The sequence below is a fragment of the Burkholderia sp. MSHR3999 genome, from assembly GCF_000833595.1.
Taxonomy (GTDB): domain Bacteria; phylum Pseudomonadota; class Gammaproteobacteria; order Burkholderiales; family Burkholderiaceae; genus Burkholderia; species Burkholderia ubonensis.
The window spans coordinates 1479594-1594936 of record NZ_JRFO01000007.1; the positions used below are offsets into that span (position 1 = coordinate 1479594).

The 115343-nt window shown below is 67.8% G+C and carries 91 protein-coding genes and 2 pseudogenes (1 of these 93 only partly in view); 52 read left to right on the forward strand and 41 right to left on the reverse strand.

Annotated features, from left to right (window positions below):
- Window positions 1-686: the 5' portion of an ABC transporter substrate-binding protein gene (locus tag KY49_RS30020; RefSeq protein WP_042587963.1), read on the reverse strand. The gene continues 439 nt to the left of window position 1, outside the view; only the first 686 of its 1125 coding nucleotides appear in the window; its start codon is at window positions 684-686; its stop codon lies off the left edge, out of view.
- A gap of 129 nt (window positions 687-815) precedes the next feature.
- Here KY49_RS30020 and KY49_RS37845 point away from each other — a divergent pair, with 129 nt between their 5' ends.
- From KY49_RS37845 to KY49_RS30040, 5 genes are all read left to right on the forward strand, one after another.
- On the forward strand, window positions 816-1067 hold the full coding sequence (locus KY49_RS37845) for a hypothetical protein (protein WP_156162638.1): 252 nt from the start codon (window positions 816-818) through the stop codon (window positions 1065-1067).
- Entirely contained in the window at window positions 1064-2485 is a 1422-nt protein-coding gene (locus tag KY49_RS30025; RefSeq protein ID WP_042587964.1) for an aminotransferase-like domain-containing protein, read from the forward strand. Before KY49_RS37845 ends, KY49_RS30025 begins: the two co-directional genes overlap by 4 nt.
- A 151-nt stretch (window positions 2486-2636) precedes the next feature.
- Window positions 2637-4421: a nitrite/sulfite reductase gene (locus tag KY49_RS30030; protein WP_042587965.1), complete on the forward strand. Its 1785-nt coding sequence runs from the start codon at window positions 2637-2639 to the stop codon at window positions 4419-4421.
- Window positions 4421-4834 carry a DUF934 domain-containing protein gene (locus KY49_RS30035; protein ID WP_042588848.1) on the forward strand — a complete coding sequence of 138 codons (414 nt, stop codon included), beginning with the start codon at window positions 4421-4423 and terminating at the stop codon, window positions 4832-4834. Before KY49_RS30030 ends, KY49_RS30035 begins: the two co-directional genes overlap by 1 nt.
- Before the next feature lie 449 nt (window positions 4835-5283).
- Window positions 5284-6693 carry a membrane protein gene (locus KY49_RS30040; protein WP_042587966.1) on the forward strand — a complete coding sequence of 470 codons (1410 nt, stop codon included), beginning with the start codon at window positions 5284-5286 and terminating at the stop codon, window positions 6691-6693.
- 63 nt (window positions 6694-6756) lie between these two features.
- Here the strand turns inward: KY49_RS30040 and KY49_RS30045 are convergent, their stop codons facing one another.
- From KY49_RS30045 to KY49_RS37850, 3 genes are all read right to left on the reverse strand, one after another.
- On the reverse strand, window positions 6757-8034 hold the full coding sequence (locus KY49_RS30045) for a virulence factor family protein (protein WP_042587967.1): 1278 nt from the start codon (window positions 8032-8034) through the stop codon (window positions 6757-6759).
- Complete coding sequence (mprF, locus tag KY49_RS30050) at window positions 8031-10625, reverse strand: bifunctional lysylphosphatidylglycerol flippase/synthetase MprF (protein WP_042587968.1); 2595 nt, start codon at window positions 10623-10625, stop codon at window positions 8031-8033. The genes KY49_RS30045 and mprF overlap by 4 nt, the downstream gene beginning before the upstream one ends.
- A 208-nt stretch (window positions 10626-10833) precedes the next feature.
- The gene (locus KY49_RS37850) at window positions 10834-11043 is read right to left on the reverse strand and encodes a hypothetical protein (protein WP_139253244.1); all 210 of its coding nucleotides are present in this window, start codon (window positions 11041-11043) and stop codon (window positions 10834-10836) included.
- 102 nt (window positions 11044-11145) lie between these two features.
- Between KY49_RS37850 and KY49_RS30055 the strand changes: the two genes are divergently transcribed.
- The 6 genes from KY49_RS30055 (at window position 11146) to KY49_RS30080 (ending at window position 16408) form a co-directional block, all read left to right on the forward strand.
- Window positions 11146-11652, forward strand: coding sequence for a hypothetical protein (locus tag KY49_RS30055; protein WP_042587969.1), 507 nt, complete (start codon window positions 11146-11148; stop codon window positions 11650-11652).
- A gap of 171 nt (window positions 11653-11823) precedes the next feature.
- Window positions 11824-12969 carry a c-type cytochrome gene (locus tag KY49_RS30060; RefSeq protein WP_042587970.1) on the forward strand — a complete coding sequence of 382 codons (1146 nt, stop codon included), beginning with the start codon at window positions 11824-11826 and terminating at the stop codon, window positions 12967-12969.
- Window positions 12970-12982: 13 nt separating this feature from the next.
- Window positions 12983-14746: a cytochrome c oxidase subunit I gene (gene ctaD / locus KY49_RS30065; protein ID WP_042587971.1), complete on the forward strand. Its 1764-nt coding sequence runs from the start codon at window positions 12983-12985 to the stop codon at window positions 14744-14746.
- Window positions 14743-15354: a cytochrome c oxidase subunit 3 gene (locus KY49_RS30070; protein WP_042587972.1), complete on the forward strand. Its 612-nt coding sequence runs from the start codon at window positions 14743-14745 to the stop codon at window positions 15352-15354. Before ctaD ends, KY49_RS30070 begins: the two co-directional genes overlap by 4 nt.
- Window positions 15351-16058, forward strand: a complete 708-nt coding sequence (locus tag KY49_RS30075) for a heme-copper oxidase subunit III family protein (RefSeq protein WP_042587973.1) — start codon at window positions 15351-15353, stop codon at window positions 16056-16058. Before KY49_RS30070 ends, KY49_RS30075 begins: the two co-directional genes overlap by 4 nt.
- Before the next feature lie 8 nt (window positions 16059-16066).
- Window positions 16067-16408 carry a cytochrome C oxidase subunit IV family protein gene (locus KY49_RS30080; protein ID WP_010098756.1) on the forward strand — a complete coding sequence of 114 codons (342 nt, stop codon included), beginning with the start codon at window positions 16067-16069 and terminating at the stop codon, window positions 16406-16408.
- 31 nt (window positions 16409-16439) lie between these two features.
- On the opposite strand, the gene KY49_RS30085 is transcribed toward KY49_RS30080, so the two are convergent.
- Genes KY49_RS30085 through KY49_RS30100 form a run of 4 tightly spaced genes read right to left on the reverse strand, consistent with a single transcriptional unit; the run spans window position 16440 to window position 24917 of the window.
- Window positions 16440-20621 (reverse strand): bifunctional nitrate reductase/sulfite reductase flavoprotein subunit alpha, encoded by a 4182-nt coding sequence (locus KY49_RS30085; RefSeq protein WP_042587974.1) that lies wholly within the window; start codon window positions 20619-20621, stop codon window positions 16440-16442.
- Window positions 20622-20637: 16 nt separating this feature from the next.
- A complete protein-coding gene (gene nirD / locus KY49_RS30090; protein ID WP_042588849.1) occupies window positions 20638-20985 on the reverse strand; it encodes a nitrite reductase small subunit NirD in 348 nt (115 codons plus the stop codon).
- Between the two features lie 30 nt (window positions 20986-21015).
- Entirely contained in the window at window positions 21016-23568 is a 2553-nt protein-coding gene (nirB, locus tag KY49_RS30095) for a nitrite reductase large subunit NirB (RefSeq protein ID WP_042587975.1), read from the reverse strand.
- 23 nt (window positions 23569-23591) lie between these two features.
- Window positions 23592-24917, reverse strand: coding sequence for an MFS transporter (locus tag KY49_RS30100; RefSeq protein WP_042587976.1), 1326 nt, complete (start codon window positions 24915-24917; stop codon window positions 23592-23594).
- Between the two features lie 637 nt (window positions 24918-25554).
- Between KY49_RS30100 and cobA the strand changes: the two genes are divergently transcribed.
- The 7 genes from cobA to KY49_RS30135 all read left to right on the forward strand — a co-directional run bounded on the left by cobA (window position 25555) and on the right by KY49_RS30135 (window position 31466).
- Entirely contained in the window at window positions 25555-26328 is a 774-nt protein-coding gene (gene cobA, locus KY49_RS30105) for a uroporphyrinogen-III C-methyltransferase (RefSeq protein ID WP_042588850.1), read from the forward strand.
- A gap of 90 nt (window positions 26329-26418) precedes the next feature.
- Window positions 26419-27015 carry an ANTAR domain-containing response regulator gene (locus KY49_RS30110; protein ID WP_042587977.1) on the forward strand — a complete coding sequence of 199 codons (597 nt, stop codon included), beginning with the start codon at window positions 26419-26421 and terminating at the stop codon, window positions 27013-27015.
- A gap of 11 nt (window positions 27016-27026) precedes the next feature.
- A complete protein-coding gene (locus KY49_RS30115; protein ID WP_042588851.1) occupies window positions 27027-28076 on the forward strand; it encodes a CmpA/NrtA family ABC transporter substrate-binding protein in 1050 nt (349 codons plus the stop codon).
- Between the two features lie 135 nt (window positions 28077-28211).
- Window positions 28212-28811 (forward strand): uracil-DNA glycosylase family protein, encoded by a 600-nt coding sequence (locus KY49_RS30120; RefSeq protein ID WP_042587978.1) that lies wholly within the window; start codon window positions 28212-28214, stop codon window positions 28809-28811.
- A gap of 31 nt (window positions 28812-28842) precedes the next feature.
- Window positions 28843-29634, forward strand: a complete 792-nt coding sequence (locus KY49_RS30125) for a YkgJ family cysteine cluster protein (protein ID WP_042587979.1) — start codon at window positions 28843-28845, stop codon at window positions 29632-29634.
- 88 nt (window positions 29635-29722) lie between these two features.
- Entirely contained in the window at window positions 29723-30643 is a 921-nt protein-coding gene (locus KY49_RS30130; RefSeq protein ID WP_042587980.1) for a helix-turn-helix transcriptional regulator, read from the forward strand.
- Between the two features lie 124 nt (window positions 30644-30767).
- The gene (locus KY49_RS30135; protein WP_042587981.1) at window positions 30768-31466 is read left to right on the forward strand and encodes a fumarylacetoacetate hydrolase family protein; all 699 of its coding nucleotides are present in this window, start codon (window positions 30768-30770) and stop codon (window positions 31464-31466) included.
- An 11-nt stretch (window positions 31467-31477) separates the two neighbouring features.
- Here KY49_RS30135 and KY49_RS30140 read toward each other — a convergent pair whose 3' ends face one another.
- On the reverse strand, window positions 31478-32647 hold the full coding sequence (locus KY49_RS30140; protein WP_042587982.1) for a WD40/YVTN/BNR-like repeat-containing protein: 1170 nt from the start codon (window positions 32645-32647) through the stop codon (window positions 31478-31480).
- A 39-nt stretch (window positions 32648-32686) separates the two neighbouring features.
- Entirely contained in the window at window positions 32687-32956 is a 270-nt protein-coding gene (locus KY49_RS30145) for a MoaD/ThiS family protein (RefSeq protein WP_042587983.1), read from the reverse strand.
- Between the two features lie 580 nt (window positions 32957-33536).
- Here KY49_RS30145 and KY49_RS36510 point away from each other — a divergent pair.
- Window positions 33537-35225, forward strand: a complete 1689-nt coding sequence (locus tag KY49_RS36510) for an AAA family ATPase (RefSeq protein ID WP_197083617.1) — start codon at window positions 33537-33539, stop codon at window positions 35223-35225.
- A 2-nt stretch (window positions 35226-35227) separates the two neighbouring features.
- Complete coding sequence (locus tag KY49_RS38320; RefSeq protein WP_197083618.1) at window positions 35228-36295, forward strand: hypothetical protein; 1068 nt, start codon at window positions 35228-35230, stop codon at window positions 36293-36295.
- A gap of 251 nt (window positions 36296-36546) precedes the next feature.
- Here KY49_RS38320 and KY49_RS30165 read toward each other — a convergent pair whose 3' ends face one another.
- Window positions 36547-38154 carry a flavin monoamine oxidase family protein gene (locus KY49_RS30165; protein ID WP_042587987.1) on the reverse strand — a complete coding sequence of 536 codons (1608 nt, stop codon included), beginning with the start codon at window positions 38152-38154 and terminating at the stop codon, window positions 36547-36549.
- A 102-nt stretch (window positions 38155-38256) separates the two neighbouring features.
- On the reverse strand, window positions 38257-40191 hold the full coding sequence (locus KY49_RS30170) for a thiamine pyrophosphate-binding protein (protein ID WP_042587988.1): 1935 nt from the start codon (window positions 40189-40191) through the stop codon (window positions 38257-38259).
- Window positions 40192-40794: 603 nt separating this feature from the next.
- Here KY49_RS30170 and KY49_RS30175 point away from each other — a divergent pair.
- The 4 genes from KY49_RS30175 (at window position 40795) to KY49_RS30190 (ending at window position 46657) form a co-directional block, all read left to right on the forward strand.
- Entirely contained in the window at window positions 40795-41331 is a 537-nt protein-coding gene (locus KY49_RS30175) for a LysR substrate-binding domain-containing protein (protein ID WP_269433351.1), read from the forward strand.
- Between the two features lie 209 nt (window positions 41332-41540).
- Window positions 41541-43400 (forward strand): dihydroxy-acid dehydratase, encoded by a 1860-nt coding sequence (gene ilvD / locus KY49_RS30180; RefSeq protein ID WP_042587989.1) that lies wholly within the window; start codon window positions 41541-41543, stop codon window positions 43398-43400.
- 227 nt (window positions 43401-43627) lie between these two features.
- Complete coding sequence (locus tag KY49_RS30185) at window positions 43628-45034, forward strand: hypothetical protein (RefSeq protein WP_042587990.1); 1407 nt, start codon at window positions 43628-43630, stop codon at window positions 45032-45034.
- Window positions 45035-45301: 267 nt separating this feature from the next.
- On the forward strand, window positions 45302-46657 hold the full coding sequence (locus tag KY49_RS30190) for a protein kinase (RefSeq protein ID WP_042587991.1): 1356 nt from the start codon (window positions 45302-45304) through the stop codon (window positions 46655-46657).
- Window positions 46658-46712: 55 nt separating this feature from the next.
- Here KY49_RS30190 and KY49_RS30195 read toward each other — a convergent pair whose 3' ends face one another.
- Both KY49_RS30195 and pdxR read right to left on the reverse strand, forming a co-directional pair.
- Window positions 46713-48215, reverse strand: coding sequence for a trypsin-like peptidase domain-containing protein (locus KY49_RS30195; RefSeq protein WP_042587992.1), 1503 nt, complete (start codon window positions 48213-48215; stop codon window positions 46713-46715).
- Window positions 48216-48458: 243 nt separating this feature from the next.
- Complete coding sequence (pdxR, locus tag KY49_RS30200) at window positions 48459-49931, reverse strand: MocR-like pyridoxine biosynthesis transcription factor PdxR (protein WP_042587993.1); 1473 nt, start codon at window positions 49929-49931, stop codon at window positions 48459-48461.
- A 117-nt stretch (window positions 49932-50048) separates the two neighbouring features.
- On the opposite strand from pdxR, the gene KY49_RS30205 reads away from it, so the two are divergent.
- The 3 genes from KY49_RS30205 to KY49_RS30215 all read left to right on the forward strand — a co-directional run bounded on the left by KY49_RS30205 (window position 50049) and on the right by KY49_RS30215 (window position 53043).
- Entirely contained in the window at window positions 50049-51245 is a 1197-nt protein-coding gene (locus KY49_RS30205; protein WP_042587994.1) for a GNAT family N-acetyltransferase, read from the forward strand.
- Window positions 51246-51413: 168 nt separating this feature from the next.
- Window positions 51414-52070, forward strand: a complete 657-nt coding sequence (locus KY49_RS30210; protein WP_042587995.1) for a VC0807 family protein — start codon at window positions 51414-51416, stop codon at window positions 52068-52070.
- A 106-nt stretch (window positions 52071-52176) separates the two neighbouring features.
- A complete protein-coding gene (locus tag KY49_RS30215) occupies window positions 52177-53043 on the forward strand; it encodes a CPBP family intramembrane glutamic endopeptidase (protein WP_042588853.1) in 867 nt (288 codons plus the stop codon).
- A gap of 13 nt (window positions 53044-53056) precedes the next feature.
- Here the strand turns inward: KY49_RS30215 and KY49_RS30220 are convergent, their stop codons facing one another.
- The 5 genes from KY49_RS30220 to KY49_RS30240 form a co-directional block, all read right to left on the reverse strand.
- On the reverse strand, window positions 53057-53728 hold the full coding sequence (locus KY49_RS30220; RefSeq protein WP_042587996.1) for a MarC family protein: 672 nt from the start codon (window positions 53726-53728) through the stop codon (window positions 53057-53059).
- 123 nt (window positions 53729-53851) lie between these two features.
- Window positions 53852-54652, reverse strand: a complete 801-nt coding sequence (locus KY49_RS30225) for an enoyl-CoA hydratase-related protein (RefSeq protein WP_042587997.1) — start codon at window positions 54650-54652, stop codon at window positions 53852-53854.
- Window positions 54653-54702: 50 nt separating this feature from the next.
- Window positions 54703-56025, reverse strand: coding sequence for a phenylacetate--CoA ligase PaaK (gene paaK, locus KY49_RS30230; protein ID WP_042587998.1), 1323 nt, complete (start codon window positions 56023-56025; stop codon window positions 54703-54705).
- A gap of 55 nt (window positions 56026-56080) precedes the next feature.
- Window positions 56081-57637, reverse strand: coding sequence for a 3-hydroxyacyl-CoA dehydrogenase (locus KY49_RS30235; RefSeq protein ID WP_042587999.1), 1557 nt, complete (start codon window positions 57635-57637; stop codon window positions 56081-56083).
- 160 nt (window positions 57638-57797) lie between these two features.
- The gene (locus KY49_RS30240) at window positions 57798-58109 is read right to left on the reverse strand and encodes a hypothetical protein (RefSeq protein ID WP_156162640.1); all 312 of its coding nucleotides are present in this window, start codon (window positions 58107-58109) and stop codon (window positions 57798-57800) included.
- An 87-nt stretch (window positions 58110-58196) separates the two neighbouring features.
- Between KY49_RS30240 and KY49_RS30245 the strand changes: the two genes are divergently transcribed.
- Both KY49_RS30245 and KY49_RS30250 read left to right on the forward strand, forming a co-directional pair.
- Window positions 58197-59285, forward strand: a complete 1089-nt coding sequence (locus KY49_RS30245) for a calcium:proton antiporter (RefSeq protein WP_042588001.1) — start codon at window positions 58197-58199, stop codon at window positions 59283-59285.
- A gap of 9 nt (window positions 59286-59294) precedes the next feature.
- Window positions 59295-59780, forward strand: coding sequence for a hypothetical protein (locus KY49_RS30250; protein ID WP_042588002.1), 486 nt, complete (start codon window positions 59295-59297; stop codon window positions 59778-59780).
- A gap of 19 nt (window positions 59781-59799) precedes the next feature.
- Here KY49_RS30250 and KY49_RS30255 read toward each other — a convergent pair whose 3' ends face one another.
- From KY49_RS30255 to KY49_RS30285, 7 genes and pseudogenes are all read right to left on the reverse strand, one after another.
- Window positions 59800-61095 (reverse strand): hypothetical protein, encoded by a 1296-nt coding sequence (locus tag KY49_RS30255; RefSeq protein WP_042588003.1) that lies wholly within the window; start codon window positions 61093-61095, stop codon window positions 59800-59802.
- Window positions 61076-61744 (reverse strand): hypothetical protein, encoded by a 669-nt coding sequence (locus KY49_RS30260; protein ID WP_042588004.1) that lies wholly within the window; start codon window positions 61742-61744, stop codon window positions 61076-61078. Before KY49_RS30260 ends, KY49_RS30255 begins: the two co-directional genes overlap by 20 nt.
- Window positions 61745-61897: 153 nt before the next feature.
- Window positions 61898-63433, reverse strand: coding sequence for a WG repeat-containing protein (locus KY49_RS30265; protein ID WP_042588005.1), 1536 nt, complete (start codon window positions 63431-63433; stop codon window positions 61898-61900).
- A gap of 41 nt (window positions 63434-63474) precedes the next feature.
- Window positions 63475-64131 carry a hypothetical protein gene (locus KY49_RS30270; protein ID WP_042588006.1) on the reverse strand — a complete coding sequence of 219 codons (657 nt, stop codon included), beginning with the start codon at window positions 64129-64131 and terminating at the stop codon, window positions 63475-63477.
- A gap of 21 nt (window positions 64132-64152) precedes the next feature.
- Window positions 64153-64506, reverse strand: a complete 354-nt coding sequence (locus tag KY49_RS30275; RefSeq protein ID WP_042588007.1) for a hypothetical protein — start codon at window positions 64504-64506, stop codon at window positions 64153-64155.
- Window positions 64507-64682: 176 nt separating this feature from the next.
- Window positions 64683-64844 (reverse strand): annotated as a pseudogene (locus tag KY49_RS36515) (LysR family transcriptional regulator); the annotation flags it as partial.
- Window positions 64845-64913: 69 nt separating this feature from the next.
- Window positions 64914-65882 carry a LysR family transcriptional regulator gene (locus KY49_RS30285; RefSeq protein ID WP_042588009.1) on the reverse strand — a complete coding sequence of 323 codons (969 nt, stop codon included), beginning with the start codon at window positions 65880-65882 and terminating at the stop codon, window positions 64914-64916.
- A gap of 376 nt (window positions 65883-66258) precedes the next feature.
- On the opposite strand from KY49_RS30285, the gene KY49_RS30290 reads away from it, so the two are divergent.
- The 4 genes from KY49_RS30290 to KY49_RS30305 all read left to right on the forward strand — a co-directional run bounded on the left by KY49_RS30290 (window position 66259) and on the right by KY49_RS30305 (window position 70413).
- Window positions 66259-67437, forward strand: a complete 1179-nt coding sequence (locus KY49_RS30290; RefSeq protein ID WP_042588010.1) for an HPP family protein — start codon at window positions 66259-66261, stop codon at window positions 67435-67437.
- 109 nt (window positions 67438-67546) lie between these two features.
- Window positions 67547-67960, forward strand: a complete 414-nt coding sequence (locus KY49_RS30295; RefSeq protein WP_042588011.1) for a MarR family winged helix-turn-helix transcriptional regulator — start codon at window positions 67547-67549, stop codon at window positions 67958-67960.
- A 17-nt stretch (window positions 67961-67977) separates the two neighbouring features.
- On the forward strand, window positions 67978-69750 hold the full coding sequence (locus tag KY49_RS30300) for a chloride channel protein (RefSeq protein ID WP_042588012.1): 1773 nt from the start codon (window positions 67978-67980) through the stop codon (window positions 69748-69750).
- Window positions 69751-70068: 318 nt separating this feature from the next.
- The gene (locus tag KY49_RS30305) at window positions 70069-70413 is read left to right on the forward strand and encodes a hypothetical protein (protein ID WP_029226202.1); all 345 of its coding nucleotides are present in this window, start codon (window positions 70069-70071) and stop codon (window positions 70411-70413) included.
- A 103-nt stretch (window positions 70414-70516) separates the two neighbouring features.
- Here KY49_RS30305 and ppnP read toward each other — a convergent pair whose 3' ends face one another.
- Both ppnP and KY49_RS30315 read right to left on the reverse strand, forming a co-directional pair.
- Entirely contained in the window at window positions 70517-70837 is a 321-nt protein-coding gene (ppnP, locus tag KY49_RS30310) for a pyrimidine/purine nucleoside phosphorylase (RefSeq protein WP_010089719.1), read from the reverse strand.
- 183 nt (window positions 70838-71020) lie between these two features.
- A complete protein-coding gene (locus KY49_RS30315; RefSeq protein WP_010089720.1) occupies window positions 71021-71923 on the reverse strand; it encodes a LysR substrate-binding domain-containing protein in 903 nt (300 codons plus the stop codon).
- 171 nt (window positions 71924-72094) lie between these two features.
- On the opposite strand from KY49_RS30315, the gene KY49_RS30320 reads away from it, so the two are divergent.
- Window positions 72095-73276: a M20 aminoacylase family protein gene (locus KY49_RS30320; protein ID WP_042588013.1), complete on the forward strand. Its 1182-nt coding sequence runs from the start codon at window positions 72095-72097 to the stop codon at window positions 73274-73276.
- Window positions 73277-73317: 41 nt separating this feature from the next.
- The gene (locus tag KY49_RS30325; RefSeq protein WP_042588014.1) at window positions 73318-74631 is read left to right on the forward strand and encodes an MFS transporter; all 1314 of its coding nucleotides are present in this window, start codon (window positions 73318-73320) and stop codon (window positions 74629-74631) included.
- Window positions 74632-74705: 74 nt separating this feature from the next.
- On the opposite strand, the gene KY49_RS30330 is transcribed toward KY49_RS30325, so the two are convergent.
- The 5 genes from KY49_RS30330 to KY49_RS30350 form a co-directional block, all read right to left on the reverse strand.
- Complete coding sequence (locus tag KY49_RS30330) at window positions 74706-75782, reverse strand: porin (RefSeq protein ID WP_088500445.1); 1077 nt, start codon at window positions 75780-75782, stop codon at window positions 74706-74708.
- Between the two features lie 83 nt (window positions 75783-75865).
- Window positions 75866-76285: a DoxX family protein gene (locus KY49_RS30335; RefSeq protein WP_042588016.1), complete on the reverse strand. Its 420-nt coding sequence runs from the start codon at window positions 76283-76285 to the stop codon at window positions 75866-75868.
- A gap of 175 nt (window positions 76286-76460) precedes the next feature.
- Complete coding sequence (locus tag KY49_RS30340) at window positions 76461-77738, reverse strand: c-type cytochrome (protein ID WP_042588017.1); 1278 nt, start codon at window positions 77736-77738, stop codon at window positions 76461-76463.
- Between the two features lie 2 nt (window positions 77739-77740).
- Window positions 77741-79354 carry a GMC family oxidoreductase gene (locus KY49_RS30345; protein WP_042588018.1) on the reverse strand — a complete coding sequence of 538 codons (1614 nt, stop codon included), beginning with the start codon at window positions 79352-79354 and terminating at the stop codon, window positions 77741-77743.
- A complete protein-coding gene (locus KY49_RS30350; RefSeq protein ID WP_042588019.1) occupies window positions 79354-79857 on the reverse strand; it encodes a sugar dehydrogenase complex small subunit in 504 nt (167 codons plus the stop codon). The genes KY49_RS30345 and KY49_RS30350 overlap by 1 nt, the downstream gene beginning before the upstream one ends.
- A 285-nt stretch (window positions 79858-80142) precedes the next feature.
- On the opposite strand from KY49_RS30350, the gene KY49_RS30355 reads away from it, so the two are divergent.
- Window positions 80143-86196 carry an alpha-2-macroglobulin family protein gene (locus tag KY49_RS30355; protein ID WP_042588020.1) on the forward strand — a complete coding sequence of 2018 codons (6054 nt, stop codon included), beginning with the start codon at window positions 80143-80145 and terminating at the stop codon, window positions 86194-86196.
- A gap of 7 nt (window positions 86197-86203) precedes the next feature.
- Window positions 86204-88456, forward strand: coding sequence for a penicillin-binding protein 1C (gene pbpC, locus KY49_RS30360; protein ID WP_042588021.1), 2253 nt, complete (start codon window positions 86204-86206; stop codon window positions 88454-88456).
- A gap of 21 nt (window positions 88457-88477) precedes the next feature.
- Here the strand turns inward: pbpC and KY49_RS30365 are convergent, their stop codons facing one another.
- From KY49_RS30365 to KY49_RS30375, 3 genes are all read right to left on the reverse strand, one after another.
- Complete coding sequence (locus tag KY49_RS30365) at window positions 88478-89059, reverse strand: hemerythrin domain-containing protein (protein WP_042588022.1); 582 nt, start codon at window positions 89057-89059, stop codon at window positions 88478-88480.
- Window positions 89060-89156: 97 nt separating this feature from the next.
- Window positions 89157-91019, reverse strand: a complete 1863-nt coding sequence (locus tag KY49_RS30370; protein WP_042588023.1) for a methyl-accepting chemotaxis protein — start codon at window positions 91017-91019, stop codon at window positions 89157-89159.
- 246 nt (window positions 91020-91265) lie between these two features.
- Window positions 91266-92174 carry a glutamate/aspartate ABC transporter substrate-binding protein gene (locus KY49_RS30375; RefSeq protein ID WP_080404092.1) on the reverse strand — a complete coding sequence of 303 codons (909 nt, stop codon included), beginning with the start codon at window positions 92172-92174 and terminating at the stop codon, window positions 91266-91268.
- A 505-nt stretch (window positions 92175-92679) separates the two neighbouring features.
- On the opposite strand from KY49_RS30375, the gene KY49_RS30380 reads away from it, so the two are divergent.
- From KY49_RS30380 to KY49_RS30395, 5 genes are all read left to right on the forward strand, one after another.
- On the forward strand, window positions 92680-94308 hold the full coding sequence (locus KY49_RS30380) for a S8 family peptidase (RefSeq protein WP_042588024.1): 1629 nt from the start codon (window positions 92680-92682) through the stop codon (window positions 94306-94308).
- Window positions 94309-94456: 148 nt separating this feature from the next.
- Complete coding sequence (locus tag KY49_RS30385; protein WP_042588025.1) at window positions 94457-94873, forward strand: cupin domain-containing protein; 417 nt, start codon at window positions 94457-94459, stop codon at window positions 94871-94873.
- Between the two features lie 406 nt (window positions 94874-95279).
- On the forward strand, window positions 95280-95438 hold the full coding sequence (locus KY49_RS38325) for a hypothetical protein (RefSeq protein WP_197083619.1): 159 nt from the start codon (window positions 95280-95282) through the stop codon (window positions 95436-95438).
- Between the two features lie 42 nt (window positions 95439-95480).
- Window positions 95481-98243, forward strand: a complete 2763-nt coding sequence (gene mgtA / locus KY49_RS30390) for a magnesium-translocating P-type ATPase (RefSeq protein WP_082062507.1) — start codon at window positions 95481-95483, stop codon at window positions 98241-98243.
- A 76-nt stretch (window positions 98244-98319) separates the two neighbouring features.
- A complete protein-coding gene (locus tag KY49_RS30395; RefSeq protein WP_042588026.1) occupies window positions 98320-99063 on the forward strand; it encodes a transporter in 744 nt (247 codons plus the stop codon).
- 54 nt (window positions 99064-99117) lie between these two features.
- Here KY49_RS30395 and KY49_RS30400 read toward each other — a convergent pair whose 3' ends face one another.
- Complete coding sequence (locus KY49_RS30400; RefSeq protein WP_042588027.1) at window positions 99118-99393, reverse strand: hypothetical protein; 276 nt, start codon at window positions 99391-99393, stop codon at window positions 99118-99120.
- A gap of 173 nt (window positions 99394-99566) precedes the next feature.
- Here KY49_RS30400 and KY49_RS39175 point away from each other — a divergent pair, with 173 nt between their 5' ends.
- From KY49_RS39175 to KY49_RS37870, 6 genes are all read left to right on the forward strand, one after another.
- On the forward strand, window positions 99567-99848 hold the full coding sequence (locus KY49_RS39175) for a hypothetical protein (protein ID WP_156162641.1): 282 nt from the start codon (window positions 99567-99569) through the stop codon (window positions 99846-99848).
- Window positions 99849-99883: 35 nt separating this feature from the next.
- Window positions 99884-100759, forward strand: coding sequence for a LysR family transcriptional regulator (locus tag KY49_RS30410; RefSeq protein ID WP_042588029.1), 876 nt, complete (start codon window positions 99884-99886; stop codon window positions 100757-100759).
- Window positions 100760-100888: 129 nt separating this feature from the next.
- Window positions 100889-101959, forward strand: coding sequence for a serine hydrolase (locus tag KY49_RS30415; RefSeq protein ID WP_042588030.1), 1071 nt, complete (start codon window positions 100889-100891; stop codon window positions 101957-101959).
- Between the two features lie 106 nt (window positions 101960-102065).
- Window positions 102066-102521, forward strand: coding sequence for a MarR family winged helix-turn-helix transcriptional regulator (locus tag KY49_RS30420; RefSeq protein ID WP_197083620.1), 456 nt, complete (start codon window positions 102066-102068; stop codon window positions 102519-102521).
- A gap of 70 nt (window positions 102522-102591) precedes the next feature.
- On the forward strand, window positions 102592-103155 hold the full coding sequence (locus KY49_RS30425) for an isochorismatase family protein (RefSeq protein ID WP_010099822.1): 564 nt from the start codon (window positions 102592-102594) through the stop codon (window positions 103153-103155).
- Entirely contained in the window at window positions 103148-103321 is a 174-nt protein-coding gene (locus KY49_RS37870) for a hypothetical protein (protein ID WP_231636685.1), read from the forward strand. The genes KY49_RS30425 and KY49_RS37870 overlap by 8 nt, the downstream gene beginning before the upstream one ends.
- Before the next feature lie 45 nt (window positions 103322-103366).
- On the opposite strand, the gene KY49_RS30430 is transcribed toward KY49_RS37870, so the two are convergent.
- Complete coding sequence (locus KY49_RS30430; protein WP_042588031.1) at window positions 103367-103672, reverse strand: hypothetical protein; 306 nt, start codon at window positions 103670-103672, stop codon at window positions 103367-103369.
- An 81-nt stretch (window positions 103673-103753) separates the two neighbouring features.
- Complete coding sequence (locus KY49_RS30435; RefSeq protein WP_042588032.1) at window positions 103754-105124, reverse strand: MFS transporter; 1371 nt, start codon at window positions 105122-105124, stop codon at window positions 103754-103756.
- 572 nt (window positions 105125-105696) lie between these two features.
- Between KY49_RS30435 and KY49_RS30445 the strand changes: the two genes are divergently transcribed.
- Window positions 105697-106020: a hypothetical protein gene (locus KY49_RS30445; RefSeq protein ID WP_042588034.1), complete on the forward strand. Its 324-nt coding sequence runs from the start codon at window positions 105697-105699 to the stop codon at window positions 106018-106020.
- A gap of 15 nt (window positions 106021-106035) precedes the next feature.
- Here the strand turns inward: KY49_RS30445 and KY49_RS30450 are convergent, their stop codons facing one another.
- On the reverse strand, window positions 106036-107754 hold the full coding sequence (locus tag KY49_RS30450; protein WP_042588035.1) for a SulP family inorganic anion transporter: 1719 nt from the start codon (window positions 107752-107754) through the stop codon (window positions 106036-106038).
- A gap of 202 nt (window positions 107755-107956) precedes the next feature.
- Between KY49_RS30450 and KY49_RS30455 the strand changes: the two are divergent.
- From KY49_RS30455 to fdhF, 3 genes and pseudogenes are all read left to right on the forward strand, one after another.
- Window positions 107957-108469, forward strand: a pseudogene (locus tag KY49_RS30455) (mechanosensitive ion channel family protein); the annotation flags it as partial.
- 1587 nt (window positions 108470-110056) lie between these two features.
- Entirely contained in the window at window positions 110057-111496 is a 1440-nt protein-coding gene (locus KY49_RS30460) for a complex I 51 kDa subunit family protein (protein WP_042588036.1), read from the forward strand.
- Window positions 111484-114156 carry a formate dehydrogenase subunit alpha gene (fdhF, locus tag KY49_RS30465; protein ID WP_042588037.1) on the forward strand — a complete coding sequence of 891 codons (2673 nt, stop codon included), beginning with the start codon at window positions 111484-111486 and terminating at the stop codon, window positions 114154-114156. The genes KY49_RS30460 and fdhF overlap by 13 nt, the downstream gene beginning before the upstream one ends.
- Window positions 114157-115015: 859 nt before the next feature.
- Here fdhF and KY49_RS38870 read toward each other — a convergent pair.
- Window positions 115016-115336: a baseplate J/gp47 family protein gene (locus KY49_RS38870; protein WP_231636547.1), complete on the reverse strand. Its 321-nt coding sequence runs from the start codon at window positions 115334-115336 to the stop codon at window positions 115016-115018.
- Window positions 115337-115343 lie beyond the last annotated feature (7 nt).

The window sequence follows — 115343 nt, forward strand, 5'->3', positions numbered from 1 at the left end:
AGCTTGCGCGCCACGATGCGCGTCTGCGCCGGCGACAGGTGGAACGGATCGGCATAGCCGAGCGCCAGCGCGGTGAACGAGAAATTGTGCTGCGCGCTGTTGAAGTCGAGCACCTTGCCGCGATAGCGCGGGTTCCACAGCTCGAGCATCGAATGCGGCGCGACCGGAATCTGCTTGCGGTCGTAGATCAGCCCCATCGACGAATACGTAAACGGAATTCCGTATGTCACGGCGCCGTGCGTGAGCCCGCCGATGTTCGCGACGTGCTGGAAGTTCGGCAGCTGCAACCGCCGGTTCGGTATCCGCGACAGGTCGAGCGGCGCGAGCAGATTGTCGCTCGCATAGCGCTGGATCTCGGCGGTGTTCGCCGCGAGCACGTCATAAGGCGGCGGCGATGCGCTATGCATACGCGACCATAACGCTTCGTCGGAATCGACGAGCGTCACTTCGACACGAACATGGAAGCGCGTTTCGAATGCGCTGACGACGTCGTTGTCCGCGTAACCCGGCCACGCGAGCACGCGCAACACGCTTTCGTTTGCGGACTCCGGCGCGGCAAAGCCCGCCGGGCACGCCACCCCCAACGTCAAGATGACGAGAATCGTGCGCAACGCTACGTTGACCCCGCGCCAACCCGCGCCGATTCCCCTGAACAATCGGACTGTGTCCGCAACACCTGGCTGCATTCGACTGTCCTTTTTTCTCTAGTCGATGCGATAGCTTGAGCTTGCTACAAGACCATAAAAAGAATCCCCACGCAATAAGCACTCGCCGCATGCGCATTCATTTTTACGGTTTATTTCCTGGAAAATGGAATGATTCGCGATACGGATTTAATTCGATATCCTGATTCGTTGTGCCCGCAAGCGAATCACAATTGGCCGGGACAGTTGCGTGCGGGATTCACGCTGATCGCAATCTTCCTATCAACATATCAATCGGCGGCGCGCGCGACGGATGCGCGCATCGCGGTGATCATCTGCAGCAGCCCGACAAGCTTTCCTTTTGCCAACAGCCATTGGACAATGAGCCCGCTTGCCGCACCCGGCTCCTGTCCTGTTCGATGAAACGCTACGAAACCCTCGCCCACACGATCGCCGACGAGATCCGCAACGGCAACCTCGCGGTCGGCACGCGCCTGCCGTCGCTGCGCCAGATCATCGCGCAGCACGGCGTCAGCCAGTCGACGGTGTTTCGCGCGTATTACCTGCTCGAACAGTGGGGGCTGATCCGCGCACGCGAGCGCTCCGGCTACTACGTCGCGCCGGGCGCCAGCCCGAGCGCGAAGCGGCGCGCCCCCCGCGCCGCCGCGACGCGCAAGGTCGACATCAGCGACCTCGTGTTCTCGGTGCTCGACGCCGCGACGCAGCCCGGCATCGTGCCGCTGGGCTCCGCGTTCCCGGCGCCGCAGCTGTTTCCGCTGCCGCGCCTCGCGAAGTCGATCGCGCAGGCGACGCGCCTCGTCAGCCCGTGGAGCACCGTGGTCGACCTGCCGCCCGGCAACGAGCAGCTGCGCCGCCAGATCGCGCTGCGCTATCTCGCGATGGGCGTGTCGCAGCCGGTCGACGAGATCGTCGTCACGAACGGCGCGCTCGAAGCACTGAACCTGTGCCTGATGGCCGTCACGCGGCCCGGCGACGTGGTGGCCGTCGAAGCGCCCGGCTTCTACGCGGCGCTGCAGGCGATCGAGCGGCTCGACCTGCGAGCGGTTGAAATTCCGGTCGACCCGCGCACCGGGCTCGACCTCGTCGCGCTCGAGAACGCGCTCGACCGGCACGACGTGCGCGCATGCTGGTTCATGACGAATTTCCAGAATCCGACCGGCGTCACGCTGACGGCCGAGAAAAAACGCGCGCTCGTCGAGCTGCTCGCGGCGCGCGACGTGCCGCTGATCGAGGACGACGTCTATGGCGAGCTTCACTTCGGCCCCGACTATCCGCTGCCCGCGCGCGCGTTCGACAGGCACGGCCGCGTGATGCACTGCAGCTCGTTCTCGAAGACGCTCGCGCCCGGCTACCGGATCGGCTGGGCCGCCGCGGGCCGCCATGCGGAGAAGGTGCAGCGGCTCAAGCTGATGACGACGCTGTCGGCCAGCATTCCCGCGCAGGCCGGCATCGCGAACTATCTCGAGCACGGCGGCTACGACCGCCATCTGCGCAAGCTGCGCGGCGCGCTTCAAGGGCAGCTCGAACGGATGGACGACGCGCTGCGGCGCTGGCTGCCCGAGGGCGTCGAATGGGTGCGGCCCGACGGCGGGTATTTTCTGTGGCTCGAATTTCCGCAGGCGATCGATGCGATGGAGCTGCATCGGCAGGCGATCGCGCGCGGGATCAGCTTCGCGCCGGGGCCGCTGTTTTCCGCGGCGCACGGCTTCGAGCGCTGCGTGCGCGTGAATTTCGGCCATCCGTGGAGCCGCGAGATCGAGCGCGCGATCCGCGTGCTTGGCGAACTGGCGGGGGAGCCTCCGGTGCGCAAGGCGGGTTGAGCGCGCCGCCGTCTTCATCTGCTGCGCAGATTGCACCCGCATCTGCTGCTTGTTCGCCCGCCCCGCCTTCCCTACCCTGTCCTTCCGTCGCGCCTTCCCCAACAAGCGGCCAGCGTCCCGCGCGTCGCCGCTTTCCACGCATCCGACGTCAATGTATCGATATACGGCATTCGACCGCGCGCTCGTCCGCAGCCGCGCGGCCCAGTTTCGCGACCAGCTCGAACGCTGGCAGCGCGGCGCGCTGAGCGAAGACGCGTTCCGGCCGCTGCGCCTGCAGAACGGCTGGTACGTGCAGCGCCACGCGCCGATGCTGCGCGCCGCCGTGCCCTACGGCGAGCTGTCGAGCGCCCAGCTGCGCGTGCTCGCCCGGATCGCGCGCGACTACGACGTGCCCGACCCGGCAACCTACCGCGCCGCCTGCGACGCGCAGGCCCTGCTCGGCACGACGCGCCTGCCGACCCGCAACGCGCACTTCACGACCCGCACCAACGTGCAGTTCAACTGGATTCCGCTGTCGAAAGCGGCCGACGTGATGGACCTGCTCGCGACCGTCGACATGCACGGCATCCAGACGAGCGGCAACTGCATCCGCAACATCTCGTGCGACGAGCGCGCGGGCGTGGCGCCGGACGAGATCGCTGATCCGCGCCCGTTCGCCGAAGTGATGCGGCAATGGACGACGCTGCATCCCGAGTTCGCGTTCCTGCCGCGCAAGTTCAAGATCGCGATCACCGGCGCAATCGAGGATCGCGCGGCGACCGACTGGCACGACGTCGGCCTGAAGCTCGTGCGCGACGACGCGGGGGAACTGGGCTTTCGCGTGAGCGGCGGCGGCGGGATGGGCCGCACGCCGATGACCGCGACGCTGCTGCGCGCGTTCCTGCCGTGGCGGCACGTGATGAACTACATCGAGGCGATCGTGCGCGTGTACAACCGCTACGGCCGCCGCGACAACAAGTACAAGGCGCGCATCAAGATCCTCGTGAAGACCGAGGGGCAGCGCTACATCGACGACGTCGAAGCGGAATTCCGCCAGATCGTCGAGCATGACGGCGGCCCGCATACGATTCAGCAGGCCGAGTTCGACCGTGTCGCCGCGTGCTTCGTGCCGCCGTCGCGCGAGCCGCGCCGCGTCGACCTGCACGACGCGAACGCGCGCGTCGCCGCACACGCGCACCGGCATCCGGACTTCGCGCGCTGGCTCGCACGCAACGTCGCCGCGCACCGTGACCCGGCGCTGCGGATCGTCACGCTGTCGTTCAAGCGGCGCCTGCAGGCGCCCGGCGATGCGTCGCCGGACCAGCTCGACGCGCTCGCCGATCTCGCCGAGCGCTACTCGGCCGGGGAGGCGCGCGTCACGCATGCGCAGAACGCGGTGCTGCCGTGGGTGCACGTCGACGACCTGTTCCTGCTTTGGGAAGACGCGCGCAAGGCCGGCCTCGCGAGCGCGAACATCGGCCTGCTGACCGACATGATCGCGTGCCCGGGCGGCGACTTCTGCGCGCTCGCGAACGCGCGCTCGATCCCGATCGCTGACGCGATCGCCGAGCGCTTCCAGGATCTCGACGAGCTGCACGACGTCGGCGACATCGACCTGCACATCAGCGGCTGCATCAATTCGTGCGGCCATCACCACAGCGGCCACATCGGCATCCTCGGCGTCGACAAGGACGGCGCCGAGTGGTACCAGGTGACGCTCGGCGGCTCCGACGGCTCGGCCGCGAGCGGCCCCGCGCAGCCGGGCAAGGTGATCGGCCCGTCGTTCTCCGCGGACGAGATCGTCGACGTCGTCGACGCGCTCGTCGCCACCTATCTCGACGCGCGGCGCGACGTCGGCGGCCGCAGCGAGCCATTCATCGACACGGTGCGCCGCATCGGCCCCGAACCCTTCAAGGCCGCCGCCAACCACGCGCGGCATCTCGTCGCGAACGCATGATGAACGAACCCCAGCGCATCCGGCTGCTGACGCCGGCCGAACACGATGACGAAACGCGCGACGCGACGCTGACGATCGCGAACGACGACGATCTCGAACCGCATGCCGCGCGAATCGCGCAGGCGACGCGCATCGACCTGCAGTTCCCGGCGTTCACCGACGGCCGCGCATACAGCCAGGCGTACCTGCTGCGCAAGCGCTTCGGGTTCGCCGGCGACCTGCGCGCGACCGGCGAGGTGCTGATCGACCAGTTGCTGCTGATGGAGCGCACCGGCTTCTCGAGCGCGGTGCTGGGCGCGGATGCCGATCCGGAAGATGCGCGGCGTCAGCTCGAGCGATTTTCCGGGTTCTATCAGCGGGATGTGCGATCGGCGGCGCCGAATTCGCGCCGGAACGGCAGAGCGGACGAATAGCCCGCGCGCGACGAAAGCATTCGTCAGGCCAACCCGTTCATTACCCGGCAATATCCGCGCAATCCCGCGCTCGATCCTTGCATTGCTTGACATTTCGGGTGCGTGACCTAGCTTGACTCTACGGATCAAATGCGCGGCGCCTGTCGCACGAATGGCCGCCACGATAACCACGTCTTACAAATTCATTCCACCGAGGGGACCCGCCATGGACAAGTCATCGTCTCTCGGCGTATCGAACACTGCCGCATACACTCCGCTCCGAGACGGATCGCGCGTGCGCGTATCGCATCTGCTCGCCCCGTCAGGCTGATCCCGCTGCCTCGTTCCTGATTCGCGCCATCGAAGCAAAGCAACGCGTCCCGCCGATCGCCGTCGGTGCGTGACTTTTGCCCGCCTTCCGCACGCCGGACCGCGCGCGGAAGCAGGCGCGATCACTCGCGAGCTTGCATATGGACAACTCGAACCCGTTCGAAGCACGGCCGCCGATGCGGCCACCGGTGCAAATGCGCCACTGGACGGCGCGTGGCCGCGCCGTTTCATTGGTCATCTACCTGCTTCTCATCAACGCGACAGGTGCGTTGATCGCGACGCATGCGATCAATCAGCCGGTTCCCGACGGGAACATCTGGGAGCGGCTGCCGGGCACGATCATCCTGGTCAGCGCGATTTCGACCGTACTGGTGGGCATGCCGCTGATCGCATTCCTGTGCCTCGGCTGGTACGCGCGCTATGACGAATTCCAGAACAGCCTCAAGAACGACGCGCTCGATGCCTACCTCAAGCGTTTCTGGTCGAAGTGGCTGCTGCAGACGATCCAGTTCGCCGAGCGGCAGGAACGCAAGACGCCGACGGCGATCGGCAATGCGGACCGCTGGAACAGGTTCTCGGAATACTGGCCGGCACTGGGCGATCGCCTGTTCGCGAACATCTATCACGAGCAGTACGGCCTGTGGGCCTTCGCACCGCCGTTTCTCATTCTGCTGGCGGTGACGTATGCGATCACGGCGATCGCGACGTGGCTGTGTACGCAGGGGGCGTGCGCGTCGTCGGACCAGGCGACCTGCATTTTCGGACTCAGCGCCCCGCTGATCGTCTCGGCGATCGCCGGCGCGCTGATGTTCGTCGTCAGCGATTCGGTACTGAGCATCCGGCGGCGCGCACTCAACGCATCCGACGTGTACTGGTATTCGCTGCGGCTTTTCCTCGCGATACCGCTCGCGCTCGTCGCGGAATATGCGCCGTCGGCCGGCAGCCCGCCGCATGTCGTGATCGCGTTCACGCTGACGATCCTGCCGGTCGACCAGATCATGAAGACGGTTCGCCGGCTCGCCGCGAAAAACGTGACCGAGCTTGAAAAGAAAGAAGACCCGCCGGACGAACTGCTCAACCTGAGCGGCGTCACGAAGTCCGTGACCGCGTCGCTGCACGCGGAAGGCATCACGTCGATCGAGCAGATGGCCGCGGCCGATCCCGTCACGCTGTCGATCCGCACCGGATTTCCGTTTCGCTTCACGCTGCGGCTCGGCTCGCAAGCGATCGTGCGCCGGCATTTCGGTCCGAACGCGGCGAACTTGCTGCCGATCGGCCTAGCGGACGTCGTGCCGATCTATCTGCTCGTGCAGGCGCTCAACGGCACGTCGCAGCCTGACACGCCGGCCGAGCCGCCGCCCCAGGTGCCGCGGCTCGATACCCCGGAAGCCATCGTCGCGGCAGCGGCCACCCTGCTGTTTGCCAAAGCCGACCCGGCGTTGCCGCAGGAGCAGGCGGAAGCCGTCGTGAAAATGAAATTCCGCCAGATCGCGGCGGAAGAGTACACGTTGATGCTGGCCCGGATCACGCCGCTCGACCCGGCGCTATAGCGTGTCCCGCTCCCGAACGACGGCCGGCGAAACGCGCACGCGTCCCGCCGGCATGGCAAGCGCTTAGTTGCCCGCCACCTGCTTCTTGAACGCCGCGAGAATCTGCTTTTCGAGCGCGACATAATCGCGGCCGAAGTGATGCTCGCCCTGCGTCTTGATCACCTGGATGCCGGTGTTCGCGAGCACCGGGCACATCGTCTCCTTCTCCTGCTCGCCGTAGAAGCACTGCACGATGCCCGGCGGCACCTTCGCGATCTCCGGCGCGACCTTCAGCGCCTTGTCGCTCGCCGGCATCCCGAGCCAGCCCGTCACGCGAATCTGGAAATCCGCGGCCGGCGCGAAGCCGAGCAGCGACATCACCGACACCTTGTCGCGCAGCGCGGCCGGCAGCCGGTTGTACGCGAACGGCATCACGTCCGCGCCGAACGAGTAGCCGACCAGCGCGACGCTCGTCGCGTTCCAGCGCGCCATGTAGGTGCGCATCACGCGCGCGAGATCGCGGCTCGTCTGCGCGGGCGGCTTCTCGCTCCAGAAATAGCGCAGCGCATCGATGCCGACGACCGACACGCCGTCGCGCTGCAGCGCCTCGGCGATCGTCTTGTCGAGATCGCGCCAGCCGCCGTCGCCGGAAATCACGATCGCGAGCAGGTTGCTGCCGCCCTTGGCCGGCAGTTCGATCAGCGGCAGGTCCGACACGTCGAGTTCGTCGGCGGTGCCGTCGCGCAGATGCGGCTTCACGAGCGCGACGAGCTTCGCGGCATCGCCCGCCGCCGCGGTTTCGACGAAGCCCGGCATCGCGCGGCGCACGATCGTCGGATCGGGCGGGCACGGCTTGAAGCGCGGATCGAGCTTCGGCGCCGGCTCGACCGACACCATGCCGGCAATCGTGTTCTCCGGCGCCATCGACAGGATCTGCTTCGCGATCGCGCCGCCCTGCCCGACACCCGCGACGATCGGCGCGTAATACCGCGACGACTGCGCGAGCCGCTCGAGCTGGTGGCTGACGGCCTCGGCGTCGCCGTCGAGATGGTGGCAAGTCTCCTGCGTCGCGGCCAGGTTCGCCGCGTACCGCTCGGCATCCACGCCGACCGTCATCGCGCCGGCCTTCGCGAGCGCATCGGCGGCCTGCTGGTCGGCCGCGCTCCAGCCGCTGCCTTGCGAGAACATCACGACGAAGCCGCGCATCGCGCCATTCGGCTTCGTCACGGTCACCGGCCCATAGCGGCCGCCGGACACGGTCTGCACCTTCACCGCCGCCGGCTGCGTGGCGAACGCGCCGCCGGCCAGCATCATTCCCGCGCAGGCGACCACCGCCCGCGCGATTCCCTTCTTCAGCATCATGAACGCCGACCTCCAGCCAGCAAAGACAGATCCGCCAGCGTGACGAACACGCCGACCGAGCCCGAAGCCGCGAGATAACGCGGCTCCCAATGCGGCTCGAACTTGCTCTTGAACGCGCGCAAGCCGCGGAAATTGTAGAAACGGCCGCCGAAGCGCCACACCATCAGCCCGACCCGGTGCCACGGCGACGGCATCTTCGCCGCGCCCATCCCCGAGAACGGCGCGATGCCGAGGCTCAGCTTGCGGAAGCCCGCTTCCTTCAGGTGCAGCGCGAGCTGCGTGAACAGGTATTCCATCGCGTACGGCGACGCTTCGGGCAGATGGCGCATCACGCCGACCGTCGCCTCGGTGTTGAGATCGGTCGTCATGAACGTGACGAACGCGATCGGCTTGTCGGCCTGGCGCACCAGCATCACCGACTGCGTCGCGAGATAGCCGTCATGGAACGCCGCGACCGAGAAGCTCTTCTCGCGTGCGTCGCGGCTGTCGAGCCAGCCGTCGGAAATCCCGCGCAGCGCGGGCAGCGCAGCCGGCACGTCGTTCGGCGCGATCACTTCGACGGTGAGCGCATCCTTGTCGCCGCGGCGCAGCGCATAGCGCAGGTGCGAGCGGTGCGAACCCTTCAGGTCGAACTCGTCGAGCGCGACGTGCGCTTCCTCGCCGAGCTTCATCAGCGTGAGCCCCGCGTCGAGATACAGCGGCAGCGCGTTCGCGCGCACCTGGTAGAACGCCGCGCGGCCGCCATGCTGGTGCGCGAGCGCGATGAACTTGCCGATCAGCGCCGGCCATTCACTGCGCGGGCCGACCGGGTCGTGCAGCGCGGCCCACGTGCGGCCGTGCTTCGCGTACATCAGGAACGCCTCGCGCGATTCCGAGAACAGGAAGCTCTTGTCGCCCATCAGCGCGAGGCCGGCATCGCTGCATTCCTGCGCGCGGATGATCCGCTCGGCGTCGAGCAGGTCTTGCGGCGCCGGCTTCACGAAACGGCCCGCCGCCGGCCGCAGCATCTGCCACAGCGCGAACATCGCGACGAACACGCCCGCGGCGAGCGTCGCGCGCAGCGCCCGCGGCGCGCGTGCGTCGAACGAGAAGTGCGACCACAGTTCGCGCGTGTACGGCACGTCGCGGAACGCGAAGCACAGCACCCACACCGCAAGCATCAGCACCATCGCGACCGACACGAACCAGCCGATCGTGAAGCGCTCCGCGAACAGTGACGAATGGCGCTTGAAGCGCCGGCGGCTGACGAGCAGCAGCACCAGCAGCGTGCCGAGCACGCCGGCTTCGACGAACGCGAGCCCCTTCGCGAGCGACAGCGCGAGGCTCGCGAGCGTCAGCGCGAACGTCATCCACCATGCGGCGTCGAGCCGGCGCAGCAGCCCGCGCGCGACGAACAGCAGCGCGACGCCGAGCACGCTGCAGATCACCTGCGAACCTTCGAGCACCCACAGCGGCACGATGCCGCGCAGGATCGCGATCCGGTGCCAGAACGCCGGCGTCGCGCCCGAGATCACGAGCATCGTGCCGGTGGCGAACGTCACGAGGCTGAGGAACAGCGGCGCGAGCTGCGACACGCGCGCGGCCTGCCGCGTCACGAGGCGCCGGCGCAGCGCGCGGCCCTCGAAGCCGGCGAGCAGGCCGGCCGACAGCACGAACGGCACGCCGAAGTAGATCGCGCGATATGCGATCAGCGCGGCGACCATCTCGTGCGCGGGCACGTCGTGGCCGAGCGTGAAGACCATCGCCGCCTCGAACACGCCGATTCCGCCCGGCGTATGGCCGATCATGCCGAGCAGCAGCGCGGCCGCGTAGATGGTGATGAAGCTCGCGAAGCCGACCGGCGCGGCGGGCAGCAGCACCCACAGCGTCAGGCCGGCCGCGACCACGTCGAGCACCGCGTAGACGACCTGCGCGACGAGATCGCGCCGTGCCGGGACGTCGAACGCGAGCCACTTGAAGCGGGTCTCGACCGGACGCGCGACGCGCCCGCACGCTGCGACCATCACCGCCATCACCGCGAGCAGCGCGGCGCCGCCCCAGGTGAGCACGCCGGGCGCGACGTGCAGCATGTCGGCCAGCGTCCGCGGCTCGCAGACCATGCCGACCGCGGTCATCAGCACCAGCGCGAGCGCGAGCGTGCCGCTCGTGAACACCGTCATGCGGCCGATCTGGGCGGGCGTGACGCCGGACACGCCATAGACGCGCGCACGCACCGCGCCGCCCGTCAGCGCGCCGAAGCCGGTCGCGTTGCCGAGCGCCGAACCGGCGATCGCGGCGGTCCAAAGCGCCGCGCGCGGCACCTTGGCCGCGATGTAGCGCAGGCCGACCGCGTCGCGGGCGACGAGCGCGAGATAGCTGAGGGCCGTCGCGCCGAGCGACGCGCCCCATTCGGCGGCCGACATGTGGCGCAGCTGGCGGATCACCGACCGGTAATCGACGGACGCCGACAGGTGCTGGAAGACCACGATCAACAGCAGCCCGATGCCGAGCGCAAGCAGCGGCGACAGCGCGCGCTCGTTGCGCAGCAGTGCCGAGACGCGGCCGAACATTGCCGCGGCACGGCTGGGTGAGCCAGGGTGGCGGGAAGACATAAGTTATTGGCGGTGGTGCGTAGCGTGCCGCGCCGCCGGGCGGACCGGACGGCGGCGAATCTGGTTGTTCTGCGTGGGCGGCCCGCCGATGTGCCGATCGGCGGCGCCTGATTCAGAAATTACAAGTATACAGAATCACTATTACAAATTCTTTCTCGCCGGATGGTGCCGCGCCGGTCAGGCCGTTCTTCGGAACGCGGTATCAAAATCAGGCGATCGGCACGTGCGAGATGCGCATCATACCGGGAACCGGCGCGATTTTTTCGTCGGATGAATGACCTGCGATGCAATTGGGGAAAATCTTCCAGGCCAGCCCGCTTCCCTGAATCGTTTCGCCTTCTCCCCCAGTGAGAAAACGCGATGGCGCCATGCAATGCGCAGGGTTTTTGTACCTTGCGTTGGCACGCATATCTGCCATTCTGAATCGGACAACGGACACACTTTGACGCGGTCGGCCAGACGCGGTCGGCTAGACGCGAGCACTTGGGTGTTGAAGTTGAACCGCCAGCAAGGAGGTCGTATGGAACTGCACATTCAATCACACCATTGGGAACGGCGCGTGCCCGACTGGCTCGCCGCTGCCGTGGCCGGTCTTGCCGGCGGCGCACTGGTGATCGTGCTGGAATTCTTCTGGTCGACCATGGTGCTGTATGAAAGCCCGTGGCAACCGACCCACAAGATCGCGGCGATGGTATTGGGCCGTAGCGCGCTCGAACAGATGTCCACCTTCAGCTTCGGCATCGTTGCGACGGCGCTGGTGCTGCACTACGTGCTCGGCGCCGTGATGGGGATGATTCTCGCGGCGATCATCGCGCCGTTCCGCTTCGATTCGAGTGTGGGCATGGAGGCTGTCGTCGGCGTGGCCTTCGGGATCGTCGCGTATGCGTGGAACTTCTATGTGATGACGGCCGTGTTCCCATGGTTCGTCTCGGAGCGAGGTTCCGGCCCCTTGCTGGCAAACCTGCTGTTCGGCGTGGTCACCGCCATCGTCTACGGCATGCTGGAGCGGCGCAGGTCGCGCACATGAACAGCCCCTGAACACCCGGTGCCCTCCGGGGCACCGTATATATGGGGCGCGCGTCCCCTCTGGGCTTCCTTGCACGATGCGGAGGAGAGGACTACCTTTCCTCTAGAGTCGCTTACAACACGCAACACGCAGCGAAGCGGCTCCAGCCAGTGACTCGCAGCGAGGCGGCCTATGGCGCTTGCGATTGCCCTGATCCTGATCATCGTATTGGCGGTGGGGTTTCACTTTGCCAGTCCGTGGTGGATCACGCCGATCGCGTCGAACTGGGTGCGCATGGACGACATGCTGACGATCACGATCGTCATCACCGGCGCGCTCTTCATCGCGGTCAACCTGTTCATCGTGATCGCACTGGTGCGCTACCGCCACCGCGGGGGGCATCGCGCGGCTTACGAGCCACACAACAGGCGGCTGGAGTGGTGGCTGATCGGCCTGACCGCCGTCGGCGTCGCTGCGTTGCTGGCGCCGGGGCTGTTCGTCTACGCGGACTACATTCGGCCGCCGCGCAACGTGCTGCAGATGGAGGTGCTCGGCCAGCAATGGCAATGGCGCTTCCGCTTTGCCGGCCCCGGCGGCAAGCTGGGCACGACGGACGTGCGCTACATCAGCAACGACAACCCGTTCGGCCTGAACCCCGGCGACCCGAACGGCCGCGACAACTACCTGATCGAGACGCCCGAGGTGCACCTGCCGCTCAACCGGCCGATCCAGGTCCTGACGCGCTCGCGCGACGTGCTGCACGACTTCTACGTGCCGCCGTTCCGCGCGCGGATGAACATGGTGCCCGGCATGGTGACCACCTTCTGGTTCACGCCGACCAAGGCCGGGCGCTACGACATCCTGTGCGCGCAGCTTTGCGGCATCGGGCACGCCAACATGCGCGGCGTGGTGGTGGTGGAAGACGAGGCCTCGTTCTCGCGGTGGCTCGCGCAGCAGAGCACGTTCGCGCAGCGGCAGCAGGCCAGGGTGCAGGCCGCGGCGGGCGCCGCAGGCGGCAGCGCGCAGGCGCTCGCCGACCAGGGCAAGACGCTCGCGACGGCCAAGGGCTGCGTCGCCTGCCATAGCGTGGATGGCAGCCCGCGTGTGGGCCCCACCTGGAAGGGCCTGTACGGCAAGACCGAAACGATGGCCGACGGCAGCACCGCGAAGGTGGACGAAGCCTATCTGCGCGCGTTCATCCGCGACCCGACGGCCCGCGTCGTGAAGGGCTTCGCGCCCATCATGCCGCACTTCGACCTGAGCGAGCAGGAGCTGACCGCGCTGGTGGCCTACATCGAATCGCAAGGCGGCCCGGCCGCCGGCAGCGCAGCCAACTAGCGGAGCACATGCAATGCCCTACGCACACACCGACCACGTCCCGCAAAGCTTCTGGACCCGCTATGTCTGGAGCCAGGACCACAAGGTCATCGCGGTGCAGTATTCGCTGACGGCCATCGCCATCGGCCTGGTCGGCATGGTGCTGTCGGACCTGATGCGCTTGCAGCTCGGCTTTCCTGGCAAGTTCAGCTTCATCGACGCCAACCACTACTACCAGTTCGTCACGATGCACGGGATGATCATGGTGATCTACCTGCTGACGGCGCTGTTCCTGGGCGGCTTCGGCAACTACCTGATCCCGCTGATGCTGGGCGCGCGCGACATGGTGTTCCCGTTCCTCAACATGCTGAGCTACTGGGTCTACCTGCTGGCCGTGCTGGTGCTGACGGCGAGCTTCTTCGTGCCGGGCGGGCCGACCGGCGCGGGCTGGACGCTGTATCCGCCCCAGGCCATCCTGCCGGGCACGCCGGGCGTGCAATGGGGCATCGTGCTGATGCTGGTGTCGCTCGCGATCTTCATCATCGCGGCGACGATGGGCGGCCTGAACTACGTCACCACCACGCTGCAGGCGCGCACGCGCGGCATGACGCTCATGCGCATGCCGCTCACGGTGTGGGGCATCTTCGTCGCGACCATCATGGCGCTGCTGGCGTTCCCGGCGCTGTTCGTGTCGGCGGTGATGATGCTGCTCGACAAGACGCTCGGCACCAGCTTCTTCATGCCGGCCGTGGTGTCGATGGGGCAGACGCTCAAGCAGGCTGGCGGCAGCCCGCTGCTGTTCCAGCACCTGTTCTGGTTCTTCGGGCATCCGGAGGTCTACATCGTCGCGCTGCCGGCCTTCGGCATCGTGTCGGACCTCATCAGCACGCACGCGCGCAAGAACATCTTCGGCTACCGGATGATGGTGTGGGCCATCATCATCATCGCCGTGCTGAGCTTCGTGGTCTGGGCGCACCACATGTTCATCGCCGGCATGAATCCGTACTTCGGCTTCTTCTTCGCCACCACCACGCTCGTCATCGCCGTCCCGACCGCCCTCAAGGTCTACAACTGGGTGCTGACGCTGTGGCGCGGCGACATCCACCTGAGCGTGCCGATGCTGTTCGCCATCGGCTTCGTCAGCACCTTCGTGCTGGGCGGGCTGACCGGCCTCTACCTCGGCAACGTGAGCGTGGACATCCCGCTGTCGAACACGTACTTCGTGGTCGCGCACTTCCATATGGTGATGGCCGTGTCGCCGATCCTGGTGGTGTTCGGCGGCCTCTACCACTGGTATCCGAAGGTGACGGGCCGCATGCTTGACGACACGCTCGGGCGCGCGCACTTCTGGATCACCTTCGTCGGCACCTACGCGATCTACTTCCCGATGCACTATCTCGGCATCCTGGGCATGCCGCGGCGGTATTACGCGTACGAGGGCTACAGCTTCATTCCGCCTTCGGCGCAGACGCTCAACACGTTCATCACCGTCGTCGCGCTGATCGTCGGGGTGGCGCAGCTGCTGTTCCTGTACAACCTGGCGTGGAGCCTGGTGCGCGGCAAGCGTGCCGACGGCAACCCGTGGCGGGCCACCACGCTGGAATGGCAGACGCCGCAAACGCCGCCCGTGCACGGCAACTGGGGCGCCGCGCCGCCCGTCGTCTACCGCTGGGCGTACGAGTACAGCCCGCTCGGGCACGACGAAGACTTCGTCCCGCAAAACCAGCCGCCCGCGACGCCGCCTGAACCCGCGCCCCCGGCGCACCCGACGCTTCAACCCGGCGAGGCACGCGAATGACCACCCTGCCCCGCCCCTTCGGCCCTGACGCGCCGCCGGTCCTGCCGAATGCGAGCCGGGTCGGCCTGATCGTCTTCATGGCGGTCGCCACGACCTTGTTTTCACTGCTGCTGCTCGCCTATGGCATGCGCATGCGCGAGCCCGACTGGCAGCCGATCCCGCATCCGGCGCTGCTGTGGTGGAACACCGGCGCGCTGGCGCTGGCAAGCCTTGCGATGCAGCGCGCGCGGCAGTTGACCTTGCACCGCGCGGCGTGGCTCGCGTGCGGCGGCGTGCTGGCGGCCGTGTTCGTGATCGGGCAGCTGACCGCCTGGCGCATGCTGTCGGCGGCCGGGCAGACCGTCGCCGTCAATCCTTCCAACAGCTTCCTCTACCTGCTCACCGGCCTGCACGGCTTGCACGTGCTGGGCGGGCTCGTGGCCTGGGCCGTGACGATCGCGCATCTGCGGCGCGCGGACCCGTTCCGGGCCCAGCGCGCGATCGCACTGTGCGCGATCTACTGGCATTTCCTGCTGGCCGTCTGGCTCGTGCTGCTCGCGGCGATGTGGTGGATCACCCCCGAGATCGTCGCCGCCATCTGCGGGCCGCTGTATGGAGCCGCGCCATGACCTCGCCCACGCTCCCCACCGAACCTGCCGACGCCTCGCCCGCCGACGCCGGCCCTGACGGCTGGCGCGGCATCGTCACGGACTGGTCGGCCGACCGCGAAGCCTTCAAGGTGCCGTGGGGCAAGGCGATGATGTGGATCTTCCTGCTGTCGGACACCTTCATCTTCAGCAGCTTCCTGATCGGCTACATGACGGTGCGCATCTCGACCACGGTGCCGTGGCCCGACCCGTCCAAGGTGTTCGGGCTCACGGTGGGCGGCGTGGACGTGCCGTTGCTGCTGATCGCCATCATGACGTTCATCCTGATCACCAGCAGCGGCACCATGGCGATGGCCGTCAACTTCGGCTACCGGCGCAACGCACGGCGCGCCGCCGCGCTGTTGCTGGCGACCGCGCTGCTGGGCGCGAGCTTCGTGTCGATGCAGGCCCTCGAATGGACCAAGCTGATCGTCCACGAAGGCATCCGCCCGTGGGGCAACCCATTGGGCGCGGCGCAGTTCGGCGCGAGCTTCTTCATGATCACCGGGTTCCACGGCTTTCACGTGACCTGCGGCGTGATCTACCTGCTGCTGATCGCACGCAAGATCCTGCGCCCGGGGTTCGCCGAGCACGGCAACTTCCAGATCGTCGAGATCGCCGGCCTGTACTGGCACTTCGTCGACCTGGTGTGGGTGTTCATCTTCGCGCTGTTCTACTTGTGGTGAGGCACGCCATGGACCACACCGATCCCGCCGATCGCCCGGACGCCGCGCACGGCCAGCAGCATCCGATCGGCATCTACCTGAAGATCTGGGGCCTGCTGTTCGTACTGAGCACGATGTCGTACCTGGTGGACTACTTCCGCGTGCAGGGCCTGATGCGCTGGACGCTGATCGTCGTGCTCATGCTCGCCAAGGCCGGGCTGATCGTGTCGATTTTCATGCACATGATGTGGGAGCGGCTGGCGCTGGTGTACGCGATCCTGATACCGCCCCTGTGCCTGCTGGTGCTGATGGTGCTGATGGCCGCCGAAGCGCATCACACCTTCGGCATGCGGGAACTCTTCTTCCATTGACCCGTTCGGCGCGGTTCGGCGCAATCAGCAATCAGTACACGTCCCGCACGTAACGCCGCTCCTTCGCCAGCCGCGCGACGTACTCGCCCGCCTTGTCGTCCGACATCCCGCCGTGCGCGGCGACCACCGCCTTCAGCGCCGCGTCGACGTCCTTCGCCATCCGCGCGGCGTCGCCGCACACGTAGAAGTGCGCGCCCTCCTCCAGCCACGCGAACAGTTCCGCGCCATGCTCGCGCATCCGGTCCTGCACGTAGACCTTCTCCGCCTGGTCGCGCGAGAACGCGAGATCGAGCCGCGTCAGGAAGCCGCTGTCGCGCATCGCGATCAGCTCGTCGCGGTAATAGAAATCGGTCTGCGCGTGCTGCTCGCCGAAGAACAGCCAGTTGCGGCCGCGCGCGCCGCGCGCCTGGCGCTCGTGCAGGAAGCCGCGGAACGGCGCGATGCCGGTGCCGGGGCCGACCATTACGATCGGCGCGTCGCCGCTCGCCGGCGGCCGGAAATGCGCGGACTTCTGCACGAACACCGGCACGCGGCCGTCCTCCGCGCGATCGGCGAGGAACGTCGACGCGACGCCCTTGCGCGCGCGCCGGCCGTTGTGGAAGCGCACCGCGGACACCGTCAGGTGGATCTCGTCGCGATGCGCCTTCGGGCTCGACGCGATCGAGTACAGGCGCGGCTGCATGCGCTTGAGCATGCCGACGAGCTCCGCGCCCGACAGCTCGACCGGGTATTCGTGCAGCACGTCGGCAAGCTGCTGCCCCCACAGCCAGTGCTTCAGGTCGGCCTTGCGCTCGTCGGCGAGCAGCGCGTTGAGCGCGCCGTTCGCGCTGCGCGCGGCGATGAACGCGAGCGTATCCGGATGCGGACGCGTGATGTCGAAGTGGCGTGCGAGCGCGTCGCCGAGCCGCAGTTCGCCGACGCCGCCGACCGTCACCGGCGTGTCGGCCTTCAGCGCGGTGAGCTCGAGCAGCTCGTCCACCAGCGCCGGGCAGTTGGTCGGCCACACGCCAAGCGCGTCGCCGGCTTCGTATTCGAGGCTCGCGCCCTCGGTCGACAGCGACACGTAGCGCGTGTCCTTCGCCGCGCCCGCGTGATTCAGCCGCAGGTTCGCGACGAGCCGCGACGGCGCCGGATGCGCCTTGGTCGGCAGCGCGCCCGGCGGGATCATCCCTTCCGCCGGCACCGCGTGCAGCACCGCGTCCTCCTCCTTGATGCGCGCGACGACGCGCTCGAGCCAGCGGTCGGCGTCGGCCTGGAATTCGACGTCGCAATCGACGCGCGGCGACAGCCGCTTCGCGCCCAGCTCGGCGAGGCGCGCGTCGAGCCGGCGGCCGTGGCCGCAGAACTGGTCGTAGTTGCGGTCGCCGAACGCGAGCACCGCGAAGTGCACGCCGTCGAGGCGCGCCGCGCCGTCGGCGCGCAGCGCGTCCCAGAACTCGCTGCCGTTGTCGGGCGGATCGCCGTCGCCGAACGTGCTCGTCATCAGCAGCACGTATTGCGCCTTCGCGAGCGACGCGAGCGGGTAGTCGGACATGCAGGTCGTGCGGATCTCGAAGCCCGCGTTCATCAGTTGCGTCGCGTAATCCTCGGTCAGCGATTCGATGTTGCCGGTCTGCGACGCCCACAGCAGCACGACCTTCGGCCGCGTGCGCACGATCCGCACGCCGCCGGGCGCAGCCGCATCGGCGGCGTCGGCGCGCGCGCCCGCGAGCGCCGCGGCCGGCTCGCCCTGCGCGGGCAACGCGCGACTGAACAGCCCGGCGAGCATCCCGTCGAGCCAGCGGCGCGTCGGCGCGGCGAGCGGCGCGCTCGCCGGCAGCACGGGCACGCCGCCCGCGCGGCGGCCCGCGTCGCTGCGCAGGCCGCTGACGAAGCCCGCGACGTACTGGCGCTCCGCGTCGGAGAGCGCCGGCGGCGCCGTGTCGGCAATGCCGAGCGCGGCGGCGAAAGTATCGATGTCAGCCATGTCGAGTTCCTCGAACGCAGGGGCGCCGTGCGCGTCGGCCGTGCCGCGCTGCGGGGTGTCGTCGTCCGCGTGCGCGGCGCTCGCCGCGGCGACCCGGCTCAGCGCGACCGCGCAGTATTTCAGTTCAGGTTGCTGCGAAACCGGGTCGATCGCGTCGCTCGTGACCGCGTTGATGCACAGGTCGTCGCCGTACACGTCGTTCCAGTGCATCGGCGCGAAGCAGTTGCCGGGCTGCACGCGGTCCGTCACGACCGCCGGCAGCACCGCGCGCCCGCGCCGCGAGCGGATCTCGACGCTGTCTTGCGCGGCGATGCCGAGCGTGCGCGCGTCGTCCGGATGAATCTCGACGAACGGGCGCGGGTTCAGCTTGTTGAGCATCGCGACCTTGCCCGTCTTCGTCATCGTGTGCCACTGGTGCTGCAGCCGGCCGGTGTTCAGCACGATCGGGAATTCGCGGCCGGGCAGCTCGGCCGGCGCGCCGTGCGGCCGCGCGAAGAACTGCGCCTTGCCCGACGCGGTCGGAAACGCGAGACGCGGCACGCGGCCGTCCGCCGCCGTATGCAGCGTCTGGCTCACGCCGTCGTTCAGGTAGCGAACCGGATTGCGATCACGTACCACGCCCGCCGCGCCCGGCGCGCACGGCCACTGCAGCGGCGCATCGGCGAGCGCCGCATGGCTCGCGCCGCGCAGGTCGTAGCCGGTGGCCGGATTCGAGAAGCCGACGATCTCGTCGAACACGTCGGCAGCCGACGCGTAGTCGAACGCGTCGCCGAATCCCATCGCGCGCGCGACCCCGGCGACGATCCGCCAGTCCGGCAGCGCGTCGCCGGGCGGCTCGATCGCCTGCCGCATCAGCGTCAGGTTGCGCTCGGAGTTGACCATCACCCCTTCGCCCTCGGCCCACAGCGCGCCCGGCAGGAGGATGTCCGCATAGCGGTTGGTTTCGGTGTCGAGGAACGCGTCCTGCGCGATCACGAGCTCGGCCGCCTGCAGGCCGGCGATCGCGTTGCGCCGGTTCGGCACCGTCGCGACCGGGTTCGTGCAGATGATCCAGCACGCCTTGACGTCGCCGGCCGCCATCCGTTCGAACAGGTCGACGGTGCCGTGGCCGGTCTCGGTGCGCAGCGTGCCGCGCGGCACCTGCCAGCGGTCCTCGACGAACTGCCGGTCCGCGTCCGACAGCACCGAGCGCTGGCCCGGCAGCCCCGGCCCCATGTAGCCCATCTCGCGCCCGCCCATCGCGTTCGGCTGGCCGGTCAGCGAGAACGGCCCGCTGCCGGGCCGGCACAGCTTGCCGGTCGCGAGGTGCAGGTTGCAGATTGCATTGGTGTTCCACACGCCGTGGGTGCTCTGGTTGAGCCCCATCGTCCAGCAGCTCATCCACTCCGGCGCGTCGCCGATCCACTGCGCGGCGAGCCGGATGTCGGCTTCGGCCAGCCCGGTGATCGCCGCGACCTTCTCCGGCGTGTAGTCGGCAAGGAACGCCGGCATCGCGTCCCACCCTTCGGTGAATTCGGCGATGAACGCGGCGTCGGTCTTGCCGTTCGCGTGCAGCAGATGCAGCAGGCCGTTCATCAGCGCGAGATCGGTGCCGGCGCGGATCGGCAGGTACAGGTCCGCCTTGTCCGCGGTGCCGGTGCGGCGCGGATCGACGACGATCAGCTTCGCGCCGGCCTTCACGCGGTCCATCATCCGCAGGAACAGGATCGGATGGCAGTCCGCCATGTTCGCGCCGATCACGAAGAACAGGTCCGCGCGATCGAAATCCTCGTACGACCCGGGCGGGCCGTCCGCGCCGAGCGACAGCTTGTAGCCGCTGCTCGCGCTCGCCATGCACAGCCGCGAGTTCGACTCGATCTGGTTGGTGCCGACGAAGCCCTTCGCGAGCTTGTTGATCAGGTACTGCGCCTCGATCGACATCTGGCCGGACACGTAGAACGACAGCGCGTCCGGGCCGTGCGCGTCGAGCACCGCGCGCAGGCGGCGCCCGGTTTCGCCGATCGCGTCGCGCACCGGCAGCGGCACGAGGTCGTCCCCCCGCGCGCGGCGCACGAACGCGCCTTCGAGCCGCCCGGACTGCCGCAGCGCGACGTGCGCCGACGAACCCTTCGTGCAGAGCCGCCCGAAGTTGGTCGGGTGGTCGGGATCGCCGGACACCTTGACGACCTCGCCGTCCTCGACGTGCAGCACCATCCCGCAGCCGACGCCGCAGTACGGGCACACGCTCTTCACGTTCGTGGCGCTCATGTTCGCTCCGGGTCCGTCAGCCCGCGACCCACACGAAGCCGTCCTCGACGCGCGACGGATAGGTGCTCACCGACTGCTCCGGCACTTCGAGGCACTCGCCGGTGCGCAGGTCGAAGTGATGCTTGTACAGCGGCGACGCGACGACGATCCGCTCGCCGAGATTGCCGATCAGCCCGCGCGACATCACCGCCGCGTGCGACGCCGGATCGACGTTGCCGATCGCGAACACGCCGCCGTCCGCATGCGCGACGTGGAACACGGCAACCTGCTCGCCGTTGACGAGCGCGCACACGCCGGTGTTCGGCACGATCTCGTCGAGCGCGCACACGGGGGTCCAGGACACGGGAATACGATCGTTGCTCATGGCGTTCTCCTTGCTGACGATGAACACGGCTCAAACGGTTTCGGTGTCGACCACCACCGGAATCACGACGGGCTTGCCGCGCATGCGCTCGTCGGGCGTCGCGGGGCGGATCTGGCCGCGCGTCTCGACGAAGGCGATGTTCGCGTCCGGCGCGTCGCTGTTCACGAAGTGACGGAAGCGCTTGCGCGTGTCCGGATCGGTGACGGCCTTCTTCCATTCGCATTCGTAGGTGTCGACCACGTGCTGCATGTCGGCCTCGAGTTCGGCCGCGAGCCCGAGCCTGTCGTTGACGACGACGTCGATCAGGTAGTCGAGCCCGCCTTCGAGGTTGTCGCGCCACACGCTCGTGCGCTGCAGCCGGTCCGCGGTGCGGATGTAGAACATCAGGAAGCGGTCGACGTAGCGGACCAGCGTCGCGCGGTCGAGGTCGGCCGCGAGCAGTTCCGCGTGGCGCGGCTTCATCCCGCCGTTGCCGCACACGTACAGGTTCCAGCCCTTCTCGGTCGCGATGATGCCGACGTCCTTGCCCTGCGCCTCCGCGCATTCGCGGGTGCAGCCCGACACGCCGAACTTCAGCTTGTGCGGCGCGCGCAGGCCCTTGTAGCGGTTCTCGATCTCGATCGCGAGGCCGACCGAATCGTCGACGCCGTAGCGGCACCACGTCGAGCCGACGCACGACTTCACGGTGCGCAGCGACTTGCCGTACGCATGCCCCGACTCGAAGCCCGCGGCGATCAGCTCCTCCCAGATCAGCGGCAGCTGCTCGACGCGTGCGCCGAACAGGTCGACCCGCTGGCCGCCCGTGATCTTCGTGTAGAGGCCGTATTTCTTCGCGACCTGGCCGACCGCGATCAGCCCTTCCGGCGTCACCTCGCCGCCCGGCATGCGCGGCACGACGGAGTACGTGCCGTCGCGCTGGATGTTCGCGAGGTAGTAGTCGTTCGAATCCTGCAGCGCCGCGTGCTCCTTCTTCAGCACGAACTCGTTGAAGCACGACGCGAGGATGCCCGCGACCGCCGGCTTGCAGATGTCGCAGCCGAGGCCGTGGCCGTGCTTCGCGAGCAGTTCGCCGAAGGTGCGGATGCGCTCGACGCGGATCAGGTGGAACAGCTCCTGGCGCGAATACGGGAAGTGCTCGCAGATGTGGTTGTCGACCGCGAGGCCGTTCTTCTTCATCTCGGCCTTCATGATCTGCGTGACGAGCGGCACGCAGCCGCCGCACGACGTGCCCGCGCCGGTGCACGACTTCATCGCGGCGATGCTCGTCGCGCCGTCGCCGACCGCCGCGCAGATCTGCGACTTCGACACGTTGTTGCACGAGCAGATCTGCGCGCCCGCCGGCAGCGCGTCGACGCCGAGCGCCGGCTTCGCCGCGCCGTCCGACGACGGCAGGATCAGGAATTCCGGCTGCTCGGGCAGCTCGATGCGGTTCAGCATCATCTGCAGCAGCGTGCCGTATTCGGCCGCGTCGCCGACCATCACCGCGCCGTGCAGGAACTTCCCGCAGCCGGACACGACGAGCTTCTTGTACACCTGCCTGCGCTCGTCGGCGTACTGGTAGGTGCGGCTGCCGGCCGTCGCGCCGTGCGCGTCGCCGATGCTCGCAACGTCGACGCCCATCAGCTTCAGCTTCGTGCTCATGTCCGCGCCGGCGAACGCCGCGGCTTCACCGCTCAATTGCTTCGCGACCACGCGCGCCATGTCGTAGCCCGGCGCGACGAGGCCGTACACCATGCCGTTCCACGCCGCGCATTCGCCGATCGCGTAGATGTCCGGGTCGCTCGTGCGGCAGCCGTCGTCGATCGCGACGCCGCCGCGCGGGCCCAGCTCGAGCCCGCACGCGCGCGCCAGCTCGTCGCGCGCGCGGATGCCGGCCGAGAACACGATCATGTCGGTGTCGAGGTGCGAGCCGTCGGCGAACTTCATCCGGTGCGTGCCGTCCTCGCCGTCGACGATCTCGACCGTGTTCCTGCCGGTGTGCACCGTCACGCCGAGCGCCTCGATCTTCGCGCGCAGCATCCGGCCGCCGCCGTCGTCGACCTGCACCGCCATCAGGCGCGGCGCGAATTCGACGACGTGCGTGTCGAGCCCCAGGTCGCGCAGCGCCTTCGCGCATTCGAGGCCGAGCAGCCCGCCGCCGACCACCACGCCGCGCTTCGCGTGCGCGCCGCACGCCTGCATCGCTTCGAGGTCCTCGATCGTGCGGTACACGAAGCAGTCCGCGCGCTCGCGCCCCGGCACCGGCGGCACGAACGGCCGCGAGCCGGTCGCCAGCACGAGCTTGTCGTAGGCGAGCGTTTCGCCCGACGCGAGCGTGACCGTATGCGCGTCGCGGTCGATCGACGCGACCTGCGCGTTCAGGCGCAGGTCGAACTGCGGGTGCTGCTCGAAGAAGCCCGGCGCGACGAGCGACAGGTCGTCCGCCGACTTGCCCGAGAAGAATTCCGACAGGCGCACGCGATCGTACGCGGGACGCGGCTCCTCGCCGAGCACGGTCACCTGCGGCGCGCCGGCGGGTTCCGCCGCGACGCACTCGAGCAGCTTGTGACCGACCATGCCGTGACCGATGACGATGAGTTTCATGGTGGTGTTCCTCGGACGTTCAATCAGTTCGCGACGCCGCTCGCGGCCAGCGCGCGTTCGCGCAGCGCCGCCTCGCGGGCCTTGTGTTCTTCGCTGAAGCGCACCGCCATCGCGCACAGCGCCGACGCGGTGACGACGAGCCCGAGCAGGCTCAGCGTGTGCTGCACGTCGCCGACGCCCTTCAGCAGGAAGCCCGCCGCGACCGCGCCCACGTTGCCGCCCGCGCCGACGATGCCCGCGACGCCGCCGAGCGCCTTGCGGTCGATGAACGGCACGAGCGCGTAGGTCGCGCCGCACGCCATGTGCGTGAAGAGGCCGAAGGTCAGCATCGCGGCCAGCGCGACGCCGACGCTGCCCGCATGCGAGAACCAGACCAGGCCGAGCCCCTCGCCGATGATCAGCGCGCACAGCAGCGTCGCGCGCACGTCGAGGCTGCGGCGCGCCGCGACCTTGTCCGACAGCCAGCCGCCGAGCGCGCGGGCGAACAGCGCGAGCAGGCCGAACAGCCCGGCGGCGAGCCCCGCGTCCTTCAGCGACAGGTGGAAGTGATCGACGTAGTACAGCGCGGCGATGTTGTGGATGAACACCTCGACGCCGAAGCACGCGCCGTACGTGACGAACAGCATCCACACGCGATAGTTCGCGCACGCCGCGAAGAAGCTCGCCCAGCCGCCCTTCTTGCCGCTGTCGATCGTCACGCCTTCCTTGCGCAGCGCGATGAAGTCGCCTTGCGGGCAGTCCTGCGTGTAACGCGCGTACACCCACGCCATCACGAGCATCGCGACGCCCGGCACGACGAGCGCGACGCGCCACGCGGATGCGTCGCCGAAGCCGAGCAGCATCGCGGCCGCGACGAGCAGCGGCAGGCACGCCTGCGCCGCGCCCGCGCCGGCGTTGCCCCAGCCGGCCGTCGTCGCGTTCGCGGTGCCGACGACGTTCGGCGCGAACATCACCGACGTGTGGTACTGCGTGATCACGAAGCTCGCGCCCACCGCGCCGATGCCGAGCCGGCAGATCAGGAACGTCAGGTAGTCATGGCTGAACGCGACCGCGATCACCGGAAGCGCGCCGGCCGCGAGCAGCCCCGCATAGACGCGGCGCGGGCCGAAGCGGTCGCACAACGGGCCGACGACCAGCCGCACGACGATCGTCGCGGCGACCGCGGCGATGTTGATGTTCGCGACCTGCGCGGCGCTCAGGTGGAATTCGCGCGCGATCAGCGGCATCAGCGGCGCACACGCGAACCATGCGAAGAAGCAGACGAAAAACGCCATCCACGTCAGATGGAACGCGCGCATCGGCGCGCTGCCGAAACTGAGGAGATCGATGCGGGTAGCCTTGTCGGACATATCTCATTCACCAAACAAAAACGGCGTCCTGCGAACCCGGTCTCGTGTCGAGACCCGATGCGTAGGACGCCGTTGCCCAGGGAGCCCGTTGCCGGGCATGTCGGTAATCGGTGCTGCAAGCCAATCGTCGTTGATTGACTCGATCGAGATAACGCAAGCCCCGTGCCATGTCGGGCTGAATTCCGTCGTATGGCGGTTTGCGGCGTGTTCAAGCGGATCGGCGCCCCGCTTTGCGCGAGATCGGCGACGCGTCACGATGCAGCGAGGCACAGTTGTGGTGCGATGCAGCACTGTCGACGTGCGGCAACACGGTGCACGCTTCTGGTGAATGGCGCACACGCTTGCGGCATCGCACCGGCGCGCATCCGCGCGGCGGGGTGCAGCGCGCAACACGCCGCGTTCAAAGGCTGGCCCGGATATTGCTGAAAGATCGGAAGACATCGGCAATGGCGCCGATGCGCGGTACTCGCAACACGCGCGCCCGCCGTCGCTGACGGGGACGCACCCGGACAACGGCGTCCCTCCGTGCAGCACGCACGGGCGGACGCCGTTGTCGCTTCGGCGCGCGCCTGCGGCCAACCGCACCGGGACCCGCATCGCAATCGACCGCCACGCACGCGTGGCAATGGAATTCATCATGACGACTGGCAAGGTCACCCTGCTCGGCGCCGGCCCCGGCGATCTCGACCTGCTCACGCTGAAGGCCGTGAAGGCGCTCGCCGCCGCCGACGTGCTGCTGCTCGACGATCTGGTCAACCCGGAGATCGTCACGTTCGCCCCCCAGGCGCGTGTCGTGCGCGTCGGCAAGCGCGGCGGCTGCCGCTCGACGCCGCAGGCGTTCATCGAGCGGCTGATGCGCCGCTACGCGCTGCGCGGCGCGCACGTCGTGCGCGTCAAGGGCGGCGAGGCGCTGCTGTTCGGCCGCGCCGGCGAGGAGCTGAAGACGCTGCGCGACGCGGCGATTCCGGTCGAGATCGTCAACGGCATCTCGTCGGGCTTCGCGGCGGCCGCGATCCTCGGCGTGTCGCTCACGCATCGCGATCACTGCCAGGGCGTCACGTTCGTCACCGCGCACCTGCAGGACCACGGCGAGCCCGACTGGCCGCGCGTTGCGGCAACCGGCACCACGCTCGCGATCTACATGGGCATGACGCGCATCGAGCGCATCGCCGCCGGCCTGCTCGCCGCGCTGCCTGCTTCGACGCCAGCCGCGGCCGTGCAATGGGCCGGCACGCCCGCCGAGCGCCGCTGGATCGGCACGCTCGGCGCGCTGGCCCAAGGCGTCGCGCAGGCCGGGCTCGGCAGCCCGGCGGTGATCCTGGTCGGCGCGGCGATCGGCGAAGCCTCGGCATTGACCGGCGTGAACGACGTCGACGTCGATGCCGATTCCGCCGCCCGGCGCGCGGCGTAGGATGCGGCGCGCAATGCGGCGCATGCCGCCGATCTATATTGAAAGCGCCGGCCGCCGGCGCGCCGCTCACCTGTTTCATCGGCTTGCATCATGAGTGCGTCCGCTACACCCGTCAGGCTGCGCGTGCTGCTCGTCACCGATACGCAGAAACCGATCGGCGACCTGCGCGACGCGCTCGCGCGCCTCGGCTACGAGATGCTGAACGAAGTCGCGACGCCGGCGCGGCTGCCGGCCGCCGTCGAGGCGCAGCGGCCCGACGTCGTGATCATCGACACCGAATCGCCGTCGCGCGACACGCTCGAACAACTCGCGGTGATGAACGCGACCGCGCCCCGCCCGGTGCTGATGTTCAGCCACGACGCCAACCAGACGCTGATCCGCGCGGCGGTCGGCGCGGGGGTCAGCGCGTATCTCGTCGAAGGGCTGTCCGCCGAGCGGCTCGCGCCGATCCTCGAAGTCGCGCTCGCCCGCTTCTCGCACGACGAAGCGCTGCGCCAGCGGCTCGCCGACGTCGAGCGCGAACTCGCCGACCGCAAGCTGATCGATCGCGCGAAACGCCTGCTGATGGACCGCCGCCACCTGTCCGAGCACGATGCGTACGCGATGCTGCGCAAGCGCGCGATGGACCAGGGCATCCGCATCGTCGACGCCGCGCGCCAGGTGCTCGCGGCCGATCCGCAACCATGACCGTCACCGCCATGACCTCTTCGACCGCCGCCGCGCCGGAACGCGCGCATCTCCGTCTCGGCTTCGTCGCGCTGAGCGACGCCGCCCCGCTGATCGTCGCGCAGCGCCTCGGCCTCGGCGCGCGCCACGGCCTCACGCTCGAACTGAGCCGCCAGCCGTCGTGGGCCGCGGTGCGCGACAAGCTGCTGTCCGGCGAGCTCGACGCCGCGCATGCGCTGTACGGCCTCGTCTGCGGGATGCAGCTCGGCATCGGCGGCCCGCAGGCCGACATGGCCGTGCTGATGGTGCTGAACCGCAACGGCCAGGCGATCACGTTCTCCGGGCCGCTCGCCGACGCGTTCCGCGCGCGCGGCAACCTGCGCGACGCGCTCGCGACGCTCGGCCGCCCGCCCGTGTTCGCGCAGACCTTCCCGACCGGCACGCACGCGATGTGGCTCTACCACTGGCTCGCGTCGCACGGCGTCGATCCGCTGCGCGAGATCCGCAGCGTCGTGATTCCGCCGCCCGAGATGGTCGCCGCGCTCGCGCAAGGCGAGCTCGACGGCTTTTGCGCGGGCGAGCCGTGGCATGCGGTCGCCGAGGCGTGCCGCGCGGGCCGCACCGTCGCCGCGACGAGCGAGGTCTGGCCCGATCATCCTGAAAAGGCGCTCGCGTGCCGGCGCGATTTCACCGAGTTGTATCCGAATACCGCGCGCGCGCTGATCCGCACGCTCGTCGACGCGTGCGCGTGGCTCGACAGCCCCGCGCACCGCCGCGAGGCCGCGGACTGGCTCGCGTCGCCGGACGCGATCGGCGTGCCGGCCGCGCTGATCGCGCCGCGCCTGCTCGGCGATTACGGCGCGGGGCCGTTCGCCGCGCCGCCGCTGCCGGTCGCGTTTCACGCGAACGGCGCGGTGAACCGGCCTTGCGCCGACGACGGCCTGTGGTTCCTGTCGCAGTACCGGCGCTGGGGCATGCGCGACGGCGCGCAGGACGACGACCGCGCGCGCGTTGCTGCGATCGCGCAAACCGCGATGTATGATGCTGCCGTCGCCGAAATGGGCGCGACGCACGCCGACTGAGCCATGCGTTCGGGGTAAGTCCCCGAACGGCTTCCATGAACGGCGCGCGTGCCGCGCGCCCGCCCCGGTTCCCCATTGGAATCCGATCCGCGCGCAACTCGCCGCGAAACCGCATCCCCGCAACGCCTACCCCCGATGCCGAACCGACCGCGCGCGCCGCTCGACGCGCTGCTTGCCGAAATCCGCGCGTGCCGCGTGTGCGAAGCCGAGCTGCCGCTCGGCCCGCGCCCCGTGCTGCGCGCGCACCGCGACGCTCGCATCCTGATCGTCGGGCAGGCGCCCGGCGCGCGCGTGCATGCGAGCGGCATCCCGTGGGACGACGCGAGCGGCAAGCGATTGCGCGACTGGCTCGGCGTCGACGCCGACACGTTCTACGACGCATCGCGCTTCGCGATCGTGCCGATGGGCTTCTGCTATCCGGGCCGCGGCGCGAGCGGCGACAACCCGCCGCGCCCCGAATGCGCGCCGCTGTGGCTCGACCGCCTGCTCGCGGAACTGCCGGCGATCCGCCTGACGCTGCTGGTCGGCCAGTACGCGCAGCGGCATTTCCTGCGCGACGCGCGCAAGGCGACCCTGACGGACACCGTGCGCGCATGGCGCGACTACGGCCCGGCGGTGCTGCCGCTGCCGCATCCGTCGCCGCGCAACACGGGATGGTTCAAGCACCATCCGTGGTTCGACGCCGACGTCGTGCCGGAACTGCGCCGCCGGGTTGCCGCGCTCGTCGAGCCTTGACCTGAACCCCGAATCCGACCAGGAACCCTGAGTGAACGACATCGATTTCGCGTGCACGACCTGCGCCAAGTGCTGCCACGACCTGCGTCTCATGCTGACGATCGACGAAGCGATCGCGTGGCTGCAACGCGGCGGCCGCGTGGAACTGCTGTGCGACGCGATCCCGTGGCCCGTCGAACCCGAACCGGACAACGCGTTCGCCGCGTACAAGCGGGCCCGCTCGACGCCCGCGCTCAGCGGCGCGCTGCCGGTGCGCGTGACGACCGTGCTCACCGCGTCGTATGCGGGGCCCTGCCCGAACCTGCGCGCCGACATGCGCTGCGGGATCTACGACGAGCGGCCGCTCGTGTGCCGGATCTATCCGGCCGAAATCAATCCGTTCGTCGAGTTGTCGCCGGAAGGCAAGGCCTGTCCGCCCGACGCGTGGCGCACGACGCCGCTGCTGCGCGGCGGCGCGATCGTCGACGACGACACGCGCCGCAACATCGAGCGCTCGCGCGCGGCGAACGTGGCCGAGGCGCCGCTGCGCGCGCAGGTGTGCGCGGCGCTCGGCGTCGCTACGGCGGCGGTGGCCAACGAAGGCTTCGTGATCCATGCGCCGCCGCCGGACGCGCTGCTCGCCGCGCTGAACGGCGTGCGCGCCGCGCGGTCCGCGAGCGAGATGGACGACGCGGGCGCGCAATGGACACTGCTGTCCAATCGCGCGGCGACGGTGGACGCGCTCGCATCGACGGGCGCCGCGGCCGGGCTGACGGCAAGCGCGGCCGACGACGCCCGGGCGTTCCGCTACCTCGGGTTCTTCCCGGACGCGGCCGCGGCGTGACGGGCCACGCCGGCGCGGCCCGTTCCGGCCGCGCCGCGTTCGCTGTACCATCGCGGCTTCATTTGCGTCACGAATCGCCGAATCCGTCATGTCCTCCTCCGCCCCGCCGCGCCTGTACGGAATGCCCGAACGCAGCGACCGGCTCGATTTCTACATCCGCGACCAGGCGTCGCGCCAGGCGATCACCGAGCCGCACCGGCACGCGTACTTCCAGATCCAGTTCAACCTCGGCGGCGACACCGAGCAGCGCATCGGCGGCGTCACGCGGCCGTTTCCGCGCGGCGCGCTCGCATTCGTGCTGCCGTACCGCGAGCACCTGATTCCGCATCCGGAAGGCGCGCACTTCATCGTGATCAACTTCAGCCAGGCGTTCCTGCGCGCCGATCTCGACGTCGATCCGCTCGACCTCGAGGACGTGCCCGCGCACCGCTTTCCCGAGCTGACGCCGTTCCGCTTCCAGGAGCATCTGGATTTCATCCTCACCGGCGACGCGTTCGACGAGGCGCGCCGTCTCGCGCTGTGCATGATCGACGGCGATCGCGCCCGCACGTTCGGCTCGACGACGCTCTTGCGCGGCTACCTGCTGCAGCTGATCGGGCTCGTCTGCACGCAGTACGCCGGCGCGCTCGACAAGCTCGCGCAGCGCGGCGCGCACCGCGCGGGCCGGCGCGACGCGCTCGCGCGCGTGCTGCGCCACGTGCGCGCGAACCTGACCCGCGAAGACCTGACCCTCGCCGCCACTGCCGAGGCCGCGTTCCTGTCGCCGAACTATCTCGCGCACCTGATCCGCAAGGAGACCGGCAGCACGTTCACCGATCTCGTGACCGAGCGCCGCATCGCGCTCGCGCAGTCGCTGCTCGCGCACACCAGCCGGCGTATCGCCGAGATCGCGCGTGCGGTCGGCTTCCGCGACGAGGGGTATTTCGCGCGGCGGTTCCGCGCGCGGGTCGGCGTGTCGCCGAAGGCGTATCGCGACGCGAACGCCGCGCTGCCGGACGGCGACGCGTAGTTTTGTCCCGGAAATGCGCAGTTGCGTCGCATCCCGCGCGACGCGCGTCGGGTATCGTTCACGCATGCCGGCCGCCGCGCGACGCGCGCGCCGGCTCCGTCTTCCACCCGAACGAGGCTATCCGATGTCCGAATACGTCATCGACGCTCCCGAGCGTCCTTCCGTCGCTGTCGACCAGTCGTCCGCGCGCTTTCCGGTGCGCCGCGTGTTCTGCGTCGGCCGCAACTACGCCGAGCATGCGCGCGAGATGGGCTCCGATCCGACCCGCGAGCCGCCGTTCTTCTTCACGAAGCCGGCCGATGCGATCGTGCCCGCGGCCGGCGCCGTACCGTATCCGCCGCTGACGAACGACCTGCACCATGAAATCGAGCTCGTGGTCGCGATCGGCCGCGGCGGACGCGCGATCGCCCCTGCCGATGCGCTGTCGCACGTGTGGGGCTACGGCGTCGGCGTCGACCTGACGCGCCGCGACCTGCAGGCCGAAGCGAAGAAGCTGAGCCGTCCGTGGGACTGGGCGAAGGGCTTCGACGCGTCGGGGCCCGTGACCGCGCTGCGGCCGGCCGCCGCCACCGGCCATCCGGCGGCGGGCCGCATCTGGCTCGCGGTCAACGGCGAAACCCGGCAGCAAGGTGACCTCGCCGACATGATCTGGCCGGTGCCGGACATCATCGCGGCGGTGTCGCGCTCGGTCGAGCTGAAGGCCGGCGATCTGATCTTCACCGGCACGCCGGCGGGCGTCGGCGCGCTGCAGCCGGGGGACCGCGTGACCGGCGGGGTCGATGGGGTTGCGCAGTTCGAGTTCGTGGTGGGGGCGAAGGTGTAAGCGGCCCGCCCTCATCCGAACCGGACGCAATATACCGGCGGCAGATGCGCGGAAATCAACCGCCAGCTTTCGCCGCCGTCGCCGGACGTCCATAGCCCGCCGGTCGTCGATCCCATCGCGAGGCGCGTGCCCGAGTCGTCCACCGCGAGCCCGTGCCGATATACGAGGTCGTACGCCGGCGCCGGCGGCAATCCGTTCGAGAAACGCTCGAACGTGCGGCCGCCGTCACGGGTGCGCGTGACGACGAACTGACCGTTCACCGGAATCCGGCATGCGTCTTTCACGGCGGGCACGAACCATGCGGTGTCCGGCTCGCGCGGGTGCACGGCGACCGCGAAGCCGAAGCTCGACGGCTGCGCCTCGATGCGCTGCCAGTGCGCCGCGCCGTCGGTCGAGCGGAAGATCGCGCAATGGTGCTGTGTCCACAGCACGTCCGGGTTGGCCGGGCATTGCACGACGCGGTGCGGGTCCTGCACGTTGGCGTCGCCCCGCCGTTCCGGCGGCATGTAGTCGGCTTCCATGCCGTCGGCGCTCACGCGCCAGGTCGCGCCGCCGTCTTCGGTCTGCCAGACGCCGCCGCACGACACGCCGATCGACACGTGCCGGCTGTCGCGCGGATCGACCATCACGGAATGGATGCCCGGCGCGTCGTAGCCGCCGCCGAACCATTCGCGGCGCTCGGGGCGATCCCAGAGCGCGCGGTTGAGCGTCCACGAGTCGCCGCCGTCGTCGGAACGGAACAGCCCGCCGGGGATCGTGCCGGCCCATAGAACGCCCGGTTCGTCCGGGCCGCCGGTTTCGAGCGACCAGATTTGCTGGAGTGTCCATGGGGGGGATGGGGGGACGGGGGCGGGGTCGCCTGTTGCGTTGTCCGGATCCGCATTTGCGCTCGTGCTCGCGGGCGCATTGCCATCGGTACGCGCTTCGTCAGGAGGCTGCGGCGGGTATGCGGGGACTGCGCACTCTTCCCAATCTGGCGCGCCCGCACGCCGGCGATGCAGTTTCACGCCGAAGTGGCCGAGGTTGAGCGCGGCGTACAGCGATCCGTCGCGCGGATCAGCCAGCACCATGCTCACCGGCTCGCCGACGAAATGCGGTTCGCCGAGCGTCCAGCCGCCCTTGCCGTCAGCCTGTAGAACGAACAGCCCCTTGCGGGTCGCGACTAGCAATCGATCGTTCATTTGTGCGCCTCTTCGTCTTTCGGGTAACGATGGCTCCCCTTAGCCGCCTGATAGCGCCTGTACGACGTAGACACGGCTTTCCTTGCCGAGCGCGTCGGACAAACGTTGTCGATCACGAATCCGCTGGCCGTCGACGAATACGGCGAGATGCGCGCGCAACGCGCCTTGGTCGTCGAGGATGTAGCCGCGCAGTCGAGGTTGTTCAGCGAAGACCGCTTCGAACGCTGCGCCGAGCGTGCGCGCGTCGATCTCGCGCTCGGGGGTTGCGATGTGTCGTTGGATCGAGGCAGCGAAGAAGATGTGTGCCATGACTAGGGAACCCGACGGGGTGGCCGTGCGGGGATGGCCGGGGTCGTCGGTTCTGTAGTTTAGGTGATTCGCTGGGGGACATTTGGCTGCGTGTCGGCAGCGGACTGGGCCGGAAAAGCAGTTCAGGGTCAGGGCCTTCCGTACGCGTGGGGGTGCACCCTCCGAGCGATGCTGCGGGAGCGTCTGTTCGAGTTCGGTCGAAGCTGTGTGAAAGCGTACGCCCAACGCCCCTGTCGAAAAACTCAACTCTTCAGATCGCGCCGTATCGGCTTGGTGGCAGTCCGGGAAGGGGAAAGTGACGCCCGAAAACCGAGTGGTTTCGCGTTTTCACACGGCCTCGGCCAGGAAGGGACCTTCGTCCGATGCGTCACGAAGACGTTCACGGAGCGGGGCTGGCCACTCAAACAGCGGCTGAGCTGAAGTGCCAATGAACACCGCACTAGCCCACGCAGATATCCTGCAAAAAAAATTTTAGCGACACGCTCGTGCAAACGCAACAACGGCTAAAATAATTGCACAGCTGTGGGCGGCACCCTCAAACTCGATGAAGCAAGGCAAAAATTTAATACCCCGAGAAAACATGATCGAAACGATTAAATTTGAAAATTATAAAGCGTTCCGGACTGGTGAGCTGCCAATCAAACCAATAACCATACTCCTCGGCCCCAATAGCAGCGGCAAAAGCAGCCTCTTAAATCTATTGCTCCTACTCCATCAAAGCATGGAAAGCCCTGCCATTGGAAGAGCATTCAAATTTAACGGAAATTTCGCTTCATTTGGCGAAGCTTTAAACGTTGTACGAAAAAGAGATGCCACCACACCATTCGAGTTAACCTTTAAGATTTCACCAGTACCTGCGATAAATTACTCTTGGTATCGCAGTATTGCCCAGCAGATACTGGTAGCTTATAGCCATAACAGCCCTTCGCATCGACAATCCGATTCATTTCAGTTTGCCCTTGGCCTTTTTACAAAAGAAATCAAAACCGAGCAGCCCCTCAACGATAATCGATCCCTCGTAGAGGCATTGGCGAAAATCGTCGATGAGATGAGTCGCGACAAGAAAAATGAACGCAGACGGCGAGCAACCTCCGATAAACAAAGAAATATCGAAGAGAATCTGTCACAGATCGCGAAAACGGTCGATGAGACATTCAGCGTCAATCAGGTTCTCGATCACCTAAAAGATCTCTTCAAAATTCTGCTTGCGCTCCCCGAGAGTGCAAGCATTGATACCCTTCAGTATCGATTTTTCTATAACAAATCATCGAAGAATTTCGAAGTTAGCGCAGTCAAGCTGATCTCTGAAAACAGAACCCTCCTTGCTTATTCATGTCGGCGAGAAAATGGGCGTCGCGGATATGACCTCAGCAGCGAACTCATTGATTCGCAGATGCTTTCGACGCACCGCACTGCCACCGGCAAGATGCTGAATTTCGCTGGCATGTCGCCGCTACCAAATCGAGAATTGTTTTTCGGCTTGACTCTACCGAAAAACGCAGTTGCATCATTATTTTGCAACATGATTTCCCTTGGATGTAATGCAGTAACAAAGGATTTTGGAGACGAAAAAATCAATCACGTTAGTCCTTTGCGCGCGTTTCCCCAACGATATTATCTGATTGATCAATCCCATAATCGCAACAGCCTCAACACACGGGACGGCGATTCGTTAGCAGATATCCTTAAGAGAAAAAGTGACGTTCGCGACCAAGTCAACAAATGGATGCGAAGATTTAAGCTTGTTATTGAAGTTGAAGATGTAAAAGAAATCATTCATTCCATCCGCGTTCGCCAAAATGGACTTGAACTCGATCTCACTGATGTTGGATTTGGCATCTCCCAAGTTTTGCCAGTAATTGTTCAAGGATTTCTGGCTGCCGAGAAATCCATTACACTGATTGAGCAGCCTGAAATTCACCTTCACCCCAAAATGCAGGCAGACATAGCTGATCTGGCGATAGATATAGTCAATTCCAAAGATCGTCGATTGATCATCGAGACTCATAGCGAATATTTACTTAAGCGACTTCGCAGGCGCATCGCAGAGGGAGAAATTCGAGCAGAGGACGTTGCTATCTGCCTAATACACGGAAGCGATTCGCCAAATGGCGCCTCCAGGATCGAGAGCATTCCGATTACTGAACTTGGATCGTTTCCTTGGCCGAAAGATTTTTCCGAGACCGAACTTGACGACACGATAGCGTTTGCCAAACTTCAAGTTTTGTCAGAGTCCGATGATTCGGATGAAATCGACGCAGAAAAGTAAAAATGTCAAAATTTACCGTTTGTCCGCGTTACGTGCACGGCTCGACACCGCAAGAGATTGCGGATATTCTTTTTTCGTTCATCCAATCAAACCCAAACCGACTTCTGGTAGATGCCGACCTAGAAATTATTAATCGATACAAACTCACAGGCGATAAGGATGGCCTCTGTGACGCATGGGTGAAATTTCTGTTGAACGACGCATTACGGTCACTCAGGAGCGTTGTTCTTGCGCAGGATGCGCAGACATTGTCAGATGAAAACCTATCCGTGGAAATCGCGAAGCAGGCGGTCACCGACAGAAAAATTATTGTTGATGATCGCGATGACTACATCACGTTATCCGCAGCCATTGCGGCACATAGTATTCGGCTCATCGAGCGCGAGTTTGCAGCGACTGCGATCACCGCCTCAGCAGGTCCGTTTGATTATGAGGAGTTGACGAAAAGCCTTCTTCGAAAGGCTGCACGTATGACTGAGCGACGAGCGACGAGGTCAATTGAGGACGTGCATAACGATGCAGTTGCTGACTTCTTGCGCGATAAGGGGTATAGCGCAAGTGATCAATCGAGAAGTGGACAATCCGGCTCCAGCTCCGGCTCCGGCTCCGGCTCCGGCTCCGGCTCCGGCTCCGGCTCCGGTTCCGGTTCCGGTTCCGGGGAATTGGATATTGCAATCCGCTCCAGCGATGGCAATATTGAGTCAGTAATCGAGGCTCTTCGCCTCAGTTCTTGCGGCCCAGATAACAACACCGTTGCGGAGCATTTAGAAAAGCTGATTCACCGCTACGATACTGCGGGACTCAAGCGACACTTCGTTATGATTTATTCCGAGGCAGCTAACTTCCAAGCACTGTGGAAAAACTACAAGCGTTACATCAACAACTTGAACGCAAACGCGACCTTTGTCGGTCCATGTAAGCTCGACACGTTTGTAGACGTCAGTGAAGACTACAGCTGCCCGGTCAATGTGCGGGCTGCGATGGCTACGCATCGCCGCGTTCCCGAGCCGCTCGAGGTTGTCCACATCTTCATAAACATGGCAATCATCGAGAATATCAACTCAGCATAATGGATCGCCATAATTTAATATGGCCGTCAGAGATACCCGACCGCTTTCTCACGCGGTTCTTCTCATGTCGCACTTGCACCAATGCTATGGCAATGCCTGCGCGCCGCTTTCCGATCCGTCGAAGGTCAACCTCGAATATACGTAGTCGGCCCTGAACAATCCGGGGCGAGCGCCGATCCAACCGCAGCATGCAAGCGGCGAAGCGTAACCGCCCTCGCCGCACCGCCCGCATCGACGTCCGCACCGCGCCCTCACAGCGCCCCGATCCCAAACCTCTCCAACACCAAATCCGCCGTCTGCAACGCCCCCTCCACCCACCCCTGCGCATCCGAATACGCTTCCCCGCAGATGAACAGCGGCCTGCCGTCGATCGGCTGGACGATCTTGTGCTTCACCTCCCAGCTCTTCACGCCGATATTCCAGCTGTTCCATCCACCGCCGTACGGATCGTCGCCCCAGTCCCGGAACGCCGCGTTCCTGACTTCCGGCGTATGCGCCAGCCCATGAACCGTCGCGAGTTGCCGGGCCACCTCGGCCACCATCCGTCGCGGCGCGTGATACCGGAACCACGGCAATTCGTCGGCCTGGTCGGCATCCGCGCCGATGAACGGATCCGCCACCTCCGCCACTTCGCGGCCGCCTTGCCGCACTTGCCGGCGCTGCGGCCGCAAGCCGTCCCAGAACCCGACGTTGGTGCCGTCGTCATAGCTCGCGAGCAGCATCGACGGCCCGCCGGTCGCGGCCGTTCCATCCGACTTCGGCCAGTAGTACACCTGCCGCACCGGCAAATCCGTCACCGACCTGCCCAGCTCCACGGGCACGTACTCCGACTCGCCGGTCGCCGTCGTCCGCGTATAACCCGACGCGCGCCACCACGGGTTCGCATACGTCGTGAACAGCTTGAACAGCGGCCGCGGTGTGACGCTCGACGTCAATCCGCTGATTTCCTCCAGCATCGCGCTGCTTTGCGCGAGCAGGTCGATCGCCCGCCGCGGCATCGCCAGAATCACCTGGCGGGCGCGGATCCGCTTGCCCTGCGCGTGAAACTCGAACGCGCCGTCGACCCATTCGAGGCCGGCTACCGTCGCGCCGAACCGCACGTCCCCACCAGCTTGCATGAAGAGCCCCGCCACCGACTTCGGCACTTCCTGGAAACCCTTCTTGAAGCCCATGTACGACGCACCGACACCGAAGTCCGACAGGAACCACGGAATCGCATCTGCCGCGTTCCAGTTGGTCAGGGTCGTGTTGTAGCCGCCGGCGTCGACGCCGAGCTGGTACGCCTCGCCGTCGATCACGCGCAACAGCACGTTCCAGAAGCCCTGCTTGTAAAGCGGCACGCCGCCGAAGCTGGCCTGCTGGGCCATTTGCCTGCGCTGGTCCTCGGTCAGCCCTGCATCGGTGATGCCGGGCACGATCTGCTCGATCGCATTGATGATGATGGCGCCGGCCGTCTCCCCGCGATCGAGGAACGACAACTGGTACGGCACCTTGGCCGGCTCCTGCGTGAAATCCGACAGCCGCAGATGGACGCCGCGCAGATACGCGAGGTTGACCGGCTCGTCGACCGGGAACTTGTAGAGATCGATATGCTGGCTCGGCGGCAGGATCGGATTGAGCGTGTCGATCAGCTTCTTGATCAGCGGCTGCACCTCCGGCAGGATGCGCATCCCCCCGAGCTCCGCCACCATGTTGTCGATGCCCGGCGGCCTGACCGACAGCAGCCGGCCGCCGATGCGATCGCTACCTTCGAATACGACGATCTTGCGCCGCGAATCGGCCTGCTGAAGACGCCACGCACTATATACGCCCGATACCCCTGCGCCCACGATCGCAATGTCGATCAGTTCGTCGGCCATGATCTCCTTCCTCCTGTTGTCTGATACGGGTGGATGGTGCTCCGCGCGGAATGCGCTTGCTTCGATGCAAATCCGGCCGCCGGCGGACGGCGGCCGCGCCGGTCAGAAGATCACGCGCAGGTTCGGCGTCGGCGTGCCCTCGCCGTTCGCGCCGAGCGCGCTCACCGCCGCTTCGTGGAACACGTCGAGCGGCGGCTGCGCGAGATAGCGCTGCAGCGCCTTGGCGCGGGCCGCTTGGGGCGTGGGCGGCGTCGGCGGCGTGTCGCCGGCGGTGCGCACGTCGAGGACGTACGGCTGGCGCTTCAGCAGCACATGGTCGATGCCGCGCTTCACGGCGGCGCGCACGTTCTCCGGCAGCCGCACGATTTCGCCCTCCGCGCCGCCCAGCGCCTTCGCGATCGACACGAAGTCGGGCGCGGGCCGGTGAATGCGCAGGTAGTCGGGATCGTCGGTCTTCGGCTTCCAGCCATATCCGGGCGACGAACCGTACGCCTGGATCACCTGCTGCAGCCCCAGTTGCAGCGTGTGGTACTCGTGGTTGTTGGTGACGATGTAGAGCACCCCGAGGTCGTGATGACCGGCGGTCCACCATGTCTGCGGATAGAACAGCGACGAGCCGTCGCCGACCGCGTTGACGACGAGGCTCGTCTCGACGCTTTGCCAGCCGTCCCGCTCGAGCTTGATGCCGAGCGAGGCCGGCATCGACCAGCCGAGCGAGCCGCCGCCGACGCAGTAGTAGCTGATCGGCGCCGCGCTCTCGGTGCCGAGCGGCAGCAGATACTGGAACGGCGCGGAATCCGACACGGCCTCATGCACGTAGACGAACTTCCTGCCGAGGCCGCGCGCCTGGATTTCGCGACGCAGCGCGTCGGCGACGACCACCGCCCAGATCTCGTCCTGCGTCATCGCCTTCGCGAGGTACTGGTCCCACGCGACGCGCCGGCTGGCGTCGAGCTCGCGCAGCCGGTCGTTGCGCGCGTCCGCGCCGGCGGGACGGTGCTGGCGCACGATGTCGCTGACGAGCGGCAACGTCGCCTTGATGTCGCCGAACAGGGCCGATTCGCCATAGAAGTTCTTGCCGATGTCCCAGGTGTTGTTGCTCAGGTAGACCTGCCTGACGCCCGGCGGAATCAGCGGACCGTCCGAATACTTGAAGACGGCGACCTGCGCCTGGTTGCTGAAGCCGACCAGAAACGCGACATCGTGCGCGCCGAAAGTCTGCCGGACGCCCTGCTGGGTGCCCGGCAACTCGCCCTGCCAGTGATAGTCGTCGTTCGGGAAATTGGCGAGGCTGCTGAACGATTGCAGCACCACCGGCGCGCCGATCAGCTCAGCCAGTTGCTGCAGCTCGTGCCACGCGCCGGCGTAGCCGACCGCGTCGCCGCCGACGATGATCGGATTCTGCGCGTGGGCCAGCAGCATCGCCGCTTCGCGAATCGCATCGGCGTCGGCGGTGAAGTGCGGCGAGATTCGCGTGATGCCGGGCAGGCGGTCCGCGTCGCCGATGCGGCGCATCGTGAATTCCCACGGAATCGACACGAACACGGGCCCGTTGGGCGGCGACATCGCCTCCTTGAACGCGCGCTGCAGCACGAGCGGCAGCTCTTCGGCGGTGCGCACCTCATGCGCCCACTTCGTGAATTGCCGCGCGATCTCGACCAGGTTCGACGCGAGCAGCGGCTCCTGGGTCACCAGCTCGTTCTGCTGCTGGCAGCACAGGATCACGAGCGGCACCTGCGAGCGTGCGGCGTTGAACAGGTTGCCGACCGCATGCGCGATGCCCGGCGTCACATGCACTACCGCGACGCCCGGCTTGTTGGTCATCCGCGCCGCGCCCATCGCGGCGCCGATCGCGATGTTCTCGTGCAGGCACTCGATGTATTCGACGTGGTTCTCCGGGTAGGAAGTCCCGTCGATGATCGGAATCTCGTTGGTGCCCGGCACGCCGAAGATGTAATGGATGCCGATGTCGCGCATCGCGTCGAATACGTAATCGCGCGCCCAGCGCTGCTGGACAGCTTGGGTTCCGGTGGTCATGGTTGCTCCTCGAAAGAAAATCCCGCTCCGCGCGGGCGACGAATGCGCTTCAACCCTCGTGCGGCGCCCGGCTGCCGCTTTCGACGTCTGGATCTTCCCGAGCGTGGCCACCGAGACATGCGGCCCGCTCAGCCTGCCACTCGATTCGTTAACCTAATTATTTCAATGGCTTGTCCCTTACGCCCGTATCCGGTCCGCCGCTGATGCGGCTGAACAGGATGCTGGATGGCTAGCTGGAATCGACTGTGCTTGACATGCGTCCCCCGTGACCCGTCCGGATTGGCGCAAGAAACGGAACAATGCGTTCCGGCGCCGACAAAATCATTCTTTTCAAGCCGTGCGAATTGTTATCTTTCTATCTACGATCATTCACGTCATCCAGGAATAATTCGCTTGCGAGCATTTATTCTGATTCATCATTTTTTATAAAATTAGACTACGGATCATCCGGCGTCACCCTGATTTTTCATACAGGTCGAACGCCGAAAACGGGCGCGCAGCAACGTCGCGCGCCGTCTTTCGGCAGCGGCTCGCGAGGATTTTTAAATACACATTTATTTACGCATTAAATGCGTGAATATAGCCGTGGCGCAAACTCTTGCCGTGCATAGAGTCAAGAGCCAAACCAGCCAGCGACTTCAGGATGACCGCGGCGACGCGGATCTGGGAATTCGCTACGGGCGCGGCAACTGGCGCGAACTCGAGGTCAAGCCGTTCATGCCGGAGACGCTGTATCCGGTCGCGAATCGCGCGCTCGCCGCGCAATTGACGAAGCAGCGCCATCGACGCGGCGACGCCGCGCTACTCGACGTGCCGCTGCTGCACGACGGCGACGCGACAGGCTGGCGCGCGTGGTTCGGTGCGCTGGACATTCCGCTCAAGCCGCGCGCCCAGGATCGCCGTTTCGAGGACTACACGGTGGTGCTGGCCGCCGCGGAGGCCGGGCTCGGCATGGCGCTGGCGCGCACGCCGCTCGCCGCGGCCTATCTCGAGCGTAGCGGCCTCGTACGCGTAAGCCGCCATGAGGTCGCTTCGCCGCTCAGCTATTACTTCGTGCATGCGAAGGGAGAGAGTCGGCCGCACGTGCTGGCGTTGATCGAGCGGATGCAGAGGGTTCTGGCGGCGGCGCCGTCGAAGTAGACGGGCGCCGCGCCGGTTGGCCGCACTTGCTCGCGCGGCGTGCCGAAAATCATCGGAATGCCCCGCGCCGCCCCCACTCCACCGGCTATGGGATAATCTCCCGGTTTGCCCACAGCGCAGCTCAAGAGGTTGTTCGCACGGGCGCGAGTGGCCCTTACCCGCAAGGCCCGCTTCCTTTCTGCGATCGATATTTCTCTACAGCAACCACAATGCCCGCATACCGTTCCAAAACCTCCACCGCCGGCCGCAACATGGCGGGCGCGCGTTCCCTGTGGCGCGCCACCGGCATGAAAGACGACGACTTCTCGAAGCCGATCATCGCGGTGGTCAACTCGTTCACCCAGTTCGTGCCCGGGCACGTGCACCTGAAGGACCTCGGCCAGCTCGTCGCGCGCGAGATCGAGGCCGCGGGCGGCGTCGCCAAGGAATTCAACACCATCGCAGTCGACGACGGCATCGCGATGGGCCACGACGGCATGCTGTATTCGCTGCCCAGCCGCGACATCATCGCGGATTCGGTCGAATACATGGTCAACGCGCACTGCGCCGATGCGATGGTGTGCATCTCCAACTGCGACAAGATCACCCCCGGCATGCTGATGGCCGCGATGCGCCTCAACATCCCGGTGATCTTCGTGTCCGGCGGCCCGATGGAAGCCGGCAAGACGCGCCTCGCCAATCCCGTCACCAAGACCGTCGAGCTCAAGAAGCTCGACCTGGTCGACGCGATGGTGATCGCGGCCGACCAGGCCTATTCCGACGCCGACGTCGCCGAGGTCGAACGCTCCGCCTGCCCCACCTGCGGCTCGTGCTCGGGCATGTTCACGGCCAACTCGATGAACTGCCTGACCGAGGCGCTCGGCCTGTCGCTGCCGGGCAACGGCACGGTCGTGGCCACGCACGCGGACCGCGAGCAGCTCTTCAAGCGCGCCGGCCGCCGCATCGTCGAGCTGACCCGCGAATACTACGAACAGGAAAACGAACGCATCCTGCCGCGCTCGGTGGGCTTCAAGGCGTTCGAGAACGCGATGACGCTCGACATCGCGATGGGCGGCTCGACCAACACGATCCTGCACCTGCTGGCGATCGCGCGCGAAGCGGGCATCGAATTCACGATGACCGACATCGACCGCCTGTCGCGCGTCGTGCCGCAGCTGTGCAAGGTCGCGCCCAACACCAACAAGTACCACATCGAGGACGTGCACCGCGCGGGCGGCATCATGGCGATCCTCGGCGAGCTCGATCGCGCCGGCAAGCTGCACACCGACGTGCCCACGGTGCACGCCGCGTCGCTCAAGGACGCGCTGGACCAGTGGGACATCACCCGCACGCAGGACGAAGCCGTCAAGACCTTCTACCTGGCCGGCCCGGCCGGCATTCCGACGCAGGTCGCGTTCAGCCAGGACACGCGCTGGCCGAGCCTGGACCTCGACCGCGCCGAAGGCTGCATCCGCTCGTACGAGCATGCGTTCTCGAAGGAAGGCGGCCTCGCGGTGCTGACTGGCAACATCGCGCTCGACGGCTGCGTGGTGAAGACCGCCGGCGTCGACGAGAGCATTCTCGTGTTCGAGGGCACGGCCCACGTCACCGAGTCGCAGGACGAGGCGGTCGAGAACATCCTCAACGACAAGGTCAAGGCCGGCGACGTGGTGATCGTCCGCTACGAAGGCCCGAAGGGCGGCCCCGGCATGCAGGAAATGCTCTACCCGACGAGCTACATCAAGTCCAAGGGCCTCGGCAAAGCCTGCGCGCTGCTGACGGACGGCCGTTTCTCGGGCGGCACGTCGGGCCTGTCGATCGGCCACTGCTCGCCCGAAGCGGCGGCCGGCGGCGCGATCGGCCTCGTGCGCGACGGCGACCGGATCCGCATCGACATCCCGAACCGCACGATCGACGTGCTGCTCTCCAACGAGGAACTGGCGCGCCGCCGCGAGGAGCAGAACGCCAGCGGGTGGAAGCCGGCCAAGCCGCGTCCGCGCAAGGTGTCCGCGGCGCTCAAGGCCTACGCGAAGCTGGTGATGTCGGCCGACAAGGGCGCGGTGCGCGATCTGTCGTTGCTGGACGATTGAGCCTGCGGCGGGCTTCGGGCCCGTCCGCCTGTTCGCCAAGCCGCTCTACGGAGCGGCTTTTTAGTTTATGCGGCGGCGGAATGGGATGGGTGATTGACGCATCAGCATGCGGATAGGCTAGTCCGGGCCTGCGTGATAACGTTGCACCTCTCACCGATCACAATGCACTCAGCGCAGCCTCGCATGGCTCGAATGCGCGAAACGCTTCCACTTCTTCAATACGTTCCATGTCGCCGACACTGTTTCCTGCATTGCTCGACGAAGTACTGCGCACCGTCGATCGCCGCTACCGGCTGCCGCCGCTCGTTCCCGCATCGTCGCTGTCCGACGCCGCGAGTCCGGCCACCACTCTTGCGATCGTGATCGAAGAGGCCCGCAGGACGCTGGTCGGCGGCCAGTCTCCCGGCGCGGAGCTGCAATGCCGCTTCATCGACGCACTCGCACGCATGATCCGCGACGCGATGGACCCTCGATCCGGAGATCCCGCGTTTCAGGCCGTGGTGCTTCGGCACAATGCGGCGAGCGTGCGCGAATACGCATCGTTGTCCGCGCGCGCAGAACAGGACCGACGGACGTTGCGTTCAGCCGTCAACGCGATCGCCCATCCGGCCAAGCGCGAACGTCACGCGCACGCGTGGCGACGCGACGCGCTCGCCCGGTTGCATGCTGCTGCGGACGCTGCGTCGTGGGCCGAGCTTCACGCCACGTTGCAGCGCCTGCTCTTGCTGCCGGAGACGGCGACCGACGCCGCCTTCGAGTGCGACATCGCCAAGTTGACAGGCAGCCCCGCGCTCGAACGCTTGCTGCGCCTCGACGCACTGGCATCGGATGAGCACGTATGTCAGTACCTGGCGCTCTGGGAACGCCACGGTCCGCACTCGGGCAGCTCGCTCGCCGCAGCGCAGGGCGTCAGTTCGCATCAACGGGGCGCGGCCGTCGAAGCATCGGCCGCGCAGGCGCTCGAGGCACTGGCCGGGCGGCTCAATGCCGCGGATGAGCAGCGCACGTACCGCGTGGTCACCTCCATGCGTGTGCCGTCGTCGATACCCGGCCGGCACGACCGCGCGAAAACCGAATGGGACGCGGTCCTGCTCGAACGCGCGCGAGACGATGAGCCCGCGCCTGCCTGGAATGTTCGCTTCCTCGTGGAAGCGAAGGCCTCCGCGGACGCAGCAACCACCGATTTGCCGAGGTTGCTGCGTGGCTTGAGCCTGCTCGCCCAAAGCGACAGGAACACGATTTATTCGTTCGAGACGCGCCAAGGCGCGGTGCGCCTGCACGGCGCGTCGCTCTGCGCGCTGACGACCGACGACGCGACCTTGCAACGAGAACTGCTCTACTGCTGCGATGCGCCCGCGGACGCGACGCCCCGTCTGTTGAGCGCTGCGAGCCGGATGCAGTTGCTCTCCGCGCAGGCCAGCGTCGACTATGCGAGCGCGCTGGCGCAGCGGGCGGATGCCGACCCGCACGGCCTCGGCGCGATATGGGATGCGCTACTGGGGCAATCGCAATGGCGCGCCGTGCTGCATCAGTACCCTATGCTGCTGCAAGGCCGAGAGTTGATGGTTCGGACCGTCGACCTGCTGGCTGCGATCGATGGTGCGACGGGCAGCGATACTGCAATCGACGCATGACGCGTGGTAATCAGTACGCGCCTCGTGACGTCTGCCGATATGACCGTCCGGATGGTTTTAAAGCAAGCGAACCGGCCGATCGCATCGACGTATCGCGCCCGGTCATGACGCGCACGATTCAGGGCATGTGGTGGACGGCGGCACACGCGCCTGCCGTGACCTGCGCCGCTCGACCGGCTTGCCGCCGGTCACACCCCGATTCCCGCTCGCCAGAACCAACGCGGTTCCCCGTACAATCCCCGGCAAGCAAATTGCCCCTCGACCCGCGTGACGACCACCCTCGCCCAACTGCGCGCCGGCCAGCTCGCCGGCGCCCGCCACCTCAAGCTCGCCTGCGGCCTGACCGAATTCCCCCGTGAAATCTTCGATCTGGCCGACACGCTGGAAACCCTCGACCTGACCGGCAACGCGCTGTCGACGCTGCCGGACGACCTACCGCGCCTGAGCAGACTGCGCATCCTGTTCGCCTCCGACAATCGCTTCACCGAATTGCCCGAAGTACTCGGCGCGTGCCCGCAGTTGAGCATGATCGGCTTCAAGGCGAACCGCATCCGCACGGTCAGCGGCAAATCACTTCCGCCCCTGCTTCGCTGGCTGATCCTGACCGACAACGAAGTCGACACACTGCCCGCGGAAATCGGCAACTGCGCCCATCTGCAGAAACTGATGCTCGCCGGCAACCGCCTGCGCACGCTGCCGGAATCGATGTCCGCGTGCTCGCGGCTCGAACTCGTGCGCTTGTCCGCGAATCAGTTGCGCGCGTTGCCCGACTGGCTGCTGCGCTTGCCGCGGCTGGCATGGCTCGCCTATGCCGGCAACCCGCTCGGCGCGGCGCTGGAAGCGGCAGCGTCGGCCGATTCGAGCATCCCCGAGGTGCCGTGGGAAACGCTGGCGCTGGAGCAAAAGCTCGGCGAAGGCGCGTCCGGCGTCATCCATCGGGCACGCCGCCTTCCCGATGCAGCCGACGCGTCGCGGCACGTCGCCGTCAAGCTGTTCAAGGGCGCGATGACGAGTGACGGGCTGCCGGACTGCGAGATGGCGGCCTGCATCCATGCCGGCCAGCACCCGAACTTGATCCCGGTGATCGGCAAGGTGAAAGACCATCCGGCGCACGCGCATGGTCTCGTGATGGAACTGATCGATCCCGCGTTCGCGAACCTCGCCGCGCCGCCGAGCCTCGCGTCCTGCACGCGCGACGTCTATGCGGACGACGCACGATTCGATCCCGCATCGGCATTGCGTATCGCGCACGGCATCGCGTCGGCGGCGCATCATCTGCATGAGCGCGGCATCCTGCATGGCGATCTGTACGCGCACAACATCCTGCATCGCGGCGCGGGGCAGGCGTTATTGGGCGATTTCGGCGCGGCGTCCTTTTACGACGCCAACGATGCTGCACTCGGCGCGGCGCTGCAGCGGCTCGAAGTCCGCGCATTCGGTTGCCTGCTCGACGAACTGATCGAACGCTGCGACGCCGCCAGGCTGCCCGCCCGTCGCGAGCTTGAAGCGCTCGCGGCGGCTTGCCTGAGTGAAGATGTCGAGAGCCGGCCTTCGTTCGACGCGATCGCGTCCGGCTTGCAGACTTGGGTGAACCTCGCGTCGACACAGCCGCGATCGTCCTGAAACGGCCCGGCCCGCGACGACGCATCTGCCGCCTCGCATCCCTTCGCAACAACCTCTAGCGCATTCGCACCGATACGAATTTGCGCGCGTTGTTGCGCTGGATCAGCACCGCGATCACCTTCCCGCCCTTCGCTTCGAGCGCCGCGACGTCGTCCGGCGTTTCGAGCAGCGTGTCGTTGAGCTCCAGCACGACATCGCCCGGCTGGATGCCGGCGGCGGCAGCCGGGCCGCGCGCGTCGTCCACCATCATCCCGACCGCGAGCCCCGTCGACCGGCGCTCTTGGTCGGACAGCGGATGCATCGTCAGGCCGAGACGATCGCCGCCGCCTTCGGCCGGTCGCGCGCCGCCGCCCATGTCGGCGCCCGCTTCGGCCGCGCCGGCGGCCCCCGCCGGGCCGCCCGCGCCGGCCGTCACCGTCAGCGTGATCGCCTTGCGGTTGCGGATCAGCCTGAGCGGCGTCTTCGCGCCTTGCGGCAACGCCGCCGCATAGTCGCTCAGTTCGGCCGAGTGACCGATCGGCCGGTTGCCGATCTGCACGATCACGTCGCCGGGCTTCACGCCGACCGCGGCGGCCGGCGACCCGGGCTCGACCGCGTTGACGAGCGCGCCTGCCGGCCGCGGCAGGCCGAACGCGGCCGCGAGCCCCGCGCCGACGTCCTGCACGTCGATGCCGAGCGCATTCCCCGACGGATTGCGCTGCGCCTGCATCTGCGTCTGCAGTTGCGCGCGCACCCTGGCCGCCAGGCCGATCGGAATCGCGAAGGTCAGGCTCGAATAGCGGTCCGCGCCCGTATAGACCTGCACCGCGATGCCGATCACCTCGCCGGCGCGATTGAACACCGGCCCGCCCGAGTTGTCGGGATTGACCGCGATGTCGGTCTGGAAGAACGGGAAGGCGCTGCCGTCCGGCAGCGTATGCGCGGTCGCGCTGACGATGCCGGCGGTGACCGTGTTCCCCGTGCCGTCCGGCGAGCCGACCGCGATCACCGTCTCGCCGACGCGCACCTTCGACGAATCGCCGAGCCGGACCACCGGCAGCTTGGTCGCGTCGATCCGCAGCACCGCGACGTCGCTCTGCGCGTCGACGGTCAGGACCGTCGCCTTGAACTCGCGGCGGTCGGTCAGCCGCACCGTCACGTCGGTGGCCTGGTCGACGACGTGCGCGGACGTCAGGATCATCCCGTCGGCGCTGACGATGAACCCGGAGCCGCTGCCGGACAGCGTGCGCGGCGCGGTCTCCGGCGTCGGCGGCGGCTGCGGCACGCCGCGCCGGAAGAAGGCAGCGAGCGGATCGTCGGGATCGAGCGCCGCGACGCCCGGCGCGGCAGGCGCAGGCGCTTGCGGCTCGGCGGAGGCCGCACTGATGTACACGACGGCCGGGCCGTAGCGCTCGACGATCGCAGGGAGATCGACGGGCGACGCGGCGGGCGGCGCCGCGCGTCGTTCCTTCGCGGGGCTCGCCGCGTCGGCCACGGGCTGCAGGCCCAGGCAGACGGCAAACACGCCCCCGATCAGCGCGGCGCGAAGCACGGCGCGGACAAGCGTCAGGCGAACCACGGTGCACCTCCCCCGGGCAGTCGCCGCGCCGCGCGATGCGCGAAACGCGCAGGCGGCCGGCAAGCACCAGCACACGACTCCATTTATAGTCCACGCCGCGCGCCAGAGCATACGAATCGACGACGGCTCGAACAGGCCGTGCATCGGCCGCGAAACGGCGGCGGCATTCGTTCCGGTCAAACAGGCCGCTTCGTCAATCCGCACAACTCCGACGGTTCGCCAACCCCGCCGGCGACGGCCGGATCAGCGCCCGCCGATCCGTTTCGCCAGCACCGACAGCGTGCGCAACAGCGGCTCGAACGCATCCGCCGACGTGTTGCCGAAACCGAGCACGAGCCCGTTGAGCGCCGTCTCCGCGCGCATCGAGAAACCCGACAGCGGATACGGCACGATGCCGTGCGCACGCGCGGCGTCGACGAGCGCGCGATCCGGGTACCGCGTCGGCAGGCGCAGCGTCAGATGCAGGCCGCACGGCCCGCCCTCGACGCGATGCGGGATGCTCAGCGCGCTGTCGAGCGCGGCCAGCAGCGCGAGGCGGCGATCGCGGTACAGCCGGCGCATGCGTCCGAGGTGCCGCCCGTATTCGCCGCTCTCGATGAAGTCGGCCAGCGCGAGCTGCACGTGACGCACCCCGCCGCGCAGCAGCTCCGGCAGCACGGCCCGCACCGCGGGCAGTAGCGCTTCCGGCAGCACCAGGAAGCCGATGCGCAGCGCCGGAAACATCGTCTTGCTGAACGAGCCGACATACAGGACCGGCGAATCCTGCGCGAGCCCCTGCATCGCGCCGATCGGCTCGCCGGTGTGGCGGAATTCGCTGTCGTAGTCGTCCTCGATGATCCACGCGCGATGCCGGCGCGCGGCGTCGAGCAGCGCGAGCCGGCGCGAGATCGACAGCACCGCGCCGGTTGGAAACTGGTTCGACGGCGTCGTGTAGACGAGGCGCGGCGTCCGGTCGCGCCAGTCGCCAGCCTCCCCGCGCAAGCCTTCCGCGTCGACCGGCATCGGCGCCACGTCGAGGTCGCCCGCCTGCATCGCGGTGCGCGCGCCGCGGTAGCCGGGCTCCTCGACCCACACGGTGTCGCCGGGGTTGGTCAGCAACTGCACGCACAGCGCGATCGCGGCTTGCGCGCCCTCGGTCATCACGATCTGCTCGGGGTCGCAACGCACGCCCCGCGTCACCGCCAGATGCCGGGCGATCGATTCGCGCAGCGCGGGCTCGCCGAGCGGATCGCCGTAGCCGAGCTGCTCGCGCCCCGCGCGGCGCAGCGCGCGGTCGATCGCGTGGCGCCACGCATCGACCGGAAAATGCGCCAGCGCGGGCACGCCCGGACGGAAGCCGTCGAATTCGCCGCCCCCGTCGATGCGGGCCGGGCGGATGCGGCCGAGCCGCTGCGCGACGGCCGGCGGCGCCGAGCGCCGGCGCGGCTCGGCCCGGCGCGCCAGCCCGACGACGCGCGTGCCGCGGCGGTCCGATTGCAGGAAGCCTTCGGCGACGAGCTGCTCGTAGACAGCCGTCACCGTGTTGCGCGAGATGCCGAGCGTGTCGGCCAGCGCACGCGTGCCGGGCAGCCGCGCGCCGGCCGGCATCGCGCCGCCGAGTATCGCGTCGCGCAAGCGGCGCAAAAGCTGCCGCTGCAACGAAGGCGCGCCCCGCGCACGCGACAGCGGCGCATCGAGCTGCGGAAGGACGTCGTCGGAAGGCAAGGCGGGAGTCATGAAAGGCGTGGCACCATAAATTGTGGAGTCGCTGGCGCTTTTCATGGTACCTCGCCGGCACTACGATCGTCTTCAGGCCGGTACGTCGCCGGCCGTGTCCACGAAGCGAGATCGACCTTGTCCACGACCAACGCCTACCAACAGCCAGTCGGGCAGCCGCTGCCCGACTGGTCCGCCCGCCCACGCCCGCAGCCCGTCACGCTCCACGGGCGTCATTGCCGCATCGAGCCGCTCGACGCCGAGCGTCATGCGGCGGATCTGTACGCCGCGTACGCCGCGGCCCCCGACGGCCGCAACTGGACCTATCTGGCGCATGGGCCGTACACGGACGAAGCGAGCTATCGCGCGTATGCGCACACTGCCGCCGCCAGCACCGACCCGATGCATTTCGCGGTGATCGACGTCGCGAGCGGCCGCGCGGTCGGCACGCTCGCGCTGATGCGGATCGACCCGGCCAACGGCGTGATCGAGGTCGGCTCGGTCACGTTCTCGCCGGCCTTGCAGCGCACGCCGATTTCGACCGAGGCGCAGTACCTGCTGATGCGGCACGTGTTCGACACGCTCGGCTACCGGCGCTACGAATGGAAATGCGACAGCCTGAACGCGCCGTCCCGCCACGCGGCCGAGCGGCTCGGCTTCCGCTACGAAGGCACTTTCCGGCAGGCGCTCGTCTACAAGGGCCGCAATCGCGACACCGCGTGGTACTCAATCGTCGACGGCGAATGGCCCGCGCTCGCGGCGGCGTTCGACGCGTGGCTGTCGCCCGCCAACTTCGACGGGGAAGGCGCGCAGCGCGCGTCGCTCGCCGCGATCCGCCACGCGCAGGCGAACGCGCGCGACGCCGCCCGCCGCGCGGACAGCGCGACGCGCATCGCGGTCAGGCCGCTCGAGGCCGCCGACGAAGCCGCGTGGCGGCCGCTGTGGTGTGCGTATCGGCGCTTCTACGACACCGCGTCGAGCGACGCCGTGCTCGCGATGACCTGGGCGCGCCTGATGGACCCCGCCGAACCGATGTTCGTGCTCGGCGCGTTCGACGACGCGGGCGCGCTGGTCGGCATCGTGCACGCGCTGTACCACCGCTCGTGCTGGACGGAGGGGCCGTACTGCTATCTGCAGGACCTCTACACGGCCGCCGACGCGCGCGGACGCGGCGCGGGCGGCGCGCTGATCGAGGCCGTGTATGCGCGGGCGCGCGACGCCGGCGCGAGCCGCGTGTACTGGCTCACGCACGAGACCAATACGACGGCCCGCGCGCTGTACGACCGGCTCGCGACCAACGCGGGTTTCATCCAGTACCGGAAGGACCTGGAGTAACGCGAGCGCGACGGCCGCCCGGTGAAACGCGCACCCGGGCGGCAATGCGGCGCGCACCGGGAGGAACCTCCCTATCCGGTCCCGTCCCACCTGCAGACGGCGCGTGAATCTCGATATACTGGATTCCATTCGGTTCGGGCATCCGAACCCATCATCTGGAATCCCACCGTGAAAGCGCGCGCCGGCCTGGCCCTCGAACTCGTCGTCAACCTGCTGCTGCCTTGGGTCGCCTACCACTTTGCCCATCCCCATTTCGGCGAAACCGGCGCGCTTTATGCGTCGGCCGTCCCGCCCGTCGTCTGGTCGATCGTCGAATTCGTCCGCGCGCGCCGCGTCGATGCGGTGAGCGCCGTCGTGCTGTTCGGCATCGCGCTGTCGATCGTCGCGATGGCGCTCGGCGGCAGCCCGCGCGCGCTGCTGATGCGCGAATCGTTCGCGTCGGGGGCAATCGGCATCATCTTCCTGCTGTCGCTCGTGCGCGAGCGGCCGCTGATCTTCTATCTCGCGCGCGCCACCGTGGCCCGCCAGATGGCGGGCGGCGCCGCGCGCTTCGAGGCGGTCTGGGACGAGCAGCCGGTGCTGCGGCAGACGCTGCGCCTGATGACGTTCGCGTGGGGCGCCGGGCTCAGCATCGAGATGCTGCTGCGCTGCTGGATGGTCGTGAACTGGCCGGTCGAGCGCGTGCTGGTCGTGTCGCCGGTCGCCGGCTATTCGATCTTCGGCGGCCTGCTGATGTGGACCTTCTGGTACCGGCGCCGCATGCGCACGCGCAACAGCGTCGACATCCCGACCCGCGAAGGCTTCACCGAACCCGCCGGGCGCTGACGGCCGGCGCACTTGCTGCGGGCGCGCTTTTGTAGACGCGCTTTTGTAGATGCAATACGCAGTCCTGTATGATGCGCGGCATTTCATCGGAGGAATGCCGCCGCTCATGTCCGTATCGACCGTCCCGTTCATCGCAACCTGGATCGCCATCTTCGCCGCCGCGGCGCTCGCCTGGTGCCGCCCGCTGCGCGTCCCCAGCCTGATCCTCGGCGCAGCCGGCTACGCCGGCGCGCTCGCGCTCGGCCAGCTCGCGCCGCTCGCGCTGGCGCCGCTGGCGTTGCTCGCGCTGGCCGCGTGGGGCGTCGCGCCCGCGCGTCCGGCCGCGGTGCGCTTCACCGCGCATGCCGTCTTTCTCGCGCTCGCAATCGCGCTGAGCCTGCACCTGTTGCCCGGCTTCCACAATCCGCGCGTGATCGACCCGATCCGCTTCACGCCGGACGCGGCGCCGTTCACGATGTACCTGAATCTCGACAAGCCGCTCGCCGGCCTGTGGCTGCTGTGGGTGCTGCCGTGGGTCCATCCGGCCGTGTCGCCGGCCCGCGCGCTGCGTGTGGGCATCGTCGCCGCGCTCGCGACGTCCGCCGCGTGCCTCGCCGGCGCGACCGCGTTCGGCATGGTCGGCTGGGCGCCCAAATGGCCGGCGGCCGGCTGGCTCTGGCTCGCGAACAACGTGCTGCTCGTGACGCTCGCCGAGGAAGCGCTGTTCCGCGGCTACCTGCAAGGCGGCCTGACCCGCGCGCTCGGCGCGTTCTCCTGGGGACCGTGGGCCGCGCTGGCCGCGGGCGCTGCGCTGTTCGGCGCGGCCCATGCGGCGGCCGGCTGGCAATGGATCGTGCTCGGCACGGTGGCCGGCGTCGGCTACGGCATCGCGTACCGCCGGGGCGGCCTGTTCGCCGCCGCGCTCGCGCACGCGGGGCTGAACGTCGTCCACTTCGGGCTGTTCACGTATCCGATGCTGGCCGCGGCGCGCTGAACGCCAAGGATGCTTACTTGACCTGGTCGGCGATCGGCTGCAGGAACTCGGAGAACCCGGTCAGCATGATCTGCACGCCGATGCACAGCAGCAGGAATGCCGACACGCGCATCGCGACCTTGGTGCCTTCGGTGCCGAGGTAGCGCGCGAGGAACGCGGAGCGGCTATAGGTCTGCCAGATCACCAGCGCGACGAGCGCGGACACCGCGATCGACACGAGGCTCGACAGCGCGAACTCCGACAGCTTGTGCGTGCGGTTCGCGTTGAGCGCGATCGCGGTGGCGATCGAGCCGGGGCCGGTGGTCAGCGGCACTGTGAGCGGGAAGAACGCGCGCTTCATCACGGTGGACACGTCGATCGGCTTGACCGGCGTATCGCCGCCACCCGGCACGTCGGGCTCGTTGAGCATGCGCCACCCCGCCACCGCCACCGCGAAGCCGCCTCCGATGCGCAGCGCTTCCATCGAGATTCCGAAGAAATGCAGCACCGGCGTGCCGGCGAAGAACGCGACGAGCAGCACGATGAACGAATTGAACGCGACCTTCTTCGCGAGCATGTCGCGCTCCTGCTCGGTCAGCGACTCGGTGCGTTCGAGAAACAGGAAGGCGATGCCGATCGGGTTGATGATGCCCATCAGGCCGGTGAAGCCGAACAGGATCTCGGAGATAAGACGGTTGACGATCATCGGACGGGGAATCGGTCAGGTCGGATTCGGCGGCGCGCCGCGGGTCACGCATTGTAGAGCAACCGTCCCCGATTGCGGCGCGGCGGATGAGCGTCGGCAGCCCGCCGCGCCGGGCGTCCTCGCTTACGCGCCGCCCGCCTCCCAGGCCGGCGCCCGCTTCGCGAAGAACGCGGCGAAGCCTTCCTTCGCTTCGTCCGTCGCGCGCACGCGCGAGATCGTCTGCGCGGTGAACGCCGCGCGTTCGTCGGACGGCGGATACTCGCCGATCGTATCGAAGAAGCGCTTGATCTCCATCAGCGCGTGCGGGCCGTTGCGGCTCAGCTCCGTGAGCGTCCTGGCGAGCGCATCGTCGAGCGCATCGAGCGGCACGGCCTGATGAATCAGGCCGATCGCGACCGCCTCGCCCGCGCTCAACTGCGTCGCGGTCAGCGCGAGCCGGCGCGCCTGGCGCTGGCCGACCGCCTCGACCAGATACGGGCCGATCACGGCCGGCAGGATGCCGAAGCGCGCCTCGCTGACCGCGAAGCGCGCGTGGTCGCTCGCGATCACGATGTCGCACGCGGCGCACAGGCCGACGCCGCCGCCGAACGCATGCCCCTGCACGCGCGCGACGGTCGGTTTCGGGCACTGCCGGATCGCGCGCATCATCGCCGCGAAGCGCTCCGCGTCGCGCAGGTTCGCCGCCGCGTCGTTCGCGCTCGCGCGCTGCATCCATTGCAGGTCGGCGCCCGCGCAGAACGCGCGGCCGTCCGAGCGCAGCACGATCGCGCGCACGTCGTCGCGCGCGCCGAGCGCGGTGAACGCGTCGGTCAGCTCGGCGATCATCGTCTCGTCGAACGCGTTGAGCACGTCGCCGCGCGCGAGCGCGACGGTCGCGATGCCGCGCGCATCGACGCTGACGGCCAGGGTCTTCAATCCATCCATCGAACAGGTTTCCTCGGGTAGTCGCTCAGGTAATCGGTCAGTCAATGGGGTCACGCGGCATGCCGCCGGTCGATCACGCGCCTGGCCTTGCCGGTCGCGGTCGCCGGAATGCCGCCCGCCGGCAGCACCGTGACGCCCGCGGACACGCCGACCATCGTCTTGATCCGGTGCTGCAGCTCGCGCGCGATCGCGGCGCGCTCGCCGTCCGGCACGCCGGCGCCCGCTTCCGAACGCAGCTCGACCGCGAGATCGAGCCGGTCCATGTGGCCGTCGCGCGAGATCGTCAGCTGATACTGGCCGGACAGCTTCGCTTGCGCGACGACCAGCTCCTCGATCTGGCTCGGGAACACGTTCACGCCGCGGATGATCATCATGTCGTCCGAACGGCCGGTGATCTTCGCGAGGCGGCGCATCGTGCGCGCGGTCGGCGGCAGCAGCGCGGTCAGGTCGCGGGTGCGGTAGCGGATCACCGGCATCGCTTCCTTCGTCAGCGACGTGAACACGAGCTCGCCCTCGCTGCCGTCCGGCAGCACCTCGCCCGTCACCGGGTCGATGATCTCGGGATAGAAATGGTCTTCCCAGACCACCGGGCCGTCCTTGGTCTCGATGCATTCGCACGCGACGCCCGGGCCCATCACTTCGGACAGCCCATAGATGTCGAGCGCGTCGATGCCGGCGCGCGCCTGCACTTCCTCGCGCAGCGCCTGCGTCCACGGCTCGGCGCCGAAGATGCCGATCTTCAGCGACGACTCGGCCGGGTCCATGCCCTGCCGCACCATCTCGTCGATCAGGTTCAGCATGTACGACGGCGTGACGAGGATGATCCTCGGCTCGAAATCGCGGATCAGCTGCACCTGCTTCTCGGTCTGCCCGCCCGACATCGGCACGACCATGCAGCCGAGCCGCTCCGCGCCGTAATGGATGCCGAGGCCGCCCGTGAACAGCCCGTAGCCGAACGCGTTGTGCAGCGTGTCGCCGGGGCGGCCGCCCGCTGCGCGGATCGAGCGCGCGATCACGTTCGCCCAGGTGTCGATGTCGCGCGCGGTGTAGCCGACCACGGTCGGCTTGCCGGTCGTGCCGCTCGATGCGTGCACGCGCACCACCTGCTGGCGCGGCACCGCGAACAGCCCGAACGGGTAGTTGTCGCGGAAGTCGGTTTTCGTCGTGAACGGGAATTTCGCGAGATCGGCGAGCGTCGCCAGGTCGTCCGGATGCACACCCGCCGCGTCGAACGAGCGACGGTAGTGCGGGACGTTGTCGTACGCGTGGCGCAGCGACCACTTGAGCCGCTGCAGCTGCAGCGCCTGGAGTTCGTCGCGGCTCGCGGTCTCGATCGGGTCGAGCGCGGCCATCGGATGCGTCGGGGCAGTCATCGGGGAGCTCCTCCAGTGGAGTGATGTCGTTATCGTGATCGGGGGAAAGCGGCGGTCAGGACCGGAACGCGCGGCCGGCCGCGCGCAGCGCGGCGATGCGCGGCGACACGCGGTAGCGATCCTCGCCGTAGCTCGCGGCCAGATGCGACAGCACGCGATGCACGCGCGCGATGCCGATCGCGTCGGCCCACGCGAGCGGGCCGCATGGATAGTTGACGCCCTTTTCCATCGCGAGATCGAGGTCGGCGGGCGAGCACACGCCCTGGTTCACCGTGTCGGCCGCTTCGTTCGCGAGCATCGCGACGGTGCGCATCACGATCATGCCCGGCACGTCGGCCAGGCCGACCACGCGAAAGCCCGCCTGCTGGAACAGGCCGACCGCGTCCGCATAGGCCGCGTCGCTGCACTGGAGCGCACGGGTCAGCGCGACGAGCCCGGCCTGCGCGTAGTCGCGTGCGAGGTCGACGAGCACGAGGTCGGCCACGCCCGTCTGCGCGGCCCGTTCGGTCGCGGTGCGGCCGTCGGTCAGCGCGATCGACGCGCGGCCGGCCGTCGCGAGCAGGTCGTCGGGATGGGCATCCGCGTGCCGCGCGCCGGCCACGCGTTCGGCGACGCGCGCGCGCAGCGCATCGGCCGGGCCGTCCTGCGCGAACAGCGTGACGGCCGCGGGCGCGTCGCACGGCGGCTCGACGTCCGGCGCAGGCGGCGTCGCGCCGTCCGCATACGAATAGAAGCCGCGGCCGGACTTGCGGCCGAGGAAGCCCGCGTTGACGAGTTCCTGCTGGATCAGCGACGGCGTGAAGCGCGGATCGTTGAAGTACGCGCGGAACACCGATTCGGTCACCGCGAAGTTCACGTCGTGGCCGATCAGGTCCATCAGCTCGAACGGCCCCATCCGGAATCCGCCCGCTTCGCGCATCACCGCGTCGATCGACGCGGGCGCGCCGCCCTGCTCGTTCAGCACGCGCAGCGCCTCCGCGTAGTACGGCCGCGCGACCCGGTTGACGATGAAGCCCGGCGTCGACTTCGCCAGCACCGGCCGCTTGCCCCACGCGGCGGCGGTGTCGTACAGCACCTGCGCGACCTCGGGCGCGGTCGCGAGCCCGCTGACCACCTCGACGAGCGCCATCAGCGGCGCGGGATTGAAGAAATGCAGGCCGGCGACCCGCTGCGGCGCGCGCAGGCCGGCCGCGATCGCCGTGATCGAGATCGACGACGTGTTGGTCGCGAGCAGGCACGCGTCGTCGACATGGCGTTCGAGCGTCGCGAAGATCTCGCGCTTCACGTCGAGCCGCTCGGCCGCCGCCTCGACGACCAGCGCGGCGGGCGCGAAGTCGGCCAGCGCGCGCACCGCGCTCACGCGGTTCGCCGCGGCTTGCGCCTGCGCCGGGTCGAGCCGGCCCTTCTCCGCGAGACGCGCGAACTGCGCGCGAATCCCGGCGAGCGCCTTGTCGCAGGCCGCTTCGTTCAGGTCGTACAGCAGTACCGGATGGCCGGCCGCCGCCGCGACCTGCGCGATGCCCGCGCCCATCGCGCCCGCGCCGATCACGCCGACGACCGCCGCCGGCGCCAGCGCGCCCGGGTTTACCGATTGTGCAGAGAAAACAGCCATCGCTTGCGATCCGTCAGGAAGTGGGAATGTCGGCGATTATAAACCGACCGGTCGGTAGATTTATGTCAGGGCGAGCCCGGATTCGTCACGTAAAAGACCGTTACCGAATCCGCAATGACGAAAAATGAAAATTCATCGGCACTTTTTTCGAACCGAAAGGTCAACGTAAGAATTCGATTTTCGGATAGCGGCGCGCATCCGCCTGATAAAATCCCGCAACCCGCGGGATTTCAGGGAGAAACCGCATGCCACGCCGCCATTGCCGCGCATCGCCGGCCATTCCTTCGGGGCCGGACCAGAGCCGCTGGCCTTGCCGGGCGGCGATCCGGCCCTGCTTCCGGCGGCCAGTCGCATCGAACCGGTTCGATGCGACCGGCGCCGGCGCGACGGGCTCCGGCCCCCTCGCCACCTGCCGCGTCGCAACGGCGAACCCGGCCCGGCGCTTGTCCGCGCCGCCGCCTTTCAGTTCCATCGCTCTCGTTCGGCGGTTGTCCGGCCGGGCTTCGTCCAACCCGTGACGGCGCATCGAACGCCGCCACTCGAATAAGGAAAACCCTCCATGCCGATGTCGTCCAACCTGCTCCCGCGCTGGACCCTCTGGGCCCCGCTTGCCGCCTGGCTGGTGCTCGCGCTGTCGCGCGTCGTGCCGGCCGATGGTCTCGTCATCGCACTGTTCGCGGCCGCGCTCGCCGGCGCCGTGTTCGCTGCGGTCCACCATGCCGAAGTCGTCGCGCACCGCGTCGGCGAACCGTTCGGCACGCTCGTGCTCGCCGTCGCCGTGACCGTCATCGAAGTCGCGCTGATCGTATCGGTGATGCTCGGCGCGGGCCCCGAGAAATCCGGCCTCGCGCGCGACACCGTGTTCGCCGCGGTGATGATCATCTGCAACGGCATCGTCGGCCTGTGCCTGCTCGTCGGCGCCTGGCGGCACGGCGAGCAGGACTTCCAGGGGCGCGGCGCGAGCAAGGCGCTCGCGGTGCTCGCGTCGCTGTCGGTGCTGTCGCTCGTGATGCCGAACTACCTGAGCGCCGCGCCGGGCCCGCTGTTTTCGCGGTCGCAGCTCGCATTCGCGGGCGTGTCGTCGCTGGTGCTGTACGGCGTGTTCGTGTTCGTGCAGACCGTGCGCCACCGCGACTACTTCCTCGCCGACCACGACAGCGCGAACGAATCCGTCCACGCGGCGCCGCCGAGCAGCCGCACCGCGCTGGTCAGCCTGCTGCTGCTGTTCGTCAGCCTCGTCGCGGTCGTGCTGCTCGCGAAGCTGCTGTCGCCGGCCGTCGAGCACGCGGTGCTGCAGCTCGGCCTGCCGGAAGCCGCGGTCGGCATCGTGATCGCCGCGCTCGTGCTGCTGCCCGAAGGGCTCGCGGCCGTCGCCGCGGCGCGCGCGAATCGCCTGCAGACCAGCATGAACCTCGCGCTCGGCTCGGCGCTCGCGAGCATCGGGCTCACGATTCCGACGGTCGCCGCGGTGTTCATCTGGGTCGGCCAGCCGCTCACGCTCGGCATCGGCGCGATGGAAACCGTGCTGCTGTCGCTGACGCTGCTCGTCAGCACGCTGACGCTCAGCGCCGGACGCACGACCGTGCTGCACGGCGTCGTGCACCTGTCGCTGTTCGCCGCCTATCTGTTCCTGTCGGTCACGCACTGATCAAGCGTGATGCGAAACCTTCCCGTCCGGCTGCTCGGCATCCTGCTGACGCTGCACCTGTCCGTGGGGCACGCGCAGCCGGCCGGCGCGCCGGACGATGCCATCGGAGCCTGGCATTTCGACGATCCGTTGCTGTATTACGGCGACATGGACACCGACGGCAACGTGCTCTACGTGATCTGCGAAGCCGGGCGGCTTCGGGCCTCGGTGCTGGTGAACGGCGCCGATCGGCATGACGGCCAGCGCGTGCGCGTCACGTTTGCGTCGAACAGCGCGCGCGTTTCAAGCCGCGGCGCCCTCGCGCCGTCCGATCTCGACATGTACGCCGTCGCGGAAATCACCGACCGCGCGCGGTTCTATCGCCTGTTCGACGACGACCGGGAACTCCGGATCGACGTCGAAGGCGAAGGCGATCCCCTTCGCCTGCCGTTGCGCGGCGCGCGCGATCAGGCCGCTCGACTGAAAGCCGCCTGTCCGGTCAGGCGAGGACGCTGAAGGCCGCGTCCCGCCCACGTCATGGGTTGCGCGCGGCGGCGCCCGCTTTCCCGCATGCGTCCGGCGTCCGGTCGGACGCTCCCGCACACTGCCGCCACACCGCGTCCGGCATCGCCGCGACCACGACGAGATCCTGTCCCGGCGCGTAGTTCCAGATCACACGCCCCGGCCGGTCGCGCGCGGCTTCCCAGATCCTGCGCTTCTGCGCCGCGCTCAGGCGGATCGCGCCGCCGTTCCGGCCGCTCTTGCCGGCCGCGAGCAGCTGCAGCTCGTCGTCCCTGAACGCAATGATGCCGCCGGCCGACTCGTCGCCCGGCAACAGCAGGAAACGCCACGCGTAATCGTCGGAATCGACAGGTGGAATCGTCCAATTCGGGCCGTCGAGCACCAGCGTGCGCTGCTCGCGATCGGACAGGCTGTACGTGTACGCGCCGCGGATCTCCGGCAAGCGATGCGGCAGCGCCTTCTGCCCGGACGACGCGAGATAAAGCGCGCCCGGCTTGCCCTGCGCATCGAAAGTTTGCACCCGCACGGCGCCGTCTTCGCGCCGTATCACGCGCAGCAGGCGGCCGTCGGCGTCATGCACGTAGACGAGCCCAGCCTGATCGCCGGCGCGGCCGTCGCACACGTCGGCGCCCGACGCCGCCAGCCAGCCGTGCGCGTCGTAGCGCAGGCAAACGCGGCCGGTCTGCGCCGGCGGCGTGCGTTCGCCGGCGTCGCGGTCGCGGCTGAAGGTGTCGAAGCCGGCCAGCCGCCCGGCGCTGTCGTAATGCAGCACGAGCTTGCGTTCGAGCCGGTAATCGCCCGGCTCCGCCGCGCGCGCGTCGGCGGCGCGATTGCCGGCCCCGCCATGCCGCCGGTCGTACGCGTAGCGATCGCTTTCCTCGCGGGTCAGCAGCGCTTCGCGCTTGTCCTCGAACGCGTCGGTGAACCCGTTTTGCTCGACGCGGCACAGATGGCGCGTGCCATCCGCCGCCTGGTCGAAAAACAGCGTGGTCGGGCCAACGCGCTTGCCCGGCAGGCGGTAGGCGGACCAGTCGACCTGCTCCGCCCACAGCGTCGGGCGCGCGCGAGCGTCGAGCGTGACGCGCAGCGGATCGTCGAGGTCCGACGACTTGACGCGCGAACCATCCAGCCCGAGCAGCGCGCCGGCGTCGTCCAGCGGAAAATCCACCGCGACGGACGTCATCGCGGCCAGCGCGGCGTCGGACGGATCGCACACCGCGTGGGCGAACGGCGCGGCCGCGAGGCCGGCCGCCAGTGCGAACGCATGGGCGCGCAGGCGCCGGCGAACGTTATTGGAATTGTGTGCCATGAAGCGTCGCAATCAGGTTCCAGAATTCGGCGCTGACGCCGCCGAGCCGCAGTGCGCCGTGCCGGTCGTCCATCAGCAGGAACGGATAGGCGTTCCGTTCGAGCGTCCCCGGCGGCGGCAGATGGTATGGCTTGAATCGCTTCGGATCGCTGAAGTAGCGTTCCGCGGTCTCGCCGCCGGTGCCGATGTGCATGTACCACACGGTCAGGTCGCGCGCCGCGATCTTCGGATCGGTCTCCGGATAGATTCCGCCTTCGCCCGCCGGCACCGATTCGCGCAACACGTCGAAGAAGATGCGGCCGGCGCCCGCGACCGCGAAGCCCGCGCCCGCGCTGATGCCGGCATGCTCGGCGACCGTTTTCAGCAGCGGCACCGCGCGTGATTTCGGCACGACGGATTTCGCGAAGATCCGCTCGAACTCGTCGTCGGAAATCGGCCCGCCGGACGCGCTGCGTTGCTGCAGCGTCGTGAAATCGGCCTCGAATTGCGCGAGCCACGCGCGGTAGCGTTGCGCTTCGGCGGCGCTGTCGAAGGCGTCGGCGAAGGCCGGTTGCGCGGCCAGCAGGACGGCGATCCAGGCAAGCGCGGCGAAGGCCAGCACGCGCAGGCCCTGCCGCAATCCCTGCAGATGGCGCGGACGTTCTCTCATGATGTTGTCTTTCTTCGAGTGATGGCTGCGCCGGGTCGTCCCGGCGCACGCGGCGATACGATCCGGGGCACCGGCCGATGTCCCGTTATCGCAAAAAGGGGCAGTGTACTGAATCCCGGCGCGCGTGACATCTCCCGCGTGGATGCGCGACGCTCAACAGCCGCCGCCCGACGCCGTGCGCGCCAATGCGCGTCGCTGCGCATCGTCGAACAGGCTCGCGTCGTCATACCCGGCCAGCTCGCTCGCGACGGCGGGCGGCAGCGGCGCCTCGCCGCCGTCGTCGTGCACCACCCACGCGCTGCCGTCGCGAAAGCCGATCGCCAGCCATCCGTCCCGCACGCCTGCCCGGCTCAGGCTCTCGTAACGCGCAGCGCTTCGCTCCACGCCGTCGACATCGACGATGCCCCAGCACCCGCCGCGCCGAAAGCGCAGCAGCACCCCGAGCGCGAACGTCGCGATCTCGTCGACCGCCCCGGGCGCGATCAGCGCATGGCCGTTCTCGTCGACGAGCGCACTGCGCGCCACGCCGTCTTCGCCGGCTTGCGGCAACAGGTAACGAAACGCCTTGCCGCCGTTTACGTCGCTCGCCTCGACGACCTCGACCTGCTCTTGCGGCGCACTCCCCACCCGCACCAGGCGACGGGTATAGACGTCCGGCACGGTCCTGCCGGCGGGTGTCGTGAAGATCACGCCGGTCGAATGGTCGATCGCGTCGAATTCGGCCGGCAGCCGCCATTGCCCCACGGCGTCGACGACACCCCACAGCGCCTGCTCGCGCGCTGCCCAACAGCATTCGCCGAAATGGAGCAAGACCGTCAATTCCGCGTAACGGCACGGCACCACCTCCACGCCGTGACGATCGACGACGCCGAACTTGCCGTCCCGCTTGACCCGCGCGAACTCGCCATGCCAGAACGCCCACACCTGCTCGTACCGCACGGGCGTGATCTCCCGCCCCGTCGTGTCGACGTGGCCGTACCGGTCGCCCTGCCTGACGATCGCGACGTCCGTCCAGGCATCGAACTCGCCGATCTCGTCATAGCGCGCCGGCGCGAGCACCTCGCCCGTCACCGCCATCACGCCCTGCCGCCCGTCCTGCTCGAACACCAGCGCTTCGTCGTAGATGATCGACGTCAGCGGCTCCCAGCCGTAGTCGTAGTGCGGCTGATTGATCAGCTCGCGGAAGCTCGTCACGTCCTCGCATGCCAGCCCTTCGCAAGCGTCGAGCAGCGCGGGATCGTCCGCGTCGATCGCGGCGCGGATCCGCGCGTTGTCGCGTTCGATGCGCGCCAGCAGCGCCTGCGCCTGGCCCGCGTGCGTCTCGTCGGACAGGTTGAACACGTCCCATGCGTCGAGATGGAAGTAGCGATGCACGGCGCGATTGCCGAGGAACGCGAGAATCTTCCGCTTCGCTTCGCGGAACGCGTCGGGATCGTCGATCAGGCGCTCGGCGTGGCGCTCCAGGAACGCATAGAGCCGCGCCATCAGCGCCTTGCCGCCCGCCGCGTCGGCATAGAGGCCGTCGGCCTCGCCGGTGTCGTTGCAGCGGTTGCGCGCCAGGAACGGCGACGACGACAGCAACGGGCTCAGTACGGTCGGAAAGTCGTAGTTCCATTCGACCATGCCCAGGCATGGCGCGCTGGTCCGGCCGACGTCGTCGAGGTTGTACAGATACAGGCGATGCGCCATCGAATGTCCTCCTGAAAAACGGCATGACTGCCCGCGGGTCGTCAAACGTCCGAATGAACGACGACGTCGAACTTCGCGCCGACCGTCGTCGCGATTGCCTCGAGCGCGGGCACCCATGCGCGCATCGGCTCGAGGCTGTCGCGGCAGTCCGGACCGAGCTCGAAGAATGCGCGCTTCACGTAGGGACCGTTGACTTCGGCGGGCATGTTGCGCGGCTTCACGTCGAACCACAGCAGCCCCTGGCATGAGCCGGTGCCGGGCTCGCGAACCGAATCGATCGCGAAGATTCCGAGGGTGGTGATCGCGCCGTGGCGAAAGCGGAAGCTGTCGCCGCCGCAACGCAATCCGGACCATGCGCGATCGCGCGTGCGAAACACGACGAGCGCGTCGTCATCGTCCGTCGTCGACGCGGCCGAGCCGTCGGTTCCGGCGTCGACGTCCACGTATTGTTCGATCACATGCCGGAGTTCATTGAACAGATGACGGGCGCCGCCTGGTACAGCCAGTCTTTTGAACTGCGCCGCGTCGCGATCGACGCGCGGTTCGACCGACGCGTCGCGTTTCGCGAGCCTCGACAGGATGGCGGTCTGTGCGATCAGCACCGCGACCGCTGTTGCGCCGCCGGCCAGCAAGCCGTAGCGCGACACCACCACCCACGCCGCGATCGCGGCGGGAATCAGGTAAAGCAACCAGATCAATCTGTGCCCTCGTTATTGGTCTTATTTCGACGACGCATCGTTCGCCGGTTTGTCGACGACAGCGTCGACGATATCCCCGATCCAGTCCAGATCGTGGTTTTCCCGGCGCGCGTTCTGCATGTCCATCTGCGCGCCTATCAAGTCAAAACCCTCGCGCGCGTCGTCACGCCGTTGCGGCACGGCGACGCCCTTCGCCATCTGCCGCCGTGCGAGATCCGCCGTCGCCTTTTGATGCCGGGTCAGCTTCTTCTTGCCGGCTCGTCGTGGCTTCGCCTTCGGCTTCGCCGGCGGCGCATCGCCTTGTTGCCGCGTCGCGGCCGCCGCGATCTCCCGCTTCAAGCGGGCGCAGAAATTCCGGATGGCGTCGATCAGCATCGTCTGATTCCGTCTTCGGTGGTGCGAAATGCTTCGGACCGAAGTGTGCCATGCAACCACGCCGCGTCACACCATCCCGTCTTCCGCACGCTCGGCGAAAAACGCGTCGACCATCGCGTTGAAGCGCGGCAACGCGGGGTTGTCCTCGTCCGTGCGCCACGCGAGATACAGCTCGGCCGGCTGCTGCGTTCGAGCAGCGCGATGCCGAGCACGTGCTCGAGCAGCTGGATCTGCCGGCTGAGCGGCGGCTGCGTCATGAAGAGCCGCTGCGCCGCGCGGCCGAAATGCAGTTCCTCGGCGACCGCGACGAAGCAGCGGAGCGGGTGCAATTCAATCATTCAGATGCCGGATCGATCGATTGGCTCGTGATGCGCGGGCATCGCCGCACTCCGCCGACGGCGCCACGCTCACGCGCGCTTGCGGCCGTCCGGCGCGTGCTCGACGGTCAGCCGGTCCAGCTCGCGCAGGTCTTCCTCCAGCGCGGGCGTGAGCGTCGTGCGCAGGTGTTCGAGGAAGGTGCGGATCTTCGCGTCGAGATAGCGGCGCGTCGCGTACACCGCGTAGACGCTCAGCGTCTGCAGCCGGTATTCCGGCAGCACGCGGATCAGCCGCCCCTCGCGGATATCGTCGAGCACCGTATACAACGCGACGCACGCGATCCCGCGCCCGGCGCGCACGGCAACGCACAGCGCGTCCGGCACGTTGACCTGGAACGGCGCGGGCGGCAGCTCGAACACCTGCTCGTCGCCGTCCTTGTGCTCGAGCCGCCATTCGCTGGCCGGCGACGCCGGCGTGTCGAGCCGCAGGCAGGTGTGCTTCGGCAGGTCTTCCGGCGTCTGCGGCGTGCCGTGCCGCGCGAGGTATTCGCGCGACGCGACGAGCACGCTGCAGCTCGTGCCGCAGGTTTGCGCGACATAACCCGAATCCGGCAGTTGCGACGCGGTGACGATCGACACGTCGTAGCCTTCCTCGACCAGATTCGGCATCCGCTGCGCGAGCGTCAGCTCGACCGACACGTCCGGGTTGTCCTCCTGGTAGCGGACGATCGACGACACGACGTGGCTCTGCCCGAGCCCCGTCATCGCGTGGATGCGCATCTTGCCGGTCGGCCGCAGCAGCGCGTTGCGCGCCTCCGCGTTCGCATAGTCGATTTCCGCGAGGATCGATTTCGCGCGCTCGAAATAGCGCTGGCCGCTCTCGGTGAGGCCGAGGTGGCGCGTCGTGCGATGCAGCAGGCGCGTCTGCACGTGCGCCTCGAGGTTCGAGACGGCGCGCGACACCTGCGCGGTGGTCGCGTCGATCTCCTTGGCGACCGCGGTGAAACTGCCGGCTTCGACGACGCGCACGAACAGGCGCATGTTTTCGAGCATGTCCATTGAATTGGCTTGGGGGAAAGTAAGTGGGAAGGCGTCGGCCGCGCTCGCGTCAGGTGGGGAACGGAACACGGACGGAAACCACGACGACGCGATTCCCCATGCCGGAGAAGAGGCGGGAGAGCGGGCATCGCATGCGTGGTCGGGACGTTCGGGGGGAAATCGGTGCGCGGAATTGTACGCCGCTGCGGACGAACGTGCGCTGCTGCGCCCGAAGTTTTCATCCGGCGAAAGCTTCCCGAAAGCATCGCTTGGCGCGCGCCCGCAACACCTCGCAACACCTCGATGCTGCGCCGCAATTTATATCACAACGCGATATAATGCCGCACCCCCGTACCCCAACACGCGCGCATCGTCCCCTTCTTTCTTCACGGATTCCATGTCGTCCGGCTCCTCCACGTCCCGTCGCACGCTGCAGCAATGGCTGCACAGCTTCACCCCTCTTCCGATGACCCTCGGCTGGCGCGAGCGCCTGCGCTCGTGCGCCGGCGCGCTGGTCGGCATCGCGACGGTCGGCTTCACGATGAAGGTCGTGCCCGGCGTGCCGGGGCTCGTGCCGCTGCTGGTCGCGCCGATGGGCGCGTCGGCGGTGCTGCTGTTCGCGGTGCCCGCGAGCCCGCTCGCGCAGCCGTGGTCGATCATCGGCGGCAACCTGGTCGCGGCGACGGTCGGCGTCGCGTGCGCGCAGTGGATCGCCGATCCGGTCACGGCCGCCGCGGTGGCGGTCGCGTGCGCGATCGGCGGGATGTTCGCGCTGCGCTGCGTGCACCCGCCGTCGGGCGCGGTCGCGCTGACGGCCGTGCTCGGCGGGCCGGCGATCCACCGGCTCGGCTTCGGCTTCGTGCTCGAGCCGATCGCGCTGCAATCGGCGATCCTGCTGTCGGCGGCGCTCGTCTACCACGCGCTGACGGGCCACCGCTATCCGCACGGCGGCGTGCGCCCCGATGCGAAGCCGCAGGCGGGCGGCGCGCCGGCGCGCGCACGCGGCGGCTTCACGCGCGAGGATCTCGACGCGGTGCTCAAGCGCCGCGGCGAATGGCTCGACGTCGATCCGAACGACCTCGAGGCGCTGCTGCGCGAAACCGAACTTCAAGCCTACGCGCGCACGTTCGGCCAGCTCACCTGCGCCGACCTGATGACGAAGGACGCGATCAGCATCGCGCCGTCGACGTCGGTGACGGCCGCCCTCACGCTGCTCGACCGCCATCGCGTGAAGGCGCTGCCCGTCGTCGATGCGGACCGCCGGCTGGTCGGCATCGTCACCCGCGCCGACCTGACGCGCTACCTGCGCCGCCCGACGGCGCTGTGGCAGCGCCTGTCCGCGCGCCTGCCGGAATCGTTCGGCGGCCAGCCGGCGAGCGTCGACACGGTGATGAGCCGCGACGTCGCGTCGGTGCCGCAGACGCTGCCGCTCACGGCGCTCGTGCCGCTGTTCACGCACTCGGGCCACCACCACATTCCGGTCGTCGACGCATCGCGCCGGCTCGTCGGCATCATTACCCAGACCGATCTCGTCACGGGCCTGTACCAGCAAACGCAGATGCTCGAAGCCGCATGACCCGACGCCGCCGCGCGGCGCGTTCCGCGCCGCCGCCGCCGGTGCAATTCGCGCATTTGTATCATGTTGTGATATATATTCGCTCGACTGTTTTCCCTTCTCCATCACGATGACCGACATCCGACGCGCGCTGCACAAATCCGATTTCGAGCAGCTCTCCGAATTCCGCTACCAGATGCGCCGCTTCGAGCGCTTCTCCGAGCGCGCCGCGCAAAGCGAAGGCGTGACGCCGCTGCAATACCTGCTGCTGCTGCACATCAAGGGCTATCCGCAGCGCGAATGGGCGACCATCGGCGAGCTCGCGGAACGCCTGCAGGCGCAGCATCACGGCGTCGTCGCGCTCGTGTCGCGCTGCGAAGCGCTCGGGCTCGTGAAGCGCAAGCCGAGCGACACCGACCGCCGCCAAGTCGAGGTCCATCTCGAAGCCGCCGGCGAAACCCTGCTCGCGCGCCTCGCGGCGATGCACCGCGCCGAGCTGAAATCGCTCAAGGGCGCATTCCAGGTTCCCCAACTCGATTACTGACGCCGACGTCCGACACGATGAACGCCCCGCACAAACGCGATTTCGCGACCAACGACCGCCTGCCCCGGATAGCGCTGCTCGCCGCCGTGATCGGCGTGCTCAGCACGCTCGCGGCGTTCGTGCTGTTGAGCCTGATCCACCTGTTCACGAACCTGTTCTTCTTCCAGCGGTTCTCGTTCGCCGACCATTCGCCGGCCGGCAACGCGCTCGGCGCGTGGGTAATCGCGGTGCCGGTGATCGGCGGGCTGATCGTCGGGATGATGGCGCGCTTCGGTTCGGAAAAGATCCGCGGCCACGGCATCCCGGAGGCGATCGAGGCGATCCTGTTCGGCAAGAGCCGCATGTCGCCGAAGGTCGCGGTGCTCAAGCCGCTGTCGTCCGGCGTCGTGATCGGCAGCGGCGGCCCGTTCGGCGCCGAGGGGCCGATCATCATGACGGGCGGCGCGCTCGGCTCGCTGATCGCACAGTGCGTGAAGGTCACCGCCGCGGAGCGCAAGACGCTGCTCGTCGCAGGCGCGGCGGCCGGCATGACCGCCGTGTTCGGCACGCCGGTCGCCGCGGTGCTGCTCGCGGTCGAGCTGCTGCTGTTCGAATGGCGCCCGCGCAGCTTCCTGCCGGTCGCGCTCGCGTGCGCGGTCGCCGGCTTCGCGCGCGCGGTGTTCTTCGGCGTCGAGCCGCTGTTTCCGCTGACGACCGCCGCGCCGTCGCCGGTCGCGCTGCTGTCGTGCGTGGTCGCGGGCCTGCTGTCCGGGATGCTCGCGTGCGGGCTGTCGGCCGCGCTCTACCGCGTCGAGGACGCGTTCGCGAAGCTGCCCGTGCACTGGATGTGGTGGCCCGCGCTCGGCGCGATCGTGATCGGCGTCGGCGGCTGGCTGCAGCCGCGCGCGCTCGGCGTCGGCTACGACGTGATCGGCGACCTGCTGCATCAGCACATCGCGCTGCAGATCGCGCTCGCGCTGCTGGTCGTCAAGGCGGTGATGTGGGTGATCGCGCTCGGCTCCGGCACGTCGGGCGGCGTGCTCGCGCCGCTGCTGATGCTCGGCGCGGGGCTCGGCACCGTGCTCGCGCCGGTGCTGCCGGGCGGCGATCCGGCGCTGTGGCCGCTCGTCTGCATGGCCGCGACGCTCGGCGCCACGCTCGGCGCGCCGCTGACGGCGATCGTGTTCGCGTTCGGCCTCACGCACGACACCAACGCGCTGCTGCCGCTGCTCGCGGCGACGCTCGTCGCGCACGGCTTCGCGACCGTCGTGATGAAGCGTTCGATCATGACCGAGAAGATCGCGCGCCGCGGCTATCACATCTATCGCGAATACGGCGTCGATCCGCTCGAGCGGCACGACGTCGCCGAAGTGATGACGCGCGCCGATGCGATCGTCGCGATCGATGCCGCGACGACGCTCGCGGAGGTCGATGCAACGTTCTTCGGCGCGCGGCAGACGCACCGCGCGTATCCGGTCGTGCAGGACGGCCGCCTGCTCGGCGTCGTCGATCGCGCGCTGCTCGACGCGCAGCGCGCGAGCCGCGCGCCCGGCACGCCGATCGCGGACGTGCTGGCCGATCGCGCACCCGTGGTCGCACTCGCGCATGAAACGTGCCGCCTCGTCGCGACGCGTCTCGCGGTGCACGGCCTCGAGCGGCTGCCGGTCGTCGACGACGCGCAATCGCTGCGCATGACCGGCCTCGTGTCGCGCAGCGACCTGATCAAGCCGGCGCTCCAGCACTTCGACGACGAACACAAGCGCGAGCGCTTCCGCCCGATCGTGCCGGCCAACGCGCGCAAGGCCGGTTGACCCGCGCATTTGAACTTGCTTGACAGTTCGATCTGCGAAAGTTTGTCATCATGGGCTCCATGCGACGGGGCCTGCAATCATCCATCCCACGATAACGAGTCGACGCGCGGCATTCGCACGAATGCCGCACGCGGCGACCCTTCACCCATCCCACGCTCGGGCAGCGAGACGACCAGGGCGCGGCACTGGATCAGCCGTTTGGCAAGCGCGTTAACATCTTGTTGCGCAATTGCTTGAACCCGATCCGCGCTGTGCGATCTCACTTGTGCAGTTCTGCTGCGCATCCCACTCAATCAATCACGACCCGAGGGAGATAACGTGAAATACTTACCGCTCATCGCACTGACTATCGCAATTTCCGCTCACGCGGCCGATCCGTCGCCTGCCGTGCAAAACGTGGGACAAAGCCAGAAACCTGCTCAGGAAGTCTCGGCGTGCATCGCGAAAACCTGGGCAGACAAATCCCAGCAACAGGTCGTCTCGCAGTACGTGCTCGCGAATGGCCTCGCGACCGATGTCTACGCGCCGGGCCAGCAACCGCCGAACGGCGCGGCCGCGCTGGTGCGCCCGGCCCAGACCGCGGGCGCGAAGACCTGGGTCGGCTTCCGTGCCGGCAGCGGTGCGGGCGCCGATGCCGCAGGCGACATCAACGCCTGCCTGTAACGCGTCCGGCGCACGGCCTCGCACGGCCCTTCAAACAACGAGCCCCGCAATCGCGGGGCTTTTTCATTGAACGGCGGGCGGCGCGCCATGCGCGCCGACGTCGTCAGAGATAGCTGCAGACGTAGTCGAGCGTTTCGAGCACTTCGATGTCGAAACGGCTCTTGCCCGGCACCGAGAACGACTCGCCCGCGCCGTAGGTCTGCCATGCGTCGCTGCCGTCGAGCTTCACGCGGCACTTGCCGGCCTGCACTTCCATCAATTCGGGCGCGTCCGTGCCGAAGTTGAGCGCGCACGGCAGGATCACGCCGAGCGTCTTGCGCGTGCCGTCCGGAAACAGCACGGTATGCGATACGCACTTGCCGTCGAAGTAGACATTGGCACGCTTGACGACCGACACGTTGTCGAATTGGGTTGCACTGGTCATGTAACGCCTCTGGTTGCTGAATCTGAAAGTTGGCGATGGTTGGAGAGCGGCCGGCGGCGCCGGCCGGCCGCTATGATACCGGCTCGCCGGCCGCGCACGAAAATTGCGCCGGGCCGCCGTTCATCATGCGGCCCCAATGCTCAGGATGACTGGCAAAGCGCGTTTGACCCGTGAACGTCCCGTTCACCGCAGCCCTTGCCTGCGCGCCGAATCGCGCAGGCAATCGAGCAGCATCGATGCGGCCGGCGTGAGCGGGCTGTCGCGGCGCGTCACCACCTGCACCGACACGGCAGGCAGCCGGTCGCGGATCGGCAGCACCACGAGCCGGTCGCGCGCCCAGTCGGCATCGAGCAGTTGCTCCGGCATCGACGCGAGCAGGTCGGAGCCCGTCATCAGGCTGTGCGCGAGCCCGAAGCTCGGGCACTCGACGATGCGCGACGGCACCGGCAAGCCGTGCGCGACGAAGCAGTTGAACAGCGCCTGCGTCGAGCTTTCCGGCGACGGGTTCATCAGCCAGTCGGCGTCGACGAGCTCGGCGAGCGACGTCGCCGACGCGAGCGGATGCCCGTTGCGCGCGACGATCAGCGAGCGGCTCGCATACAGCTCCGCGTGATCGAACTCCGCCGCCAGCAGCTCGGGCACGACCACCGCCACCGCGAAATCGAGCGAGCCGTCGTGCAGCCGCGGCAGCGCGACGCCCGGGAAACCTTCGATGAAACTCACGCGCGCGACCGGAAAACGCCGCCGGAACGCGCGGAACGCGTCGGGCAGGATCGTCACCGCCGCAGCCGGCGTGATGGCCGCCGCCACCGAGCCCGTCGTCGCGCCCTGCGCCTGCTCGATGTCGTCCCGCGCCCGCTGCATCTCGGCGACGATCAACCGCGCGCGCACCTGGAGCTGCTGGCCGAAGCCGGTCAACTGCACGCCGCGCGCGGTGCGCACGACGAGCGACACGCCGAGCGCATGCTCCAGCTCCTTGACCGCCTTGGTCAGCGCGGCCGGCGACACGTTGAGGCGGCGCGCCGCCGCGCGGATGCTGCCCTCGTCCGCGACGGTGACGAACGCTTTCAACTGGTGATATTTCATGGCGATGCGTGATCCGTGGAAACCCGGACACCGGGCCCGGCAGCCGATCTCAGGGTGTTCCCTAGCGGCAACCTGTGGTGAGCACCGAAGCAATTTATCAGCTTCTGGTAGGCGACAGAAATTTATATGCTTCGACGTCATACGTACGTCAAACACCCCTTCGGAGACACCATGCAGCCTGCAAACCCCGTCATCCCCGGCATCGCCGCGATCGCGCCCGACCTGATCGACGTGCGCCGCCGCATCCACGCCCATCCCGAGCTGGCGTTCGAGGAAACGCAGACGAGCGATCTCGTCGCCGAGCTGCTCGCCGGCTGGGGCTACGAGGTCCATCGCGGCCTCGGCAAGACGGGCGTCGTCGGCGTGCTGCGCGAAGGGCAAGGCGCGCGCACGATCGGCCTGCGCGCCGACATGGACGCGCTGCCGCTCGCCGAGACGACGGGCCTGCCGTACGCGAGCCGCCACGCGAACAAGATGCATGCGTGCGGCCACGACGGCCACACCGCGATGCTGCTGTGCGCGGCGCGGCACCTCGCGGCGACGCGCCGGTTTTCCGGCACGCTGAACCTGATCTTCCAGCCGGCCGAGGAGAACTTCGGCGGCGCGCAGGCGATGATGAACGACGGCCTGTTCGATCGCTTCCCGTGCGATGCGATCTTCGCGATCCACAACATGCCGGGCTGCCCGGCCGGCGACATGGCGTTCCGCGCGGGCGCGGCGATGGCGTCCGCCGACCGCGTGACGATCACGCTGCGCGGTGTCGGCGGCCACGGCGCGATGCCGCACTTCGCACGCGACCCGATGTCGGCGGCGGGCAGCATCATGGTCGCGCTGCAGACGATCGTCGCGCGCGAGATCGACGCGCAGCAGGCGGCCGTGATCACGGTCGGCAGCGTGCAGGCCGGCGAGACGTTCAACATCATTCCCGAGACGGTCGTGATGAAGCTGTCGGTGCGCGCGCTGGACGCGGACGTGCGCGCGCTGCTCGCGCGCCGCATCGAGGCGCTTGCGAAGGGCCAGGCCGAGAGTTTCGGCGTGACGGCCGAGGTCGACTACAGCTACGGCTACCCGGTGCTCGTCAATCATCCGGAGCCGACCGCGTTCGCGACCGACGTTGCGCGCCGGATGCTCGGCGCGCAACGCGTCGACGCCAACGCGGCGCCGCTGATGGGCAGCGAGGATTTCGCGTACATGCTCGAAGCGCGCCCCGGCTGCTACGCGTTCATCGGCAACGGCACCGGCAGCAAGGGCGGCTGCATGGTGCACAACCCCGGCTACGACTTCAACGACGACATCCTCGCGATCGGCGCGAGCTACTGGGTCCACCTGGCCGAAGCCTGGCTCGCGGCCTGACGGCCCTTCATCACGCGCTCTCGCGCTCATCGGGGAATTGCATGGAAACGTCCGCTCTTGCTCTCGCCGGCGCGCCGGCCGACGCGCGCGCCGGCGCGCAAAAGCGCCGTCTGATCGCCGCCGCCGCGGTCGGCAACGCGCTCGAGTTCTACGACTTCACTGTCTACAGCTTCTTCGCGATCCTGATCGGCAAGCTGTTCTTCCCGGTGCAATCGTCGTTCGGCCAACTGATGCTCGCGGTGGCGAGCTTCGGCGTCGGCTTCGTCACGCGCCCGCTCGGCGGCCTCGTGATCGGCATGTACGCGGATCGCGCCGGCCGCAAGAAGGCGATGATCGCGACGCTGCTGCTGATGGCGCTCGGCACCGCGACGATCGCGGTCGCGCCGACCTATGCGCAGATCGGCATCGCGGCGCCCTTGCTGCTCGTGGCCGCGCGCCTGCTGCAGGGTTTCGCGTCGGGCGGCGAGGTCGGCGCGTCGACGACGCTGCTGCTCGAACAGGCGCCGCAGCACCGCCGCGGGTTCTACGCGTCGTTCCAGTTCTCGAGCCAGGGCCTCGCCGCGCTCGCGGGCGCGCTGACCGGCGTCGCGCTGACGTCGATGCTCTCCGCCGCGCAGCTCGAAAGCTGGGGCTGGCGCGTGCCGTTCGTGATCGGCACGCTGTTCGTGCCGCTCGGCTACTGGCTGCGCCGCACCGTCGAGGAAGTGCCGGCCGCGGCGAGCGCGCAGAAGGAAAAGGTCGCGTCGCTGCCGCTCGCGGACGTGCTGCGCCATCACGGCAAGGCCGTGTTCGCGGGGCTCGGCGTGACGATCGGCGGCACGTCGATCCACTACATCATCGTGTTCTACATGGCGATCTACGGCGTACGGGTGCTGCATCTGCCGAGCTGGCTGTCGATGACGGCCGGCTGCGTCGCGGGCGCGATCATGATGGTCGTGACGCCGCTCGGCGGCTATCTGTCGGACGTGTTCGGGCGCAACCGGATCACCTGGTGGACCCGCATCGCGCTGATGCTCGCGATCTATCCGGCGTTCGTCGCGCTGAACCGCTGGCCGGGCGCCGCGTCGCTGCTGTCGATCATCGCGGCGCTGTCCGTCGTGCATTCGATCAACGTCGGCGCGACCGCCGCGATGCTCGGCGAACTGTTCCCGCGCGCGGTGCGCGCGACCGGCGGCGCGCTCGTGTACAGCGTCGGCGTCGCGATCTTTGGCGGCTTCGCGCAGTTCTTCGCCACGTGGCTGATCGCGGCGACCGGCGATCCGAACGCGCCCGCCTGGTATGCGATCGGCTGCGGGGTGCTGACGCTGCTCGCGCTGCGATGCATGGACGAAAAGTCGGGCAAGGTGCTCGACTGATACGCGTCACACGAAAAAAGGGCTTCGGCATCCACTGCCGAAGCCTTTTGCGTATCGCGCCCGCCCCGCGCCGCTCAGAACGTATGCATCATCCCGACATACGCGCCCGTCTGCGACTCGCCCGCCATCGGGCTCGTGTTCGGCGTCGCGTCGCGCGGCGTCGCCAGCAGCGAGAAGTTCGAATTGCCGCCGTTGCGCACATAGGCAACGGTGCCGTACAGGAACGTGCGCTTCGACAGGTTGTACGTCGTGCCGAGCACGTACATCATCGCGTGGCCCGACGGATCGTGCGACGCATCGCTATTGCCGTCGCCGACCTTCACGTAGTAGCCGCCGCCCGTCACCGCCCATTGCGGGTTCGCCGTCCAGGTCGCGCCGAGCCAGTAGTGATCGGCGCGATCGGGAACGCCCGCGGGGCTGTCCGGCGCCTGGTAATGCGTATACGCGCCCTGGATCTTGAACTGCGACACCTTCACGTTCGCGCCGACGAAATATTCGCGCGAGCTCGAGAAGATGTTGCTGAACTTGCCGTTGCTGTCGCGCAGTTCGTCGTACATCCCGCGCACGTCGAGCAGCGGCGAGTGGTACGAGATCATGATCCCGTCCGAGCGGCCGAAATCGCCGGGCGCACCGTAGTTGAAGCCGCGCGACTGGTTGCCGAACGCGTACTGCGCCTGCACGTCGAAACCGCCGATCACCGGGCTGTGATATTCGATGTTGTTGCTGGTCTGCTGCCAGTTGCGGCCGCGCACGAGCGACGCCGATGAAAACGCCTGCTGGACGAACGGATCGAATTCCCACACGCCGTCGCTGTCGATGAACAGGTTGCGGCCGGCCTGCAGCTGGCCCCACGTATTGCTCTTCAGGCCGACGTACGCGCGCCGCGACCACATCCGCCCGCCGCCCGTCGTGCCGTTCATCACCTGGAACGCGGTCTCCAGGTTGAAGACCGTCGACAGCCCGCCGCCGAGATCCTCGACGCCCTTCAGGCCGAACATGCTGGTGCCCCAGTCGCCGCCCTCGGCGCTGAAGCGCGACTTGCTGCCGGTCGGCGTCGCGATGTGGTTCAGGTATTCGACGCCGCCGTCGACGCGGCCGTACAGCGTCACGCTCGTCTGCGCGCTCGCGGCCGCGGGCACGGCCGCCGCCATCAGCAATGCGATTTGTTTGAATTGCAAGATATTGCCCCCTCGGAGTCTCGACCCAACGACGCGCGCCCCATGCGCGCGCCCGGTCAGCCGCGATCGATCGAAAAACGCCCGGGGCCGGCCGCGCAGAGCGCGAGCAAACCGCCGGTGATCGCGATGTTCTTGTAGAAATGAATCATGTTGCTCATCTGTTCGCCGCCCGTCATCGTCCAGTAGTGGTGGCCGATGAGCGCGGTGCCGACCGTGTAGAGCGCCAGCAGCAGCGCGAGCGGGCGCGTGTAGAAGCCGACGAGCAGCGCGATGCCGACGAGCAGCTCCATCACGACGGCGATCGCCGCCGCGATGATCGGCGCCGGGGCGCCCACCTTGCCCATGTACGCGATCGTGCCGGAAAAATGCACGAGCTTCGGCCAGCCGAACAGGATGAACAGGATAACGATCAGGATGCGGGCAATCAACAGCAGCACGTCGCGCTGGGACGCGAGAAAGGATTGTCTCGATGTCATGGTGTCGCTCAACGAATGCGATGCGCGGCAGCCACGCATCGGCGTGTCAATGAACCAGGACGGGCGGCGACGCGCGCCGCCCGTCCCAATCTGCAACCACCTTGCATCGGGCCGCCGCCCGATGCGCTGCGCGCCCTCCTCTCGAGATAGTGCTGGTGCGGCCGTCGCGCGCCGCTCAGCGCAGCTTCGCGACGTCCTGCTCGGTCACCTTCACGGCCGGATTGCCGAACTGCCCGGTCAGGTAGTTCGCGAGCGCGGCGATCTGCGCATCCGACAGCTCGTGGCGGAACGCGGGCATCCCGACGTCCTCGCTGCCGGCCTTGCGCTGCACGCCGTTCAGGATCACCTGCACGAGGTTGGACGGATTCGGCGCGCCCACCGTCGAGTTGTGGAACAGCGACGGATAGTAGCCGTCCGGCGTGCCCTTGCCCTGCATCTGGTGACAGCTCGCGCAGTTGCCGAGATACAGGCGCGCCGGGTCGATGCCCGACGACGCGAGCGCGACGCCGCGCAGGCGCAGGCCGTCCTCGGCGGGCTTGCCCCACGTGTAACGCGGCTGCTTGGCGCTGCTGTCGGCCACCGCCGGCACGGTGCGGATGTACGTCGCGATCGCACCGATGTCCGCGTCGGTCATCTTCGAGAAGCTGTGCTCGATCGCCTCGGCCATCGGGCCGGCCGCCTGCGCGACGCCCGGCACGCTGCCGGTGCGCAGGTACTGGACGAGCTGCTCGTGCGTCCAGCCGCCGATCCCCGCGTTCTGGTCCGACGTGATGTTGTAGCCGTCCCAGCCCGCCAGCACCGAGCCCGACAGGAAGCTGCCGCCCGTCTCGTCGAGCGACTTCTCCTGCATCGCGATGCCGCGCGGCGTGTGGCACGTGCTGCAGTGCGCGAGGCCCTGCACGAGATACGCGCCGCGGTTCCATTCGACGCTCTGCGACGGCTTCGGCTGGTACGCGCCGTCCTTCAGGAACAGCCAGTTCCAGATCTTCAGCGGCCAGCGCATGCTGAGCAGCGCGGGGATCTCGTTCTTCGGCGGCGCCTGCTTGACGGGTTCCACGCCGTGCATGAAGTACGCGTACAGCGCCTTCACGTCGTCGTCGCTGACCTTCGCGTACGACACGTACGGCATCGCCGGATACAGGTTGTCGCCGTTCTTCGACACGCCGCGGCGCACCGCGCGCTCGAAGTCGTCGTAGCTCCAGTTGCCGATGCCGGTGTCCGCGTCGGGCGTGATGTTGCTCGTGTAGATCTTGCCGAGCAGCGGCACCGGCATCCCGAGGCCGCCCGCGAACGGCTTGCCGCCCTTCGTGGTATGGCAGGCCATGCAGTCGCCCGCGACCGCGAGGTATTCGCCGCGCTTGACGAGCGCCGCGTCGGCCGGCTCGGCCGCGCGGGCCAGGCCGGGCAACGCGAGGCAGCCGGCCAGAAGGAAGGAGAGAGATTGTTTCAGCACGGTCAGACTTCCTTCTTCAGCTGGTCGGAGATCCGCAGCGCGAGCGCCGCGATCGTCAGCGTCACGTTCACCGTGCCGACGGTCGGCATCGTCGCGCTGCTCGAAATGAACAGGTTCGGATGGTCGAACGTGCGGCAGTCCTTGTCGACGACCGAGTCGCGCGCATCCGCGCCCATGATCGTCGCGCCGGTGATGTGGTTGTTCGGCGCGAACTCGTCGTTGAACACGACGTCCGTGCCGCCCAGCACCTGCGCGGCGGTCGCATAGACCTCGCGCGTATGCACGGCGCCGCGCTTCACGTAGTCGTCGATCGCATAGGTGATCTCGGGGCGCGGGATGCCGATCGCGTCGGTGGCCGTCTTGCTCGGCACGATGCGGTTCTCCGGCTGCGGCAGGATCTCGTGGAAGCAGTCGAACTGCACGTAGCGCGCGGAGCGGTCGCGGATCTGCGCATCGAGTTCGTCGTGCTTCAGCAGCTTGCCGGCCTTGAAGATCTTCTGCGTTTCCTGGTCGACCCGCGAAATGTTCGACAGGTGGATCTTCTTCGCCGCCTCGGTCGCGCGGAACGGGCCGTCGCGGAAGCCGATCAGCGACGTCATTTCCTGCGGGCCGCGGCCCGGCCACAGCTTCTCGCTCGCATAGAACGACACGCCCGTGCCCGGGTGGTCCATCAGGTTGCGGCCGACCATGTCGGAGCTGTTCGCGACGCCGTTCGGGAAATCGCGGTTCGCGGACATCAGCAGGATCTTCGGCGTCTCGATGCCGTTCGCCGCGATCACGAAGTATTTGCCTTCGACGCGGTGGTCGGCGCCCGCCTTGTCCTTGTAGATCGCCGCCGTGATGCGCTTGTTCGGGCCGGTTTCCAGCTTGTGGACGACCGCGTTCTCGATCAGCTTCGCGCCGGCCTGCTCGGCCTTCTCGACGTGCACGATGCCGTTGTACATCGCGCCGATCGGGCAGATCGGCATGCAGTTGTTGTTGCCGCAACAGGTCGGCCGGCCGTCGTACGGGCGGCTGTTGCGCGCGACCGGCTCGGTCACCACGTGGAGCTTCGGGTCGTGGTTGTTCAGCGCGGTCTTGATCGTTTTCTCGTTGTACGACAGCGGCAGCGGCGGCATCGGATACGGCGCCTTGCGCGGCGAGTACAGGTCTTCCTCGGGGCCCGGGCCCCACACGCCGAGCTCTTCCTCGGCGCGCTGGTAGTAGTGCTCGAGATCGTCGTACTGGATCGGCCAGTCGCGGCCGACGCCGTACACGGTCTTCATCTTGAAGTCGTTCGGGATGAAGCGCCACGCGGACGCGGCCCAGTGCCACGTCGTGCCGCCCACCGCGCGGATGTACTGCGAGTTGAACTTGTGCTCGCCCTTCAGGATCAGGTAGTCGTTCGGCGGGCCGTACTCCGGATGCGGCGCCCACGGAGTCGACGGGTACGGCGCCATGAAGTCCATCTTGTCCGCCTGGTTGCGGAAGCGCTCGACGATTTCCCCGCGCGGCAGGCGCGGGCCGGCTTCCAGCAGGATCACCGACTTGCCCGCCATCGCGAGCTGGTGCGCGACGATCGCGCCCGCGACGCCCGACCCGACGACGACGACGTCGGCTTGTTGTGTATCGGCCATCAGGCTTGCCTCTCGATCGGTTTGTCGGCCCAGAAGCCGGGTTTGTTGGGGCAATACGAGCGGATCACGAGCGTATCCGACACAACGCCGAACATTAGCGCTTCTTCGTAAGTAATCACGACGTTGTCGACGATGCCGAGATACCACGCTTCGAGAATCGCGAGCGCGAGCTTCTCCTGATCGGGGCTCAGCGTGCCCGCGGACAGCGCGCCGGCGAGTTGCGGCAGGCTGTCGGCCGTCTTGAACGAGCCCTTCTGCAGCGCCTGCAGCAGGCGCTCGCCGATCACGCGATTCAGGCGCGGCTTGCCGGTCAGCGATTCGGACAGCGTCATGAAGGTGTCGAGCGGCGCGGCGGCCGGGTTGTCGGCCAGCGCCTTCAGCGCGAGCGAGCCGGCGAGGCCCGCGGCAGTCAGCGCGAGCGCGCCCTGCAGCCATTGGCGCCGCGTAAGGCCGGCGGCGGCGTCGCCTGCGCGACGCGAGTAGGGGGTATTGTCGTTGTGCATGCTTCCTTCTCTCTGACGCCAGATTGGGGAAAACCTGTCTTGATATTTCTCAAACTTCGGCGCGGGCCTGAAATGTACGCGTACAAATCGGATCGGACAATCTTTTTATAGTCCATTAAATATTCCGCATTCCGACACAATCGAAATTTCGCCGGATTTTTGTGTCCCCTGCGCGACAAATCCGCGATGCCCTCTCCCCGTATCGCGCGACGATGGGCTGCCATGCCGGTCGGTTAGAATCGCGTCCAATCAAACAGAAAGCTTCCCTCCGAGGGCAATCGAGCGATGAAGCAGCGCGACGACAACAAGCACGAACCAACCTTTCAAAACATCACGCGATGGCTCTGGCGCACCGGCGCCGTCGCGGCGCTCGGGGCCGCCGCGGTGCTGTCGCTGCAGGCAGGCGCCGCGCGCACGGTGAGCGTGTCGCCGCAAGGCACCGTCGCCGAAGTGCGGCAGGCCGTCGTCAAGTTCGACGAACCGATGGTCGCGTTCGGCTCGGCGTCCGCGCCGAATCCCGCGCGCATGACCTGCAACGATTCCGTCGCCGGGCGCGGCCAGGGCCGCTGGCTCGACGACAAGACCTGGGTCTGGGACTTCGAGAACGACCTGCCGCCCGGCGTGCGCTGCGCGGTCGCGCTCAACGACGGGCTGCGCTCGGTCGCCGGCAACGCGGCCAGCGGCCCGCGCCGCTTCACGTTCCAGACGGGCGGCCCGTTCCCGGTGTCGGTGCGGCCCGGCTCGCGCGAGATCGAGGAACGGCAAGTGTTCGTGATCAAGCTGAACGGCCCCGCCGAAGAGCGCTCGGCGCTCGCCAACATCTGGTGCGAGGCGGCCGGCATCGGCAACCGCATCCCCGTCGCGAACGCCGACGCGGACACGCGCCGCGCGCTGCTCGATCACTTCGACCTGAAGCAGGACGCCGCGCGGGTGCTCACGCTGTCGTGCGCGCAGGCGCTGCCGTCGAGCGCGAAGATGCAGCTCGTCTACGGCAAGGGCGTCGCCAGCCCGAGCGGCATCGCGAACGACACCGAGCGGCGGTTCGATTTCACCGTGCGCGCGCCGTTCGCCGCGAGCTTCTCGTGCGAACGCGAAAACGCGAAAGCGCCGTGCACGCCGCTGCGGCCGCTCACCCTGTCCTTCAATGCGCCGATCTCGCGCAAGAACGCCGAGGCGATCCGGCTGCGCGGCCCCGACGGCTCGCAGGCGCCGAACTTCGCGGCGGACGACAAGAGCGAGGAAGTGACGACCGTCACGTTCAACCCGCCGCTGCCCGAGCAGGCCGCGCTGACGATCGAGCTGCCGTCGGACTTGCGCGACGTCACCGGGCGCACGCTGAGCAACGCCGACCTGTTCCCGCTCGCGACGCGCACCGCGCCGATGCCGCCGCTCGCGAAATTCTCGTCGGGCACCTTCGGCATCGTCGAGCGCTTCGCCGAGCCCGGCATGCCGGCGCTCGTGCCGGTCACGCTGCGCAACGTCGAGGCCGACCTGCACATCGCGGGCCTCAACGCCGGCGGCGCGCAGTTCTCGAACCTGAAGGTCGAGAACGACACGTCGATCCGCCAGTGGATGCGGCTCGTCGAGCGTTTCGACAACTGGTCGATGAGCGTCGAGGGGATCGAGGAGCAGGTTCCCGGCCTGCTCCGGCGCCGCGGGCAGCATCCCGTCTACGTGCCGCTCGCGGCCGGCGAGCGCCAGCCCGCGCCGAACGACCGCCGCATCGACGTGCGTTCGCTGTCGCTGCTCAAGGGCGAGCCCGGCGTGCAGGCGATGACGCTGCCGAAGGCCGATCCGAAGACGCTGCGGCCGTTCGAGACCATCGGCGTGCCGATCGACAAGCCCGGCTTCTACGTGCTCGAACTCGCGTCGCCGGCGCTCGGCCGCTCGCTGCTCGCAAAGCCGTCGAGCATGTACGTGCGCACCGCGGTGCTCGTCACCAATCTCGGCGTGCACCTGAAGCAGGGCCGCGAGAACAGCGTCGTGTGGGTCACCACGCTCGACAAGGGCAAGCCGGTGCCGAACGCGCAGGTGCGCGTGTCGGACTGCAACGGCGACGAGATCGCCGCCGGCAAGACCGACGCGCAGGGCCTGCTGAAGATCGACGGGCAGTTCGAGCCGAAGCACGAATGCCGGACGTCGGAGCGCTTCGACGACTACTTCGTGTCGGCCCGCGTCGACGATCCGAAGACCGGCCCCGACATGGCGTTCGTCAGCTCGAACTGGAACCGCGGCATCGAGGCGTGGCGCTTCAACGTGCCGACCGACATGGGCAGCGAGCCGACCATGCGCGCGCACACCGTGTTCGACCGCACGCTGCTGCGCGCGGGCGAAACCGTGTCGATGAAGCATTTCCTGCGCCGGGAGACGCTGCAGAGCCTCGCGTTCCCGTCGCAATACCCGACTCGCGTGACGATCCGCCATCTCGGCTCCGGGCAGACGTACAAGCTGCCGCTCACCTGGGCCGCCGACCATAGCGCCGACACGCGCTTCACGCTGCCGGCCGCCGCGAAGCTCGGCGAATACGGCGTCGAGCTCGAGGGCGGCCCCGAGGATGAGCCGACCGCCAGCTACGCCAGCGGCAGCTTCCGGGTCGAGGCGTTCCGCCTGCCCGTCCTCAAGGGCACGATCGGCGCGCGCGACGCGCAGAAGAGCCCGCTCATCGCCGCGAAGGAAGCGCCGCTCGCGGTGCAGATCGACTACGTGTCGGGCGGCGGCGCGTCGAACCTGCCGGTGCAGGTGTCGGCGCTGATGAAATGGGCGTCGCCGCCGTTCGCCGAGACCTATTCCGAGTTCAGCTTCTCGCCTTACCGCCCCGAGACCGGCGGCGAAACGGCCGCCGACGACGAGCAGGACGGCGACAACGCATCCGGCAGCGCCAGCAACGATCCCGACGCGACCAAGCTGATCGCCGACAAGCTGCCGCTGACGCTCGACCACAACGGCGCGGGCTCGGTCACGCTCAAGGGGCTGCCGGCCGTCGACGCGCCGAAGCGCATCGCGCTCGAGGCGACCTTCGCCGATCCGAACGGTGAGGTCCAGACGATCCGCGGCGACGCGATGCTGTGGCCGGCCGCGGTGGTCGCGGGCATCAAGGCGGGCCGCTGGGTGTCGGTCGGCCAGCGGGTGCCCGTGCAGGCGCTCGCGGTCGACCTGCAGGGCAAGCCGCGCGCGTCGGTGCCGATCGAGATCAAGGGCGTCGCGCGCATCACGACCACGTCGCGCAAGCGCATGGTCGGCGGCTTCTATGCATACGACAACCAGAGCGACACGCGCGACCTCGGCGTGCTGTGTTCGGGCAAGACCGACGACAAGGGCCGCATGTCGTGCGACGCGACGCTCGAACAGGCCGGCAACGTGCAGCTGATCGCGGTCGCGAAGGACGGCGACGGCCGCACGTCGAACGCATCGACGTCGGTGTGGGTCACGCGCGAGGACGAGCTCTGGTTCGGCGGCGACAACACCGACCGGATCGACGTGATTCCGGAGAAGACTTCGTACGAACCGGGCGAAACCGCCCGCTTCCAGGTGCGGATGCCGTTCCGCTATGCGACCGCGCTCGTCGCGGTCGAGCGCGGCGGCGTGATGGAGACGCACATCGTCGAGCTGAACGGCAAGAACCCGACCGTCGACCTGAAGGTCGGCGACACGTGGGGGCCGAACGTCTACGTATCGGTGCTCGCGCTGCGCGGCCGGATTCGCGAGGTGCCGTGGTACTCGTTCTTCACGTGGGGCTGGAAGGCGCCGCTCGAATGGGCGCGCGCATTCTGGCGTGAAGGCCGTCACTATGAAGCGCCGACTTCGTTCGTCGACCTGTCGAAGCCCGCGTTCCGCTACGGCCTCGGCGAGATCAAGGTCGGCACGGGCGCGCACCGGCTCGGCGTGACGGTCACGACCGACGCGACCCGCTACACGGTGCGCGGCAAGGCGCAGGCGCACGTGAAGGTCACGCTGCCGGACGGCCGGCCCGCGCCGGCCGGCACGCAGGTCGCGGTCGCGGCCGTCGACGAGGCGCTGCTGGAACTGATGCCCAACAACAGTTGGGACCTGCTCGACGCGATGCTGCGACGGCGCGCGTACGGCGTCGAGACCGCCACCGCGCAGATGGAGATCGTCGGCCGCCGCCACTTCGGCCGCAAGGCCGTGCCGGCGGGCGGCGGCGGCGGCAGCGCGCCGACCCGCGAGCTGTTCGACACGCTGCTGCTGTGGAATCCGCGCGTGACGCTCGACGCGAACGGCAGCGCGAGCGTCGAGGTGCCGCTCAACGATGCGCTGACCCGCTTCCGGATCGTCGCGATCGCGGCGGTCGGCCCCGACCGCTTCGGCGCCGGCAGCACGTCGATCCGCAGCACGCAGGACCTGCAGCTGATCTCCGGCCTGCCGCCGCTGGTGCGCGAAGGCGACGCGTTCCGTGCGCAGGTCACGCTGCGCAATACGACCGAGCGCACGATGCGGGTCGTCGTCACGCCGCGCGTGACGGGCCTCGACGTCGCGCCGCAAACCGTTTCCCTCGCGCCGAACGCCGCCGGCGAAGCCGCGTGGACGATCACCGTGCCCGAGCAGGCGCTCGATGCGAACGGCGCGCTGAACTGGCGCATCGAGGCCGCCGAGCAAGGCGGCGCACGCGCGGCCGACGCGCTCGCGGTCGTGCAGAAGGTCGTGCCCGCGCTGCCGGTCACCGTGCAGCAGGCGACGCTCGCGCAGGTCGACGGCACGCTCGCGCTGCCCGTCGCGGCGCCGGCCGGCGCGGCGCCGAATGCGCAAGGCGCGCCGCGCGGCGGCATCGCCGTGTCGCTGCAGTCGAAGCTGGCCGACGGCCTGCCGGGCGTGCGGCGCTGGTTCGAGCGCTATCCGTACCACTGCCTCGAGCAGCAGGCGTCGCGCGCGATCGGGCTGCGCGACGCCGCCCAATGGCAGGCGCTGACCGCGCGCATGCCGGTTTATCTGGACAGCGACGGGCTCGCGAGCTATTTCCCGCCGCGATCCGACGATTCGCACTACGGCAGCCCGACGCTGACGTCCTACCTGCTCGTGCTGGCGGATGAAGCGAGCCGTCTCGACCCGCGCTTCGCGCTGCCCGAAGACGTGCGCGCGCAGCTCGAAGCCGGGCTCGGGCGCTTCGTCGAAGGCCGCATCCAGCGCGACACGTGGGCGCCCCGCCAGGACCGCGACCTGCGCAAGCTCGCCGCGATCGAGGCGCTGTCGCGCTACGGCGCGGCGCAGGGCCGGATGCTCGGCTCGCTCGAAATCGCGCCGAACCAGTGGCCGACGTCGGCCGTGATCGACTATCACGCGATCCTGACGCGCGTGAAGGACATCCCGCAGCGCGACGAGAAACGTGCGCAGGTCGAGCAGATCCTGCGCGCGCGGCTCACCTACCAGGGCACGCAGCTCGTGTTCTCGACCGCGCGCGACGACGACCTGTGGTGGCTGATGACGAGCAACGAGACCAACGCCGCGCGGCTCGCGCTGGAATTCGCGGGCGACCCGGCGTGGAAGGACGAGATGCCGCGCGTGACGTCCGGCCTGCTCGCGCTGCAGCAGCGCGGCGCGTGGCAGACGACGACGTCGAACGCGCTCGGCCTGCTCGCGGTCGAGCGTTTCTCGCGAGTCTACGAAAGCACGCCCGTCAGCGGCACGACGAAGGTGACGCTCGGCGGCGACGAGCGGTCGATCGCGTGGTCGTCGTCGCCGGCTGCATCGGCAGCTCCGCCCGCATCGGCCGCAGCGGCGTCGGCGACCCCGGCGACGCGTGCCGCCGCCGCGCGCAGCGTGATGCTGCCGTGGCCGCGCGCGGCCCAGCCGGGCACGCTCAGCGTCGTGCAGAACGGCACCGGCCGCCCGTGGGCGACGATCGAAAGCCTCGCCGCGGTGCCGCTGCGCGCGCCGTTCGCGGCCGGCTACCGGATCACGAAGACGGTCACGCCGGTGTCGCCCGCGGTCAAGGGCGTGCTGACGCGCGGCGACGTGGTGCGGGTGCACCTCGACATCGACGCGCAGAGCGACATGACGTGGGTGGTCGTCAACGATCCGGTTCCGGCCGGCGCGACGATCCTCGGCTCCGGCCTCGGCCGCGACTCCGAGGCGGCGACGCAGGGCGAGAAGACGGCCGACGGCGCATGGCCCGCCTTCATCGAACGCGATTTCGACGGCTATCGCGCGTATTACGACTATCTGCCGAAGGGCAAGCTGTCGGTCGAATACACGGTGCGGCTGAACAACGTCGGCACGTTCGGGCTGCCGCCGACGCGCGTCGAGGCGCTGTACGCGCCGTCGGTGTACGGGCTGTGGCCGAATCCGCCGGTGACCGTCAAGCCGGCCGACGCGGGCAAGTCGTGAGCACGCGATGAAGGGATTCGCCTCACCGTGGCCGGCGCAGATTGCCGGTGCTGCCGGCCGCGTCTTCATCGCCGCGCTGCTCGCGGCCCCGCTGGTCGCGCACGCGCTGCCGTCCTACGACGACGTGCGCCATCGCTGGCGCAGCTCCGACTGGGTGCTGCTCGCGCGCGACGGCACGCCGCTGCAGCGCACCCGCGTCGACCTCGCCGAACGGCGCGGCGACTGGGTCGCGCTCGGCGACGTGTCGCCCGCGTTCCGCGAGGCGATCGTCGTGTCCGAGGACCGGCGCTTCTACGAACATAGCGGCGTCGACTGGCGCGGCATCGCGGGCGCCGCGTGGGGCAACCTGTGGAACGAGCGCACGCGCGGCGCGTCGACCGTGACGATGCAGCTCGCCGGCCTGCTCGGCGATTCGCCGCGCCGCTCGGGCCAGCGCTCGCTGCCGCAGAAGGCCACGCAGGCGATGAACGCGCTGCTGCTCGAACGCGGCTGGCGCAAGGACCAGATCCTCGAGGCCTACCTGAACCTCGTGCCGTTCCGCGGCGAGACGATCGGGCTCGACGCGATGTCGCGCGTGCTGTTCGGCAAGGCGCCGTCCGGGCTCGACGTGCGCGAGTCCGCGGTCGCCGCCGCACTGGTGCGCGCGCCCAACGCGAACGCCGCGAGGGTCGCCGAGCGCGCGTGCCGCATCCTGCGCGACATGCGCGCCGCGCAGCAGTGCGCGTCGCTCGACGGCTACGTGCAGCTCGTGACCGCGCGCCCGGCGAGCGCCGCGCGCGACGACGGCGCGGCGCTCGCGCCGCATTTCGCGCGGCGCATCGCGGCCGAGGTGAAGCCGGGCGCGGGCGCGCAGGTCCGCTCGACGCTCGACGCGCCGCTGCAGCGCTTCGCGCGCGACACGCTGACCCGCGCGCTGACCGAGCTCAACGCCCCCGCCCATCGACGCAACGTGCAGGACGGCGCGGTGGTCGTGATCGACAACGCGAGCGGCGAGATCCGCGCGTGGGTCGGCTCGTCCGGCGCGCTGTCGGGCGCGCGCGACGTCGACGCCGTGCTCGCGCCGCGCCAGGCCGGCTCGACGCTCAAGCCGTTCCTGTATGCGCAGGCGATCGACGAGAAGCGGCTGACCGCCGCGTCGCTGCTCGACGACGCGCCGATCAACCTCGCCACGGGCGGCGGCCTGTACATCCCGCAGAACTACGACAAGGATTTCAAGGGCTGGGTGAGCGTGCGCAGCGCACTCGGCGGCTCGCTCAACGTGCCGGCCGTGCGCACGCTCGTGCTCGTGACGCCGCACCGCTTCGCGCGCACGCTGACCGCGCTCGGGCTGCCGCTCGCGCAGGAAGGCGACTACTACGGCTTCAGCCTCGCGCTCGGCAGCGCGGACGTCACGCTGCTGTCGCTGACCAACGCGTATCGCGCGCTCGCGAACGGCGGCGTCGCACGCAAGGCCGTCGACCTGCCGGCGCCGGCTTCGTCCGCATCAGCTTCGGCGCCTGCGCCGGCGCGCGCGCCCGACGGCACGCGCGTGTTCAGCGACGCGGCGAGCTTCGTCGTCACCGACATCCTCGCCGACAACAACGCGCGCGTGCGCACGTTCGGCTTCGACAACCCGCTCGCGACGCGCTTCTTCTCGGCGGTCAAGACCGGCACCAGCAAGGACATGCGCGACAACTGGGCGGTCGGGTATACGTCGCGCTACACGGTCGGCGTCTGGGTCGGCAACGCGGACGGCTCGCCGATGTGGGACATCTCGGGCGTGACCGGCGCGGCCCCGGTCTGGTCGGCGGTGGTCGGCTACCTGCATCGCGATCTCGCGAGCCGCGCACCGCGCCCGCCCGCCGGCGTCGAGCAGCGCCGCATCACGTTCGAGCGCGATCTCGAGCCGGCGCGCGGCGAATGGTTTCTCGCCGGCACCGCGGTCGATGCGATCCGGCTCGCCGCGCCCGTCACGGCCGGCAAGGACGGGCCGCGCGCGCCGCTGACGATCGGCGCGCCGACCGACGGGACGATCTTCGCGATCGATCCGGACATTCCGCCGAAGAACCAGCGGATCTGGTTCGAGCGCACCGCGGGCCACGCGGCGAAGTTTTCGTGGCGGCTCGACGACAAGGTGATCGGGCGCGCGGACCGCGTCGCGTGGATGCCATGGCCGGGACGGCATCGGCTCGAACTCGTCGATGCGCGCGGGAACGTGGCCGATGCGATCGGGTTCGAGGTGCGGGGCGCGTTTGCGAAGCCGGGGGCGCGGCGGCCGTGAGCGGGCGGCACGCGGCAACGCTCACGCCTGCGCTTCCGGGATCACCTGCACGATCAGCGCATACAGGCGCTCGAAATCCTCGTCGAACTTTTCGCCTTCGAACGGATCGCGGTTCGCGCCGAATGCATCGTCGAGCTCGATCCAGTCCTCCACCGTCAGCCATTGCCGTGCCGCGGGCAGGATGACCTCTTCTTCGACGTGCATGTGCTTCAGGTAGAACGCGGCATATTCGTCGACCGCCGTGCGCAATTGCGGATACGCCGATTCGCCGGCCTGTTCGCAACGCGTCAGCGCGTGCTCGACGTTCCGCAGCAGCGCGTCGCCTTGCGCGTGCTGCGCCTCGAGCTCGTCGATGACTTCGTCCAGCGCCTGCGTGCGGCGGCGCAGGCGCGCGAACAGATACCGATCCTCGTTGGGATGATGGATCTGCTCCGGGTACTCGCGGATGTAGTACAGCATGGCCCGGAGCACCATCAGTCCCGGCATCGTCGCGCCGGCGGCGAGCCGCTCGACGAAGTGCTGCATGCCCGCGATGACGGTCGACAGTTGCCGATGCTCCCTGAGAATGACCTGTACCGCGCTCCTTGGCTGTGGGGCTCGCATTTCACTCACCTCCGTTGGGCGTTCGGACCAATCAGATGGTCGCGCCAACCCGGCCGGCGCACTTGACCTCGATCAACGCCCCGCGTCGGCCGTCGAATCAGCCGTCGACCTTGAACGCCGCCATCAGCCGCGACAGCTCCGCGGCCTGCTGGTTGAGGCTCTCCGCCGCCGCCGCGCTCTGTTCGACCAGCGCCGCGTTCTGCTGCGTCATCTGGTCGAGCGACTGCACCGCGTCCCCGATCTGGTCGATGCCCGCGCTTTGCTCGAGGCTCGCCTCGGCGATCTCGTTCATCAGCGCGCTGACGCCCTGCACCTGCGAAACGACGTCGCGGATCACCTCGCCGGCCTCGCCGACGAGCCGCGAGCCGACGCTCACCGTCCCGGCGCTGTGCTCGATCAGCGCCTTGATCTCCTTCGCCGCCTGCGCGCTGCGCTGCGCGAGGCTGCGCACTTCCGCGGCCACCACCGCGAACCCGCGGCCCTGCTCGCCCGCCCGCGCCGCTTCCACGGCCGCATTGAGCGCGAGGATGTTGGTCTGGAACGAAATGCTGTCGATCAGCCCGATGATCTCGGAGATCCGGATCGACGCGTTGCTGATCTGCTCCATCGTGCTCACCACTTCCCCGACCACCTGCCCGCCGCGCACGGCGGTTTCGGACGCGCCGTTGACCATCTGCGCCGCGGTGCGGGCGGTTTCCGTGTTGTTCTTCACGACGGCGGTGATCTCCTCCATCGACGACGCGGTGCGCTCCAGGTTGCTCGACTGCCCTTCGGTGCGCGCGCTGAGATCCGCGTTGCCCGTCGCGATCTGCGAGGAGCCCGTCGCGATCGACGCGGACGCCGCCCGCACGCGATGGACCAGCGTCGAGAGCGACGACACGAAGCGGTTGAACGCGTCCGACAGCTGCCCGATCTCGTCCTGGCTCTCGACCGTCATGCGGCGGGTGAGGTCGCCCTGCCCGCCGGCGATCTCGGCCAGCAGGGTTGCCGCGCGCCGCAGCGGCGCGGCGATCGCCCGGCCCACCAGCAGGATGACTGCCAGCGCGACGCCCAGCCCGGCGACGGTCGCCACCAGCGTGGCGTTGCGGATCGCACGGGTCACGGGCCCGAGCAGTTCCGCCTCCGGCGCCTGGACCACGACATAGGCGTTCACCTCCGGAATGAACGACGTCGCGATGAAGCGCGCGCCGTCCTGCCCCGCATAGCTGACGTAAGCGTAGGGCTTGCCGGCCAGCAGCACGGCCGATGCGTCGCCCGGCAGCCCGGGTTCGTCCTTCATGAAGTGCTTGCCGTCGATCAGCGCGGTATCGCGATGCATCATGATCGCGCCGTCCGGGCGCACGAGATACGCAAAGCCGGTCTCGCCGATCCGGTAGGCCGCGATGTTGCGGGCCAGCGCGTCCACCGACAGGCTCATGCCGGCCGCGCCGATCGGGTTGCCGTCGCGCTCCACGCGCGCATTGATGAACATCATGTAGCCGCCCAGCGTCACGTCGCGGTCCATGTTGACCTCGAACGGCTTGCCTGAGGCGAGGAACGCCGACAGCCACCGGTCCCCGTCGCCGAGCTTGCGCCGCAGCCCGGCCTCGGTGAAGTAGTTGCCGCTCGCCGTCGACACCCACTGCACGGACGCCGCCTTCTGCGCCGCCTTCACGTTCTCGGCGAGGCGCACCCAGTTGCGCGTGCCGGCGTCGGGTTCGCCTTCGGCCTCCCATTGCAGCAGGAACGCGTCGCCGGCCAGCAGCCGCGACGCCGCGACTGGTCCGGCGAGCTGGCGCTGCACGTCCGCGCGGATGCTGTTCAACGCCGTCGGCAACTCGTCGTGCACGACGCGCTCGCGCACCGCGCTGCCGATCAGGCGGACGCTCAGCACGCTCGAGATCGCCACGAACACCAGCAGACAGCTCGTCATGCTGAGAACCAGCTTGCGCTGAATGGAAAGCTTGCGCCAGAAGTGCATGGGGGAATTCATCGATACTTGCCCGTTTGTTACCAGCACGGGTTATCGGCACGGCGGGGCGGAACATCATGGCTGGCGGCAAATAGCCGGTATCAGGGATCGAAGATGCTGCTGACGTGTAAAGCGGCAGGTGTTTCCGAGCTGTGCTCTCTTCCCTATATCGAATCCGAATCCACGCGTTCAAGGCGGACGTGATCGGGCGCACGCCCGGTTGCGCACACAACGATCCAGCCCGCCCCGCTCAAGTCAATACTGAGCCTGGTCCGTCGGATTCCTGAAAAGCTGCCGCATCTCGGCCGACAGCGGATAGTTCAGGTTCATCCCCTTCGGCGGAATCGGCTGCGTGAACCAGCGGTTGTAGAGCTTCTCCGCGTCGCCGGAGGTCTGCATCTTCGCGATCACGCCGTCGACGACGCGCTTGAACGCCGGATCGTCCCTGCGCATCATGCATGCGTAGTTCTCGTGGACGAGCGGCGTGCCCGTGACCGTATACGCGCCCGGATTCCGGTCCTTCGCGAGTTCGCCGTAGAGCAGCGGCTCGTCCATCACGAACGCGACCGCGCGGCCGGTCGTGACGTTCATGAACGCTTCCGCGTGATCCTTCGCGCTGATGATCGTCATGTTCATGCCCTTCTCTTCGTTCAGCTTGCGCAGCAGGCGCTCGTCCGACGTGCCGGCCGTCGTCGCGACCGTCTTGCCCGCCAGGTCCGGAAAGTCCTTCACGCCCGAATCCTTGCGCGTGCTGAAGCGGATGCCGTACAAAAAGATGCTGTTGGAGAACGCCGCCTGCTTCTGCCGTTCGAGCGTGTTCGTCGTCGATCCGCATTCGAAATCGATCGTGCCGTTCTGCAACAGCGGAATCCGGTTCTGCGACGTGATCGGAATCTCCTTCACCGCGAGGCCGGGCAGGTTCAGCTCCGCCTTCAGCTGCTCGACGATGCGCGACGCGATGTCTCGCGAATAGCCGACGTTCTTCTGCTGGTTGTCCGAATACGAGAACGGCACCGACGATTCGCGAATGCCGAGCGACACGACGCCCGTGTCCTTGATCTTCTTCAGCGTGCCCGTGAGCGCCTGCGCGTGCGCGGCGTCCACCAGCGCACACGGCAGCGCGAACGACAGCGCGACAGCCAACCAGCGGTAGCGGTGGTCCATGCCTATTCTCCTGACGGATCGTTGATCGAGTTGCGATCGTACGCCCGACAAAATCGCACCGCATCAGGGAAAGCGTAAGGTGGCCGGCCATCGCGCACACCGCCGCCCGGCCCTCTTTCCGGATCGCCGCCGCGGTCGTGCACCCGGCTTGCTGCGGCGCCGCACCACCGCGCCGGCATGCCGCGTGCCGACCCCGCTGCGCGCAGCCTGACGCCGCCGCCGGCCGCCGCGCACGATCACCCGTTCCAAACGCCCGTTCGTGCGGGTGCGCAGCAACGCTATCGTTTGCGCGACCGCCATGTTTTCTTTTGAAACCGCTCAAGAAGCGTCCGCGCCGGCCGTTACCCAATGCGTGGCGCGCCGCAGCAACCCTCGCTGGCCGCCCGAGAACAACGAGAAAGGCCGGCTGTTTGCCGAACGCCGCCGCGAAGACGCGGCGGCGACCGGGCAACCACCGGCCGACCGCCACTGTCGGCACACCGGCTACCAAAGAGGAACAACCAACATGAGAGCCAAACGTTTCACTCCCGCCGTGGCCCGATTCACGCACGCGCGCGCCCTCGCCGGCATGCTGTCCGCGGCGGCCCTGCTGCCGCTCGCCGGTTGCGGCGGCGGCGGCGACAGCGCGGCGCCGTCCGCGGCCGCGCCCGCGCCCGCGCCTTCGCCCGCCCCGGCGCCCGCGCCCTCGACGCCCAACAACACCGCATGCGCGTCGCAGCAGGCAGCCACGCAGATGGTGCAACAGGCAATCGCGGCAAACGCGCCGCCGGTCGACCACCTGATCGTCAAGCTGAAAGCGTCGACCGCCACGCACGCGATGGCGGCCACCAACACCGCGTCGCGGTTCGACGCCGTGATCCAGCGGGCCATGACCCAATGGGTCGCGCCGACCGGCAGCGCGCGCGCGTACGCGAGCACGACCGGCCGTTCGCAACTGAACGTGCAGGTCGAGCACGCGATGGCGAGCGGCGCGGCCGTGCTGTCGCTCGGCCAGTCCGTCAGCGCCGCCGACGCGGCGGCGCTCGCGCAGGTCTTCGCCGCCGATGCCGACGTCGACTACGCGGAGCCGGACAGCCGGATGGGCGTGCGCGATATTCCCGCCGACCCGCTTTTCAGCCAGCAGTGGTATGACACCGATCCGACGGCCGGCGTCAACCTGCCCGCCGCGTGGACCCGCACCAAGGGCGCGCCGACCGTCGTGACTGCCGTGCTCGACACCGGCTACCGTCCGCACGGGGACCTCGCGCCCAACCTGCTGCCGGGCTACAGCTTCATCACCAACGTCAACACGAGCAACAACGGCAAGGGGCGCGACCCGGACGCGACCGATCCGGGCGACTGGGTCACGCAGCAGGAGCTCGACAACGCAAGCGGCCCGTTCTATCACTGCGCGAGCAGCCCGAGCGACAGCAGCTGGCACGGCACCCGCGTCGCGGGCCTGATCGGCGCAGTCGCGAACAACAACACGGGCATCGCCGGCGTGTCGTGGCTCGGCAAGGTCCTGCCGGTGCGCGTGCTCGGCAAGTGCGGCGGCGTGACGAGCGACATCGCGGACGCGATGCGTTGGGCGGCCGGCATTCCGGTCAGCGGCGTGCCGACGAACTCGAACCCGGCGAAGGTCATCAACCTGAGCCTTGGCGGCACCGGCGCGTGCAGCCAGACGTTCCAGCAGGCGATCGACGACGTGACCGCGCGGGGCGTGACCGTCGTCGTCGCGGCCGGCAACGACGGTCTCTCGACGGCGTTCGACCAGCCCGCGAACTGCCGCGGCGTGATCGCCGTCGGCGCGACCGACGCGACCGGCCGGCGGGCGTCCTTCAGCAACTTCGGCAGCGACGTCGCGCTGAGCGCGCCCGGCGTCAACATCCTGTCGACGTCGAACAGCGGCAAGACCACGCCCGACGCGGACGTCTACGGCCTCGCGGACGGCACGAGCCTCGCGGCGCCGCAGGTGGCGGGCGTCGTGGCGCTGATGCTCTCCGTGAACGGCAACCTCACGCCGGCCCAGATCCAGCAGAAGCTGCAAGGCGGCGCGCGTGCGGCGAAATTCGCGGCCGGCACGTCGTGCTCGGCGATGCCCGCCGGTTCGGGCATCCTCGATGCGGGCGCCGCGGTAACGGCGGCGGCGCAGTAACGCGCGTCGTCGGCGACGCGGCCGTGAACGGGCCTTCGGCGGCATGCCGAAGGCCCGTTTCGTTTCCGGCGCGCGCCGCGTGACCTAACGCGCCGTGCGTCGCAATTTCGTCGCAGGCAAAGCGTTCGGGCCATTCGAAGGAGCGCCCATGTCCCCAGCCAGCCATCACGCGGATGCGCCGCTCGTCGCGGTCCGCCCCGACCGGAAGATCGACACGGCCCAGCGCCTGCCCTATTTCGTCGGCATTTCCGCGCAAACCGCGGGCGCGACCGGGCTGTCGATGCACATCGTCGTGATCCCGCCCGGCGGACATGCGACCGCGCATGTTCACGTCGGCTTCGAGACCGCCGTCTACGTGCTCGAAGGACGCGTCGAAACGCGTTATGGCCCGGGGTTGCGCAAGTCGATCGCCACCGCGGCCGGCGAGTTCCTGTTCATTCCGCCCGGCGTCCCGCATCAGGCGTTCAACCTGAGCGACACGACCGCCGTGCGCGCGGTCATCGCGCGCAACGCGCCCGGCGAGCAGGAAACGGTGCAGCCTTACGATCCGGCCGACGACGCATGACAAGCGGCCGACGCAGGCGGAAAAAAAGTCCGACGAAAGGGTTGACGCTTCGCACTGCGGCCCTTTACCATCGCCCCCGTCTAAACACATGGAGTGTTCTGTGAACACCGATGCGAGTTGTAGTTGGTCCTTGACCAACATGACTGCCGCCTGAGGAAACTGCGCAGAGCCTCGTCTTCTGCCGCATCCCGGGAAGCAGGATGCGGCGTCCTTCCGGCCTGACCGGCCAGATTCCCGCCGATTTTTTTTGAACGATACGTGACCGCTCGCGTGGTCGCGCACGCTCGTCCCGCGCGCAGCGCTGCTGCGTGCGCATTCCGTTCGCGCGCCGTCCGGCGTGCGTGCCGTCACGCACGCATCGCCTTCGACCGCCCGCGCCGCCGACCGCCAACCAACAGGAGTGCAGATGAATTCCGACGACAGTAGTCGATTACCGCTCGCCGGCACGGCCGTGCGCGCGGCCCGTCCGATCGCGCATTGCGCGCCGGCGAGCGGTCCCCTCATCACCGATCAACAGCCGATCGCGCCTGGCGCGACGCGGCGGGGAGCGTTCGTTCGTCGATAACGTGCGCTCCTCGCCCGCCGCCTCGTGCGCAAGGAGCCACACATGACGCAACGCAACCCATCACACAAGAAACAACGCGGTTTCATCAAGACCGGCGGCGCCGGCCGGACGGCCGAACCGCGAATCATGCGCGCCGCGCAGGAAGCGGCCCGCCCGCTCGAGGACACGCTGAAGGCGCTGCGCACCAGCACGCGCGGCCTCACCTACGAGCAGGCCGCCGACCGCCTGCAACTCGACGGCCCGAACGAGATCGCGCACGACAAGCCGCCGCACTGGACCCGCCAACTGCTGATGTCGTTCCACAATCCCTTCGTCTACGTGCTGCTGGTGCTCGCCGCGATCAGCTTCTGCACCGACGTCTGGTTCGCGGCGCCCGACGATCGCGACTACGTAGGCATGACGATCCTGCTGACGATGGTGACGATCAGCGCGCTGCTGCGCTTCGTGCAGGAATTCCGCTCGCTGCGCGCCGCCGAAAAGCTGAAGGCGATGGTGCGCACGACCGCGACCGTGCAGCGCGCGGTGACCGACACCAGCGAGCCTGCGCGGCGCGACATTCCGATGCGCGAGGTCGTGATCGGCGACATCGTGCACCTGTCGGCCGGCGACATGATCCCGGCCGACGTGCGCCTGATCACGTCCCGCGACCTGTTCATCAGCCAGGCCGTATTGACCGGCGAAGCGCTGCCCGTCGAGAAATACGACACGCTCGGCGCGGTCGCCGGCAAGTCGGCCGACGCGGGCCACGCCGCCGCGAACGACGCGTCGCAGTCGCTGCTCGACCTTGGCAACGTTTGCTTCATGGGCACCAACGTCGTGAGCGGCACCGCGACGGCGGTCGTCGTCGCGACCGGCGAGGACACCTACTTCGGGTCGCTCGCGCGCAACGTCGTCAGCCACAAGCGCATCGAAACCAGCTTCGACCGCGGCGTCGCGAGCGTGAGCTGGCTGCTGATCAAGTTCATGTTCGTGATGGTGCCGATCGTGTTCATGATCAACGGGCTGACCAAGGGCGACTGGCTGAGCGCCCTCACCTTCGCGCTCGCGGTGGCCGTCGGCCTGACGCCCGAAATGCTGCCGATGATCGTCAGCGCGAACCTCGCGCGCGGCGCGGTCGCGATGGCGCGCCGCAAGGTCGTCGTCAAGCGCCTGAACTCCGTGCAGAACTTCGGCGCGATGGACGTGCTCTGCACCGACAAGACCGGCACGCTCACGCAGGACAAGATCATCCTCGAGCACCATCTCGACCTGTCCGGCCACAAGAACGAGGAGATTCTGCGGCTCGGCTGGCTGAACAGCTTCCATCAGAGCGGCCAGAAGAACCTGATCGACATCGCTGTCGTCAACCGCGCGAACGAGATCGGCGAGCGCGTGAAGCCGCAGGGCTACAAGAAGATCGACGAGCTGCCGTTCGACTTCGTGCGGCGCCGCCTGTCGGTCGTCGTCGAGGACACGCGCGGCGCGCACACGCTGATCTGCAAGGGCGCCGTCGAGGAAATGCTCGCCGTGTCGACCCACGTGCAGGACGAGGACGGCGTGCGGCCGCTCGACTTCGTCGCCCGCAAGCGGCTGCTCGAACAGGCGAACGCGTACAACGAGGACGGCTTCCGCGTACTGGTGCTGGCCACCCGCGCGATCCCGCGCGGCGACGAGCGCGCGCAATACCGCACCGCCGACGAGCGCGACCTCGTCGTGCGCGGCTTCCTGGCCTTCCTCGATCCGCCGAAGGAATCGGCCGCGCCCGCGCTTGCCGCACTGCGCGAGAACGGCGTCGCCGTGAAGGTGCTGACCGGCGACAACCCGACCGTCACGATCAAGGTCTGCCGCCAGGTCGGCCTCGAACCCGGCAAGCCGGTGCTCGGCACCGAGGTCGACGCGCTCGACGACGCGACGCTCGCGCAGGTCGTCGAACGCACGACCGTGTTCGCGAAGCTCACGCCGCTGCAGAAGGCGCGCATCGTCACGGCGCTGCAGGCGAACGGCCACACCGTCGGCTTCCTCGGCGACGGCATCAACGACGCGCCCGCACTGCGCGACGCCGACGTCGGCATCTCCGTCGACAGCGGCGCGGACATCGCGAAGGAAACCGCCGACATCATCCTGCTCGAGAAGAGCCTGATGGTGCTCGAGGAAGGCGTGATCAAGGGCCGCGAAACGTTCGGCAACATTCTCAAGTACCTGAACATGACGGCCAGCTCGAACTTCGGCAACGTGTTCTCGGTGCTCGTCGCCAGCGCGTTCCTGCCTTGGGAGCCGATGCTCGCGACCCAGCTGCTGGTGCTGAACCTCGTCTACGACACGTCGCAGATGCTGCTGCCGTGGGACAGGATGGACCCCGAGTTCCTGAAGAAGCCGCGCAAGTGGGAAGCCGGCAACATCAAGCGCTTCATGCTGTGGGTCGGGCCGACGTCGTCGGTGTTCGACATCACCACGTACCTGCTGATGTGGACCGTGTTCGGCGCGGGCGCGCTGTATCACCTGCACGGCGGCGCGAGCGGCCAGGTCGTGATGAATTCCGGCTGGTTCATCGAGAGCCTCGTGTCGCAGACGCTCGTCGTGCACCTGCTGCGCACGCAGAAGATTCCGTTCCTGCAGAGCACGGCCGCGCTGCCGGTGCTGCTGTCGACGGTCACCGCGATCGCGATCGGCTGCTGGCTGCCGTTCTCGCCGTTCGCGGACGCGCTCGGCTTCATGCATCTGCCCGGCAGCTACTGGCTGTGGCTCGCGGCCACGATGGTCGGCTACATCCTGCTCGCGCAGGCGGTCAAGACGATCTACGTGCGCCGCTACAAGCAGTGGTTCTGATTCCTTGCGCCTGAACATCGGCGGCCCCGCACGCAATGCGCGGGTCCGCCGCGCGCAACGCTTTTCGGGAGATGTGATGAAACGAATGCTACCGCTCGCCGTCGCCGGCGCCCTCTTCGCGCCGTCGGGCGCATACGCGGCCCATCCGCTCGTCAGCGACGATACGGGCACGCAGGGCGACGCGAACTGGCAACTGGAACTGAACGCCGAGGAAACGTCGAAACAGGCAGAGACCGGGCGGCACGGACTGTGGAACGCGACGCTGACGCGCGGCTTTGGCGACCGCGTCGACCTGTACGTCAACGCGCCGTATACGCACGTGCAGACGCGGTCGGACGAGAACGGCGCGGGATTCGGCGACGTCGAGGTCGGGATGAAATGGCGGCTCGTCGAGCACGGACCGTTCAGTGTCGCGCTCAAGCCCAGGGTGACGATGCCGACCGGCAACGACCGGCGCGGGCTCGGGACCGGACGCGTCGGCGCCGGCGCGACGCTGCTCGCGCAGGCCGACGTCGCGAAGGTGTCGTTCCTGGCGAATGCGGGGATCGCGTACCAGCCGAACCGGCAGGACGAGCTGACGTCGATCTGGCAGGTTTCCGGCGCGGCGATCTATCGCGCGACGGACAAGCTGCAGCTGGTCGTCGACGTCGGGATGTCACGGAATGCCGAGCCCGGCGCCGGCGCGAATCCGGCGTTCGTGATCGCGGGCGCGATCTATTCGCCGAAGCGCTGGCTCGATCTCGACGTCGGGTATCGCCGCGGCTTGAACGACCAGACTTACGACCATTCGGTGATGGGCGGGATCACGGCGCGGTGGTGACGCGCCGCGGATTCGCGGCAACCGAAGGCGGGCTGCTTGGGCGGCCCGCCTTTTTTACGTCGCATCGAAGAGCTGCGCGCACAGCGCGCGCCCTTCGTCGGTCAGCGCCGCGCTGCCCGTGCCGTCTTCACGCAAGGTGGTCATGGTCAGGCCACCGGCATCGAGCTGCGTCAGCACGCGGCGCAGCGTGCTCATCGGCAACTGCGCGCGCTTCGCGAGCTTCGGCAGCGACCACGGCTTGCCGGCAGGATCGTTGGCGGCTTCGTGCAGCGCCGCGAGGGCCGCGACAAGAGCGGGATCGAGGTCGTCTTCGTGTGATGCGGTGGTCATCGGTTTCGTGCGGCAGAGGTCGTAAACGAGGCTTGCGTCAGGAGCACAGTGCCGCCTCCTGCCGGCCATCACAATGCGTTTGCCGCCGGGCAAGCGCATTGCGATGCGCCGGCACACTATACCGCTTTCGTCTCGACAGGAAACGACGCGCCGGCGCTCAGCGGGGCCAATGCTTGCGCGACACGACGGCGAAGCTGATCGCGATCGCGCCTGTCGCTGCGCGTGCGGGCGCGTCGGGTATCGCGTCGCCGAAGCGGACGCGGCGGCCACGCCCGCCGCGCGGATCGGGACCGCGACCCGGCGACGCGTCGCGCTCGCCGCCGGCGACGCATGCGTTCACGGCGGCGGGCTCACCGGCCTCGGCAATCGGGCGCTGCATCGAAGGGCCAACAGACATGGAGGACGATTTCGGAAATGACATGTGCGTATTGAACGCGCTGCCGATCGATCAGTAAAATGAATGTTTTGACCGATACGATTCTTTTCCGGAATGGAACTGAAACTCCTCAGGACGTTCCTGACGGTGACCGAGCTGCGTCACTTCAGCCGCGCGGCGGACGCGCTGCACATGAGCCAGCCGGCGCTCAGCAAGCAGATCGGCGCGCTGGAAGCGAGCCTCGGCGGCAGGCTGTTCGAACGGGGGCGGCACGGTGCGGCGCTCACGCCGTTCGGCGAGCGCTTCCTGTCGGATGCGCAGGCGCTCGTGCGCGACGCGGACGAGATCCTGTCGCGCGCACGGGAAGCCAGCAGCGGCCGGCGCGGGCACCTGCGCATCGGCATCTGCCTGTCGGTGCTGACGATCGTGCCGCGGCTCATCGCCGAGTTTCGCCGTCAGCATCCGGACGTCGCCGTCACGCTGAGCGACCTGTCGTCCGCCGAGCAGGCGCGCCGCATACTGGCCGGCAAGCTGGATGCGGGCTTCATGCGCCTGCCGCCCGGGGACGAGCTGTCGTCGTTCAAGGTGGTCGACGAAGCGCTCGCGCTGGCCCTGCCGCCGCAGCTTCGCCATACGCGCGTGCCGGCCGATCTCGATGCGCTCAATGAAATCGGCTTCATCGCGTTGCAGCGTGCGCGCGGCGCGGGCCTCGCCGCACAGGTCGACCGGTGGTGCATCGAACGCGGCTTCGTGCCGAACGTGACGCAGCAGGCCGAAGACGTCCAGTCGGTGCTCACGTCGGTCGCCGCGGGCGTGGGAGTCGCATTCATTCCTTCGCGCGCGCAGCACCTGCTGCGGGACGCGACGGTGCTGCCACTGCCCGGCAAGCACGCGAAGTGGCGCGTCGGGCTCGCGTGGCCGTCGACGCGCGACGATCCCGTGACGTCGCGCTTCGTGTCGTTCGTGCGGGCGGCGATGAAAGGCGCGTGACGCGTTGCACACGCCGCCACGCCGGGTTCCCGGCTCGTCGCGCGCCGTGATCGCCCTTATAATCTCCCGCACCTCTTCGCCGCTCGCGCATTGCGCCTGCCCATCCCGCGTGAAAAAGGAGATTGCCGCTTGACTGGCATCATCGTGCGCGTCCCCCGCGCCCGGACCTTTCTGTTGATCATCGCGTCGCTTCTGCTGTGCGCGTTCATGTCAAACGCGTCCGCCCATCGCGCGACGCACCGTCCCGCGCAGGGGCATGCGACACCCGCCAAGCTCAAGAAGCCGCCAACGCACCACAAGCTTGGCCGACACCACCGCCCCCGCGCGCGACATCACGCGGTCAAGCACCACGCCGCGCCGGCCCCGCAACACCGTCGCGCGAAACGCGCCGCCTCGGCGCGCCCTCGCCCCACGACCAAACCCCGCCTGCTGGCGAGCTGCGGCTACAGCCCGCGCGCGGCCAACGCACTGCATTCGCGCGCCGCCTACGTGCTCGACGTCCGCACCGGCACGCCGCTGCTGGCCCGCAACGCGCGCACCGTGCGGCCGATCGCATCGATCTCGAAGCTGATGACGGCGGTCGTCGCCCGCGACGCGGACCGCCCGCTGGACGGCATGCTGCGCGTGAGTTCGCACGATCGCGACGCGATCAAGTTCACGCATTCGCGGCTGTCGGTCGGCTCGACGCTGTCGCGCCGCGACATGTATCGCATCGCGCTGATGTCGTCGGAGAACCGCGCGGCGGCCGCGTTGAGCCGCGACTATCCGGGCGGACGCCCCGCGTTCGTGGCCGCGATGAATCGCGAGGCGCGGCGGCTCGGCATGCGCCACACCCGCTTCCGGGAGCCGACGGGCCTGTCGCCGCGCAACGTGTCGACCGCAGAGGAACTCGCGCTGCTCGTCGACGCCGCGGCGCGCGACCCGCTGATCCGCCGCTTCTCGACCGCGAAGTCGGCCACCGTCCATCCCGGCGACGGCAAGCTGCTCTACGTGAATTCCGATCCGCTGGTGCGCTACGGCCAGTGGCCGATCCAGCTGCAGAAAACCGGCTTCATCAATGAATCGGGCCACGGCGTCGTGATGCGCGCGCTCGTGCGTGACCGGCCGCAAACCATCGTGCTGCTCGGTTCGCCGACGCGCGACGGCGTGACGAGCGACGCGCTGAAAATCCGCCGCTGGCTGGCCTGCTCGTTGATGTGATCGCACCGCGCTTTCCCGGCCGGCGCGGGCTCGCGCCGCCGCTCACTCCGGCATTTCGCCCGATTCAATTCGACAGTTTAACTTGCAAGTTAAACTGTCTTCTTCTATGATCCGCCCCATGACAAGCTCACGCAAACCCGGCGCCTCCGCCGAAACCGTCGTCGCCGACCTGACGCTGGCCGTCGGCCAGCTCATCCGCCGGCTGCGCTCGGAAGTCGATTCGAGCGGGCTCAACCTGTCGCAGATCAGCGCGCTCGCGCGGCTCGATCAGAACGGGCCGATGACGACCGCCGAGCTTGCCCGCACCGAATCGATGAAGCCGCAGTCGATGAAGGCCATCCTCGCGAGCCTCGAAGAAGAAGGGCTCGTGTCGCGCAAGCCGCATCCGACCGACGGACGCCAGATCCTGTTCCAGCTGACCCGCACCGGCCTCGATACGCGACGGCAGCGCACCGTCGCCAAACGCGCGTGGCTCCAGGCCGCGCTCGCGAAACTCGATCCTGAAGAAATGCAGACGCTCGTCGCCGCGATCCCGATCATCAGGCGGCTCGGCGACGCGTGAATCCGGCATCCGGCACGCCCGTCGCCTGCGCGCGTTCCGCGATGTTTCCTTCGAACCAATGGGAGTCCTCATGAGCGCCACCGTCCTCGATCCGAAATCCGCATTGATCGTCATCGACCTGCAGAAAGGCATCGCCGCCCTCCCCACCGCGCATCCGAGCGCCGACGTGATCCGGCGCGCCGCCGATCTGGCCGACGCGTTTCGCCGGCGCGGCCTGCCGGTCGTGCTCGTGAACGTGGCCGGCGGCGCGCCGGGCCGCACCGCGCAGCCCGGCCCCAAGGGGCCGCTGCCGCCGGACTGGACCGAGCTCGTGCCCGAGCTGCAACCGCAGCCGCACGATCACGTCGTGACGAAGCGGACCTGGGGCGCGTTTACCGGCACCGGTCTCGACGCGCACCTGAAGGCCGCCGGCGTGACGCAGGTCGTGGTGGCCGGCATCGCGACGAGCATCGGCGTCGAATCCACCGCGCGCCAGGCGTTCGAGCTCGGCTACAACGTGACGCTCGCCGTCGATGCGATGACGGACCTGAACGCGGATGCGCATGCCAACAGCATCACGCGGATTTTTCCGCGGCTCGGCGAGACGGCGTCCACGCAGGAAGTCATCGCACTGCTCGGCGCGCTCGATGCGTGAGCGCGGTACGGGGATGAACGACGCCGGCGCGCTTGCGTATGCATCGGCGTTCGCGCTGTTGTGCGCGCTGCACGCGTCGACCTTCGTGATGTCGCTTCGATTGCCGCTATGGTCCGACGCTGCCGGCCGGCAAGCGGCCGGAAGCGCGCCGGCCGAATCGCGCTGAACGTTCGGCCGCGATCGTACGGGCCGGCGCGACCCGCACCGTTCGTTACTTCCACTTCGAGCCGAGGCTCGCGAGCCCTGCCCGGTCGAGATCGGCCGGCAGCATCACCACGCGAAACTCGCAATCCGCGTTGAACATCAGGAACCACGGCTCCGCGAGTGCCGGAATCCGTGACGGGTCGTCGAGATCGACGATCAGCACGGCGCCGCGCGCGCCGTCCTGTTCGGTGAAATAAACCGCCTCCGGTTTGGACTCCTCGAGGATTCGCGCGATCACTTCGCCGACGCTGCCGTTTCGTACCAGACCATTGAACGGTTCGTGGGGAATTCGTATGTTGAGAAGCATGCGCATGGTCACCTCCGTGATTGAAACCCCGCATGGGGTGTTCAAAGCATAGGAGCTTTCCTGCGCCGCGCCGGGCGACAAGGAGCGTCACGTCACCGGCGGCGCGTGCCCATGATCGCCGATGCCGCCCGCGTCGTCATATTCCCGCGAGATGTCCTTGTTCGTGTAATCCCCAAGCCGCGACGCCGCGATCAAGCTGACCACCGCGCACGCCAACACATACGCCGCGATCGCATAGCCCGAGTGGTAGTACGCGAACAGCGCGGTCGCGATCAAGGGCGCCGGCCCGCCGGCAATGACCGACGCGAGCTGGTAGCCCATCGACGCGCCGCTGTAGCGCAGCCGCCCGGTGAACGACTCGGCGATCAGCGCGGCCTGCGGGCCGTACATCATCGAATGCGGCACCAGCGACAGCACGATGGCCGCGAAGATCAGCACGGGATTCTTCGTGTCGACCATCGCGAAGTAGAGGAAGCCGAACACGCCGGCGGCGGCGGCTCCGATCATGTACATCCTGCGCCGGCCGATCAGGTCGGACACGTGCCCGAACAGCGGGATCGTGACGAACTCCAGCACGGACGCCGCCAGCACCGCGATCAGCAGCAGGTCGCGCGACGCGCCGAGCGTCGACACGCCATACGTGAACACGAACGCCGTGAAGATGTAGAACGGCGCCTGTTCGGCCATGCGGGCGAACGCCGACAGCAGGATGTCCTTCGGCTGGCGGCGCAGCACCTCGAGCATCGGCGCCTTCTCGATGCGGTTCTCGGACAGCAGCCGCGCGAAGATCGGCGTCTCGAGAATGTTCAGGCGGATGTAGAGACCGATCGCGACCAGCACGATGCTGAGGAGGAACGGCACGCGCCAGCCCCACGTGAGGAACGCGCTGCCGGAAATCCAGCTCATCGCCAGCACCGCGAGATTCGCGAGGAACAACCCCGCCGGCACGCCGAACTGCGGCCACGCGGCGACGAAGCCGCGATGCGCGTTGGTGCGCGCCCATTCCATCGACATCAGCACCGAGCCGCCCCACTCGCCGCCGACGCCCACGCCTTGAATGAAACGCAGCACCGTGAGCGCGATGGCGCCCCAGATGCCGATCGCCGCATAGGTCGGCACGAAGGCCACGGCGAAGGTGGCGAACCCCATCAGCAGCAGCGTGACGATCAGCGTGGCCTTGCGTCCGATGCGATCGCCGTAGTGGCCGAAGATCGCCGCGCCGACCGGCCGTGCGACGAAGCCGACCGCGTAGATCAGGAACGCCTGCAGCGTGCCGACGAGCGGGTGCGATTGGGGGAAGTACAGCTTCGCGAAGACCAGGCCGGTCACCGTGCTGTAGAGGAAGAAGTCATACCATTCGATCGTGGTGCCGACCGTGCTGGCGATGACCGCGCGGCGCAATTGGCGCCGGGCCTCCTCGTCGGAGAGGGGCGTTGCCCCGGATTGCATGGCAGCCATTTTGCATCCCCTTGAATCAAGGGCAATAACACTAATAGACAGTTTTTGCCGTGCGTCGTTCCGGACATTGCGGCGCTGCGGTCGCCGGCTTGGCGCTGGAAAAGCGTTCAGGACTGAAACCTTTTGCTCGCCCGGTCGCGGCTCGGCGCTTCCGGCCGCCCCGTTTTTTCCCGCACTGCCCCGACAGGCGCGAACACCTTGCTTCCGACGCGCGCGCAGCCGGAACACGCCGCCCGTATTCGGTCCGGGCCGGAGGAGAGAAGAGACGGGGCGCGGCGAATGGTCCGGCAAAGAGGCGTGCGCAACCTCACCTCACCGCAAGCCGCGCGCGATGTTCCCGCCGTTACGTTACATCCATGAACGATTTCGTCGTCGGCCCGGCATGCCGGCCGCGGCGGCACGATGCCGATGCCCGGCCGCGACGCGTCGCACGCGCTTCCGTCGGCGCTGGTACGGATTCTGCATCCCGTCCGACACGAGAACGAGCACCGCGCCGTCGATCGGCGCGGACGAGTGAAAACTGCCGGGCCTGTCCACGGACACGCTCGCCGAACCGCAGAACGGGGTCAATCATGGATGCGCTGCCGAACCAGTCAGATGCGCAATTCCAGGCGTTTCTGAACCGGTTGCTCGAGCAACCGAAATCCGCCTGGACCGAGAAGCAGTGGATGGAGCTCGACATGGCGCTCGCGCTGTCGACCCAGATGCTGCAGATCGCCGAGCGCATGCGCGACGGCCAGGCCAATCTCGAGAACAGCCTCGTGCTGCTCAGGTATGCGAAGGTGCTGGACTTCATCCTGTCGTCGCTCGCGGCGCGCCGCGACATTCATCCGCAGACGCTGCGCACGATCTTCCGGCTCGCGAACATCAGGATCGTCGACGAATATCCGGAGTGAGCCGGCGCCGCGCGGCTACACGCTCCCCGGCTCGTGCGCTTCCGGCTGCACGCCCGCGGCCGCGAGCGCCTCGTGCAGCGTCGCGAAGATGCATGACGCGCCGACGATCGCCGCGATCCCGTGCCGCTCCATGTCCGCGCGCAGATAGCGGTTTACCCGGCCGAAGATCACGCCGATCCGCGCGCGCGCCAGGCTCCGGACCAGGTCGCTCACCGTGCGCGCCGCCGAATAGTCGACATCGGTGATCGCCCCCGCATCGATGATGAACCAGCGCGGCGCGACCGGCGCCGCGTCGACGAGCGCGGCGACTTCCTCGGCAAACTGGTGATCGTTCGCATAGAACAGGTCCGAGCCGAAGCGGTAGACGATCAGCCCCGGCGCCGTCATCGCGCCCGGCCAGGCCGGCACGGGCAGCCACCGCCCGTCGCCGGCCGCCGGCTCCAGCACCATCGTATGCGGCCGGTAGCTGTGCCGCACATGCCGCATCAGCGACAGCGCAACGGCCAGCAGGATGCCCTGCTCGACGCCGATCATCACGACCGCCGCGGCCGTCACCAGCGCGAGCGTGAATTCGCCCGGGCTCTCGCGGCGGATCGCGCGCAGGCTCTGCACGTTGATCAGCCCGAGCGCGATCGTGAACACGATGGCCGCCAGCACGCCATGCGGCAGGTACTGCAGCAGCGGGCTCAGGAACAGCAGCACCACGACCACCACCACGGCGAACGCGAGCTGCCCGACCTGGCTGCGCGTGCCCGCGCCGTCGGCCATCGCCGTCTGCGTCGGGCTGCCGTTCACCACGAACGTCCCGCTGAACGCGGCGGCCGCATTCGCCGCGGCGAGCCCGAGGATGTCGGCGTCGGTGTCGACCGCCTCGCGATACTGCTGCGCGAACACGCGCGCCGCCGCCGCGCTTTGCGCGATGATCATCACGAAGCACGACGCGGCCACCGGCACGAGATCGAGCAGCTGCTGCCACGTCACGGCCGGAAAGCGCAGCGCGGGCAAGCCGCCCGCAACCGGCCCGAGCACCGCCACGCCGTGCGCGGAGAAGTCGAACGCGCGGCTCGCCGCGATGCTGCCCGCCACCGCGATCATCGGCATCGGCACGCGCGGCAGCACCCGCTTGCAGCCGAGTATCGCGCCGGCCACCAGCGCCGCGAGCGCGAGCGTCGGCAGATGCGTGCGCGCGAGATGCGTGACGACGTACTCGAGCTGGGCGACGCTGCGCGACGACGGCGCCGGCACGGCCATGCCGAGCATGTCGCCGAGCATCGCGATCGACAACTGCACGCCGACGCCGGCCAGGAAGCCGACCAGCACGGTGCGCGACAGGAAATCGGCGAGAAACCCGAGCCTGAAGATGCGCGCGAGCAGCAGCATCGCGGCGGTCAGCAGCGCGACCATCGCCGCCAGCGTCACGTATTCGGCGCTGCCGAGGGGCGCCATCGCCGACACGCGACTCGCGAAAATGGTCGCGGTGGCGGAATCGGCGGCGACCACCAGGTGACGCGACGCGCCGAAGATCGCGAACGCGACGAGCGGCAGGAACACCGTATACAGGCCCGTCACCGCGGGCATCCCGGCGATGCGCGCATAGCCGAGCACCTGCGGGATATCCATGAATGCCAGCGAGATGCCGGCGAGCACGTCACGGATCGCCGCGCCGCGCTTGATCGGGAGAATGCCTTTGAGCAGGCTCACGCCTGACGACGAACTGCCGTTTGAATCGCTCATGCGTTGAATCGTGTCCGTGCCGGGTCTTGATCGCATCGTGCCCCGCGCGGGCGGCCGCTGGCAAGTGCGCGCGCAACCAATCGCGCGCCCCCGTCCAGGAACCCCGCCGCACGAAAGCTGTCCCTTTCAGATGCCCTACAATTCGGGCGCCCGCCGCGACGCGGCGTCGAATCAACGCTTGAAAAGGAACCTGCCCCACCCCATGACCGTGAATGACCTCTGGTTTGCGCCGCTCGTCGGCTCCCTCGTCCTGCTGACCGTATCGTGCGCGGCTGCGGCCGCCGTCCGCTTCCTGCTGTTCCGCGTGGTCGCGCGGCTCGCCCGGCTCTCCGCCACCCGCGTCGACGACGCGCTGTTCGAGTTCGGCGCGTTCAAATGGCTTGCCCGCATCGTCCCGTTCGTCGTGATCAAGTTCGGCCTCGGCATGGTGCCCGGCGTGCCGGCGACGGTCGCGCTGATCATCGACAAGGTGCTGTTCGCGCTGATCACGTTCCTCGTCACGATGACGATCAGCGCGACGCTATCGGCGCTCGAGCATACGTATCGGTCGAGCCGGCGCGACCAGCCGCGCCTGTCGCTGAAGGGCGCGATGCAGCTCGTCAAGCTCGTGATGTTCATCACCGCCGCGCTCGTCGTGATCGGCGAAGCAACCGGCAAGCAGATCGGCCTGCTGCTGTCGGGGATCGGTGCGATGTCGGCCGTGCTGATGCTGATTGTAGAGGCACTCGAAAGACTTCCAAGAATTCAACCAAATATCTTCCGTTTTGGTAGCCGCATGGCCTCTGAATAAGGAGATTTTCAAGGTGCGGGCAATCAAATATCTTCCGCGTGTTGCATGTTGCGACCATATCTCTTCCGTGCTCACATGCCAGCCTAGCTAAATGCTCAGGTGCAACATCACGTCCCGAGGCAAAGCGGATACACGCTTCCTCATCGGCTGGACATCCGAAACTTTTCGAGACAACGGAGGGAACGCCAGGCACGATTGAAAATTCGGATCTCGAAGATTTCGATGCCGCAACGGTGTCCGCGACATGGAAACGACGCGGCTCGACAGCCTAAGATCGGTGTTGTCGCTGGTCTGGTGCGTCGGTGAAAGTGTATGACGCAGAAGTTCGAGTGCTCGCCACCTGCATTCGCCTCCCGTATATGCTCACCATCAGGATGGGCCGCAGATCAGCCAGATCCAACCTGCCGCCCGCCCTTCACCAGCCGGCGACGGATCGCGCCGATATTGCCGCGGGCCGACTGCCCAACTCTGACGCGACCCGGCGCGGAGCACGCTATCGCCTGACGAACTCGCAGGACGGTCTATTCCGCGCCTGGCCTAGCAAGCTCTTCGGCACCGGAAATCTTGGCGAAGTTGGTATCCGCCGAGGGTATAAAGGTCAGGCGCGCTTTCACAATCGTCAGTTTTGCATAAAAATGACGCCATTAAGATAAGAAAAATTATCTCAATACATCAGTGCCCCCGGCTTGTGTCAAACTGTCTGTCATGCACCTCTCCCCGACCACGCTCCCTTGCACTAACCCTATCCGCTTCCCCAGCGCCGACGAATTGGCCGCAAGCGCGTGAGGCGATCATGGTCCGTCTGCCGCCACATAAGCGCCGGGTCGCTATCAAGGTGTTCCGGGCGTCGCACACATGTCTGGCGACGAAGAACTTCGTGCGGCGATACGCGGCGGGCACGATGAAATCCTTCGGCTTGTGCGTTTACTGCAGAAGATGTGGCCGATCTACCTTCTGAAGTGGCGGATCCCGTTATCGTCTGCAATTTTCAGCAACTGTTCTATGGCCCTGTGCCATCATGCGTCGTTACTGCGTACCGGACGACTGGCTGTTTCATAAGCCCAGCGGAGATACGCCGCTCATGCCGAGGCTTGCGCGTGAGGCATAACCCCAGCACGGCCGGCTCCAAAGTACGCATACACTGAGCCCGCATGCCTTTGCTGGCGCACCCGTCGGCTTATTCTCACGCAGTACGACTCCGACGATCAAATGGGCGCCGTGAGCCCGAAGATAAGTGACCATCCGTTTTATCAATAGGCGCCCGAGCCCTCTTCCCTTTTCGGCGAATCGCACCTCGACAGCAATTTCGGCAGTCTCGTTACCCTATAGAAAGTGGCCGAGCCGAATGATGAGGCCTTGCGATTTGGCGAGATCGCCAGAGAAACGTCAATGGCATCCCCCGACTTGATCTAGCGCAACCCCCCTCCACTTTGCCCGGATAATGTGACGAGAATGCCGACTCACACAGCGCGGGAAAGAACCGAACCGCGGGGCCTTGTCGCGAGGAATCAGATGAAGTCGCTAAGATGCCACGCTGCCGCGCACACCTTCTATCATCTCGACGAACGCGCAATCACCGGACTCGCGTGCGCGGGCCTGGCCTGTTTCGCCGCACGCGCCGACCGGCCTGAGCGCTGGCAGACGGCCATCCTCCAAAAGCCGGCGGTGTATTGTCTGGGAAAGTGCTACGAGGGGCCCAGCGACAGCGAGCACGATATTCGCCCACACGTCAGCAGCTACGCGCGTCGCACTGTGCTGCTGGACAACGTGTTTGTCGGCGGAGTTCGAGACCTCGCCGCGTATCGTGAGCGCGGCGGTGGGGTGGCGCTCTCCAGGGCCCAAACTATCAAGCCGGAGGAGTTGGTGCATCTTGTGCTGACCTCCGGACTACGCGGGCGCGGTGGAGCTGGCTTTCCGGCTGGAATCAAATGGGAGGCGGTCTTGAACGAGCCGGCCTCGACCAAGTACGTAGTCGTCAATGCCGACGAGGGCGATCCGGGTGCCTTTTCCGATCGTTTCCTGCTTGAAGACGATCCATTTCGGGTAATCGAAGGGGCTGCAATAGCAGCTTACGCTGTCGGCGCACGCCACGGTTACATCTATTTGCGCAAGGAATACCCGATTGCCGCGCAAGTCATAACGCAAGCACTGGCGCAGGTGCGCGCCGCCCGATGGCTACAGCCGGCATTCGAGCTTGAATTAGTCGTCGGTCAAGGCGCCTATATCTGCGGCGAGGAGACCTCTCTGCTGAATGCGCTCGAAGGTCGCCGTCCGGAAGTTCGACAGCGGCCACCCCAGGTCACTCGGGAAGGACTTTTTGGTGCCCCCACGCTGGTGCACAACGTAGAGACGCTGTGTGCGGTGCCGTGGATCGTCACACAGGGCGCAGCGGCCTATGCGGATCTTGGATTCTCGCGCAGCCATGGCACCAAGCTCCTGTCGCTCAATTCTCTGTTTCGCCGTCCCGGTCTGTATGAGGTGGAGTTTGGTATCCCGCTGACGGATGTCGTCGAACAACTCGGTCAGGGGTTGCGCCGTGGCAAGCTCAAAGGCCTCATGGTCGGCGGGCCACTCGCTGGGATCGCTCCTCCAGAGCTCTTGGCCACCAGGCTCGGTTACGAGGAGATGCAGGCTATCGACTGTGCGGTTGGGCACGGCGGCGTCATTGCATTTTCTGACGACACCCCGATCATGAACATCGTCGCAGAGGTGTTCAGGTTTGGCGCGCGTGAGTCCTGTGGAAAATGCACGCCCTGTCATCTCGGCACACCGGTGTTGGCAGCAATGACGGATGCCGCAGTGGCAGGCGCTCCGATCGATGCTGCCTATTTGCAGCGATTGATCGAGGCGCTCTCGGCGACAAGCTTATGCGGCCATGGACGCGGGCTGGCGGAGTTCATCAAATCCGTGCAGCGACATTATCACGCGGAGTTGCAGACATGGTTTCTCTGACCATCGACGGCATTCCTCATGAAGCGGTGGAAGGCACGCTACTAATCGACGCACTGGCTGCAGCCGGCGCGACCGTTCCGAGCTTGTGCCACGACAAGCGCTTGAAACCGTCCGGCGCCTGCCGTCTGTGCATAGTGGAACTGGAAGGCCACTCGCGGCCGGGTGCAAGCTGTGCGCTCGAGGTGAGCGACGGAATGATCGTGCGTACGCACAGCAAGGCCCTCCAGGCGCTGCGCCGCACGAACCTCGAGCTGATCGCCGCGCACTACCCGTCGTCCGCATGCACCGCCGAGCCAAATCATCCATTCCATCGTCTGCTCGCAGAGTATGGGGTACAGCCCGGGAGCGTGCGGGAGGACAGGTTGTTTCAGGACGACACTCACCCCTATCTCGGCGTGTCGATGGACCGCTGCGTTTATTGCGAGCGCTGCATCCGTATATGCGAGGAAGTTCAGGGTCAATTCGTTTGGGAGGCTCGGGATCGAAGCGAGGCCACGCGCATCGTGACAGGCAAGGGGCCGACGCTGCTCTCCGGTGGCTGTGTAAGTTGTGGGGCCTGCGTGGACAGTTGTCCCAGCGGGGCCTTGTTCGACAAGCGGGTTCGTGTCGAGCCGACCGCGTGGACGCGTACCACTTGCGTGTATTGCGGCGTGGGCTGCCAGATGAACGTGGGGACTGCAGAGGGTCGGGTGGTGACAGTGCGCCCTGCCGACAGTCCGGTCAACCGCGGTCATTTGTGCGTGAAGGGACGCTACGCGTTCGAGTTTAACCACGCTGCCGACCGCATCACGCGGCCAATGATTCGCCGCGGCGGCACGTGGCACACCGTGAGCTGGGATGAGGCGCTCGACTTTACCGCCGCGCGGTTGCGGGAGATAGTCGTGCGTGACAGCCCCGATGCCATTGGCGTGCTTGGCTCGGCACGCGCGACCAATGAGGAGAACTACCTCATCCAGAAGTTCGCCCGCGTGGTGCTCGGCACCCACAACGTCGACTGTTGTGCACGCGTGTGTCACACCCCCAGCGCCAAGGCGCTGAAGACGATGCTTGGCATCGGTGCGGCCACGAACAGCTTCGACGACATCGATCAAGCGCATGGATTTCTGGTCTGTGGGGCGAACCCGACCGAGAACCATCCGATAGTTGGTGCGCGCATCAAGCAGGCCGTGCTCAACGGTGCGCCCATCGTCGTCATCGATCCGCGCCGCACCGAGTTGGCGGAACTGGCCGACGTGCACCTGGCAGTACGCCCGGGCCACAATGTGCCGGTGCTCAACGCAATGGCCTCCACCCTGATCGAAGAAGAGCTCATCGACCGTGCTTTCCTGGCCGAGCGCGTGACCGGATTTGATGCCTTTGCCACGCACGCCCTCCGCTATTTGCCGGAGATGGTGGCCGCAACCAGTGGCGTCTCCGCCATGGCAATCCGCGAGGCCGCACGGCTCTATGCTCGTGGCCGGCCATCAATGTGCTTTCACGGCCTTGGCGTGACAGAGCATCTGCAGGGCACCGAGGGCGTGATGGCGCTCGTCAATCTGGCGCTGCTGACCGGCAACCTCGGCCGCCCCGGCGCCGGCATCAATCCGTTGCGCGGCCAGAACAACGTACAGGGCGCGGCTCAGATGGGATGCGACCCAAGGTCGCTGACGGGCGCACAGGCCATCGATAGGGCCGGCGCGCACTTCGGGCAGGTGTGGGGCGCCAGATTACCGTCCAGCCGTGGCCTCGACCTGCTCGAGATGATCGACGCGGCGCGGGCGGGCCGGCTCCAGGCCATTTGGGCGGTAGGCTACGACATCTATCTTTCGCTGGCCAATGCAAACGACACTGCCGCGGCACTGGGCGCACTCGATCTGGTAATCGTGCAGGACCTGTTCCTTAACCAGACGGCCGAGGCGTTCGGCACGGTGTTCCTGCCAGCCGCTTCGTTCTTCGAGAAGGACGGCACCTTCATGAATTCCGACCGTCGCGTGCAGCGAATCCGAGCGGCCGTGCCAGCCCCCGGCGAGGCTCGGCCGGACTGGTGGATCGTTCAGGCGCTGGCAGCCCGCTTGGGTAACGCGCACGGATTCGAGTTCGCGGGACCGCAAGCCATCTGGGATGAAGTGCGTGCGCTATGGCCCGATGCTGCCGGGCTCACGTATCCGCGGCTGGAACGCGAAGATCTGCATTGGCCTTGCCCCGATGAAAACCATCCGGGTACGCCAGTGCTGCATCTGGAGCACTTCGCTTGCGGGAAGACCGCAATGCTGGCCCCGATCGAATACGTCCCAACGACCGAGCAGCCCGATGACACGTATCCTTTGTTGCTGACCACCGGCCGCACACTGCACCATTTCAACGCCGGCACGATGAGCTACCGAACCACCAACGCCGCGCTGCGGCCGTCGGACACACTGGACATGGCGCCCGCCGATGCGGCGCGCTCCGGCGTGGCCGAAGGCGAAACCGTGCGGATATCGAGCCGCTACGGCACCACCATTTTGCCGGTCCACATCACCCCTGCTTTACAGGCGGGACAGTTGTTCAGCACCTTCCATCGGCCCGACCTGTTCGTCAACCGGCTGACCTCGCCGGTGCGCGACCGCCTGGTGCACGCGCCAGAGTACAAGGTCGCCGCCGTTAGGGTGGACAAGCTGAGCAGCGAAGCGAACGCGTAAACGCATTCCGTACTGCGGCCCGGAGGTGCGGCAAGATCTCGGTATCCGAAGTTGACCATCGAGAATTTCGCATGGTCTTTCGAGGAGGGCTATCGCCTTGTTAGACCTTCTGTTTTGAAGGGCTGAATCAAAAAGAAGCACCGCCTGGCCAGAGGCGGTGCTCTCGGCAGCAAACGAACGCTGCGCAACGTGGTTCATTGTCAGACAAGGTGGCTAATCGTAACGATTGGACGGTCTCCCTGACTCCCCGAACGACATTTGTTGCGCCACTCAGCCGCCGGCGCAATTCCCAATACAAGTAGCGTGCCACCATTGCACTTTGGACGCGATTGGCGTCGCGAAATAAGAAATTCAAGGGAAAGCGCCGGAAACGAATGAAAATGTTTCAGCGTTGACACAGGGTGCACCCTCATGCTGCAGCATACGACGATCGCCGCAACTAAGATCTGCAACGCGGGTGCGGCAAGTGCGTGGTCGCAAGCCGCCTGCTTACGCCATTTTCCATTTCTCGGTTTGGTTGCGATCTTGAAACCGGAGTCGTATATAGGAACACGTCCCCCACCAGTACGAGAGATTGGCAGGCCCGCTCGGTTGCGTGGAGCTTGGATTACAGCAGGCCAACCGGTTGCGCTGGATCGTTCCAACTGAAGATGATCAACTCGTCTCGGTCGATGGCCTCTCACGTAAATTCGCGCAAGCCGCACATGTAGCCGACGGGCGTTGCCAAATCGATCCCTGTCACTCCGCTACCCGACGCATGCAGCGCCCGTTCGATCGCGGATCGGGGCGTGCTCGCACGCAGCCGGCGCGATTTCGAGACCACGCCGTCGAGCACCTGACGCCGCGCGTCGCGAACAACTTACTGATCCGGACCACCTCCGACATAGATCACCGCGTCAATCGAGTACGTAATCTTGATCGCAGCTTCGACCAGCACCGTATCGTTGAGCGGGCGGACCGTCTCCGGCGAAACCTTCGCTCGGACGAGATCGATCAGCGTCTGGTCTGGCACGCCGATACCCTTCGCCAATATCACTGTTAGCCGCACCGCTCCCGGTTCCAGCCGATCCACCGCGACGTCGAGCACGCCGGCCGACGTGTCCATTGGCAGAGACTGATACGCGGCAAACAGGCCGGCAATGGTTGCTCGCCTTGCTGACAACTGGGCGCGAAGCGTCATGTGTATC

Coding starts and splice junctions, on each gene's coding strand:
- KY49_RS30145 (WP_042587983.1), bottom strand. CDS start 32,956: ATGGCACACATCTTCTTCGCTGCCTCGATCCAACGACACATCGCAACC.
- nirB (WP_042587975.1), bottom strand. CDS start 23,568: ATGAAACTCATCGTCATCGGTCACGGCATGGTCGGTCACAAGCTGCTC.
- KY49_RS30070 (WP_042587972.1), top strand. CDS start 14,743: ATGACCACCCTGCCCCGCCCCTTCGGCCCTGACGCGCCGCCGGTCCTG.
- KY49_RS30320 (WP_042588013.1), top strand. CDS start 72,095: ATGCAGCCTGCAAACCCCGTCATCCCCGGCATCGCCGCGATCGCGCCC.
- ilvD (WP_042587989.1), top strand. CDS start 41,541: ATGCCCGCATACCGTTCCAAAACCTCCACCGCCGGCCGCAACATGGCG.
- KY49_RS30380 (WP_042588024.1), top strand. CDS start 92,680: ATGAGAGCCAAACGTTTCACTCCCGCCGTGGCCCGATTCACGCACGCG.
- KY49_RS30170 (WP_042587988.1), bottom strand. CDS start 40,191: ATGACCACCGGAACCCAAGCTGTCCAGCAGCGCTGGGCGCGCGATTAC.
- KY49_RS37850 (WP_139253244.1), bottom strand. CDS start 11,043: ATGGCAGATATGCGTGCCAACGCAAGGTACAAAAACCCTGCGCATTGC.
- KY49_RS30045 (WP_042587967.1), bottom strand. CDS start 8,034: ATGATGCTGAAGAAGGGAATCGCGCGGGCGGTGGTCGCCTGCGCGGGA.
- KY49_RS30060 (WP_042587970.1), top strand. CDS start 11,824: ATGGCGCTTGCGATTGCCCTGATCCTGATCATCGTATTGGCGGTGGGG.
- KY49_RS30400 (WP_042588027.1), bottom strand. CDS start 99,393: ATGACCACCGCATCACACGAAGACGACCTCGATCCCGCTCTTGTCGCG.
- KY49_RS30075 (WP_042587973.1), top strand. CDS start 15,351: ATGACCTCGCCCACGCTCCCCACCGAACCTGCCGACGCCTCGCCCGCC.
- KY49_RS30300 (WP_042588012.1), top strand. CDS start 67,978: ATGAACGCCCCGCACAAACGCGATTTCGCGACCAACGACCGCCTGCCC.
- KY49_RS30115 (WP_042588851.1), top strand. CDS start 27,027: ATGACCTCTTCGACCGCCGCCGCGCCGGAACGCGCGCATCTCCGTCTC.
- KY49_RS30055 (WP_042587969.1), top strand. CDS start 11,146: ATGGAACTGCACATTCAATCACACCATTGGGAACGGCGCGTGCCCGAC.
- KY49_RS36510 (WP_197083617.1), top strand. CDS start 33,537: ATGATCGAAACGATTAAATTTGAAAATTATAAAGCGTTCCGGACTGGT.
- KY49_RS30435 (WP_042588032.1), bottom strand. CDS start 105,124: ATGGCTGCCATGCAATCCGGGGCAACGCCCCTCTCCGACGAGGAGGCC.
- cobA (WP_042588850.1), top strand. CDS start 25,555: ATGACGACTGGCAAGGTCACCCTGCTCGGCGCCGGCCCCGGCGATCTC.
- KY49_RS30315 (WP_010089720.1), bottom strand. CDS start 71,923: ATGAAATATCACCAGTTGAAAGCGTTCGTCACCGTCGCGGACGAGGGC.
- KY49_RS30025 (WP_042587964.1), top strand. CDS start 1,064: ATGAAACGCTACGAAACCCTCGCCCACACGATCGCCGACGAGATCCGC.
- KY49_RS38870 (WP_231636547.1), bottom strand. CDS start 115,336: ATGACGCTTCGCGCCCAGTTGTCAGCAAGGCGAGCAACCATTGCCGGC.
- KY49_RS30355 (WP_042588020.1), top strand. CDS start 80,143: ATGAAGCAGCGCGACGACAACAAGCACGAACCAACCTTTCAAAACATC.
- KY49_RS30425 (WP_010099822.1), top strand. CDS start 102,592: ATGAGCGCCACCGTCCTCGATCCGAAATCCGCATTGATCGTCATCGAC.
- KY49_RS30370 (WP_042588023.1), bottom strand. CDS start 91,019: ATGCACTTCTGGCGCAAGCTTTCCATTCAGCGCAAGCTGGTTCTCAGC.
- KY49_RS30080 (WP_010098756.1), top strand. CDS start 16,067: ATGGACCACACCGATCCCGCCGATCGCCCGGACGCCGCGCACGGCCAG.
- KY49_RS30395 (WP_042588026.1), top strand. CDS start 98,320: ATGAAACGAATGCTACCGCTCGCCGTCGCCGGCGCCCTCTTCGCGCCG.
- KY49_RS30255 (WP_042588003.1), bottom strand. CDS start 61,095: ATGGCACACAATTCCAATAACGTTCGCCGGCGCCTGCGCGCCCATGCG.
- KY49_RS30290 (WP_042588010.1), top strand. CDS start 66,259: ATGTCGTCCGGCTCCTCCACGTCCCGTCGCACGCTGCAGCAATGGCTG.
- KY49_RS30130 (WP_042587980.1), top strand. CDS start 29,723: ATGTCCTCCTCCGCCCCGCCGCGCCTGTACGGAATGCCCGAACGCAGC.
- ppnP (WP_010089719.1), bottom strand. CDS start 70,837: ATGACCAGTGCAACCCAATTCGACAACGTGTCGGTCGTCAAGCGTGCC.
- KY49_RS30430 (WP_042588031.1), bottom strand. CDS start 103,672: ATGCGCATGCTTCTCAACATACGAATTCCCCACGAACCGTTCAATGGT.
- KY49_RS30385 (WP_042588025.1), top strand. CDS start 94,457: ATGTCCCCAGCCAGCCATCACGCGGATGCGCCGCTCGTCGCGGTCCGC.
- KY49_RS30330 (WP_088500445.1), bottom strand. CDS start 75,782: ATGGCGGCGGCCGTGCCCGCGGCCGCGAGCGCGCAGACGAGCGTGACG.
- KY49_RS37845 (WP_156162638.1), top strand. CDS start 816: ATGATTCGCGATACGGATTTAATTCGATATCCTGATTCGTTGTGCCCG.
- KY49_RS30460 (WP_042588036.1), top strand. CDS start 110,057: ATGAAGTCGCTAAGATGCCACGCTGCCGCGCACACCTTCTATCATCTC.
- KY49_RS30375 (WP_080404092.1), bottom strand. CDS start 92,174: ATGGACCACCGCTACCGCTGGTTGGCTGTCGCGCTGTCGTTCGCGCTG.
- paaK (WP_042587998.1), bottom strand. CDS start 56,025: ATGACTGCCCCGACGCATCCGATGGCCGCGCTCGACCCGATCGAGACC.
- KY49_RS30120 (WP_042587978.1), top strand. CDS start 28,212: ATGCCGAACCGACCGCGCGCGCCGCTCGACGCGCTGCTTGCCGAAATC.
- KY49_RS30085 (WP_042587974.1), bottom strand. CDS start 20,621: ATGAGCGCCACGAACGTGAAGAGCGTGTGCCCGTACTGCGGCGTCGGC.
- KY49_RS30265 (WP_042588005.1), bottom strand. CDS start 63,433: ATGGCGCATCGCCTGTATCTGTACAACCTCGACGACGTCGGCCGGACC.
- KY49_RS30295 (WP_042588011.1), top strand. CDS start 67,547: ATGACCGACATCCGACGCGCGCTGCACAAATCCGATTTCGAGCAGCTC.
- KY49_RS30235 (WP_042587999.1), bottom strand. CDS start 57,637: ATGGCTGTTTTCTCTGCACAATCGGTAAACCCGGGCGCGCTGGCGCCG.
- KY49_RS30140 (WP_042587982.1), bottom strand. CDS start 32,647: ATGAACGATCGATTGCTAGTCGCGACCCGCAAGGGGCTGTTCGTTCTA.
- KY49_RS30220 (WP_042587996.1), bottom strand. CDS start 53,728: ATGATCGTCAACCGTCTTATCTCCGAGATCCTGTTCGGCTTCACCGGC.
- KY49_RS30260 (WP_042588004.1), bottom strand. CDS start 61,744: ATGAGAGAACGTCCGCGCCATCTGCAGGGATTGCGGCAGGGCCTGCGC.
- KY49_RS30345 (WP_042588018.1), bottom strand. CDS start 79,354: ATGGCCGATACACAACAAGCCGACGTCGTCGTCGTCGGGTCGGGCGTC.
- nirD (WP_042588849.1), bottom strand. CDS start 20,985: ATGAGCAACGATCGTATTCCCGTGTCCTGGACCCCCGTGTGCGCGCTC.
- KY49_RS30035 (WP_042588848.1), top strand. CDS start 4,421: ATGAACGAACCCCAGCGCATCCGGCTGCTGACGCCGGCCGAACACGAT.
- KY49_RS38325 (WP_197083619.1), top strand. CDS start 95,280: ATGAATTCCGACGACAGTAGTCGATTACCGCTCGCCGGCACGGCCGTG.
- KY49_RS30165 (WP_042587987.1), bottom strand. CDS start 38,154: ATGGCCGACGAACTGATCGACATTGCGATCGTGGGCGCAGGGGTATCG.
- KY49_RS30410 (WP_042588029.1), top strand. CDS start 99,884: ATGGAACTGAAACTCCTCAGGACGTTCCTGACGGTGACCGAGCTGCGT.
- KY49_RS30420 (WP_197083620.1), top strand. CDS start 102,066: ATGATCCGCCCCATGACAAGCTCACGCAAACCCGGCGCCTCCGCCGAA.
- KY49_RS30225 (WP_042587997.1), bottom strand. CDS start 54,652: ATGGATGGATTGAAGACCCTGGCCGTCAGCGTCGATGCGCGCGGCATC.
- pbpC (WP_042588021.1), top strand. CDS start 86,204: ATGAAGGGATTCGCCTCACCGTGGCCGGCGCAGATTGCCGGTGCTGCC.
- KY49_RS30250 (WP_042588002.1), top strand. CDS start 59,295: ATGCGAAACCTTCCCGTCCGGCTGCTCGGCATCCTGCTGACGCTGCAC.
- pdxR (WP_042587993.1), bottom strand. CDS start 49,931: ATGACTCCCGCCTTGCCTTCCGACGACGTCCTTCCGCAGCTCGATGCG.
- fdhF (WP_042588037.1), top strand. CDS start 111,484: ATGGTTTCTCTGACCATCGACGGCATTCCTCATGAAGCGGTGGAAGGC.
- KY49_RS30030 (WP_042587965.1), top strand. CDS start 2,637: ATGTATCGATATACGGCATTCGACCGCGCGCTCGTCCGCAGCCGCGCG.
- KY49_RS30100 (WP_042587976.1), bottom strand. CDS start 24,917: ATGTCCGACAAGGCTACCCGCATCGATCTCCTCAGTTTCGGCAGCGCG.
- mgtA (WP_082062507.1), top strand. CDS start 95,481: ATGACGCAACGCAACCCATCACACAAGAAACAACGCGGTTTCATCAAG.
- KY49_RS38320 (WP_197083618.1), top strand. CDS start 35,228: ATGTCAAAATTTACCGTTTGTCCGCGTTACGTGCACGGCTCGACACCG.
- KY49_RS30350 (WP_042588019.1), bottom strand. CDS start 79,857: ATGCACAACGACAATACCCCCTACTCGCGTCGCGCAGGCGACGCCGCC.
- KY49_RS30445 (WP_042588034.1), top strand. CDS start 105,697: ATGGATGCGCTGCCGAACCAGTCAGATGCGCAATTCCAGGCGTTTCTG.
- KY49_RS30335 (WP_042588016.1), bottom strand. CDS start 76,285: ATGACATCGAGACAATCCTTTCTCGCGTCCCAGCGCGACGTGCTGCTG.
- KY49_RS37870 (WP_231636685.1), top strand. CDS start 103,148: ATGCGTGAGCGCGGTACGGGGATGAACGACGCCGGCGCGCTTGCGTAT.
- KY49_RS30040 (WP_042587966.1), top strand. CDS start 5,284: ATGGACAACTCGAACCCGTTCGAAGCACGGCCGCCGATGCGGCCACCG.
- KY49_RS30325 (WP_042588014.1), top strand. CDS start 73,318: ATGGAAACGTCCGCTCTTGCTCTCGCCGGCGCGCCGGCCGACGCGCGC.
- KY49_RS30285 (WP_042588009.1), bottom strand. CDS start 65,882: ATGGACATGCTCGAAAACATGCGCCTGTTCGTGCGCGTCGTCGAAGCC.
- KY49_RS30245 (WP_042588001.1), top strand. CDS start 58,197: ATGCCGATGTCGTCCAACCTGCTCCCGCGCTGGACCCTCTGGGCCCCG.
- KY49_RS30185 (WP_042587990.1), top strand. CDS start 43,628: ATGTCGCCGACACTGTTTCCTGCATTGCTCGACGAAGTACTGCGCACC.
- KY49_RS30135 (WP_042587981.1), top strand. CDS start 30,768: ATGTCCGAATACGTCATCGACGCTCCCGAGCGTCCTTCCGTCGCTGTC.
- KY49_RS30215 (WP_042588853.1), top strand. CDS start 52,177: ATGTCCGTATCGACCGTCCCGTTCATCGCAACCTGGATCGCCATCTTC.
- mprF (WP_042587968.1), bottom strand. CDS start 10,625: ATGTCTTCCCGCCACCCTGGCTCACCCAGCCGTGCCGCGGCAATGTTC.
- KY49_RS30275 (WP_042588007.1), bottom strand. CDS start 64,506: ATGCTGATCGACGCCATCCGGAATTTCTGCGCCCGCTTGAAGCGGGAG.
- ctaD (WP_042587971.1), top strand. CDS start 12,983: ATGCCCTACGCACACACCGACCACGTCCCGCAAAGCTTCTGGACCCGC.
- KY49_RS30365 (WP_042588022.1), bottom strand. CDS start 89,059: ATGCGAGCCCCACAGCCAAGGAGCGCGGTACAGGTCATTCTCAGGGAG.
- KY49_RS30110 (WP_042587977.1), top strand. CDS start 26,419: ATGAGTGCGTCCGCTACACCCGTCAGGCTGCGCGTGCTGCTCGTCACC.
- KY49_RS30240 (WP_156162640.1), bottom strand. CDS start 58,109: ATGGAACTGAAAGGCGGCGGCGCGGACAAGCGCCGGGCCGGGTTCGCC.
- KY49_RS30450 (WP_042588035.1), bottom strand. CDS start 107,754: ATGAGCGATTCAAACGGCAGTTCGTCGTCAGGCGTGAGCCTGCTCAAA.